The 111,893-nt window shown below is 74.4% G+C and carries 103 protein-coding genes, 1 pseudogene and 1 riboswitch (1 of these 105 running past the window's edge); of the genes and pseudogenes, 41 read left to right on the top strand and 63 right to left on the bottom strand.

Annotated features, from left to right (window positions below; translation table 11 throughout):
• A partial coding sequence (locus tag ACFYUY_RS18245; protein ID WP_387901607.1) for a hypothetical protein occupies nt 1-203 on the top strand: 203 nt, incomplete at its 5' end.
• A 188-nt stretch (nt 204-391) separates the two neighbouring features.
• Here ACFYUY_RS18245 and tyrS read toward each other — a convergent pair.
• A complete protein-coding gene (gene tyrS, locus ACFYUY_RS18250) occupies nt 392-1,663 on the bottom strand; it encodes a tyrosine--tRNA ligase (RefSeq protein ID WP_360211898.1) in 1,272 nt (423 codons plus the stop codon).
• A 294-nt stretch (nt 1,664-1,957) separates the two neighbouring features.
• Here tyrS and ACFYUY_RS18255 point away from each other — a divergent pair, with 294 nt between their 5' ends.
• A complete protein-coding gene (locus ACFYUY_RS18255; protein ID WP_360211886.1) occupies nt 1,958-2,500 on the top strand; it encodes an HNH endonuclease in 543 nt (180 codons plus the stop codon).
• A gap of 134 nt (nt 2,501-2,634) precedes the next feature.
• On the opposite strand, the gene ACFYUY_RS18260 is transcribed toward ACFYUY_RS18255, so the two are convergent.
• The 7 genes from ACFYUY_RS18260 to ACFYUY_RS18290 all read right to left on the bottom strand — a co-directional run bounded on the left by ACFYUY_RS18260 (nt 2,635) and on the right by ACFYUY_RS18290 (nt 8,860).
• Nucleotides 2,635-4,704, bottom strand: a complete 2,070-nt coding sequence (locus ACFYUY_RS18260; RefSeq protein ID WP_387901609.1) for a PQQ-binding-like beta-propeller repeat protein — start codon at nt 4,702-4,704, stop codon at nt 2,635-2,637.
• Between the two features lie 157 nt (nt 4,705-4,861).
• Nucleotides 4,862-5,167 (bottom strand): 4a-hydroxytetrahydrobiopterin dehydratase, encoded by a 306-nt coding sequence (locus ACFYUY_RS18265; RefSeq protein WP_387901612.1) that lies wholly within the window; start codon nt 5,165-5,167, stop codon nt 4,862-4,864.
• Between the two features lie 38 nt (nt 5,168-5,205).
• Nucleotides 5,206-5,385, bottom strand: coding sequence for a DUF1272 domain-containing protein (locus ACFYUY_RS18270; protein ID WP_360211880.1), 180 nt, complete (start codon nt 5,383-5,385; stop codon nt 5,206-5,208).
• Between the two features lie 66 nt (nt 5,386-5,451).
• Nucleotides 5,452-6,210, bottom strand: a complete 759-nt coding sequence (locus tag ACFYUY_RS18275) for a sulfite exporter TauE/SafE family protein (protein ID WP_387901615.1) — start codon at nt 6,208-6,210, stop codon at nt 5,452-5,454.
• 252 nt (nt 6,211-6,462) lie between these two features.
• Nucleotides 6,463-7,515, bottom strand: a complete 1,053-nt coding sequence (locus ACFYUY_RS18280) for an SPFH domain-containing protein (protein ID WP_360211876.1) — start codon at nt 7,513-7,515, stop codon at nt 6,463-6,465.
• A gap of 10 nt (nt 7,516-7,525) precedes the next feature.
• The gene (locus ACFYUY_RS18285) at nt 7,526-7,948 is read right to left on the bottom strand and encodes an NfeD family protein (protein ID WP_360211874.1); all 423 of its coding nucleotides are present in this window, start codon (nt 7,946-7,948) and stop codon (nt 7,526-7,528) included.
• 120 nt (nt 7,949-8,068) lie between these two features.
• A complete protein-coding gene (locus tag ACFYUY_RS18290; RefSeq protein ID WP_360211872.1) occupies nt 8,069-8,860 on the bottom strand; it encodes an ABC transporter ATP-binding protein in 792 nt (263 codons plus the stop codon).
• Between the two features lie 148 nt (nt 8,861-9,008).
• Here ACFYUY_RS18290 and ACFYUY_RS18295 point away from each other — a divergent pair, with 148 nt between their 5' ends.
• Nucleotides 9,009-9,812, top strand: a complete 804-nt coding sequence (locus ACFYUY_RS18295) for a hypothetical protein (RefSeq protein ID WP_387901619.1) — start codon at nt 9,009-9,011, stop codon at nt 9,810-9,812.
• A gap of 29 nt (nt 9,813-9,841) precedes the next feature.
• Here ACFYUY_RS18295 and ACFYUY_RS18300 read toward each other — a convergent pair whose 3' ends face one another.
• The 3 genes from ACFYUY_RS18300 to ACFYUY_RS18310 form a co-directional block, all read right to left on the bottom strand.
• Complete coding sequence (locus tag ACFYUY_RS18300) at nt 9,842-10,492, bottom strand: response regulator transcription factor (RefSeq protein ID WP_360211868.1); 651 nt, start codon at nt 10,490-10,492, stop codon at nt 9,842-9,844.
• A complete protein-coding gene (locus ACFYUY_RS18305) occupies nt 10,485-11,684 on the bottom strand; it encodes a GAF domain-containing sensor histidine kinase (RefSeq protein ID WP_387901622.1) in 1,200 nt (399 codons plus the stop codon). Before ACFYUY_RS18305 ends, ACFYUY_RS18300 begins: the two co-directional genes overlap by 8 nt.
• 228 nt (nt 11,685-11,912) lie before the next feature.
• Nucleotides 11,913-14,486, bottom strand: a complete 2,574-nt coding sequence (locus ACFYUY_RS18310; protein WP_387901624.1) for an FHA domain-containing protein — start codon at nt 14,484-14,486, stop codon at nt 11,913-11,915.
• Nucleotides 14,487-14,699: 213 nt separating this feature from the next.
• Here ACFYUY_RS18310 and serB point away from each other — a divergent pair, with 213 nt between their 5' ends.
• Nucleotides 14,700-15,956 carry a phosphoserine phosphatase SerB gene (gene serB, locus ACFYUY_RS18315; protein ID WP_360211864.1) on the top strand — a complete coding sequence of 419 codons (1,257 nt, stop codon included), beginning with the start codon at nt 14,700-14,702 and terminating at the stop codon, nt 15,954-15,956.
• Nucleotides 15,957-16,062: 106 nt separating this feature from the next.
• Here serB and ACFYUY_RS18320 read toward each other — a convergent pair whose 3' ends face one another.
• The 3 genes from ACFYUY_RS18320 to ACFYUY_RS18330 all read right to left on the bottom strand — a co-directional run bounded on the left by ACFYUY_RS18320 (nt 16,063) and on the right by ACFYUY_RS18330 (nt 18,308).
• Nucleotides 16,063-16,590 (bottom strand): histidine phosphatase family protein, encoded by a 528-nt coding sequence (locus ACFYUY_RS18320; RefSeq protein WP_360211862.1) that lies wholly within the window; start codon nt 16,588-16,590, stop codon nt 16,063-16,065.
• Between the two features lie 145 nt (nt 16,591-16,735).
• The gene (locus tag ACFYUY_RS18325) at nt 16,736-16,858 is read right to left on the bottom strand and encodes an SGM_5486 family transporter-associated protein (RefSeq protein ID WP_360211860.1); all 123 of its coding nucleotides are present in this window, start codon (nt 16,856-16,858) and stop codon (nt 16,736-16,738) included.
• A gap of 163 nt (nt 16,859-17,021) precedes the next feature.
• Complete coding sequence (locus ACFYUY_RS18330) at nt 17,022-18,308, bottom strand: CynX/NimT family MFS transporter (protein ID WP_387901628.1); 1,287 nt, start codon at nt 18,306-18,308, stop codon at nt 17,022-17,024.
• Between the two features lie 141 nt (nt 18,309-18,449).
• Here ACFYUY_RS18330 and ACFYUY_RS18335 point away from each other — a divergent pair, with 141 nt between their 5' ends.
• Nucleotides 18,450-19,124, top strand: a complete 675-nt coding sequence (locus ACFYUY_RS18335; protein ID WP_360211856.1) for a FadR/GntR family transcriptional regulator — start codon at nt 18,450-18,452, stop codon at nt 19,122-19,124.
• Between the two features lie 73 nt (nt 19,125-19,197).
• On the opposite strand, the gene fabI is transcribed toward ACFYUY_RS18335, so the two are convergent.
• A complete protein-coding gene (fabI, locus tag ACFYUY_RS18340; protein ID WP_360211854.1) occupies nt 19,198-19,965 on the bottom strand; it encodes an enoyl-ACP reductase FabI in 768 nt (255 codons plus the stop codon).
• Nucleotides 19,966-19,967: 2 nt separating this feature from the next.
• Entirely contained in the window at nt 19,968-20,687 is a 720-nt protein-coding gene (gene fabG / locus ACFYUY_RS18345) for a 3-oxoacyl-[acyl-carrier-protein] reductase (RefSeq protein ID WP_360211852.1), read from the bottom strand.
• 318 nt (nt 20,688-21,005) lie between these two features.
• Between fabG and ACFYUY_RS18350 the strand changes: the two genes are divergently transcribed.
• The 6 genes from ACFYUY_RS18350 to ACFYUY_RS18375 all read left to right on the top strand — a co-directional run bounded on the left by ACFYUY_RS18350 (nt 21,006) and on the right by ACFYUY_RS18375 (nt 26,923).
• On the top strand, nt 21,006-22,151 hold the full coding sequence (locus ACFYUY_RS18350; protein ID WP_360211850.1) for an MBL fold metallo-hydrolase: 1,146 nt from the start codon (nt 21,006-21,008) through the stop codon (nt 22,149-22,151).
• 136 nt (nt 22,152-22,287) lie between these two features.
• Nucleotides 22,288-23,841, top strand: a complete 1,554-nt coding sequence (locus ACFYUY_RS18355) for a TldD/PmbA family protein (protein WP_360211894.1) — start codon at nt 22,288-22,290, stop codon at nt 23,839-23,841.
• On the top strand, nt 23,841-25,238 hold the full coding sequence (locus tag ACFYUY_RS18360) for a metallopeptidase TldD-related protein (protein ID WP_360211848.1): 1,398 nt from the start codon (nt 23,841-23,843) through the stop codon (nt 25,236-25,238). The genes ACFYUY_RS18355 and ACFYUY_RS18360 overlap by 1 nt, the downstream gene beginning before the upstream one ends.
• Nucleotides 25,239-25,270: 32 nt before the next feature.
• Nucleotides 25,271-25,819, top strand: coding sequence for an RNA 2'-phosphotransferase (locus ACFYUY_RS18365; RefSeq protein WP_360211892.1), 549 nt, complete (start codon nt 25,271-25,273; stop codon nt 25,817-25,819).
• A 188-nt stretch (nt 25,820-26,007) separates the two neighbouring features.
• Nucleotides 26,008-26,400, top strand: coding sequence for a DUF3099 domain-containing protein (locus ACFYUY_RS18370; protein WP_387901631.1), 393 nt, complete (start codon nt 26,008-26,010; stop codon nt 26,398-26,400).
• 277 nt (nt 26,401-26,677) lie between these two features.
• Complete coding sequence (locus ACFYUY_RS18375; protein ID WP_360211844.1) at nt 26,678-26,923, top strand: hypothetical protein; 246 nt, start codon at nt 26,678-26,680, stop codon at nt 26,921-26,923.
• 7 nt (nt 26,924-26,930) lie between these two features.
• On the opposite strand, the gene moaA is transcribed toward ACFYUY_RS18375, so the two are convergent.
• From moaA to ACFYUY_RS18395, 4 genes are all read right to left on the bottom strand, one after another.
• Entirely contained in the window at nt 26,931-27,920 is a 990-nt protein-coding gene (gene moaA / locus ACFYUY_RS18380) for a GTP 3',8-cyclase MoaA (RefSeq protein ID WP_360211842.1), read from the bottom strand.
• Between the two features lie 78 nt (nt 27,921-27,998).
• A complete protein-coding gene (locus ACFYUY_RS18385) occupies nt 27,999-29,603 on the bottom strand; it encodes a cation acetate symporter (protein WP_360211840.1) in 1,605 nt (534 codons plus the stop codon).
• Nucleotides 29,600-29,956 (bottom strand): DUF485 domain-containing protein, encoded by a 357-nt coding sequence (locus ACFYUY_RS18390; RefSeq protein WP_360211839.1) that lies wholly within the window; start codon nt 29,954-29,956, stop codon nt 29,600-29,602. Before ACFYUY_RS18390 ends, ACFYUY_RS18385 begins: the two co-directional genes overlap by 4 nt.
• Before the next feature lie 263 nt (nt 29,957-30,219).
• On the bottom strand, nt 30,220-31,263 hold the full coding sequence (locus tag ACFYUY_RS18395) for a zinc-dependent alcohol dehydrogenase family protein (RefSeq protein WP_360211837.1): 1,044 nt from the start codon (nt 31,261-31,263) through the stop codon (nt 30,220-30,222).
• Nucleotides 31,264-31,421: 158 nt separating this feature from the next.
• Here ACFYUY_RS18395 and ACFYUY_RS18400 point away from each other — a divergent pair, with 158 nt between their 5' ends.
• Both ACFYUY_RS18400 and ACFYUY_RS18405 read left to right on the top strand, forming a co-directional pair.
• The gene (locus ACFYUY_RS18400; RefSeq protein WP_360211835.1) at nt 31,422-32,417 is read left to right on the top strand and encodes a DEDDh family exonuclease; all 996 of its coding nucleotides are present in this window, start codon (nt 31,422-31,424) and stop codon (nt 32,415-32,417) included.
• 31 nt (nt 32,418-32,448) lie between these two features.
• Entirely contained in the window at nt 32,449-33,249 is an 801-nt protein-coding gene (locus ACFYUY_RS18405; protein ID WP_387901636.1) for an SURF1 family protein, read from the top strand.
• Between the two features lie 40 nt (nt 33,250-33,289).
• Here the strand turns inward: ACFYUY_RS18405 and trxA are convergent, their stop codons facing one another.
• Nucleotides 33,290-33,622 (bottom strand): thioredoxin, encoded by a 333-nt coding sequence (gene trxA / locus ACFYUY_RS18410; RefSeq protein ID WP_360211831.1) that lies wholly within the window; start codon nt 33,620-33,622, stop codon nt 33,290-33,292.
• A gap of 3 nt (nt 33,623-33,625) precedes the next feature.
• Entirely contained in the window at nt 33,626-34,054 is a 429-nt protein-coding gene (locus tag ACFYUY_RS18415; protein ID WP_360211829.1) for a MerR family transcriptional regulator, read from the bottom strand.
• A gap of 167 nt (nt 34,055-34,221) precedes the next feature.
• On the opposite strand from ACFYUY_RS18415, the gene ACFYUY_RS18420 reads away from it, so the two are divergent.
• Complete coding sequence (locus tag ACFYUY_RS18420; RefSeq protein WP_387901640.1) at nt 34,222-34,989, top strand: SDR family oxidoreductase; 768 nt, start codon at nt 34,222-34,224, stop codon at nt 34,987-34,989.
• 56 nt (nt 34,990-35,045) lie between these two features.
• Here the strand turns inward: ACFYUY_RS18420 and ACFYUY_RS18425 are convergent, their stop codons facing one another.
• The 9 genes from ACFYUY_RS18425 to ACFYUY_RS18465 form a co-directional block, all read right to left on the bottom strand.
• A complete protein-coding gene (locus ACFYUY_RS18425) occupies nt 35,046-35,690 on the bottom strand; it encodes an alkaline shock response membrane anchor protein AmaP (RefSeq protein WP_360211824.1) in 645 nt (214 codons plus the stop codon).
• Nucleotides 35,687-36,475 carry a DUF6286 domain-containing protein gene (locus tag ACFYUY_RS18430; protein WP_387901642.1) on the bottom strand — a complete coding sequence of 263 codons (789 nt, stop codon included), beginning with the start codon at nt 36,473-36,475 and terminating at the stop codon, nt 35,687-35,689. Before ACFYUY_RS18430 ends, ACFYUY_RS18425 begins: the two co-directional genes overlap by 4 nt.
• The gene (locus ACFYUY_RS18435; RefSeq protein ID WP_387901645.1) at nt 36,472-36,822 is read right to left on the bottom strand and encodes a hypothetical protein; all 351 of its coding nucleotides are present in this window, start codon (nt 36,820-36,822) and stop codon (nt 36,472-36,474) included. The genes ACFYUY_RS18430 and ACFYUY_RS18435 overlap by 4 nt, the downstream gene beginning before the upstream one ends.
• The gene (locus tag ACFYUY_RS18440; protein WP_063349611.1) at nt 36,822-37,013 is read right to left on the bottom strand and encodes a hypothetical protein; all 192 of its coding nucleotides are present in this window, start codon (nt 37,011-37,013) and stop codon (nt 36,822-36,824) included. Before ACFYUY_RS18440 ends, ACFYUY_RS18435 begins: the two co-directional genes overlap by 1 nt.
• Nucleotides 37,014-37,067: 54 nt before the next feature.
• On the bottom strand, nt 37,068-37,574 hold the full coding sequence (locus ACFYUY_RS18445) for an Asp23/Gls24 family envelope stress response protein (protein ID WP_360211815.1): 507 nt from the start codon (nt 37,572-37,574) through the stop codon (nt 37,068-37,070).
• A 148-nt stretch (nt 37,575-37,722) separates the two neighbouring features.
• On the bottom strand, nt 37,723-38,529 hold the full coding sequence (locus tag ACFYUY_RS18450; RefSeq protein ID WP_360211812.1) for an enoyl-CoA hydratase/isomerase family protein: 807 nt from the start codon (nt 38,527-38,529) through the stop codon (nt 37,723-37,725).
• A 243-nt stretch (nt 38,530-38,772) separates the two neighbouring features.
• Nucleotides 38,773-39,006 carry a helix-turn-helix domain-containing protein gene (locus ACFYUY_RS18455; protein ID WP_030059940.1) on the bottom strand — a complete coding sequence of 78 codons (234 nt, stop codon included), beginning with the start codon at nt 39,004-39,006 and terminating at the stop codon, nt 38,773-38,775.
• Between the two features lie 327 nt (nt 39,007-39,333).
• Nucleotides 39,334-40,932: a ribosomal protection-like ABC-F family protein gene (gene abc-f / locus ACFYUY_RS18460; RefSeq protein WP_360211809.1), complete on the bottom strand. Its 1,599-nt coding sequence runs from the start codon at nt 40,930-40,932 to the stop codon at nt 39,334-39,336.
• Between the two features lie 205 nt (nt 40,933-41,137).
• The gene (locus tag ACFYUY_RS18465) at nt 41,138-42,160 is read right to left on the bottom strand and encodes a hypothetical protein (protein ID WP_360211806.1); all 1,023 of its coding nucleotides are present in this window, start codon (nt 42,158-42,160) and stop codon (nt 41,138-41,140) included.
• Between the two features lie 359 nt (nt 42,161-42,519).
• Here ACFYUY_RS18465 and ACFYUY_RS18470 point away from each other — a divergent pair, with 359 nt between their 5' ends.
• Entirely contained in the window at nt 42,520-43,767 is a 1,248-nt protein-coding gene (locus ACFYUY_RS18470; protein WP_387901650.1) for a glycosyl hydrolase, read from the top strand.
• A gap of 19 nt (nt 43,768-43,786) precedes the next feature.
• Here ACFYUY_RS18470 and ACFYUY_RS18475 read toward each other — a convergent pair whose 3' ends face one another.
• The 9 genes from ACFYUY_RS18475 to ACFYUY_RS18515 form a co-directional block, all read right to left on the bottom strand.
• A complete protein-coding gene (locus ACFYUY_RS18475) occupies nt 43,787-44,947 on the bottom strand; it encodes a GNAT family N-acetyltransferase (protein ID WP_360211800.1) in 1,161 nt (386 codons plus the stop codon).
• Nucleotides 44,944-45,759: a Wzz/FepE/Etk N-terminal domain-containing protein gene (locus ACFYUY_RS18480; RefSeq protein ID WP_387901653.1), complete on the bottom strand. Its 816-nt coding sequence runs from the start codon at nt 45,757-45,759 to the stop codon at nt 44,944-44,946. Before ACFYUY_RS18480 ends, ACFYUY_RS18475 begins: the two co-directional genes overlap by 4 nt.
• A gap of 46 nt (nt 45,760-45,805) precedes the next feature.
• Nucleotides 45,806-46,921: a glycosyltransferase gene (locus tag ACFYUY_RS18485; RefSeq protein ID WP_387901655.1), complete on the bottom strand. Its 1,116-nt coding sequence runs from the start codon at nt 46,919-46,921 to the stop codon at nt 45,806-45,808.
• Nucleotides 46,918-47,415, bottom strand: a complete 498-nt coding sequence (locus ACFYUY_RS18490; RefSeq protein ID WP_387901657.1) for a polysaccharide deacetylase family protein — start codon at nt 47,413-47,415, stop codon at nt 46,918-46,920. The genes ACFYUY_RS18485 and ACFYUY_RS18490 overlap by 4 nt, the downstream gene beginning before the upstream one ends.
• Nucleotides 47,405-49,129 carry a lipid II flippase MurJ gene (locus ACFYUY_RS18495; protein ID WP_387901660.1) on the bottom strand — a complete coding sequence of 575 codons (1,725 nt, stop codon included), beginning with the start codon at nt 49,127-49,129 and terminating at the stop codon, nt 47,405-47,407. The genes ACFYUY_RS18490 and ACFYUY_RS18495 overlap by 11 nt, the downstream gene beginning before the upstream one ends.
• Nucleotides 49,126-50,475 (bottom strand): O-antigen ligase family protein, encoded by a 1,350-nt coding sequence (locus ACFYUY_RS18500; protein ID WP_360211786.1) that lies wholly within the window; start codon nt 50,473-50,475, stop codon nt 49,126-49,128. The genes ACFYUY_RS18495 and ACFYUY_RS18500 overlap by 4 nt, the downstream gene beginning before the upstream one ends.
• Nucleotides 50,476-50,480: 5 nt before the next feature.
• Nucleotides 50,481-52,004 (bottom strand): exopolysaccharide biosynthesis polyprenyl glycosylphosphotransferase, encoded by a 1,524-nt coding sequence (locus ACFYUY_RS18505; RefSeq protein WP_360211783.1) that lies wholly within the window; start codon nt 52,002-52,004, stop codon nt 50,481-50,483.
• Between the two features lie 371 nt (nt 52,005-52,375).
• Nucleotides 52,376-53,530: a glycosyltransferase gene (locus ACFYUY_RS18510; protein WP_387901663.1), complete on the bottom strand. Its 1,155-nt coding sequence runs from the start codon at nt 53,528-53,530 to the stop codon at nt 52,376-52,378.
• Between the two features lie 161 nt (nt 53,531-53,691).
• Nucleotides 53,692-54,132 carry an SRPBCC family protein gene (locus ACFYUY_RS18515; RefSeq protein WP_360211777.1) on the bottom strand — a complete coding sequence of 147 codons (441 nt, stop codon included), beginning with the start codon at nt 54,130-54,132 and terminating at the stop codon, nt 53,692-53,694.
• A 129-nt stretch (nt 54,133-54,261) separates the two neighbouring features.
• On the opposite strand from ACFYUY_RS18515, the gene ACFYUY_RS18520 reads away from it, so the two are divergent.
• Nucleotides 54,262-55,164 (top strand): HipA family kinase, encoded by a 903-nt coding sequence (locus ACFYUY_RS18520; protein WP_360211774.1) that lies wholly within the window; start codon nt 54,262-54,264, stop codon nt 55,162-55,164.
• 55 nt (nt 55,165-55,219) lie between these two features.
• Here the strand turns inward: ACFYUY_RS18520 and ACFYUY_RS18525 are convergent, their stop codons facing one another.
• The 4 genes from ACFYUY_RS18525 to ACFYUY_RS18540 form a co-directional block, all read right to left on the bottom strand.
• Entirely contained in the window at nt 55,220-55,648 is a 429-nt protein-coding gene (locus tag ACFYUY_RS18525; protein ID WP_387901667.1) for a hypothetical protein, read from the bottom strand.
• Nucleotides 55,649-55,763: 115 nt separating this feature from the next.
• Nucleotides 55,764-57,254 carry a S8 family serine peptidase gene (locus ACFYUY_RS18530; RefSeq protein WP_387901670.1) on the bottom strand — a complete coding sequence of 497 codons (1,491 nt, stop codon included), beginning with the start codon at nt 57,252-57,254 and terminating at the stop codon, nt 55,764-55,766.
• A 250-nt stretch (nt 57,255-57,504) separates the two neighbouring features.
• Nucleotides 57,505-58,608, bottom strand: a complete 1,104-nt coding sequence (locus ACFYUY_RS18535; protein ID WP_387901672.1) for an amidohydrolase family protein — start codon at nt 58,606-58,608, stop codon at nt 57,505-57,507.
• 18 nt (nt 58,609-58,626) lie between these two features.
• On the bottom strand, nt 58,627-60,090 hold the full coding sequence (locus ACFYUY_RS18540; protein ID WP_387901674.1) for a glutamine synthetase: 1,464 nt from the start codon (nt 60,088-60,090) through the stop codon (nt 58,627-58,629).
• 548 nt (nt 60,091-60,638) lie between these two features.
• Between ACFYUY_RS18540 and ACFYUY_RS18545 the strand changes: the two genes are divergently transcribed.
• The 9 genes from ACFYUY_RS18545 to ACFYUY_RS18585 all read left to right on the top strand — a co-directional run bounded on the left by ACFYUY_RS18545 (nt 60,639) and on the right by ACFYUY_RS18585 (nt 72,202).
• A complete protein-coding gene (locus ACFYUY_RS18545) occupies nt 60,639-62,414 on the top strand; it encodes a 3-hydroxyacyl-CoA dehydrogenase family protein (RefSeq protein WP_387901676.1) in 1,776 nt (591 codons plus the stop codon).
• Nucleotides 62,415-62,608: 194 nt separating this feature from the next.
• A complete protein-coding gene (locus ACFYUY_RS18550; protein ID WP_360211757.1) occupies nt 62,609-63,529 on the top strand; it encodes a TetR family transcriptional regulator in 921 nt (306 codons plus the stop codon).
• Between the two features lie 368 nt (nt 63,530-63,897).
• Nucleotides 63,898-65,235, top strand: coding sequence for a crotonyl-CoA carboxylase/reductase (ccrA, locus tag ACFYUY_RS18555; protein ID WP_360211754.1), 1,338 nt, complete (start codon nt 63,898-63,900; stop codon nt 65,233-65,235).
• A gap of 10 nt (nt 65,236-65,245) precedes the next feature.
• Nucleotides 65,246-67,276, top strand: a complete 2,031-nt coding sequence (locus tag ACFYUY_RS18560; protein WP_360211751.1) for a protein meaA — start codon at nt 65,246-65,248, stop codon at nt 67,274-67,276.
• 27 nt (nt 67,277-67,303) lie between these two features.
• Nucleotides 67,304-68,266, top strand: coding sequence for a CoA ester lyase (locus tag ACFYUY_RS18565; protein ID WP_360211748.1), 963 nt, complete (start codon nt 67,304-67,306; stop codon nt 68,264-68,266).
• Between the two features lie 3 nt (nt 68,267-68,269).
• Nucleotides 68,270-68,773 (top strand): MaoC family dehydratase, encoded by a 504-nt coding sequence (locus ACFYUY_RS18570; RefSeq protein WP_360211745.1) that lies wholly within the window; start codon nt 68,270-68,272, stop codon nt 68,771-68,773.
• A gap of 155 nt (nt 68,774-68,928) precedes the next feature.
• Entirely contained in the window at nt 68,929-70,131 is a 1,203-nt protein-coding gene (locus ACFYUY_RS18575; RefSeq protein ID WP_360211742.1) for an acyl-CoA dehydrogenase family protein, read from the top strand.
• Nucleotides 70,132-70,644: 513 nt separating this feature from the next.
• A complete protein-coding gene (locus ACFYUY_RS18580) occupies nt 70,645-71,337 on the top strand; it encodes a phosphatidylserine decarboxylase (protein WP_360211740.1) in 693 nt (230 codons plus the stop codon).
• Nucleotides 71,324-72,202 (top strand): CDP-alcohol phosphatidyltransferase family protein, encoded by an 879-nt coding sequence (locus ACFYUY_RS18585; protein ID WP_387901683.1) that lies wholly within the window; start codon nt 71,324-71,326, stop codon nt 72,200-72,202. The genes ACFYUY_RS18580 and ACFYUY_RS18585 overlap by 14 nt, the downstream gene beginning before the upstream one ends.
• A 109-nt stretch (nt 72,203-72,311) precedes the next feature.
• On the opposite strand, the gene ACFYUY_RS18590 is transcribed toward ACFYUY_RS18585, so the two are convergent.
• The 3 genes from ACFYUY_RS18590 to ACFYUY_RS18600 form a co-directional block, all read right to left on the bottom strand.
• A complete protein-coding gene (locus ACFYUY_RS18590; protein ID WP_387901684.1) occupies nt 72,312-73,634 on the bottom strand; it encodes a hypothetical protein in 1,323 nt (440 codons plus the stop codon).
• 773 nt (nt 73,635-74,407) lie between these two features.
• Nucleotides 74,408-75,520 (bottom strand): alpha/beta hydrolase family protein, encoded by a 1,113-nt coding sequence (locus ACFYUY_RS18595; protein ID WP_387901687.1) that lies wholly within the window; start codon nt 75,518-75,520, stop codon nt 74,408-74,410.
• A 209-nt stretch (nt 75,521-75,729) separates the two neighbouring features.
• Entirely contained in the window at nt 75,730-76,440 is a 711-nt protein-coding gene (locus tag ACFYUY_RS18600; RefSeq protein ID WP_360211731.1) for a transcriptional regulator, read from the bottom strand.
• A gap of 296 nt (nt 76,441-76,736) precedes the next feature.
• A riboswitch (cobalamin riboswitch) is annotated at nt 76,737-76,869 on the top strand.
• Nucleotides 76,870-77,024: 155 nt separating this feature from the next.
• On the opposite strand from ACFYUY_RS18600, the gene ACFYUY_RS18605 reads away from it, so the two are divergent.
• The 6 genes from ACFYUY_RS18605 to cpt are packed head-to-tail and all read left to right on the top strand — an operon-like array spanning nt 77,025 to nt 84,200.
• A complete protein-coding gene (locus ACFYUY_RS18605) occupies nt 77,025-78,005 on the top strand; it encodes a cobalamin biosynthesis protein (RefSeq protein ID WP_360211728.1) in 981 nt (326 codons plus the stop codon).
• Nucleotides 78,002-79,516: a cobyric acid synthase gene (locus ACFYUY_RS18610; protein WP_360211725.1), complete on the top strand. Its 1,515-nt coding sequence runs from the start codon at nt 78,002-78,004 to the stop codon at nt 79,514-79,516. The genes ACFYUY_RS18605 and ACFYUY_RS18610 overlap by 4 nt, the downstream gene beginning before the upstream one ends.
• Entirely contained in the window at nt 79,513-81,621 is a 2,109-nt protein-coding gene (locus ACFYUY_RS18615; RefSeq protein WP_387901691.1) for a putative cobaltochelatase, read from the top strand. Before ACFYUY_RS18610 ends, ACFYUY_RS18615 begins: the two co-directional genes overlap by 4 nt.
• Nucleotides 81,622-81,627: 6 nt before the next feature.
• Nucleotides 81,628-82,233: a cob(I)yrinic acid a,c-diamide adenosyltransferase gene (cobO, locus tag ACFYUY_RS18620; RefSeq protein ID WP_360211719.1), complete on the top strand. Its 606-nt coding sequence runs from the start codon at nt 81,628-81,630 to the stop codon at nt 82,231-82,233.
• Nucleotides 82,234-82,243: 10 nt separating this feature from the next.
• Complete coding sequence (locus ACFYUY_RS18625; RefSeq protein WP_387901694.1) at nt 82,244-83,629, top strand: cobyrinate a,c-diamide synthase; 1,386 nt, start codon at nt 82,244-82,246, stop codon at nt 83,627-83,629.
• 22 nt (nt 83,630-83,651) lie between these two features.
• The gene (cpt, locus tag ACFYUY_RS18630; RefSeq protein WP_387901696.1) at nt 83,652-84,200 is read left to right on the top strand and encodes a chloramphenicol phosphotransferase CPT; all 549 of its coding nucleotides are present in this window, start codon (nt 83,652-83,654) and stop codon (nt 84,198-84,200) included.
• 9 nt (nt 84,201-84,209) lie between these two features.
• Here the strand turns inward: cpt and ACFYUY_RS18635 are convergent, their stop codons facing one another.
• The 4 genes from ACFYUY_RS18635 to ACFYUY_RS18650 all read right to left on the bottom strand — a co-directional run bounded on the left by ACFYUY_RS18635 (nt 84,210) and on the right by ACFYUY_RS18650 (nt 87,372).
• On the bottom strand, nt 84,210-85,859 hold the full coding sequence (locus ACFYUY_RS18635; protein WP_387901699.1) for a serine/threonine-protein kinase: 1,650 nt from the start codon (nt 85,857-85,859) through the stop codon (nt 84,210-84,212).
• Nucleotides 85,860-85,962: 103 nt separating this feature from the next.
• Nucleotides 85,963-86,217: a hypothetical protein gene (locus ACFYUY_RS18640; RefSeq protein WP_387901702.1), complete on the bottom strand. Its 255-nt coding sequence runs from the start codon at nt 86,215-86,217 to the stop codon at nt 85,963-85,965.
• Between the two features lie 97 nt (nt 86,218-86,314).
• Complete coding sequence (locus ACFYUY_RS18645) at nt 86,315-86,776, bottom strand: prevent-host-death family protein (RefSeq protein WP_360211707.1); 462 nt, start codon at nt 86,774-86,776, stop codon at nt 86,315-86,317.
• Nucleotides 86,777-86,865: 89 nt separating this feature from the next.
• Entirely contained in the window at nt 86,866-87,372 is a 507-nt protein-coding gene (locus ACFYUY_RS18650) for a MarR family transcriptional regulator (RefSeq protein WP_360211704.1), read from the bottom strand.
• A gap of 130 nt (nt 87,373-87,502) precedes the next feature.
• Between ACFYUY_RS18650 and ACFYUY_RS18655 the strand changes: the two genes are divergently transcribed.
• Entirely contained in the window at nt 87,503-88,489 is a 987-nt protein-coding gene (locus tag ACFYUY_RS18655; protein WP_387901705.1) for an EamA family transporter, read from the top strand.
• Nucleotides 88,490-88,550: 61 nt separating this feature from the next.
• A complete protein-coding gene (locus ACFYUY_RS18660) occupies nt 88,551-88,847 on the top strand; it encodes a DUF1330 domain-containing protein (protein WP_360211698.1) in 297 nt (98 codons plus the stop codon).
• Nucleotides 88,848-88,955: 108 nt separating this feature from the next.
• Here the strand turns inward: ACFYUY_RS18660 and ACFYUY_RS18665 are convergent, their stop codons facing one another.
• From ACFYUY_RS18665 to ACFYUY_RS18675, 3 genes are all read right to left on the bottom strand, one after another.
• Nucleotides 88,956-89,918, bottom strand: a complete 963-nt coding sequence (locus tag ACFYUY_RS18665; protein WP_387901707.1) for a hypothetical protein — start codon at nt 89,916-89,918, stop codon at nt 88,956-88,958.
• Nucleotides 89,919-89,984: 66 nt separating this feature from the next.
• Nucleotides 89,985-91,019: a TolB family protein gene (locus ACFYUY_RS18670; RefSeq protein ID WP_387901710.1), complete on the bottom strand. Its 1,035-nt coding sequence runs from the start codon at nt 91,017-91,019 to the stop codon at nt 89,985-89,987.
• Nucleotides 91,016-92,482, bottom strand: a complete 1,467-nt coding sequence (locus tag ACFYUY_RS18675) for an MFS transporter (protein ID WP_387901713.1) — start codon at nt 92,480-92,482, stop codon at nt 91,016-91,018. Before ACFYUY_RS18675 ends, ACFYUY_RS18670 begins: the two co-directional genes overlap by 4 nt.
• A 316-nt stretch (nt 92,483-92,798) precedes the next feature.
• Between ACFYUY_RS18675 and ACFYUY_RS18680 the strand changes: the two genes are divergently transcribed.
• Nucleotides 92,799-94,040: a cobalamin biosynthesis protein gene (locus ACFYUY_RS18680; protein ID WP_387901716.1), complete on the top strand. Its 1,242-nt coding sequence runs from the start codon at nt 92,799-92,801 to the stop codon at nt 94,038-94,040.
• Complete coding sequence (gene cobC, locus ACFYUY_RS18685) at nt 94,037-95,083, top strand: Rv2231c family pyridoxal phosphate-dependent protein CobC (protein WP_387901719.1); 1,047 nt, start codon at nt 94,037-94,039, stop codon at nt 95,081-95,083. Before ACFYUY_RS18680 ends, cobC begins: the two co-directional genes overlap by 4 nt.
• Nucleotides 95,084-95,188: 105 nt before the next feature.
• On the opposite strand, the gene ACFYUY_RS18690 is transcribed toward cobC, so the two are convergent.
• From ACFYUY_RS18690 to ACFYUY_RS18715, 6 genes and pseudogenes are all read right to left on the bottom strand, one after another.
• Entirely contained in the window at nt 95,189-95,992 is an 804-nt protein-coding gene (locus ACFYUY_RS18690) for an MOSC domain-containing protein (protein ID WP_387901722.1), read from the bottom strand.
• Nucleotides 95,993-96,120: 128 nt separating this feature from the next.
• Nucleotides 96,121-96,639 (bottom strand): annotated as a pseudogene (locus ACFYUY_RS18695) (HAD domain-containing protein); the annotation flags it as partial.
• A 121-nt stretch (nt 96,640-96,760) separates the two neighbouring features.
• Complete coding sequence (gene glnII / locus ACFYUY_RS18700; RefSeq protein ID WP_360211681.1) at nt 96,761-97,783, bottom strand: glutamine synthetase GlnII; 1,023 nt, start codon at nt 97,781-97,783, stop codon at nt 96,761-96,763.
• A 198-nt stretch (nt 97,784-97,981) separates the two neighbouring features.
• Nucleotides 97,982-99,013 carry an SCO1860 family LAETG-anchored protein gene (locus ACFYUY_RS18705; RefSeq protein ID WP_387901726.1) on the bottom strand — a complete coding sequence of 344 codons (1,032 nt, stop codon included), beginning with the start codon at nt 99,011-99,013 and terminating at the stop codon, nt 97,982-97,984.
• A gap of 153 nt (nt 99,014-99,166) precedes the next feature.
• Nucleotides 99,167-99,844, bottom strand: coding sequence for a uracil-DNA glycosylase (locus ACFYUY_RS18710; protein WP_360211677.1), 678 nt, complete (start codon nt 99,842-99,844; stop codon nt 99,167-99,169).
• A gap of 148 nt (nt 99,845-99,992) precedes the next feature.
• Nucleotides 99,993-101,084, bottom strand: coding sequence for an amidohydrolase family protein (locus tag ACFYUY_RS18715; protein WP_360211675.1), 1,092 nt, complete (start codon nt 101,082-101,084; stop codon nt 99,993-99,995).
• 171 nt (nt 101,085-101,255) lie between these two features.
• On the opposite strand from ACFYUY_RS18715, the gene ACFYUY_RS18720 reads away from it, so the two are divergent.
• Entirely contained in the window at nt 101,256-102,335 is a 1,080-nt protein-coding gene (locus ACFYUY_RS18720; protein ID WP_387901729.1) for a pyridoxal-phosphate-dependent aminotransferase family protein, read from the top strand.
• Nucleotides 102,336-102,391: 56 nt separating this feature from the next.
• Here the strand turns inward: ACFYUY_RS18720 and ACFYUY_RS18725 are convergent, their stop codons facing one another.
• Nucleotides 102,392-104,032, bottom strand: a complete 1,641-nt coding sequence (locus ACFYUY_RS18725) for an amino acid permease (RefSeq protein WP_360218379.1) — start codon at nt 104,030-104,032, stop codon at nt 102,392-102,394.
• 207 nt (nt 104,033-104,239) lie between these two features.
• Entirely contained in the window at nt 104,240-104,860 is a 621-nt protein-coding gene (locus ACFYUY_RS18730) for a hypothetical protein (protein ID WP_387901732.1), read from the bottom strand.
• A 184-nt stretch (nt 104,861-105,044) separates the two neighbouring features.
• Here ACFYUY_RS18730 and ACFYUY_RS18735 point away from each other — a divergent pair, with 184 nt between their 5' ends.
• The gene (locus tag ACFYUY_RS18735; RefSeq protein WP_387901735.1) at nt 105,045-106,619 is read left to right on the top strand and encodes a TauD/TfdA family dioxygenase; all 1,575 of its coding nucleotides are present in this window, start codon (nt 105,045-105,047) and stop codon (nt 106,617-106,619) included.
• A 95-nt stretch (nt 106,620-106,714) separates the two neighbouring features.
• On the opposite strand, the gene ACFYUY_RS18740 is transcribed toward ACFYUY_RS18735, so the two are convergent.
• Nucleotides 106,715-107,557, bottom strand: coding sequence for a GntR family transcriptional regulator (locus ACFYUY_RS18740; RefSeq protein WP_387901738.1), 843 nt, complete (start codon nt 107,555-107,557; stop codon nt 106,715-106,717).
• A 350-nt stretch (nt 107,558-107,907) separates the two neighbouring features.
• Between ACFYUY_RS18740 and ACFYUY_RS18745 the strand changes: the two genes are divergently transcribed.
• The 4 genes from ACFYUY_RS18745 to ACFYUY_RS18760 all read left to right on the top strand — a co-directional run.
• Nucleotides 107,908-109,071, top strand: coding sequence for an ABC transporter substrate-binding protein (locus ACFYUY_RS18745; protein WP_387901742.1), 1,164 nt, complete (start codon nt 107,908-107,910; stop codon nt 109,069-109,071).
• A 7-nt stretch (nt 109,072-109,078) separates the two neighbouring features.
• Nucleotides 109,079-110,095, top strand: a complete 1,017-nt coding sequence (locus ACFYUY_RS18750) for an ABC transporter permease subunit (protein WP_360218396.1) — start codon at nt 109,079-109,081, stop codon at nt 110,093-110,095.
• A complete protein-coding gene (locus tag ACFYUY_RS18755; protein WP_387901877.1) occupies nt 110,095-110,904 on the top strand; it encodes an ABC transporter permease in 810 nt (269 codons plus the stop codon). The genes ACFYUY_RS18750 and ACFYUY_RS18755 overlap by 1 nt, the downstream gene beginning before the upstream one ends.
• A gap of 67 nt (nt 110,905-110,971) precedes the next feature.
• Nucleotides 110,972-111,893 carry the 5' portion of an ABC transporter ATP-binding protein gene (locus tag ACFYUY_RS18760; RefSeq protein ID WP_387901744.1) on the top strand. Its footprint extends 161 nt past the window's final position, so only the first 922 of its 1,083 coding nucleotides appear in the window; its start codon is at nt 110,972-110,974; the stop codon falls past the right edge of the window.

Here is a 111,893-nt window from a genome sequence, read left to right on the forward strand (position 1 = left end):
ACGGACACTTCCTTCGGTCTGCCTTCCAGCAGGCCCTCCGGGCGCTTCGTTCTTTCGTGTTCCCAGCTTATCAGACGCTTTCCGCTCCGTTTTCCGGAGTTTCATTCATCCGATTTTCCGAACTGGTCGGTGTCGCTTTCCGCGACGGCCTCCACATTAGCGCATTCCGGGTGTTACCCGAAATTCACGCTCACCGCGGTTGACGGGAACGCCAACAGACCCAAGTTAATGGGCGTCGAGGTGAGAGTGGGTCTTGCCGAGTGGTGTGGCCGCTTCAGCGACTCGTTCAACACTAGTCCACCTGCACGTCACCGTCAAACATCGAGGGCGGGATCCGGCTGGATCCCGCCCTCGATGGTCGAAGCCGCAGGTCAGCGGCGTCGCGTTTCGGTCAGACCGTGGCCGGCGCCAGCTCCGCCGCCGCCAGGTTGCGCTTGCCGCGGCGCAGCACGAGCCAGCGGCCGTGCAGCAGATCGGCCTCCGTCGGCACCGCCTCCTCGTCCGTCACCTTGACGTTGTTGAGGTAGGCACCGCCCTCCTTGACCGTCCGGCGGGCGGCCGAGCGGCTCGGCGCCAGGCCGACGGCGACCAACAGGTCGACCACCGGCTGGAGTTCGGACACCTCGGCCTTCGGGACCTCGGCCAGGGCGGCCGCCAGGGTCGGGGCCTCCAGGTCGGCGAGGTCGCCCTGGCCGAACAGCGCCTTGGACGCGGCGACGGCGCGCTCGTACTGCTCGGCGCCGTGGACGAGGGTGGTGAGCTCCTCGGCGAGGGCGCGCTGCGCGAGGCGGGCGGCGGGGCGCTCGGTGGTCTCGCGCTCGAGCTCCTCGATCTCCTCCTTCGAGCGGAAGCTGAAGATCCGCAGGAAGTTGGAGACGTCCCGGTCGTCCGCGTTCAGCCAGAACTGGTAGAAGGCGTACGGGGTGGTCAGCTCGGGGTCGAGCCAGACCGTGCCGGACTCGGTCTTGCCGAACTTGGTGCCGTCGGCCTTGACGATCAGCGGCGTGGCGAGCGCGTGGACGGACTTGCCGTCGGCCTTGCGGATCAGGTCCGTGCCGGCGGTCAGGTTGCCCCACTGGTCGCTGCCGCCGGTCTGCAGGCTGCAGCCGTAGCGGCGGTTCAGCTCCAGGTAGTCCATGCCCTGGAGGATCTGGTAGCTGAACTCGGTGTAGCTGATGCCCGCGTCGGAGTTGAGCCGTCGGGCGACGGCCTCCTTGGCGATCATGTTGTTGACGCGGAAGTACTTGCCCACGTCGCGCAGCAGGCTGATGGCGGACATCCCGGACGTCCAGTCCAGGTTGTTGACCATGCGCGCCGCGTAGGGGCCGTCGAAGTCGAGGAAGCGCGAGATCTGGGCGCGCAGGCGCTCGACCCAGCCGGCGACCGTCTCCGGGTCGTTCAGCACACGCTCGGCGGTGGGCTTCGGGTCGCCGATCAGGCCCGTGGCGCCGCCGACCAGGCCGAGCGGGAGGTTCCCCGCCTGCTGGATCCGGCGCATCGTGAGGATCTGCACCAGGTTGCCCAGGTGCAGGCTGGGGGCCGTCGGGTCGAAGCCGCAATAGAACGTGACCGGGCCGTCCGCGAACGCCTTGCGCAGTGCGTCCTCGTCGGTGGACAGGGCGATCAGCCCCCGCCACCGCAGCTCGTCGACGATGTCCGTCACGGTCACGCTTCTCCTTCGATCGGGCGCCCGCCCGGTGGTGGCCCCGGTTCCGTCGGGCCCCGGGTCGGTACGACTCCAGCGTGGTAGAGCCTACGCGGTCCGGGCCAGCGAGTTTTCGCCGAGGCGGCGTGCCGCGTTTCCCCGCCGGATCCCCGGCTCGCCTCCCCGATACCGGAAATTCCGTTGTTCGTCGGCTGGGGGCCCGTTCAGAGTGGCTTCACCGCCGTGCGGCGGCAGTGACGTGTGTGGAGACGGTCGTGCCGCCGTGGCACGCCCGCGGAAAGGGCGTGCCGAGTGCGCAACACGCTGGTTCTGAACGCGAGCTACGAGCCCCTGACGACGGTGTCGCTCCAGCGCGCCGTCGTCCTGGTGCTCCAGGACAAGGCGGTGGTGGAGCAGGCGCATCCGCTGCGCTCGATCCGGGGGACGGGAGTGACCGTCCCGGTGCCCCGGGTGATCAGACTGCAACGCTACGTCCGGGTGCCGTTCCGACAACAGGCCCCGTGGTCGCGGCGGGGTGTGCTGGCCCGGGACCAGCACCTGTGCGCCTACTGCGGTCGGCGGGCCACCACGGTGGACCACCTGCAGCCGCGGTCGCGCGGCGGCGAGGACAGCTGGCTGAACACGGTGGCCGCGTGCGCGGAGGACAACCAGCGCAAGGCGGACCGGACGCCGGAGCAGGCCGGGATGCGGCTGCTGCGCCGGCCGTTCGTGCCGACCCCGCAAGCCACCCTGATGCTCGCGCTCGGGCTGCGCGGCTCGGAGGCCAGGGAGCTGGCGGACTGGCTGCCGGAGGTACCGGCCCAGGCGGTCCCGTCGGCACTTCCGGCCGCCTGACCTGACGCCGGGCCGACCGGGGTCCGTCCGTCGGGGTCCGTCCGTCGGGGTCCTTCCGTCGGAGCCCGGTCGACGGACCTCGACGGGCCCCGACCGCCCCCGGCCCCGACCGGTCCGCCGACCCGGGCCGGCGGCTACCCCTTGGCCTGGTAGACCGCCGCCGTGCCGAAGTTGGCGGAGTGCTCGGGCACCACGGCCACCCGCCCGCCGCCGATCAGCACCCGCCCCGAGACCAGCAGCGAGCCGGTGCCGGGCGGGAAGTTGCCTCCGGTCGCCTCCTGGCCGCCGGCGAGCGGGAAGCGGTTGAGGTGGGCGGGCTGGTCGCGGCGCTCGTCGGCGGCGAGCACCAGCGAGCCGCCGTCCAGGCCGACGGCCCGGACGGTGCCCTTGGCCGCGGTCGGCGACTTCCAGCGCTGCTTGCCGGTGTCGAGGTCGTAGCCGACCGCCACGACCGGGCCGCCGCCGTTGGGCTGGACGAGCGTGGTGACCATCGTGCGGTCCTGGAAGAACACGTCGGGCGTGGCCGAGAACGTGCCGTGGGTGAGGTCCAGGCGGCCCCCGTCACCGACCACCGGTATCTCGGCGGCCGGGTCGCCGCCCGCTCCCCAGGCGAACACCCGGTCGTCCTCGGGCTTCCCGCCCGTGGTGAGGACGACGGGGGGTTCGGCGGAGAGGACGGTCACCGTCTTCGGCCGGTTGTTCAGGCCGCGCCACCAACCGACCTTGCCGTCCGCCGTGTTCAGCGCGACGGCCTGGTCGGCGGGGGTCGAGTCGGCGCACGAGGAGGCGATCAGCACGGTCTTGCCGCTGACGCCGCCGGACAGCGTGCAGAACTTGCCCTGCCCGGTGTACTGCCAGACGTCCTTGCCGTCCGCGGACTCCCAGGCGATCGCCCGGTCGTCGCCGACCGCGATCACCTTGTCCTCGGTGACGCCGATCCGGGCGACGTACGCGCCCTTGGCGTCCGAGACGCTCTTCGTCCACGCGGTCTTGCCGGTCTTGGTGTCGACGGCGGCGACGAGCGTGCACGGGCTCTTCGGGTCGGCCTGCGGCCGGAACAGCACCGCCCCCAGGCCCTCCTTGTTCACTCCGGCCGACAGCCCGCACGGCACGGCCCCGGCCGCCGGCGGCTCGACCGACCAGACGGGCTTGCCCGCCGCGAGGTCGTAGGCGCGCACCCCGGCGGCGTCGGCGCGGACCACCGCGTCGGCCAGCAGCCAGCTGCCGACCAGTGTGTCGTCGGTCCCGGTCGGCCCAGCCGCGGCGGCGGGCTGGGCGGACCACGTCCTGGTGTGGGCGACGGCGAAGCCGGGCTCGCCACCGCTGTCGGCGGCCGCCGTGCCACCGCCCTCGGCACCGACCGTCAGAGCGGCCGCGACCAGCACGCCCAGCGCGGCCACCCCGGCGCCGGTGCGCACCAGCAGGGCCCGTCGGCTGGGCACGTGCTCGCCGGAGAGCACCGTGCCGGCGGCGGCCCTGGCCCGGGCGCCGAGCGAGGACCCGGCCGGCGCAGCCGCACCGCCGCGGCGGCCGGCGGCCCGCGGGGGTGCGACGGGTGCGGGCTCCGGGGTCGGATCCCGGTCCCGGTCCGTGGCGTCCGCCGCAGCGGGCCCGGTCTCCGGCTCGGCCTCGTCGAGGTGCACGTACCCGTCGGCCGAGTACTCGGCCCCCGCCGGGACGTACAGCCCCTCCCCCGCGGGCTGTTGCCCCGGGTCCGGGTCCGGGTACGCCTGGTGCGGCTGGAACCGGTCCTGGAGGTGGCCGCCCTGGACGTACCCGGTCGCGCCGTACCCGGCGTCGCCGTGGTGCGGGCCCGCGCCGTAGGGCGCGGGGTCGGCGTACGGCGCGGTCTGCTGGTACCACTGGGCCTGGTCGTACTGGTGGGTCCGGTCGTACTGCTCGGCCCCGCCGTACCGGGAGGCCTGGTCGTACGGGAGGGCCTGGTCGAGGTGGGCGGGCTGCTCGCCGTACTGCGGCACCTGCCCATAGCCCGCACTCGTCGGCCACTGCTCCTGCGGCCAGTACTCCTGCGACCCGGACGGCGACTGCCCGAACTGCGGCTGCCCGGACGCCGCCTCTCCGGACAGCGGCTGCCCGAACGGCGCGGCCTGCGGAGGCTGCTGGTACCCACCGCCCGTCCAGGCCTGCTGCGGTTGGGGGTGCCACGGCTGCTGGTGGGCGTCTCCGAAGGGCTCCTGCGCCATCCGTTCCCGTCCCTCCGCGCCGCCGGCCAATGCGGCAGTCAGCATCTCACGCCCGCCGGAACACGCCCCTCCGCCCTCCCCCGGTGGTCCCGCAGGCCTGCCGCAGGCCTCCCTCGGGCCTCCCGCAGGCCTGCGTCGAACCAGCCTCGGACCGGTGTCAGACCGCCGATTCGGCCCGCAGGGCCTCGTCGATCCGGGCGGCCAGGTCGACGTCCAGGGCGGTGAGCCCGCCGGCGCTGTGGGTGGAGAGGACGAAGCGCAGGGTGCGCCAGCGGATGTCGACGTCCGGGTGGTGGTCGAGCGCCTCGGCCTGTTCCGCGACGGCGACGACGACCCTGATCGCCGCCGGGAAGTCGGGGGCATCGGCCGTGCGGGCGATGGCGTCGCCCTCCCGGGCCCAGTGCGGCAGCGCCGCCAGGGCCCCGGTGATCTCGTCCTCGCTCAGCCGTGCTCTGTTGCTCATCGAAGCGCTCCCGTTCGTCGTCGGGTCCAGGTGCGGGGTCAGGCGGCCCTCCGCCGCGGACGGGCCACCAGCTCGCCGCCGCAGTTGGGGCAGCCACCGGCCATGGCCTCGGTGCAGTCCGGGCAGAAGGTGCACTCGAAGGAACATATCGAGGCGGGGCCGTCGGCGGTCAGCGACACCGCGCAGCGCTCGCAGGTCTCGCGCATCTCCAGGGCCACGGGGGTACTCCTCGGGAGTCGGGGGCCGGCGGGACGGCCCCGCGGCCGGGGCGTTCTGACGGCCGGTCAGGCCAGCAGCAGCTTGGTGACGGCGGCGAGGCCGACCACCACGATGACCGCGCGCAGCACGGACGGCAGCAGGCGGCGGCCGACCTTGGCGCCGACCAGTCCACCGACCAACGAGCCCACCGCGATCAGCCCGGCGGCGGCCCAGTTCACGGTCGAGGTGAAGAGGAAGAACAGCGCGGCGACGGCGTTGACGATCATCGCCAGCGCGTTCTTCACGCCGTTGATCCGCTGCAGGTCCTCCTGGAGCAGCATGCCCATCAGCGCCATCAGCAGGACGCCCTGCGCGGCGCCGAAGTAGCCGCCGTAGATGCCGGTGAGGAAGACGCCGAAGAGCAGGACCGGGCCGCCGTCCGGGTCGCCGCCGGGGCGGCGGCGGGCGGCGACGGCCTTGGCGACCCGGGGCTGGACGACCACCAGGAGGAGGGCGAGCAGGATCAGCACCGGGACGATGGCGTCGAAGGCGGCGCTGGGCAGCTTGGTCAGCAGCAGCGCGCCGAGCAGTCCGCCGAGCAGCGAGGCGCTGCCCAGGCGCAGCAGCCGGCGGCCCTGGCCGACCAGTTCGCGCCGGTAGCCGATCACGCCGCTGAGCGAACCGGGCACCAACCCGAAGGAGTTGGAGACGTTGGCGGTGACCGGCGGGATGCCGACGGCGAGCAGCACCGGGAAGGTGATCAGGGTGCCGGAGCCGACGATCACGTTGATCATCCCCGCGCCGACGCCCGCCACCAGGACGGCGACGGCCTCCCAGAGCGTCATGGGTCACCTCTCCTCTCGGTCCTGTCCGAACGGATCATGCCGGACGGCCCACCGGCCGGACCAGAGCCGCCCACGATTCGGGACGCACGCCACACCGCGGCCCGGGCGCCCACCGGGCCGGCTCCCCCGGACCGGCCGCGCCCGCGTGGCGGGGCACCGCCGCCCGCGCGTGGCGGGGCCCCACCGCCCGCGCAACGACGGGGGCCCGCCGCCACCTGGCGACGGGCCCCGGGAGCGGGACGGCTCAGCCGGTCACTCCGGGTCGATCTTGCGGTACTCGCGCGCCGGGTCCACCCGGGGACGGGCGGCGCCCTTCTCGGTGTCCACCGGGCGCGGGCCGGAGGCCGGGTCGATCGGCACCTGGGTGGAGGCGGGCGCCACCGGCGGGACGGTCGGGGCGGCGACCGCGCCACCGTTCACCGCGCCGCCGTTGCCGGTCATGCCGGTGAACGCGCCGCCGAGGCCCTTCAGCGCGTCGCCGACCTCGCTCGGGATGATCCAGAGCTTGTTGGAGTCGCCCTTGGCCAGCTCGGGCAGGGTCTGCAGGTACTGGTAGGCGAGCAGCTTCTGGTCGGCGTCGCCGTCGTGGATGGCCTCGAAGACCGTCCGGATCGCGGCCGCCTCACCGTCGGCGCGCAGCACCGCGGCCTGCGCCTCACCCTCGGCCTTGAGCACCTCGGCCTGCTTCTCACCCTCGGCCTTGAGGATCTGCGCCTGGCGCTGGCCCTCGGCGGTGAGGATCGCGGCGCGCTTGTCACGGTCGGCGCGCATCTGCTTCTCCATCGAGTCCTGGATGGAGGTCGGCGGCTCGATGGCCTTCAGCTCGACGCGGTTGACGCGGATGCCCCACTTGCCGGTGGCCTCGTCCAGGACGCCTCGCAGGCCGGCGTTGATGACCTCGCGCGAGGTCAGTGTGGACTCGAGGTCCATCGAGCCGATGATGTTGCGCAGCGTGGTGACGGTCAGCTGCTCGATGGCCTGGATGTAGCTGGCGACCTCGTAGGTGGCCGCGCGGGGGTCGGTGACCTGGTAGTAGATCACCGTGTCGATGTTGACGACCAGGTTGTCCTGGGTGATCACCGGCTGCGGGGGGAACGGCACGACCTGTTCGCGCAGGTCGATGCGGTTGCGGACCCTGTCGATGAACGGGACGACGATGTTCAGCCCCGCGTTGAGCGTCCGGGTGTAGCGGCCGAAGCGCTCCACGATCGCGGCGCTGGCCTGCGGGATGACCTGGATCGTCTTGATCAGCGCGATGAAGGCCACCACGACCAGGACGACCAAAACGATAAGGACGGGTTCCACGGACTCTCCCCTAGACGACCAGGGCGGTCGCGCCCTGGATTTCGACGACGTCGACCTGCTGCCCCGGTTGGTACACGCTGTCCGGGTGGAGCGCGCGGGCCGACCAGATCTCGCCGTTGAGCTTGATCCGGCCGCCCTCCCCGTCGACGGTTTCCGCGACGACCGCGGTGGCGCCCTGGAGCGCCTCGATGCCCATCTTCACGTGCGGGCCCCGGCGCAGCTGCCGGTACGCGATCGGGCGCACCACCACCAGCATCGCGACCGAGACCCCGACGAAGGCCAGGGTCTGCCAGACCACTCCCGCACCCAGCCCGGCCACGCCGGCGGCGGCCGCCGCACCGACCGCGAACATGGCGAACTCCGGCATCGCGGTCAGCACCAGCGGTATGCCGAGCCCGACGGCGGCCAGGAGCCACCAGATCCAGCTGTCCACGCGTCCATCCTAGGGAGCGAAGGGTCTTCCAGGCGGACAGTTCCCGCAGGTCGAGGGGCGGAAACCGGTCGCACGTGCGACCGGTCTCCGCGGTCTCCCGGCGGCGTCGCGGACGGCGGGTCAGCCCAGCGGCAGGCCCTGCGCCGACCAGCGGTCCCCGTGGCGCTCCAGGGTGAGCGGCAGGCCGAAGCACTTGGAGAGGTTGCGGGCGGTCAGCTCGGTGTCGATCGGGCCGGCGGTGAGCACCTTGCCCTGCCGGATCATCAGGACGTGGGTGAAGCCCGGCGCGATCTCCTCCACGTGGTGGGTGACCATCGCCATGGCGGGCGCGAACTCGTCCTGGGCGAGCGCGCCGAGCCGGCGGACCAGGTCCTCGCGGCCGCCGAGGTCCAGGCCGGCCGCGGGCTCGTCGAGCAGCAGCAGCTCGGGGTCGGTCATCAGGGCGCGGGCGATCAGGGTGCGCTTGCGCTCGCCCTCGGAGAGGGTGCCGAACTTGCGGCCGGTCAGGCCCGCCATGCCGAGGCGGTCGAGCAGCGCGAGGGCGCGGGACTCGTCGGACTGCTCGTAGGTCTCCTGCCAGCTGACGGTCATGCCGTAGGCGGCGGTGAGCACGGTCTGCAGCACGGTCTGCTCGGCCGGCAGCTTGTCGAACATGGCGGCGCCGGCCAGCCCGATCCGCGAGCGCAGCTCGAAGACGTCGACCTCGCCCAGCTTCTCGCCCAGCACGGACACCTTGCCCGCGGTCGGGAACAGGTAGGTGGCGGCGATCTGCAGCAGCGTGGTCTTGCCGGCGCCGTTGGGGCCGAGGATGACCCAGCGCTCCCCCTCGGAGATGGACCACGAGACCTGGTCGACCAGCGCGCGCCCCTCCCGGACCACGGATACGTCCACCAGCTCCAGCACGTCGCTCATGCCTACGCCTTCCCCAATACAAGAATTTCGGCCGCCGGTGCGGGCGGCGAGCCTACTCCGGCAGCCGGTGGGCACGGGGTGGGTGCGCCGCACACGCATGGGCAAACCTACGCCACGCGGATGACCGCCGATTCCGTAGGCTGGCCGGATGCTCGTGACTCCTGCCGACAATCCGTACGAAGAACCCCGTTCGGGGCGGCTGACCGCCTGGGGCAACGCCCTGCTGGCCGGTCTGGTGCCGCCCGACGACGCCGCCGCGGCCGTGCTGGGCGACGACGAGAGCCATCGGGTCACCGGTCTGCCCGGGGACGGACCGGGCGAGCTGCACGGCCTCACCTGGGCCCTGGGGCGGCTGCGGGTCCTCGGCGTGAAGGGCCTGCGGCTGGCCCTGCCGTCCGCCGGGCACCCGCTGGGGCTGACCGGCCCGGCGCCGTTCAACGAGCGCGCCATGGGCGCGGGCGAAGCGGTGCTGGCGGTGGGGGTGCCGCTCGGCCTGGTCCCGGAGGTGGAGGTGTTCGGCCCCGCCGGTGACCGTTCGGCCACCGTCCTGTGGCGCTGCACCGAGGTCGAGGACGCCCCGCCGGCCGACGTGCCCTCGCTGCACGAGGCCGAGCGGGAGCTGGTGGACGGTCTGCGCGAGGCGACGCTGCTGCTGACCCGGCTGGACGTGGCGGGCGCGGGCCCGGCGGCGCTGCGGGCCCTGGAGGCCCACCGGCGGCGCGGGCACGTCGAGCTGCTGGCGCCCGGCTACCCGCCGCGGGCCGTGCGGGTGCTGGAGTCGGCCCGGCAGGTGTCGGCGCTGCTGGCGATCGCCGCGGGCGGGCACGGCGCGGCCGTGAGCGCCTCCGAGATGGCCGCGCGCGGGGCGGTGCTGGCGCCGCTGCGCCGCACCGCCCGGCGGGCCCAGGTGGCCGCCTACAACGCGTTGGTGGACGAGCGCGAGGCGCGCTGACCGCCCGGGGCCGGCGCGGGACTCGGACGCTAGCGGGCCTCGCCGTTGCGGACGGCCCACAGCGCCGCCTGGGTGCGGTCCGCGAGGTCCAGCTTCATCAGGATGTTGGAGACGTGGGTCTTCACCGTCTTCTCCGACAGGTGCAGGCTGCGCGCGATCTCCCGGTTGGAGCGGCCGTCGGCGATGTGGCCGAGGACCTCGCGCTCGCGCTCGGTGAGGGTGCCGCCGCGGCCCTGCGGGGCCCGCGGCCCCTCGTCGGCGAGCAGTGCCTCGGCCAGTTCCGGCTGGAGCAGGACGTGGCCAGCGTGCACCGAGCGGATCGCACCGGCCAGCGCCTCGGGGTCGACGTCCTTGTAGACGTACCCGGCGGCGCCGGCCCGCAGTGCCGGGACCATGGTGCGGTGCTCGGTGAAGCTGGTGACGATCAGGATCCGGGCCCGGCTGCCCTCGCCCTTGAGCGTGCGCAGCGCCTCGATGCCGTCGACGCCGGGCATCTTGAGGTCCATCAGCACGACGTCGGGGTCGAGTTCGCGGGCGCGGTCGACGCCCTCCGCGCCGTCGGCGGCCTCGCCGACCACCTCGATGTCGTCCTGGACCTCCAGGAAGGTGCGCAGGCCGCGGCGGACCACCTGGTGGTCGTCGACCAGCAGGACACGGATCGACGCAGCGCTGTCAGGCACCGGGGACCTCCATCTCGACGAGCGTCCCCCGACCGGGGGCGGAATCCAGCATGAGCGTGCCGCCGACGGCGGCCGCGCGGTCGCGCATCGAGGCGAGGCCGAGGTGGCGGCCGGCCCGGCGGACGGACTCGGGGTCGAAGCCCCGCCCGTCGTCGCGCACCCGCAGGACGGCGCCGCGCCCCGGGGTGCCGGCCAGGGTGACGGTGACCCGGCCGGCGCCGGAGTGGCGCAGCGCGTTGTGCAGCGCCTCCTGGGCGACCCGCAGCAGTGCGGCCTCCTGGGCGGGCGGCAGGGCGCGGACCCCGTCGGCGGCGAAGGCGACGTCGGCGGTGTGGGCCCGGTCGAGGACCTGCACCTGGGAGGCGAGGGTGGCGCTCAGCCCGTCCTCCTCGAGGGCGGCCGGGCGCAGTTCGACGACGACGGCGCGCAGTTCGTCGGCGGCCTCGGCGGCCAGCCGGGCCACCTCGGCGAGTTCGGCGCGGGCCCGGGCCGGGTCGCGGTCGACGAGGGTGGCGGCGGCCTTGGCGGTGAGCCGCAGCGAGAAGAGCTTCTGCGAGACGGCGTCGTGCAGGTCGTGGGCGATCCGGGCGCGCTCGCCGGCGAGGGTGAGTTCGCGGCTGCGCTCGTAGAGGCGGGCGTTGGACAGGGCGAGGGCGGCGTGCGCGGCGAGGATCCGCAGCAGTTCCTCGTCGTGGTCGGTGAACAGGCCGCCGCCGCGCTTGTTGGCGAGGAAGACGACACCGATGACCTGGGGTTCGTCCTCGGCGGCCTCGGCGTCGAGGATCGGCATGCCGAGGAAGGCGTCCATCTCGGGGTGGGCGGCGGGCCAGCCGCCGAAGGCGGGTGCCCGGCGGACGTCGGCGAGCCGGGTGGAGCCGGTCTCGTGCAGCATCTTGGCGAGCACGCCGTGCTGGCGCGGCAGCGGGCCGATCGCCCGCCATTGCTCGTCGGTGACGCCGTCGACGACGAACTGGGCGAAGCCGCCATGGTCGTCGGGCACTCCGAGGGCGGCGTACTCGGCGCCGAGGAGGTCGCGGGCGGAGGCGGTGATGCGGCGCAGCACCTCGCGGACCTCCAGGTGCCGGCTCATCGCGAGCAGCGCCTGGCTGACCTCCTCGATGCCGGCCAGGCAGGGGTCGCAGGCGGGCACGGGGCCGGCCGGGCTCCGCTGGTCACTGGGCGTGCTGGGCATGACGCCAAACTACCGCCGTCGCGGGGGCGGCCGCGTCCGTCCACGGCCGCGCGGGACGCAGGTCCCGGGACCTAGGTCGTCGGGCCCGGGCCGGGCGGCGGGGGCGACGGGCGACCGGGGGCGACGGGGGCTGCCGGGCCCGGGCCGGGCGGGGCCCGCCCCGGGAACGCCGGAGGGCGGCCCTCCCCGGGTGGGAGGGCCGCCCTCTGCTGGCCGGGCTGGCGGGGCTCAGCCCTTCTGCATGACCTCGGGCTCGTGGCGGCGCTGGAGCCTGGTGACGACGACGCCGATGACGATCGAGATGACCACCAGGGCACCCGCGTCGATCGCCCACTGGGCGACGCTGTGCGTCCAGAGCGGGTCGTACTCGGGGTTCTGGAAGTCCTTGTTCCAGGGGCCCATGAGCTTCGACAGGTCGAGCGTGGTGGACACGATGCCGGTGCCCCAGCGGGCCGGCATCAGCCAGGCGACCTGCTCCAGGCCGGGCTTGCTGAAGATCTGGAACAGGCAGCCGGTGAAGACGACCTGGACGATGGCGAACATGACCAGCAGCGGCATGGTCTTCTCGGCGGTCTTCACCAGCGCGGAGATCATCAGACCGAACATCATCGCGGCGAAGCTGAGCAGGATCATGCCGATGGTCATCTCGATCAGCGGCACGTCCTTGACGATCAGGCCGTGCTCGGGCAGCTTGCGCGGCAGGAAGCCGACGGCGGAGATGATGGCGCCCTGGATCACGCTGAAGATGCCCAGCACGATGATCTTGGACATCATGTACGCCGACCGGGAGAGCCCGGTGGCCCGTTCCCGTTCGTAGATCGCCCGTTCCTTGATCAGCTCACGGACCGAGTTGGCCGCGCCGGAGAAGCAGGCGCCGATCGCCAGGATCAGCATGATCGTCGCGGCCCCGCTGTTGAGGTGGAGCTGCGTCTTCGGGTTGGGGGCGAGCCCCGGTTCGTTCGGGATCAGCACGCTGACCGCGCCGATGACCGCGGGCAGCAGCACCGACAGGGCCAGGAACCCCCGGTCGGAGGCGAGCACCGACATGTAGCGGCGCATCAGCGTCCACAGCTGCGAGCCCCAGCTCTGCGGCTTCGGCGGGCGGACGGCCTCCTGCGCGACCTGGGCGTGCTGCACCTCGCCGGACTCCACGTCGGGGGCGGAGTACTGCTGGTAGTGCACCGAACCGCGGTAGCGGCCGGCCCAGTCGTGGTCCGGGTAGTTCTCGAAGGCCTGGAAGACGTCGGCCCAGGTCTCGTACCCGAAGAAGTGCAGCGCCTCGTCCGGCGGCCCGAAGTAGGCCACCGAGCCGCCCGGCGCCATGACCAGCAGGCGGTCGCAGAGCGCGAGTTCGGCCACCGAGTGGGTGACGACCAGGATGGTGCGCCCGTCGTCGGCGAGGCCCCGCAGCATCTGCATGACCTCGCGGTCCATGCCCGGGTCGAGGCCCGAGGTGGGCTCGTCCAGGAAGATCAGCGACGGCTTGGTGAGCAGTTCGAGGGCGACCGAGACGCGCTTCTGCTGGCCGCCGGAGAGCGCGGTGATCTTGTTGTCGGCGCGCTTGTCCAGGCGCAGCTCGTAGAGCACCTCGTCGATCCGGGCCTCGCGCTCGCGGGCCTCGGTGTCGCCGGGGAAGCGCAGCCGGGCCGCGTACTTGAGGCCGGTGCGGACGGTGAGCTCCTTGTGCAGGATCTCGGACTGCGGCACCAGGCCGATCCGCGAGCGGAGTTCGGCGAACTGCTTGTAGAGGTTGCGCCCGTCGTACAGCACGTCGCCGCGGTCGGCCGGGCGGTAACCGGTGAGGGCGCGCAGCAGGGTCGACTTTCCGGAGCCGGAGGGGCCGATGACGGCGACCAGGGACTTCTCCGGGACGCCGAAGCTGACGTCGTTGAGCAGGATCTTCTTGGCGCCCTTGTGCTCGACCTCGACGGTCAGGTGGCGGGCGGAGAAGGAGACCGCGCCGGTGTCGACGAACTCCTGCAGCTGGTCGCCGACCAGGACGAAGCTGGAGTGACCGACGGTCAGCCGGTCCTGCGGGCCCATCAGCTGGCGCTGGACCCGCTGGCCGTTGAGGAAGATGCCGTTGTGGCTGCCGAGGTCGACGATCTCGTAGCGGCCGTCGGGCAGCTGATGCAGTTCGGCGTGGTGGCGGGAGACCTGGAGGTCGGAGACCACGATGTCGTTGTCGAGCGCACGACCGATCCGGACGGTGCGCATGGCCGACGTCAGGTTGCGGATCATCGTCGGCTGCGGACCGCCGCCGCCGTGCTGCGGCGCCGACGGGAAGGCCTGCTGCTGCGGGAAACCGCCCTGCTGGGGCGGGAGGCCGCCCTGCTGCTGCGGGAACGGCTGCTGCTGGCCCGCCCACCCCTGCTGCGGCTCGGGCTGCGGGGCGTACGGGGCCTGCGGCGACCAGCCCTGCTGCGGGGCCGGCGGCTGCGGCGTCGGGGTGGCGCTGCGGCTGGTGGCGGCCTCGTGCCAGGCGGGGGCCTGCGGGGCGGCGGCCTGGGCGGGCGCGGAGAAGCCGAGCCGGGGGCCGTTCTCCGGGTTGCCGAGGTTGACGGCGGCACCGGGGAACAGCTGGGCCTGCATCGTGCGGGCACCGGCGACGTAGGTGCCGTTGGTGCTGCCGTGGTCGTCCAGCTGCCAACCGCTGCCGTTGAAGGTGATGGTCCCGTGGTGCCAGGAGACCCTGGCGTCGTCGAACGGGAAGTCCGACTGCGGGTTGCGCCCGATGGTGTAGGACCGCCCGGGCTCCAGAGTCCGCTGCTGTCCGTTGATCTCAATGACGAGTTGCGGCACTGCTCGCCTGCCCCGCTCTCTCGGTCCCCCGAATTGTGGCCCCCGACCAGGGGTGCGATGTTCCTGAAACTGACGGGGGGAATCATTCCAGCCCGCCGACCGCCAATAAAAGTCACCCCGGGTGACTGTGACCAGGCTGCTACCCGGGCGCGCGTCCGCGACGTGGGACGGGTGCTCTGGGGCCCGCGGCCGACGGGTAGCGTGGGAGGCACCATGAACGCATCGCCCCTGGCCGCTGAGCCCCTCCCCGCCGCCCAGCCCCGGACCGCGGACGAGCGCACCCTGCTCGTCAAGGTGTTCGGCAAGGACCGCCCCGGCATCACCGCCGGCCTCTTCGCCACCCTGGCCGGCTTCGGCGTCGACGTGATCGACATCGAACAGGTCGTGACCCGTGGCCGCATCACCCTGTGCGCCCTGGTCACCCCGCCCACCGCCCCCGGCGCCGAGGGCGGTCTGCGGGCCACCGTGCACCGCTGGGCCGAGGAGCAGAAGCTCCAGGCCGAGATCCTCTCCGGCATCGGCGACAACCGGCCGCGCCGCGAGGGCCGTTCGCACGTCACCGTGCTCGGCAACCCGCTGACCTCCGCCGCGGTCTCCGCGCTCACCTCGCGGATCACCGCCGCCGGCGGCAACATCGACCGCGTCTTCCGGCTCGCCAAGTACCCGGTGACGGCGGTCGAGCTCGCCGTGTCCGGCGTGGCCACCGACGAGCTGCGGGCCGAGCTCGCCCAGGAGGCGGCCGCCCAGCGGGTGGACGTCGCGGTGGTCGCGGCCGGGCTGGAGCGCCGGGCCAAGCGCCTGGTGGTGATGGACGTCGACTCCACGCTGATCCAGGACGAGGTGATCGAGCTGTTCGCGGCCCACGCGGGCTGCGAGGAGGAGGTCGCCGGGGTGACCGCGGCCGCGATGCGCGGGGAGCTGGACTTCGCCGAGTCGCTGCGGGCCCGGGTGGCGCTGCTGGCCGGCCTGGACGCCTCGGTGACCGAGAAGGTGCGCGCGGAGGTCCGCTTCACGCCGGGCGCCCGCACCCTGATCCGCACGCTGCAGCGACTGGGCTTCCAGGTCGCGGTGGTCTCCGGCGGGTTCACCCAGGTCACCGACCACCTGGTGGAGCAGCTGGGGCTGGACTTCGCGGCCGCCAACACCCTGGAGGTGGTGGACGGGAAGTTCACCGGCCGGGTGGTCGGCGAGATCGTGGACCGCGCCGGCAAGGCCCGCTGGCTGGCCCGGTTCGCCGAGCAGGCCAAGGTGCCGCTGGAGCAGACGGTGGCGATCGGCGACGGCGCCAACGACCTGGACATGCTGAACGCGGCCGGGCTCGGCGTGGCGTTCAACGCCAAGCCGGTGGTGCGCGAGGCCGCCGACACCGCGGTGAACGTGCCGTTCCTGGACACCGTGCTGTACCTGCTGGGCATCACCCGCGAGGAGGTCGAGGCGGCCGACGCGCTCGACGGTACCCCGACCGAGTAGGGCCCGAGGACGTACGAGAGGGGCGCGCGGACTGGTCCGCGCGCCCCTCTCCCGTGCCCGGCCAGGCCGGCCCGCCGCGCTCCGGCGGGGGCCGTTCCGGCGGATCTCAGTCCTGCGGCGTGTGGTACGCGACGAGCGCGGCGGCGCCCGGCTCGACGCCCTTCCAGGACCCGTTGAAGTCGAGCACCGCGATCGCCGCCGTCGGGAAGCCCCCGAGGCGCAGCCGCTCCAGCGCGTCCCGGTCGCCCTCGTCCCCGGCCAGCACCTGGGTCAGGCCCAGCACGCCGGGGTTGTGCCCGACCAGCACCACGTCCGAGTACTCCTCCGGGGTCTCCTGGAGGACGGCGATGATCTCGCCCGGGCTGGCCTCGTAGATCCGGTCCTCGTACACCGTCTTGCGGGCCCGCTTGGGCAGCTCGTGCGCCGCCAGCTTCCAGGTCTCGCGGGTGCGCAGCGCCGTGGAGCAGAGCACGTAGTCGGGGTTGATGCCGGAGTCGGACAGCCAGCGGCCGGCGTCCGGGGCCTGGTGACGGCCCCGGTCGGCCAGCGGCCGCTCGTGGTCGTCCACGCCGTTGGGCCAGTCGGCCTTGGCGTGGCGGAGAACGATGATCCTGCGGGGCGTGTCGGCGCTCATACCCAGCAAGCTTGGCAGAAAAGCCGCTCGGCGGCGCGACGCTCCCGGCCGCCGCCACTCCCAGGGGTGGCGGGTGCCGTCACGCGCCGTTCACCGCCGGGTCACCCCGGGTACGGCGGCGGGCGGGCTCCGACGGGCGGGCGGGTCAGCCCATGGACGAGGCGACGGAGGCGATGACCGCCACCAGCACCACGACGCCGGCGATCGCGAGGGCGAGGCGGCCGAGCTGCTTGCGGCCGTCGGTGGGGTTGGGATCGAGAACGGGCATGTCCGGAATTCTCCCACCCCGAACGCGCCCGCCCGGCACCGGCCCCTCGATCCGGGGCAGCCGTTGGCCCGCGCTTGGCCGGGCCTTGACCGACGCGGCCGGACCCGCACCCGGACGGGGCGGGGTCCGACCCCGCCCCCCGCGGTCGGACCCCGCCGAGCGGTCAGGCCCTGACCCGCTCCGCGGGGTGGACCGCCTCGTCCTCGATGTGCCGGGCCCTCGCGGCCCGGAGCCCGAACAGCATCTGCGGCACCAGCAGCAGCGCCAGGAAGCCCAGCGGCAGGTACCACTCGCCGGTGAGGCCGTAGATCCGACCGATCAGGATCGGGCCGGGGACGGCGATCAGGTAGCCGACGCCCTGGGCGAAGGCGGACAGCTGCGCGACCCCGCCCGCGGTCCGGGCGCGCAGTCCGATCATGGTCAGCACCAGCGGGAAGGCGCAGTTGGACAGGCCCACCAGGACCGCCCAGACCCAGGGGGCACCGGCCGGGGCCAGCGCCAGCCCGACGTAACCGGCGATGCCGAAGGCCGCCAGCACGACGACGAAGAGCCGCTGGTCGCCGCGGCGGGCGGCCAGGTTGGGCAGCACGAAGGAGACCGGCACGCCGATCACCATGGTCACGGCGAGCAGCACCCCCGAGGTGCCCTCGTCGACCCCGGCGTCCTGGAAGATCTTCGGCAGCCAGCCCATCACCACGTAGGCGCCGGTGGCCTGGAGGCCGAAGAAGCAGGCCATCGCCCAGGCCGTCCGGCTGCGGGTGATCGGCAGCCTGGCGGGCACGGCGGGCGGGCCGTCGGCGCGTTCGCGCCGCTCGCGGTTGGCGCGCAGCACCGGCAGCCAGAGCAGCAGGGCCAGGGCGCCGAGGCCGGCCCAGACGCCCAGGCCGACGCGCCAGTCGCCGCCGAGCGCGCTGGTCATCGGCACGGTGACGGCGGCGGCCAGCGAGGTGCCGGCCGACAGCGACATCGAGTAGAGGCCGATCATCGGCCCGACCTTCTCCGGGAAGTAGCGCTTGATCACCACCGGGATCAGCACGTTGGAGACGGCCACACCGGCCAGCGCGAGCGCGGTCAGCAGCAGGAACACCGCGGTGCCGCCGGCGAAGGAGCGGGCCAGCACGCCCGCGGTGATCGCACCCATGCCCGCGGTGATCACCGCGATCGGGCCGATCCGCCGGGCCATCGAGGGCGCGGCGAAGCCGAACAGCCCGAAGCAGAGCGAGGGGACGGCGGTGAGCAGCCCGGCGAGCGTGGGGTTCATCCCGAGCTCGGAGCGGACCGGGTCCATCAGCGGCCCGAGGCTGGTGACCACGGGGCGCAGGTTGAAGGCGGCGGCGGCGATCGCGACGGCGAACAGCACACCCAGGTAGCGGGAGGGGTGGGAGGGCCGCTCGGTCTGCGGCCGGGCCTCGGTTCGTGGGGAGGCGGCGGTGTCTGCTGCGGGAGGCATGGCGCCATCATAGAATGATGGGATGAATTGATGCACCTCGGACTTGGCATGATGTGCCGACCCCGTTCGTTCCCCCACCGGACGTCGGCCCCCACCGACCGGACCCGTTCGTCCTCCCACCCGCAGCCGCAAGGAGTCCCCGTGGCGCTGTCCTCGCCGAGGCGCACCCCCCTGTCCGACCAGGTGATCGCGCAGCTGCGCGCCCAGATCACCTCCGGGGAGTGGCCCGTCGGCTCGCGCATCCCGACCGAGGCCGCGCTGGTCGAGCAGCTCGGCGTCGCCCGCAACACCGTCCGCGAGGCCGTCCGCGCCCTCGCGCACAACGGGCTGCTCGACATCCGCCAGGGGTCCGGCACCTACGTGCTCGCCACCAGCGAACTCGCGGGGGTGATGCACCGCCGGTTCGCCGACGCCGACCAGGCCCAGGTCGCCGAGCTGCGGGCCGCCCTGGAGACCTCGGCGGCCGGCCTGGCCGCCGCCCGTCGCACCGACCGCGACCTCGGCCTGCTGGACGCCGCGCTGGACCGCCGCGAGGCCGCCTGGCACTCCGGCGACGCGGAGGACTTCGTCCAGGCCGACGCCGCGTTCCACCAGGCCGTGGTGGCCGCCGCCCACAACGACGTGCTCGCCGCCGTGTACGCCGACCTCGGCGAGGTCACCCGCGCCCACCTGCGGCACGACGTCGGCCCGGAGCTGATCGCCGAGCGTTACATCGGCCACGACACCATCCTCGACGCCATCCGGGCGGGCGACGCCCAGCGCGCCTCGGTCGAGGCCGGCCGCGCCATCGGCGCCTGCGGCCCGGCCGACGCCTGAGCGGCCCCGGACGCGGGAACGCCGCTGCCCGGCACCCCCACGGGGTACCGGGCAGCGGCGTACGGCGGAGCGGTCAGGCGCCGATGGCGTGCAGACCGCCGTCGACGTGGACGATCTCGCCGGTGGTCTTCGGGAACCAGTCCGACAGCAGCGCGACGACGCCGCGGCCGGCCGGCTCCGGGTCGCTCAGGTCCCACTTCAGCGGGGAACGGTGGTTCCAGGTGTCGGCCAGGTCGCCGAAGCCCGGGATGGACTTGGCGGCCATCGAACCGATCGGGCCCGCCGAGATCAGGTTGCAGCGGATGTCCCGCGAGCCCAGGTAGCGGGCCAGGTAGCGGTTGGTCGACTCCAGGGCGGCCTTGGCCGGGCCCATCCAGTCGTACTGCGGCCACGCGTACTGCGCGTCGAAGGTGAGGCCGACGACCGAGCCGCCGTCCTGCATCAGCGGCAGCAGCGCCATGGTCAGCGACTTCAGCGAGAAGGCCGAGACCTGCATCGCGGTGGCCACGGACTCCCACGGGGTGTCCAGGAAGTTGCCGCCCAGCGCGTCCTGCGGGGCGAAGCCGATCGAGTGGACGATGCCGTCCAGGGTCGGCAGGGTCTCGCGGACCTGGTCGGCGATGCCCGCCAGGTCCTCCTCGCTGGAGACGTCCAGCGACAGCACCTTGACCGGCTTCGGCAGCTTCTTGGCGATCCGCTCGGTCAGGCTCGGGCGCGGGAAGGCGGTGAGGATGATCTCCGCGCCCTGTTCCTGCGCCAGCCTGGCGGTGTGGAAGGCGATGGAGGACTCCATCAGCACACCGGTGATCAGGATCCGCTTGCCCTCGAGGATTCCACTCATGATCAGTGACCCATGCCCAATCCGCCGTCGACGGGAATGACGGCTCCGGTGATGTACGCGGCCTCGTCCGAACCGAGGAACCGCACGGTGGAGGCGACCTCGGCGGGCGACGCGTAGCGGCCCAGCGGCACGCCCGAGACGATCTCCGCGCGGCGCTCGTCGCTGAGCACGGCGGTCATGTCGGTGTCGACGAAGCCGGGGGCGACCACGTTGACGGTGATGTTGCGCGGGCCGAGCTCGCGCGCCAGCGAACGGGCGAAGCCGACCAGGCCCGCCTTGGACGCGGCGTAGTTCGCCTGGCCCGGCGAGCCGGAGAGGCCCACGACCGAGGAGATCAGCACCACGCGGCCCTTGCGGGCGCGCATCATCAGCTTGGAGGCGCGCTTCACGACCCGGAAGGCACCGGTCAGGTTGGTGTCCAGGACGGAGGTGAAGTCCTCCTCGGACATGCGCAGCAGCAGGGTGTCGTTGGTGATGCCCGCGTTGGCGACCAGCACCTGGACGGCGCCGTGCTTCTCCTCGATCTCGGTGAACGCGGCGTCGACCTGGGCGGCGTCCGTGATGTCGCAGCGCACCGCGAGGACGTCGTACTTCTCCAGGGCCTCGGGCACCTCGCCCGAGCGACTGGTGATGGCCACCTTGTCGCCGGCTTCGGCGAAGGCCTGGGCGATCGCGAGGCCGATGCCCCGGTTTCCTCCGGTGACGAGAACCGAGCGGCTCAACGATCCACCTCTCTCCGTGTGTGAGCGCGTACGTCGGAAACGCGTACGCAGTGTGACGCTATCGGGCGGTCGGCGGTGTCGACGCATCGAGCTCCGACAGCGCCGCACGATCGGAACTGTCGCAATCCGACAATCCGTACCCGGAGCGCCCGGTGCCCGCTCACCTGCCCCGATCGGGTCGAGGCCGGAGCCGGGCCGGGGGTACCGTACGGGAACAACACCCCCGGGCGCACCCGTTGCCCCCGTGGTGCGGACCGACCCGGGACCGGCCGTACCGCCTCCCCCCGTGAGTCCCGGCGAGGAACGAAGGCAGGGCGCATGACCAAGGCACGGCCCGGGAGCACCCCCCGGCGCGGACGACTGCTGGCCCTGACCGCCCTGGCGGCCGGCCTGGGAGCGGCCGCCTGGTCGCTGCGCGACCTGCCGGCGGCGTTCGGGCGCCGGCCCGACGGCGAGCGCGAGGAGCGGGTGCGCGACTCCCCGCAGTACCGCGACGGCGTCTTCCACAACGCCCCCTCGACCCTCGCCCGCGCCGCCGCCGGGCCGGGCTTCGACCGCGGGACGGCCCGGCGGATGCTGTTCGAGCGCGAGGGCCGCGTCCCCGCCAACCCGGTGCCCACCGTCCGCCCGGCCGGGGCCGCGGACGCCTGCGCCGAGGGGGTCGCGATCACCTGGTACGGGCACGCCTCGGCGCTGGTCGAGATCGAGGGCGCCCGGGTGCTGCTCGACCCGATCTGGAGCGATCGCTGCTCCCCGTCCGCGCACGTCGGGCCCAAGCGGCTGCACCCGGTGCCGGTCGAGCTGGAGGAGCTCCCGCAGGTCGACGCGGTGCTGATCTCGCACGACCACTACGACCACCTGGACATGGCGACGGTCAAGCGCCTGGTGCGCAGCCAGTCCGCGCCGTTCGCGGTGCCGCTGGGCATCGGCGGCCACCTGCGCCGCTGGGGCGTCCCGGAGCACCGGATCATCGAGCTGGACTGGGACGAGACCTGCACGCTCGGCGAGCTGGTGCTCACCCTCACCTCCGCGCACCACTTCTCCGGCCGCGGCCTGACCCGCAACACCACCCTGTGGGGCTCCTGGGTGATCGCCGGCCCGACCCGCAAGGTCTTCTACACCGGCGACTCCGGCTACTTCGAGGGCTACGCCAGGATCGGCGCCCAGCACGGCCCCTTCGACGCCGCACTGGTGCAGATCGGCGCCTACGACGCGGCCTGGGCCGACATCCACATGACCCCCGAGGACGCCGTGCTCGCCCACCGCGACCTCGGCGCCGGCCTGCTGGTGCCGGTGCACTGGTGCACCTTCAACCTCGGCCTGCACCCGTGGGCCGAGCCGGTGGAGCGGCTGCTGGCCGAGGCGAAGACGCAGGCCGTCCCGCTGGCCGTGCCGCGCCCCGGCGAGCGGGTCGACGTGGACAACCCGCCGGAGCTGGACGGCTGGTGGGAGGCGGTCGGCTGACCCGGCCGGCATGACGGCGGCGCACCGGTCGAAATGCGCTGGCCGAAACCCCCTGGACGGGCCATGATGCGGTGCGGGCGCCCCTGTGCGGCGCCGCACCGTCACCCTCCGCGACCAGGGAGCCCGATTGCCTCCGATCCCTCCGGCCGACAGCGTCGGCGCCCCGCACGGGCGCGCCGTCGACCCGCTGTTCCTCGAGCTGCCGCTGCGCACCCTCGCCGACGCCGCCCTCACCCGGGCCCGCGAACTCGGCGCCGGCCACGCCGACTTCCGCCTGGAGCGGGTCCGCAGCGCCTCCCGGCGACTGCGTGACGCCCGCCCGGCCGGCACCTCCGACAGCGTGCAGCTGGGCTTCGCCGTCCGGGTCCTGCTGGACGGCGCCTGGGGCTTCGCCGCCGGGGTCGACCTCACCCCCGCCGCGGCGGCGAGGGTGGCCGAGCAGGCCGTCGCGGTGGCCCGGCTCTCCGGGGGGATCAGCCGGACCGCGGGCTCCACCGAGCGGGTCGAGCTGGCCGACGAACCCGTCCACCGGGACGCCACCTGGGTCTCCTCCTACCGGGAGAACCCCTTCGAGGTGCCGGACGCGGAGAAGACGGCGCTGCTCGCCGACTGGAGCGCGCGGCTGCTGGCCGCCGAGGGCGTCTCGCACGTCCAGGCGAGCCTGCTGACCGTCCAGGAGAACAAGTTCTACGCGGACACCGCCGGCACCGTCACCACCCAGCAGCGGATCCGGCTGCACCCGACGCTGGAGGCCACCTCGGTGGACGAGCGCACCGGGGCCTTCGACTCGATGCGCACGCTGGCCCCGCCGGTCGGGCGCGGCTTCGAGTACCTGCGCGGCACCGGCTGGGACTGGGACGCCGAGCTCGCCGAACTGCCGTCCCTGCTCGCCGAGAAGATGCGGGCGCCCAGCGTCGAGGCCGGCCGCTACGACCTGGTGATCGACCCGTCCAACCTCTGGCTGACCATCCACGAGTCGATCGGCCACGCCACCGAGCTGGACCGCGCGCTCGGCTACGAGGCCGCCTACGCCGGCACCTCCTTCGCCACCTTCGACCGGCTGGGCTCGCTGAAGTACGGCTCCGAGCTGATGCACGTCACCGGCGACCGCACCGCCGAGCACGGCCTGTCCACCATCGGCTACGACGACGAGGGCGTCGCCACCCAGTCCTGGGACCTGGTCCGCGACGGCATCCTGGTCGGCTACCAACTCGACCGCGGCATGGCGCGGTTGAAGGGCTTCGAGCGCTCCAACGGGTGCGCCTTCGCGGACTCCCCGGCGCACGTGCCGGTGCAGCGGATGGCGAACGTCTCGCTCCAGCCCGCCGCGGGCGGCCCGGACACCGAGGGCCTGTTCGCCGGGGTGGAGAACGGCCTGTACATCGTCGGCGACCGCTCCTGGTCGATCGACATGCAGCGCTACAACTTCCAGTTCACCGGCCAGCGCGCCTACGCCATCCGCAACGGCGAACTCGCGGGCCAGGTCAAGGACTTCGCCTACCAGGCGACCACCACCGACTTCTGGGGCTCGATGACGGCGGTCGGCGGCCCGCAGACCTACGTCCTCGGCGGCGCCTTCAACTGCGGCAAGGCACAGCCCGGCCAGGTCGCGGCGGTCAGCCACGGCTGCCCGTCGGCGCTGTTCCGCAACGTCAACGTGCTCAACACCCAGCAGGAGGCGGGTCACTGATGACCGCGATGCAGCCCCACGAACTCGTCGAGCTGGCACTCGGCCTCTCCCGCGCCGACGGCTGCGTGGTGATCGCCGACGAGGAGTCCACCGCCAACCTGCGCTGGGCCGGCAACGCGCTGACCACCAACGGCGTCACCCGCGGCCGCAGCCTCACCGTGATCGCCACGGTGGCCGGCGCCGAGGGCACCGCGTCCGGCGTGGTCTCCCGCGAGGCCGTCGCCCCGGAGGAGGTGGAGGGCCTGGTCCGGGCCGCCGAGGAGGCCGCCCGCGCGGCCGGCCCGGCGGAGGACGCCCAGCCGCTGCCCACCGGGCGGCCGTCCTCGCCGCACTTCACCGAGCCGCCCCGCGAGACCTCGATCGAGGTGTTCGACGCCTTCGGTCCGGCCCTCGGCGAGGCCTTCGCCCGGGCGGCCGCGCAGGGCGAGCTGCTGTACGGCTTCGCCCGGCACGAGATCGTCACCAGCTACCTGGGCACCTCGACCGGCCTGCGGCTGCGGCACGACCAGCCGACCGGCATGGTCGAGATCAACGCCAAGACCGCCGACCTGTCCGGCTCGGCCTGGGCCGGCGCCGCCACCCGGGACTTCACCGACGTGGACGTCGCCGCCCTGCACACCGAGCTGACCAAGCGCCTCGGCTGGGGCGCCCGCCGGGTGGACCTGCCGGCCGGCCGGTACGAGACGCTGCTGCCGCCCTCGGCGGTGGCCGACCTGATGATCTACATGCACTGGTCCTCCGGCGGCCGGGATGCCCACGAGGGCCGGACGGTCTTCTCCCGGCCCGGCGGCGGCACCCGGATCGGCGACAAGCTCGCCGCCCTGCCCCTGACGCTGCGCTCCGACCCGGCCGAACCCGGCCTGGAGACGGCCCCGTTCGTCCTCACCCACTCCACCGGCGGCGACTCCTCGGTCTTCGACAACGGTCTGCCGATCACCGCCACCGAGTGGATCCGCGAGGGCGCCCTGGCCGACCTGGTCACCAGCCGGCACTCCGCCGGCCTCAGCGGGCTGCCGCTGCGCCCGGCCGGCGACAACCTGGTGCTGGAGGCGGCCGACCAGGACGCCGCGCCGACCCTGGACGAGATGATCGCCCGCACCCGGCGCGGCCTGCTGCTCACCTGCCTCTGGTACATCCGCGAGGTGGACCCGGCGACGCTGCTGCTCACCGGCCTGACCAGGGACGGCGTCTACCTGGTCGAGGACGGCGAGGTCGTCGGCGCGGTCAACAACTTCCGGTTCAACGAGTCCCCGGTGGACCTGCTGGGCCGGATCACCGAGGCGGGCCGCACCGAACGCTGCCTGCCCCGCGAGTGGAACGACTACTTCACCCGCACCGCGATGCCACCCGTGCGTGTCGCGGACTTCAACATGAGTTCGGTCAGCCAGGCCTCATAGCCGGCGGCCGACGGGGGGATACGAGAGACATGATGGACGAGAAGCGGCTGGTCAAGACGAGCAAGATGCTGTCGCGCATCCTGCGGCACGACCCCGACCGGGTGGGCATCACCCTGGACGGGGCCGGCTGGGTCGGCATCGACGTGCTGCTCGGCGCGCTCGCGGCCAAGGGCAACCGGCTGACCAGGGCCGAGCTCGACCACGTGGTGGCCACCAACAACAAGCGCCGCTTCGGCTACTCCGCGGACGGTCTCTCGATCCGCGCCAACCAGGGGCACACGGTGGCGGTCGACCTCGGTCTGTCCGCCACCGTGCCGCCCCCGGTCCTGTACCACGGCACCGCCGACCGCCACCTGGCGTCGATCTTCCACGAGGGCCTGCGCCCGATGGCGCGCCAGGACGTCCACCTGTCCGCGGACACCGAGACGGCGGTGCGGGTGGGCGCCCGGCACGGCCGCCCGGTCGTGCTCACCGTGAACGCGGCCGCGATGTCGGCGGCCGGCCACGAGTTCCGGATCAGCGACAACGGGGTCTGGCTCACCGACGCCGTCCCCCCGCAGTACCTCTCCCGACGGCCGTGACGGCCCCGGCCGCCGGCCCCGCCGGGCCCGGACGCGCCGCCCGCCCTCCCCGACTGCGCCGGACAGGCCAGTAGCAGACCCGACCGGGTGGGCCCCGCCCACCCGGTCTCGTCGCCGCCCGCGCCCGGGCGTACCGTGAGGAGGCCGCGCGGCGAGGCGCGCGGGTGCGTGGACGAGGGCGGTAGGACATGGGCAAGGGCGCCGGCGGTGGGCAGGTCCACCGGATCACGGAGGCTCGCAGCAGCCTCACCGAGGACGTCCGCGGGCGGCAGCGCCGCTACGTGGTCTCCATGCTGCTCCGGACGGTCTGCGTGCTGCTCGCGGTGGTGCTGTGGGACGTCCAGCGCTGGCTGGCGTTCGGGGCGCTGGCCGGCGCCGTGCTGCTGCCCTACTTCGCCGTGCTGATAGCCAATGCCGGCCGGGAGCGGGCCCCCGGTCTGCCGAGCACCTTCGACATCCCGGCCGACACCCCGCTGATGCTCGGCCCGGGCGGGACGGGTGGGGCGGGTGCGGCGGGTGCGGCCACCGGTGCGGCAGGGGCCACGGGGGCTGCCACCGATCCTTCACAGAACGCGGGCTGAGCGCCCGGTTCACGGGGGTTGCTGGCGGTTCGGCTCAGGGAAAGCTCAAAAGAAGCTCAGATTAATCATGCAGGACCTCCCCAAGCGGGCCCCCCGGCGTGACATACTGCGTACGCGCTCCGCATCCCCCGTCGGAGCGACGGACCGACGCCGGGCGGCTCCCCCCGTGGCTGCCCGGCGTCGCCATGCCCCGATCCGGACGGCCCCGACCCGGGCGGCCGGAGGCACGTGAAAGACTGGCGGTGCAGACCACCCGCCAACGTTCGAGGACGGCCCGATGGACACCCCGCAGACCCCGATCTGCTCCGCCAAGGGCTGCCGGGCGGACGCCCTCTGGGTGCTGGCGTGGAACAACCCGAAGCTGCACACCCCGGACCGCCGCAAGACCTGGCTCGCCTGCGAGGAGCACCGCGAGTCGCTGTCCCAGTTCCTGGGGGTGCGCGGCTTCCTCAAGGAGGTCGTCGCCTTCGCCGACTGGACTCCCGAGACCTCCGAGACGTCCGGGACCTCCGAGGCCTCCTGACGCCGGCTCAGCCGCCGATCGCCGACATCGGCCGCTCGGGCTGGTGGAACTCCGGGTCGTCGATGCCGGCCCCGGCCTTCTTGCCCCACATCGCCGCCCGCCACAGCGCACCGAGCTCGGCGTCGTCCGCGCCCGAGCGCAGGGCGGTGCGCAGGTCCGTCTCCCCGGTCGCGAACAGGCAGTTGCGCACCTGACCGTCGGCGGTCAGCCGGGTCCGGTCGCAGGCCCGGCAGAACGGGCGGGTGACGGAGGCGATCACGCCCACCCGGCCCGGGCCGCCGTCCACCACCCAGCGCTCGGCGGGCGCCGCACCGCGGCGCGCGGAGGGCTCGGGCGTGAGCGTGAAGCGCGCGCGGAGCAGGTCCAGGATCTCCTCGGCGGTGACCATCGAGGAGCGGTCCCAGCCGTGCTGGGCGTCCAGCGGCATCTGCTCGATGAAGCGGAGCTCGTAGCCGCGCTCCAGGCACCAGGACAGCAGGTCGGCCGCCTCGTGGTCGTTGACCCCGCGCATCAGCACCGCGTTCAGCTTGACCGGCGCCAGCCCGGCCGCCTCCGCGGCGGCCAGTCCGTCCAGCACGTCCTGGTGGCGGTGGCGGCGGGTGAGGGTGTGGAACACCTCCGGGTCGAGGGTGTCCAGGGAGACGTTGACCCGGTCGAGCCCGGCCGTGCGCAGTGCGGTGGCCGTCCTGGCCAGGCCTATGCCGTTGGTGGTGAGGGAGAGCTCGGGGCGCGGCTCCAGCTCGGAGCAGGCCGCGACGACGGCGACCAGCCCGGGGCGCAGCAGCGGCTCGCCACCGGTGAAGCGGACCTCCCGGACGCCCAGGTCGCGCACGGCGACGGTGACCAGCCGGACGATCTCCTCGTCGGTGAGCAGGTCGGGCTTGGCCAGCCACTGCAGGCCCTCCTCGGGCATGCAGTAGGTGCACCGCAGGTTGCACCGGTCGGTGAGGGATACCCGCAGGTCGACGGCCTGTCGTCCGAAGGTGTCGAGCAGCACGTGCGTCCCTTCCCGAGAATGCGGCCGGCCCGGCCACCGTCACGGCGGGGCCGGGCCAGCATAGTCATCCCCGGATGATCAGTGGGCGCCCAGCCCGGTCAGCGAGCGGACCTCCAGTTCAGCGTACTTCGCCGGGTCGGCTCGTTCCTTCGACAGCAGGGTGCCGATCCACCCCGCCAGGAAGCCGACCGGGATGGAGACCAGGCCGGGGTTCTCCAGCGGGAACCAGTGGAAGTCGGAGTGCGGGAAGAGCGACTTCTCCCCGCCGGAGACGACCGTGGAGAAGACCACCAGCAGCACCGAGCTGATCAGGCCGGCGTACACCGAGCTGACCGCGCCGACGGTGGTGAAGCGCTTCCAGAACAGCGAGTAGAGCAGGGTGGGCAGGTTCGCCGAGGCGGCCACCGCGAAGGCCAGGGCGACCAGGGCGGCGGTGTTGAGCTTGTCCGCGAAGAGGCTGAGCACGATCGAGACGGCGCCGATCGCCACCGCGGCCCACTTCGCCGAGCGCACCTCCTCCTTCTCGCTGGCCTTGCCGCGGCGGATCACGTTGGCATACAGGTCGTGTGCGAAGGAGGCCGAGGAGGCCAGGGTCAGACCGGCGACCACGGCGAGGATGGTGGCGAACGCCACGGCCGAGATCACCGCGAGCAGGACGGCGCCGCCGGTGGTGCCGACCCCGCCGAGCGCCTCGGCCAGCTGCGGGGCCGCGGTGTTGCCGGCCGGGTTGGCCGCCTTGATCGCCTTGGAGCCGACCAGGGCCGCGGCACCGAAGCCGAGCGCCAGGGTCATCAGGTAGAAGACGCCGATGATGCCGATCGCCCAGAGCACCGACTTCCGGGCGACCTTGGCGGTGGGCACGGTGTAGAAGCGGACCAGGATGTGCGGCAGGCCCGCGGTGCCGAGCACCAGCGCGATGCCGAGGCTGATGAAGTCGAGTTTGGCGGTGCCGCTGCCGTACTTCTGCCCCGGCTGGAGGAAGGCCTCGCCCTTGCCGCTGGCGCTCGCCGCCGCGCCCAGCAGCTCGGAGGGGTTGAAGTGGTACTTGGCGAGCACCATGACGGTCATCAGCGCGGCGCCGGCGATCAGCAGCACCGCCTTGACGATCTGCACCCAGGTGGTGCCCTTCATGCCCCCTATCACCACGTAGACCACCATCAGCGCGCCGACCGCGACGATGGTCCAGCGCTTGGCCGCGTCACCGTTGACCCCGAGCAGCAGGGCGACCAGCGTCCCGGCGCCGACCATCTGGGCGAGCAGGTAGAAGATCGACACCACGATGGTGGAGACGCCGGCCGCGGTGCGCACCGGGCGCTGGCGCATCCGGAAGGCGAGCACGTCCGCCATGGTGAACCGGCCGGAGTTGCGCAGGGGTTCGGCGATCAGCAGCAGCGCGACCAGCCAGGCGACCAGGAAGCCGATCGAGTAGAGGAAGCCGTCGTAGCCGGCCAGCGCGATGGTGCCGGCGATGCCGAGGAAGGAGGCGGCGGACATGTAGTCGCCGGAGATGGCCAGGCCGTTCTGGAAGCCGGTGAAGCCTCGACCCCCGGCGTAGAAATCGGCGGCGCTGCGGGTCTGCCGTCCGGCCCAGACGGTGATGCCCAGGGTGGCCAGGACGAAGAGCCCGAACAGGGTCATCGTCAGGCCGCGGTGCTCGGTGGCGGAACTGGCGAGCAAGGTCATTCGGCGGACTCCCGGGGGGCGTGGACGACGGCGCCGTGGGCCTCGCGGATCGCGGCGGCGGGCGGGTCGATCCGCCGGTCCGCGTAGCGGGCGTACCAACCGGCGATGACGAAGGTGGTGACGAACTGCAGGAGCCCCAGCACCAGGGCCACGTTGACGTGCCCGAGGACCTTGGTGCCCATCAGGCCCGGGGCGTAGCAGGAGAGCAGGACGTAGAGCAGGTACCAGAGCACGAAGCCGATGGTGACCGGGAAGGCGAAGCTCCGGAACGAGCGCCGTAGGGCGCGGAACTCCGCACTGTCATCGATGAGTTGGACATCCGTAGGGGCAGTGGTGATCGGCGGCGAATCCACTCTCTGGTCTCCTCACTCCTTCGGCGTAGCGGTCGCACATGAGGAACGATCCGACGTGAGGGGCGTCACATTCCGTGTGCGCGCCGCGCAATGCTAGGAGCGTCGTGCCCGCCCCGAAAGGGGTTGACCGCGATCAGCCAGCCGTTCACCCCCTCGCACTATCCAATTGGCCGAAAACCACCACTCGCGTCACGTCCGGCACACCACCCGCACACGCGGAAGGGGTGGCACCGCCCAGCGGTGCCACCCCTTCTGACGCATCGTCAGAACGCGATGCGGACCTTCAGCGCCGACCGGTCGTCCATCGCCCGGTAGCCGTCCGGGACGCCGTCGAGGTCCACGGTGCGGTCGAAGACCAGGCCCGGCTCGATGGCACCGGACAGGACGTCGGGCAGCAGCTCCGGGATGTAGGCGCGGGCCGGGGCGACCCCACCGTTCAGCGAAACGTTTCGGCCGAACATCTGACCGATGTCGACGCCCGCGCTGCCGCCGTGCGGAACGCCGACGTAGCCCACCGCACCGCCGTCCCGGGTGATCGACACGGCCGTGCGCATCGACTCCTCGGTCCCGACCGCCTCCAGCACCGCGTGCGCGCCCTGCCCGCCGGTCAGCTCCTTCACGGCCTCGATCGCCGCCTCGCCGCGCTCGGCCACCACGTCCGTCGCGCCGAAGCGCCGGGCCAGATCGGTCCGGGCGGCGTGCCGGCCCAGCGCGATGATCCGGCCCGCGCCCAGCCGGTGCGCCGCCAGCACGCCGCACAGGCCCACCGCGCCGTCACCGACCACCGCGACCGTCGCGCCCGGGCGGACCCGCGCCGACACCGCCGCGTGGTGCCCGGTGGCCATCACGTCCGACAGCGCCAGCAGGCCCGGCAGCAGCTTCTCGTCGCCCGCGGCCTCCTTCGGGAGCTTCACCAGCGTGCCGTCGGCGAACGGCACCCGCACCGCCTCGCCCTGACCGCCGTCCGACCCGACCTGGCCCCAGAACCCGCCGTGCGGGCAGGAGGTCTGCAGGCCCTCCCGGCAGAAGTCGCAGCTGCCGTCCGACCAGACGAAGGGCGCCACCACCAGGTCCCCGGGCGCGAAGCCGCGCACCTCCGCACCGGCCTCCTCGACCACGCCGAGGAACTCGTGCCCGATCCGCTGCCCCGCCACCCGCTGGGCCACCCCGCGGTACGCCCACAGGTCGCTGCCGCAGATGCAGGCGTTCACCACCCGGACCACCACGTCCGTCGGGTGCTGGATCACCGGGTCCGGGACCTCTTCGATCCGGATGTCGTTGGGGCCGTGGATCACGGTGGCGCGCATGGGTGTTCGTCCTTACGGAGACGGCCGTCAGGGGTGTCGGCGGCCTGGGGATCGGGGTCGACCGGATGTACGACACCGATGCGGACCACTCTATTCCGGCCGGTCGGCGGCAACATTTCGACCGGGGCGGTGCCCGGCGGCGCTTATCCTGTTGGACCATGCAACCGATCCAGCCCGAGACCCACGGCGCGCCGCGGACCGCCCCGGTCCCCGCCCAGCGCTCCGCCGACCCCTCCCCGGGGTTCGCGGTGGTCGACGTCGAGACCACCGGCCTCGGCCGCTCGGACCGCGTCATCTCGGCGGGTGTCTACCAGCTGGACCACGACGGCGAGGTCACCGACCACTGGTACACCCTGGTCAACCCCGAGCGGGACCCGGGCCCGGTCTGGATCCACGGGCTCACCGCCGAGCTGCTCGACGGCGCCCCGACCTTCCCGCAGATCGCCGACGACTTCGCCGACCGGCTCCGCGGCCGCGTGCTGGTCGCCCACAACGCGCTCTTCGACTGGAACATGATCTCCCGCGAGTTCTCCCGGGCCGGCCTGCGCGCCCCGGTCGAGCAGCGGATCTGCACCATGGTGCTCTCCCGCGACCTGCGCCTGCCGCTGCCCAACGGCAAGCTGTCCTCGCTGGCCGCCCACTTCGGCGTCCGGCAGCAGCAGGCGCACAACGCCCTCGACGACGCCCGGGTGCTCGCCGAGGCGTTCCGCCCCAGCCTGCGGCTGGCCCGCCTCGGCGGAGTCCCGCTGCCGCTGCAGACCTGCGTCGCCGTGACCGACCTCGGCGAGGAGGAGCCCGCCGCCCCCGGCCGCGCCTCCTGGACCGGCGCCGCCTACCGCCAGGCCAAGAAGCGCCCGCCCTGCCCGTACCCCAACCCGGGGCGCTGGGAGGACGGCAAGCCGCTCGTGCAGGGCATGCGGGTGGCCTTCACCGGCGACACCGCCACCGACCGCGAGCTGCTGGAGGACCGCGCCGTCGAGGCCGGCCTGCACATCGCCACCTCGGTGAGCCGGCTCACCAGCCTGCTGGTCACCAACGAACCCGGCAGCTGGAGCGGCAAGGCCCGCCGGGCCCGGGAGGTCGGCACCCCGGTGGTCGGCGAGGACGCCTTCCTGCAGCTGCTGCGCGAGGTAGCCCCGCACCCCGGTGCGTGAGCCCGTTGTGAGGTCGGCGTACCGTGCCCATGTGTACCGTTTTCTGCTGACCCGGCAGTGGCTGATCACCATGCTGATCGCGTTGCTGCTGATCCCCGCCACGATCGAGCTGGGCTTCTGGCAGCTCCACCGCCACGAGGCGCGGGTGGCCCGCAACGAGCTGATCGGCAGGGCCCTCACCGCCGCCCCGGTGCCGTTCGACACCCTGTCGACCGCGCCCGGCACCGCGGTGCCCAAGGACCTCACCTGGCGCGCGGTGACGGCCACCGGTCGGTACGACACGGCGCACGAGTTCGTGGTCCGCAAGCGGACCGACAGCAACGGCACCATCGGCTACTTCGTGGTCACCCCGTTGAAGCTCTCCGACGGCCGGGGCGACGTCCTGGTCAACCGCGGCTGGGTCGCCTCCGGCGACGACGCCACCGCCTACCCGCCGGTCCCGGCCGCCCCGGGCGGCGAGGTCACCCTGACCGGCCGGCTGCGCGCCGACGAGACCAGCGCCGGCAGCGGCATCAGGGACCGGGCCGGACTGCCCGACCGCCAGTTCAACCTGATCAGCACCGCCCAGCAGGCCGAGGACACCGGCACCACGCTGCTCGGCGGTTACCTGGAGCTCACCGCCACCGCACCGGCCCCGGCCGACCAGCCCCAGCTGATCCCCGAGCCCAACCACTCCGACATCGGCCCGCACATGGCGTACGCGATCCAGTGGTGGCTCTTCACCGCGATGATCCCGGTCGGGGTCTGGGTCCTGGCCCGCCGCGAGGCCAGGGACCGCGCCAAGCAGGCCGCCGAGGCCGCGGCCCCGGTCGAGCCCGTCCCGGCGGCCTAGCCGGGCGCCGCCGCTCCTGATCGCCGCCGGCCGGGCCGGTTCACAGGACGTCGGCCAGCTCGCGCAGCAGCCGCGCCTTCGCCCGGGCACCGACCACCGAGCGCACCGGCTCACCGGCGCGGAACACCATCAGCGTCGGCATCGACAGCACCCCGTACGCCGCCTGGGTGCGCGGATTGTGGTCCACGTCCAGACTGACCACCCGCAGCCGGTGCGCCTCCTCGCGGGCGATGTCCGCCAGCACCGGCGCCATCATCCGGCAGGGCGGGCACCAGTCCGCCGTGAAGTCCACCAGCACCGGCCCCTCGGCCTGCAGCACCTGCTCGGCGAACGTGTCGTCCGTCACCGCCGGCACTCCGGGAATCCGCACCATCGTCTACTCCTCCACCCACTCGGTCGACAGTCCACACTGCGGCGGCCGCTGCCCGGAGGCCTCGGCCGCGAGCCCGTCCCGGGCCCTGACGGCCCGCTCGAACTGCCCGGCGACCCGCTCCCGGGCCTCCTGCAGCCGGGCGATGCACTCGTCCAGCTCGGCCAGCTTGCGCCGGTACACCTCCAGCGAGGCCGGACAGGAGTCCCCCTCGGGGTGGCCCGCCTGCAGGCACTCCACGAAGGGCCGGGTCTCCTCGAGGCCGAACCCGGCGTCCTGCAGGGTCCGGATCTGCCGCAGCAGCCGCAGGTCCCGCTCGTCGTACGCCCGGTACCCGTTGCCCGCCCGCCGGGCCGGCAGCAGACCGAGCTGCTCGTAGTACCGCAACGCCCGCGTGGTCGTCCCCGCGCGCTCCGCCAGCTCCCCGATCCGCATGCCCGCCCCCGCTCTCCCGACCGCCTCCGCGCGCCGCCACGTCCGACGGTAGACCTTGACGCCGACGTCAACGCCAGCGCCTCGGGCGCCCTCCCCGCCTCCGCGGCGGCACCACCGACCCACCCCGCCTGCTGTCCCGGTCACCCGCCACCCGGCAGGATGGGCCCATGGATCTTGGACTGAAGGACAGGGCGTACGTGGTCACCGGCGCGACCCGGGGCCTCGGCCTCGCCAGTGCCCGGGAGCTGGCCGCCGACGGCGCGCGGGTGCTGGTGAGCGGCCGGAGCAAGGAGTCGGTGGACGCGGCCGTCGCCGAGCTGGACTCCCTCGGCGGCGGGCGCGCCCACGGCCTGGTCGCCGACAACGCCGACCCGGCCACCGCCGGGCGCCTGGTCGCGGAGGCGACCGCCCACTTCGGCCGGCTCGACGGCGTGCTGATCAGCGTCGGCGGCCCGCAGGCCGGCCAGGTGGTCGGCGCGCCCGAGGAGGCCTGGCGGGACGCGTTCGAGTCGGTCTTCCTCGGTGCCCTGCGGATCGCCCGCGCGGCCGCCGAGGCGCTCGGCGAGGGCGGCGTGATCGGCTTCGTGCTCTCCGGCTCGGTGCGCCAGCCGATCCCCGGCCTGGGCATCTCCAACGGCCTGCGCCCCGGGCTGGCGATGGCCGCCAAGTCCCTCGCGGACGAGCTGGGCCCGCGCGGCATCCGGGTGGTGGGGCTGCTCCCGGCCCGGATCGACACGGACCGCGTCCGCGAGCTGGACTCCCTGGGCGGCGATCCGGACGGCGCCCGCGCCCAGGCATCCGCCGCGATCCCGCTCGGCCGCTACGGCACCCCGGAGGAGTTCGGCAAGGTCGCGGCCTTCCTGCTCTCCCCCGCCGCCTCCTACCTGACGGGCGTGATGGTGCCCGTGGACGGCGGCGCCCTGCGCACCCTCTGAGGAGCGCTCGGGGCGCGGGGCGGCCGCCCGGTCGGACGGGCCCCCGCGCCTCCGGCTCACTCCACCCGAGGGTGCCCGCGGCGCCGACCGCGGCGCCGCGCGGGCTCGGTCGGGGCGGCCTGGAGGACCCTGATCCGCAGGTCGGCCGGCAGCTCCGGCAGACCGAGACTGCTGCAGGCGTCCGCCCTGGGGCCGGTCTCGAAGTGTTCGACCAGCGCCGCCGGGTCGCCGCCCGGGGTGAGCCGGACGGCGCCGCGCAGCCGGTGGCGGCCGGACGCCCGCACCAGGTGCACCCCGGCCCGCTCCACCTCGGGGAGAGTGGCCGTCCCGGTCTCGAGCGCCTCCTCCAGCGCCCGGGTGCGGATCCGCAACCGCAGACCGGTGGCACCGGGCGTCGGCACGGAGATGTCGCCCGGGCCGCTGCGCCGCAGCTGGGCCACCAGCCACCAGGCGGTGCCGACGACGATCACGGTCAGCCCGCCGATGACGACGGGCCACCACCAGACGGCGCCCGACCAGCGGCCGCGCGCGGCGGCACTGAGCACCGGCCGGCCGGGCGCGGCGAGGGGCCACCTGCCCGGCGGGTGGACACCGAGCCGCCCGTACAGGTCGAGCCCTCCGGCGAGGACCAGGAGCCCGACGGCCAGCAGCACCGCGCCGACCACCCCGAGCAGCACCCGGTTGACGGTCGTCCGTCTCATCCCGCGGCCCCCGTTCCCGTTCCCGTCCCCGGAGTCTCCGTCTCGGGCATCTCCGTCCCCGTCTCGGACGTCCCCGTCCCCGGAGTCTCCGTCTCGGACGTCCCCGTCTCCGGCTCGGGCGCGACGTCCCGTGCCGCTCCGCCTGCCGACCGGACGTCGAGCTGCGGCGGCCGGGCCAGGGTCACCCGGGCCAGCTCGTCGCGCAGTTGTCGCTCCACCAGCGCCGGATCGGCGCTCCCGGTGAGGGTGACCCGGATCCGCCGGCGGCTGAGACGGATCTTCAGGTGGTCGACGCCGGGGAGCCCGGCGGCCCGGTCGGCGAGCAGGTGTCCGATGCCGGCCCGGTCGATGGTGGCACCGGTCCCGCCGTGCGGGCGCAACGGGAGCCAGCGTCCGAGCCCGGGGGCGAGGGCGAGCCAGAGCAGGGTGCCGCCGATCAGCGCGGCGACGCCGGCGCCCACCAGGACCCACGGGTCGTCCAGGTGCCGGGTGGCCAGTTCGTCGGCGATCCGGGCACGCCACCGCCGGGCGGGGAGCCCGGCGCGGACGGCGATCACGTCGTAGAGCAGTGCCCCGGCGACCACCAGCACGACGGTGGCGACGATCACCGCCGCGGTGGTCCGGGGTGCCCGCGGCCGCCGCACCCTGGGCGCCGCCTCGTCCTCCGGGCCCCCCGGGCCGTCCGGCGGCGCCTCCGGAGGCCCCTCGGCCACCGGGCCCTGCACCTGCACCGGCCCGTCCGCGGTCCCGCCGGCCGGCCGGCCCCCGGGCTCGTCCGCGGTCACGACGCTCCCCCGGCGACCAGCCGTTCGACGACGACGACCACCTCGGAGACCCTGGTCCCGGTGAACCCGGCGACCTGGGCGACGACGCGCTCGCGCACGGCCCGGGCGAGCGCGGCGAGGTCGGCGGGGAAGGGCAGCTCGACGGCGACCCGCACGGTCACGGTGCTGCCGGGCGTGGCGACCGTGACGCTCGGCGGCGCGCCCTCGGCGCTGCGGCCGGTCCAGACGTCGGCGAGCGCCTCCCGGGCGGCGCGGGCGGCGATCCGGGCGTACACCCGGTCGGCGATCCGCAGGCGCCCCCGGACGGCGGGTTCACGGCGGCGGGCGGCGGGGGCCGGGGCCGCCATCAGCGGCGCCGGTCGCGGCCGCGGAGCAGGTCGCCGAGGTCACCGAGTTCGATGTCGCCCTCCAGGAGGCGCCCGGCCACGAAGCCGACCAGCCCGAGGGCGGCCACCAGCAGGAACGCCGCGAACCCGCCGAAGTACCCGGCGAAGCCGAGGGCCATGCCCACCACCAGGCCGACGATGGCCAGGTTCATCCGCTCACTCCTCGTCTCCCGCTGCCGCCCGCCGTCGGGCGCCGCCTGAACCCGCTATCTGAGCTTGGGCCGCTGCCCCGCCGGAACGGTCTCCTCTTCCTCCTCCTCGACGTCCGGCTCGTCGGGGAGGTGGACGTCGTTGACCGCGATGTTGACCTCGACGACCTCGAGGCCGGTCATCCGCTCGACCGCGTCGATGATGTTCTCCCGCACCTGACGGGCGAGTTCGGGGATGACCACGCCGTACTCGACGACCAGCGCGATGTCGATGGCGGTCTGCTTCTCGCCGACCTCGGCCTTGATGCCCCGCCCGATGCTGGACTTGCCGCCGGGCACCCGGTCGCGCATCGCGCCGAAGGTGCGGGCGAGGCCGGAGCCGAGGGCGTGGATCCCGGAGACCTCGCGGGCGGCCATGCCGGCGATCTTCTCGACCACGCCGACGGCCAGGGCCGTGCGGCCCCGTTCGCCGACCGCCCTCCGGCTCTCGGCCGCTGCGGGGGCGGCGGGGGCGGCGGCTCCGGCGTTCTTGTGCATGGTGGCGGGTGTCGGAGTGTCAGGCATGGGGCGGGTCTCCCGTCGTCACGGCTCCAGCTATATCGCAGATCCCCCCAACTCTGGCATTTCGCCACGTTTCGCGCCCGCCGGGAACGGCGGAGGCCCGGCTCCCGGGTGGCGCCCCGGGGCCGGGCCTCGTTCGAACGGCCGAAGGTCAGTCGCCGATCCCGGCGAGGTCGCGCAGTCGGCGGGCCTGCGCCGCCCGCTCGGCGGCGCGCTGCTCCTCGAAACTCCGCCCGGAGGCGCCCTGGAGCAGGGCCTTGGTCTCGGTGACGGCGTTGCGCGGTGCGGCCAGCAGCGCGGCGGCGAGGTCGCGGGCGGCGGCGTCCAGCTCGGCGCCGGGCACGGCCAGGTTGGCCAGCCCGATCGCGGCGGCCTCCTCGGCGCCGACCCAGCGGCCGGTGGCACAGATCTCCAGCGCCCGGGCGTAGCCGACGAGCTCGGTGAGCGGCTTGGTGCCGGCCAGGTCGGGGACGAGCCCGAGCGAGGTCTCCTTCATCGCGAACTGGGCGTCGTCGGCGACGACCCGCAGGTCACAGCCGAGGGCGAGCTGGAACCCGGCGCCGACGGCGTGGCCCTGGACGGCCGCGATGGAGATCAGGTCTGGGCGGCGCCACCAGGTGAAGGCCTCCTGGTAGAAGGCGATGGTGTCGTCGAGCTCCTGGTCCGGCGCGGCGGCGAGCCGGAGGAAGTTGGGCTCGCCGGGGATGCCCTCGGGGGTGAACATGGCGCGGTCGAGGCCGGCCGAGAAGGAGACGCCCTCCGCTCGCAGCAGGACGACCCGGACGGTGCCGGGCAGGTCACGGCCGGCGGCGGCGAGGGCGCGCCACATGGCGGGCGACTGGGCGTTGCGCCGCTTGGGCTGACACAGGGTGACGACGGCGAGCTCGCCGTCGATCTCCAGGCGGACGCCGTCCTGCTCCCAGCTCGGGGCCTGCGGGTCGGTGACGGGGGCGGTCATGCGGGGACCTCCGGTGGCGAGGGGCTTGACTACCGGAGAGTAACAAACCCGGGGGCGCGGCGGCAGGCCACCGGCAGGGAAAGATCGGGGCACGAAAAATGCCCGGGGGCGGTCGACACCCCGGGCATGACGATCGGCGGCCGGTCCACTCGACCCGAGGGCGGACGCCCAGCTGACGGTCAGCTGTCGTCTCCTCGGCCGGCGCCCTGCCGCCGCGTCATCCAGCCATGTGCTGACGGACCGTCAGGAACCGGCCCCTGCAGTCGCCTTGTTCTTGCCCCGCGTGGCACCGCCGCGGCCCCGGAGGATCACTCCGGACTCGCTCAGCATCCGGTGCACGAAGCCGTACGAACGACCGGTCTCCTCCGCGAGAGCGCGAATGCTCGCCCCGGAGTCGTACTTCTTCTTGAGATCGGCCGCGAGCTTCTCACGCGCGGCACCGGTCACCCGGCTGCCCTTTTTCAGAGTCTCGGCCACCCGTGCCTCCTCGTAGCGTTGCTCGGTCAGATTCCCATGATCACCCATCCACCGCGTCCTGGCCACCCATTCGACAAGGTCGATGTCGGGAATGTGCCGTCCTACGGTGGTGATCCGAGCGCACCAGGGCGCTCACGCAGAGTGCACGCCCCCGGGCGGGTTGCGCCGACCGCCGTGAAAGGGCTGATCAGCAGTGTCGGCCCGACCACGATCGAGTGGCGGGCCGACAGGAAGTCCTTAAACGGAATCCAGGCCTACTTCATTCCCGGACACGCCGTAAGGACTAGTTTTTCTGGTCCGAAAAGAGGATCCCGTGTCTACTGCCGGTCAGGCGAGCGAGACCAGATCGGCGTAGGCCGGGCTCCAGAGGTCCTCGACCCCGTCCGGCAGCAGGATGATCCGCTCCGGCTGGAGCGCGTCCACCGCGCCCTCGTCGTGGGTGACCAGCACGACCGCGCCGGAGAACTCGCGCAGCGCGCCCAGGATCTCCTCCCGGCTGGCCGGGTCGAGGTTGTTGGTGGGCTCGTCGAGCAGCAGCACGTTGGCGCTGGAGACCACCAGCGAGGCCAGCGCCAGACGGGTCTTCTCACCGCCGGAGAGCACCCCGGCCGGCTTGTCCACGTCGTCGCCGGAGAACAGGAAGGAGCCGAGGATCTTGCGGATCTGGACCAGGTCGGTGTCCGGGGCCGAGGAGCGCATGTTCTCCAGCACCGTGCGGTCCGGGTCCAGCGTCTCGTGCTCCTGGGCGTAGTAGCCGATCTTCAGGCCGTGGCCCGGGATCACCTCGCCGGTGTCCGGCTGCTCCACCCCGGCCAGCATCCGCAGCAGGGTGGTCTTGCCGGCGCCGTTGAGGCCCAGGACGACGACCCGCGAGCCGCGGTCGATCGCCAGGTCCACGCCGGCGAAGATCTCCAGCGAGCCGTAGGACTTGGACAGGTCCGCGGCGGTCAGCGGGGTCTTGCCGCAGGGCGCCGGGTCCGGGAAGCGCAGCTTGGCGACCTTGTCGCTCTGGCGCACCTGCTCCAGGCCGGAGAGCAGCTTCTCGGCGCGGCGGGCCATGTTCTGCGCGGCCACCGTCTTGGTCGCCTTGGCGCGCATCTTGTCGGCCTGCGCGTTGAGGGTCGCGGCCTTCTTCTCGGCGTTGGCCCGCTCGCGCTTGCGGCGCTTCTCGTCGTCCTCGCGCTGCTGCTGGTACTGCTTCCAGCCCATGTTGTAGACGTCGATCGCGGAGCGGTTGGCGTCCAGGTAGAAGACCTTGTTGACGACCGTCTCGACGAGGTCGACGTCGTGCGAGATGACGATGAAGCCGCCCTTGTAGGTCTTCAGGAAGTCCCGCAGCCAGGCGATCGAGTCGGCGTCCAGGTGGTTGGTGGGCTCGTCGAGCAGCAGCACGTCCGAGTCCGAGAAGAGGATCCGGGCCAGCTCGACGCGGCGGCGCTGACCACCGGAGAGGGTGTGCAGCTGCTGGTTCAGGATGCGGTCCGGCAGGCCGAGCGCGGCGGCGATGGTGGCGGCCTCGGCCTCGGCGGCGTACCCGCCCTTGGTGAGGAACTCGGTCTCCAGCCGGGCGTACTTCTTCATCGCGGTGTCGCGGGTGGCGCCCTTGCCGTTGGCCATCCGGTCCTCGTTCTCGCGCATCTTCTTCAGCACGGTGTCGAGGCCGCGGGCGGAGAGGATGCGGTCCTTGGCGAGGACGTCCAGGTCACCGGTGCGCGGGTCCTGCGGGAGGTAGCCGACCTGGCCGGAGCGGATCACCGTGCCGGCGGCGGGCAGGCCCTCGCCGGCCAGCACCTTGGTGAGGGTGGTCTTGCCGGCGCCGTTGCGCCCGACCAGACCGATCCGGTCGCCGGCGGCGACCTTGAAGCTCGCGGACTCGATCAGGATCCGGGCACCGGCGCGCAGCTCGAGGGCGTTGGCGGAAATCATGGCGGTGGACTACTCCTGGGACGTGGGCGGGCGGCGGGCGGGGCCCGGGGCCGAGCAGCGGGAAAGGGGCTTCGTCGGTGTTCGGCACGGCGCGGAGCGCGGCGCCGCAACGCCTGCTAGTGCCCGGAGAAGTCAGCCATGGCGGCAAGTCTACCGGGCCGCGCGGGAACGCCCCGGGGCACCGCCTCCACCGCCGGCGCCGGTGCTACTGCTGCGGCTGCTGGGACGGCTGCGGCGCCTGCGACGACTGGTCCTGCACCGGCGGCTGGGCGGCCGGCTGGTCCGGCACCGGGACGTCCGTCGACGGGCTCGCCGCCGGGTCCGCGCAGCCGCCCTGCGGGCGCACCGCCGCGAACGGGACGGACGGGCTGCCGCAGGCCGCCTCGGGGGCGGCCGCCTTGGTGTCGAAGACCCGGGGCGGCACGATCGGCCCGTCGGTGATCAGCACCCGGCTGCCGTCCAGCGCCTTGATGGCGGCGGCCGGGCCGGTGTTCAGCTGCCAGCCGGTGCTGTCCAGCCGGTAGCCGCTGATTCCGCCGGAGACGGCCTGCCCGGAGCTGTTGGTGCAGCTGCGCGGCACCAACACCGCGTACTCGGTGCCGACGGTGCGCAGCGGGTCGTAGACGCAGTTGCCGGGCGGCTTGGAGTTGTAGCGCAGGTCGCCGTCGGCCTCGCGCAGGCCCATGGTCAGGTTCGGGGTGACCACCGCCACCCAGGCGGAGCCGCCCTGCTGGACGGTGTGCATCGCCGCGGCGGCGCGGTCCTGGGCGAGCTGTCTGCGCTGCTCGTCGGTCCGCTTGTCCGCGCCCGGCTCGCCGTCGCCGCGCAGCCAGTCCGCCAGGCCGGGCACCGCCCGGTGCCAGCGGACCTCGTGGTCGCCCGGGCGCACCGAGGTGATCAGCCCGTCGTCCCACACCACGACGGCGTTGTCGCCCGCCATCGACAGGTACAACGCGGTGGCGCCCTCGCGGCGGTAGGACCAGGCCTGCTCGCCGGTCGCGCGGTGGAAGGCCTCCAGCCCGGGGCCCACCTTCAGCTCGAGGTCGGCCGAGCTCAGCGACTGCGAGTTCACCGGCGTGGCCTCCGCGTCCCCGGGGCCCGCCACCCGGTCGCCGAACGGCACCGGCTTGTTCGCGTGGGCCGCCGCTCCGGCCGCAAGGACCAGCATCACCGCCAGGGCAGGCAGGATCGAGCGGGGGGTCAGTACACGCAGCGGCTTCCAGGACACGGCCGGAGCGTACCCGGCACCGGGCACGCGAGTCAGCCTGGAATCGCCCGCCGTCCGCACTGCGGACCGCGCGCAGGGGCGTGCGCGCCCTCCCCGCGCACCCGCCCGCCGACCTGCGCCGTCGGGGGCGCGGCCGGGTCGCCGACCGCTCCGGAGTCAGGCCCGGAGGGTCGGATCGACCGTTACAGAGCTGATACACGCGGTGCACCCGGGTGGCCGCTGCGGCAGACGGCGTTCGAATGGCGCCCACTTTAGGGTGACATTCGGCTTTTCCGACGCCCGCCGGGCCTACTGTCGGCGAGCGGGGCGCCACGGTCCGTCCACCGCGCCCCCGCCCCGCGACGCCCGGAGGAGAGACCATGCGAATCGGCCGCCTGACGCTGGCCGCCGCCGCGCTGCTGCTGCTGGCCACCGCCAGTGTCCCGACCGGGACCCCGCTCAGCCAGACCGAGCGGCACTCCCTCTCCTCGGACGCCTTCGAGCCGCGCGGCGCCGCGCCCCGCCCGGCCGTGCAACGGCCCCGGCACGAGCCCCCGTTCGGTGCCTTCGTCGGCTCCTGGGACAGCTACATCCCGCAGATCGGGCGGTACGCGCAGTGGCTGGGCGACGCCAACCTCCAGGTCGGCCACACCTATCTGGCGGGCAACAGCTGGGCCGACGTCGAGGGCGAGCCGGTGGTGCTCGGCATGTGGTCGCAGTGGCGGCTGGCCGACCCGTCCAGGACGCTCGTCCTCGGCGTCCCGATGCTGGTGCCCAACGAGGCGAACGTGCCGGACGGCGAGGTCGCGAAGCTGCTCGCCCAAGGGGCGCGGGGGGACTTCGACCGGCACTTCCTGCGGCTCGCCCGCAGGCTGGTCGCCCTCGGCGGCGCGGACACCGTGCTCACCCTCGGCTGGGAGATGAACGGTGTCACCTACACCCACCGCTGCAAGCCCGACCCGAGCGCCTGGAAGGCCTACTGGCGGCGGATCGTCGGCGTGATGCGCTCGGTGCCCGGGCAGCGGTTCCGCTTCGACTTCACCCCGAACCGGGGCCTGGACGCCATCCCGTGGACCAAGTGCTACCCCGGCGACGACGTGGTCGACATCATCGGCATGGACAGCTACGACCAGCCCGCCGGGGGCACCTTCGACGAGTACGTGCGCGAGCCGTACGGGCTGCAGGACCAGGTGGAGTTCGCCGCCAGGCGCGGGAAGCCGGTCTCGTACCCGGAGTGGGGGCTGTTCCGCAACGGCGACAACCCGGAGTTCGTGCAGCGGATGGTCGAGTGGATGCGCACCCACGACACGGCCTACCAGACCATCACCGACTACTGCCCGCACGGCTTCTTCCAGTGCGACCGCAACCCGCGCTCGGCCGACCGGTTCAAGCGGCTGATGTCCGGCTCGAAGGGGGCGCCGGCGGTGGTGCCGACGGCGTCCGCGGCCCCCACCCCGCCGAACCGGCCCGCCCAGCCGGGGACGCCGACCGCGGCCACGAGCCCTGCGGCGAGCCCGGCCGCGGCCACCGGCCCGGGCCCCTCGCCGAGCCCGTCCACCGCGGCCACCGGCCCGGCGGCCGACCCGTCGCCCCGTCCGTCGGCCGCCGGGACGCCCGCGCGGCGGTGAGCCCCGGGGGCGGGCCCGGTCAGCCTCGGCGCCGGGCCAGCAGGGTCTCCTTGAGCCGGGGGAAGCGGGTGCTCAGCACCTCCGCCGCCGTCTGCCGGGCGCGCACCGCGCCGGCCCGGGCGGCGGCGGCCGGGGCCGGCCCGGGCGGGCCGAACAGCAGCCGCTGGTTGGGCAGTCGGTCCGGCCGCCAGCGCTGCTTGTAGGGCTCCTGGCCGCGCAGCAGGCCGAGCACCGGAATGCCCGCGCCGACCGTCTCGTCCAGCGCCGCGCCGAACAGCAGCCCGGCGATGTCCAGCCGCTCGCGCAGCAGCGGGTGCGCGCCGTACAGGTAGAGGCCGCCGAAGGACGGGCAGAGCAGCAGCAGGTTCACCGCGACCAGCTCGCCGTCCAGCCGGAACTGGTGGACGGCCGCCCGGCCGGTGGCGACCAGCCCAGTGGTGGACTCGGTCAGGTGCCGGGCGAACCGTTCGGTGCGGTGCTCCGGCGTGACGCCCCGTTCCTGCCACTGCTGGAAGTGCAGCCGCAGCAGGTGGCGCAGTGCCTCCGGCACCTCGGCGGGCGGCGTCGAGGAGACCTCCACCCCGGCCTCGGCGATCTTGCGCAGCTTGACCCGGCTGCGCTGCGCGGTCTTCCCGGGCACCCGCTTGAGCAGCCGCTCCATCGGGACGGCCGGCAGGTACTGGCAGAGCGAGTCCTGGTAGCGGCGGCGCCCGCCGCGCCAGTGCTCGTACACCCGCTGCACCGCGGCCTCGGGGTGCACCTCGCGCAGCTCCAGGCAGTGCCACGGGCGGGTGAGCGGGAGGGCGGCGGCGAACTCGGCGGCGGCCCGGTCGGCGCAGTCGTCGTCGAGCAGCACGTCGGTGTAGTCGGCCAGCCCGGCGCCCAGGCCGGTCAGGCCGCCGAGCGGGCCGCCGCGGCGCATGAAGGCGCCGGCGCCGACCAGCCGGCCGTCCCGGCGGACCAGCACCACCCGCAGGCCGCCGGGGCTGCCGTAGTGGCGCCACCAGGAGCGCTGCCAGTCGACGGCCTGGAAGAAGGTGGCCGTCCGGCAGCGGGCGGCCAGGTCGTCCCACTCCTCGGCGAGGGAGTCCAGGGCGTCGTCCTCGCGGCGCAGCTCGGTGGTCCACACCGGCGCCGGTGCCCGGTGCGGCAGGCCGGCCCGCCGGGTCTCGGTGCTCATCGCGGGCTCCCGGCGGCGCTCTTCGCCTTGGCCGGGGGCTCCGCGACCGTCGCGGCGGCCTTCGCGGGGGCCTCCGCGGGGGTTTTCTCCGCAGACTTCCCTCCGGACTTCTGCGCGGCCTTCTGCCCCGTCTCCTCCGACGCTGCGGCGCCGGCGGCCGCCGGCTCCTCGGTCCGCGGCCGGGGGGTGGTCGAGCGGTCGGCCGGGGCGGCCGGCGTCGCCGGGGCCTCCGGGGCCGGCGGCTCGGCGTCCGCCCCGCCGCGGCGGCGGGTCATCATCACCAGCGCGCCGATCAGCAGGCCGGCCGCTCCGCCGACCGCGACGTCCAGGCGCCCGGACGGGGTGGTCGGCTTGTCCGGCTCGGCGGCCGGCGCCAGCGTGACCAGCCGGACGTTGGTGTCCCGGCTGCTCGTGTTGGCGAAGGAGACCAGCGAGCGGGCCACCGCGTCGGCGGTCCGGGAGGCCTCCTGCGGCCGGGTCCCGGTCCCGGTGATCTCGATCATCGGGGCGTCCGGGGAGGTCGTCCCGTGCACCAGGGACTCCAGCTCGGAGCGGGTGTGGCCGGTCTCGGCGGCCGCCACGGCGAGCACCTGCGGCTGGCCCGCCAGCCGTCCGTACGCCTGGGCGAAGTTGGTCGCGGTGGCGGCCTCCCCCGGGCTCTCCGGCACCACGAGGACGTAGGCGCTGGCCGCGTAGGAGGGGTGCGAGACGACGGCGTACCCGGCTCCGGCCGCGGCGCCCAGCGGCACCGCGAGCGCCACCGGCCACCAGCGGCGGACCAGGTGGCGGGCGCTTCGGCGCGGTGTGGTCATGGGTGTGACTCCTTGGGAATGTGACGGCGGTTCCGGCGGCGGGCGGTCAGGCGCGGGCCAGCCGGTCGTACAGGGCGCTCAGGTCGGCGGCGACCCGGGCGATGTCGTAGTGGCCGACCGCCGGGGGGTGCGGCAGCGGGTCCGCGGTGTGGTCGTTCAGGTGCCGCAGGTCGCGCAGCGCCGCGGCGTAGGCGGCGGCCTCGGACGGGATCCGGCGGGCCTGCGGGGCGGCGCTCGGCGGCAGTTCGTCGAGGGCCGGGCAGGCGCTGTGCCGCACCGGCAGTCCGGCCGCGAGGCCCTCCAGCACGCCGAGCCCGAAGGTCTCCGCGGTGGAGGGGGCGGCCAGGACGTCCAGGGCGGCGAGCAGGTCGGGGACGTCCTCGCGCTCACCGGTGAGCACCATCCGTTCCCGGACGCCGAGGTCGACGGCCCGGCGCTCCAGCGCGGCGCGTTCCGGGCCTGCCCCGACCAGTACCAGTCGGCTGGCCGGGTCCAGTTCGGCGAGCGCGTCCACCAGCACCTCGAAGCGCTTGCCCGGGACCAGCCGGCCCACCCCGCCGATCACCCAGCTCTGCTCCGGCAGGCCGAGTTCGGCCCGCAGCCGGCGGCGGACGGCGGCCCGGTCGGCGGCCGGGCGGCGGAACCTCGCGGTGTCGATGCCGTTGGGGATCAGCTCGACCCGGCCCGGCGGCACGCCCCAGGAGTGCAGCGTCTGGGCGACCTGGCGGGAGACCGCGACGGTGGTGCTGCCGAGCCGCTCCGCTGCCAGGTAGAGGCCCTTCACGCCCCGGGTGACGGTGCGGCCCTCGATCACCCCGGCGTGCAGCGAGTGCTCGGTGGAGACCACCGCGCGGACCCCGGCGAGCCGGGCCGCCAGGCGGCCGTACAGCTGCGCCCGGTACAGGTGGGTGTGCACCAGGTCGTAGCGGCCGGAGCGGACCAGCCGGACGAGCCGGGGCAGCGCGCTCAGGTCCCGGTTGCCACGCATGCCGAGGTGGTGGACGGTCACGCCGTCGGCGCGCAGCGCGGTGGCCACCGTCCCGGGGTTGGTCAGGGCGACCACCTCGCACTGCTGGTGCGCCGGCAGGTGCCGGATCAGCAGCTGGATCTGGCGCTCGGCGCCACCGGAGGCGAGCCCGGTGACGATGTGCAGGACCCTCACCCGGCCGCCCTCCGGGCGGTGGTCCGGCGCAGCTCGGTGACGGTGCCGCGCGGCCGGTGCCGGACCTCCTTGGCCCGCAGCCGCCAGGCGCCGTCGCGCTCCCCGACGTAGCTGCGGGGCAGTGCGAGACGGCCGGTGAGCGGCGAGTGCGCGATCGCGCAGGCGTGGTCGTAGCCGGCCTCGTGGACGGCCCGGGCGGCGGGCGGGTCGACGGCGCCGTACGGGTAGCAGAAGCCGGTGACCGGGCCGCCGACGACCTCCTCCAGGAGGCGCCGGCTCTCCCGGGCCTGCACCGAGTGGTACATCGGGATCCACGGCCAGGCGGGGCGCGGCCCGGGCGGTTCGCCGGCCGGGCGGCGGCTGCGCGGCGGCCCCGGCTCCGACCGCGCCGGGTCGGCGGAGCGGAGGTCGCCGCAGGGTCCGGCCACGGCCGGTGCGGCCCGGCGGTGCACGCCCGCCCGGGCCGAACGGACGGTTCCCCGTTCATTGTCCATGGGGGGGCTTCCCTTCATCGGCGACGGTTGCCGGGTTCAGGACCCGGGCGGCGGCGAGGACCGGGCCGCGCACCTCGTGCGCACCGAGGCCGGTGCCGAGAGCGGCGAAGGCCAGCGCCACGGTCAGGCCCCCGAGGAGTGTCGAGAGCAGCGGATCGGCGACCAGCCCGGAGGCGGCCGCGCCGAGGGCGGCGGCCCCCGCGGCGGCGGCCACCAGCCGGCCGTGGCCGCCGAGCACCCGGCGCAGCCGCAGCGGGATGCCGCGCAGCACCAGGCCGCGCAGCAGCAGCGCGGCGGCGACGGTGATGCCCGCCGCGTTGCCGGCCGCGAGCCCGGGGGCGCCGAAGCGGGGGGTGGCGAGCAGGCCGACCGCGACGGTGACGCCGAGTCCGAGCAGCATCGCGGCGACCGGGTACCAGTCCAGCAGCCGGCGGCCGCCGTCCTCGGTCCCCGGGTCGTCGGCCCGCCGGACCACCGGGCGCAGCGAGAAGTACGGGCGGACCATCACGCCGATGAGCGCCTGGGCGGGCAGGCCGAAGCTGTAGACGCGGATCACCGCGGCGGTGGCGGCGGTGTCCTGCGGGCCGAAGGCGCCGCGCTGGAAGAGCAGCGCGACCACCGCGGGTGCGCAGGACATCAGGAAGGCGGTGCCCAGCAGGACGACCGCCGCGGCCTGGCCGAGGTCCTTCTCGACCCGGTCGCGGGCGGCGGTGAGGTCCCCCGCGGCCAGCGCCCGGGCGACCAGCGGGAAGGTGACGGTGCAGATCAGGATGCCGGCGGTCATGGCCAGTTGGGAGACCTTGGCGGCGTAGTTGAGGTGCGAGATGGTGCCGGGCGGCAGGGTCGAGCCGAGGTAGCGCTCGACGAAGACCTGCGCCTGGCGGGTCAGGGTGAACGCGGCCACCGGCAGCAGGGCGAGCGGCATCAGCACCAGGGCCTGGCGCGAGCCGCGGGCCCCGGCCGCCGGTGTGCCCCGGCGCAGCCGGCGCAGGAAGGGCCCGATCAGCAGACCGGCCATCAGCAGGCTGCCGAGCGCCACGCCGAGGGCGGCCGAGCGCACTCCGAGGAAGGCGTGGCAGCCGAGCAGCACGGCGAGGATGCCGAGGTTGTAGGCGACGTAGATGCCGGCCGGTGCGGTGAAGCGGTGGTGGGCGCGCAGCGCGGCGCCGAGGTAGCCGGCCACCCCGAAGGGCAGCACGGTGATCGCGGTGATCCGGGTGCAGGCGACGGCCAGGCCGGGGTCGGCCAGGCCCGGGGCGAGCAGGTCGACCAGCTGCGGGGCGCCGAGCGCGACGGCCACGGCGAGCCCGCTGAGGGCGAGCAGCAGCCGGGGCAGGGTGGCGCGGACGAGCTGGCGGACCGGGTCGGGGGCGTCCGGGTGCTCCTCGCGCAGCACCAGGGCGAGGGCGAAGGCGGGCACCATGAGGAAGGACATGGCGTCCTCGATCAGCAGCGGCGCGGCGGTCTCCGGGACGGTCCAGGCGACGAGGAAGGCGTCGGTGCCCTGGTCGGCTCCGAAGTAGCGGGCGAGCAGGAGGTCGCGGAGCAGGCCGAGGCCGGAGCCGGCGGCGCTGAGGACGGCGGTGACGCCGAAGGCCTTGGCCAGGAAGCCGCGCCGGGGGCCGGCGGCGGGCCCGGGCATCCGGTCGTCGGCGGGGGCGCTGCGGGGGGCGGGGAGTGCGGCGAGGGTCGGCACGGGCTGGTCCGTGGTCACGCCGTCTCCTGCACGCAGGCGCGGGCCGCGAGGCCGAGGACGACGGAGGTCAGCACCGTGGTGGTGCCGCCGATGTCGGCGTACAGGAAGTCGACCAGGACCCAGGTGAGCAGGGCCAGCGCGGCCAGGGCCGGGCCGCGCGAGTGGCGCAGGCAGCCGAGGAGCAGGCCGAGGAAGAGCGCGGTGTAGGCGACGATCCCGATCAGGCCCTGCTCGCTGAGCACCAGGAAGTACATGTTGTGCGGGGAGAGCAGCGGTTCGCGCTGGAACCCGATGGTGGCGTCGGCGGCGTCGCTGCCGGAGGAGAGCCGCAGCGGGGCGTGGCTGTCGCGCAGCTGCTGGAAGGCCTTCGGGCCGGCGCCGTGGACGGGGTGGTCCTGCCAGATCCGCCCGGCGGTGGCCCACAGGTCGTAGCGGTCGGAGACGGACTGGTCGGGGGCGGCGGAGACCGAGCCGATCGAGCTGAGCCGCTCGGTCACGCCGGAGGCGCCCAGACCGAGGCCGCCGACCAGGACGATCCCGGCGGCCGTGCCGAGGACGGCTCCGCGCACGGCGAGCCGGGCGTCTGCGCGCAGCAGCAGCACGGTGGCGGCGGCGCCGGTGGCGATCCAGCTGCCGCGGCTGAACGAGACGGCCAGCGGGAAGGTCAGGAAGGCGGCGGCGGCGAACATCGCGCGGCGCAGCCGGGCGTTGCCGCGCTCCCCCCGTTCGGCCAGGCCGAGCGCCAGGGCCGCGAGCAGCCCGTAGCTGACGACCGTGGACATCGCCATGATGTCGAGCGCGCCGAAGGTGCCGACGGCCCGGATCGGCTGGCCGGTGTAGGAGGCGCCGGTGCGGGTGAGGTACTGGTGGGCGCCGACCACGCCCTGGATCAGCGCGGCGAGCACGAAGGAGCCGAGGACCAACCGCTGGTCGGCGCGGTCGCGCAGCGAGCAGAGCACCCCGGCGGGCACCAGGACGAAGATCTGGGTGAGCCGGACGAAGCCGGTGAGGCTCGTCGCCGGGTCGATCGAGCCGACGGTGGCGACGGCGGCCGCGACGACGATCCCGCCGAACAGCACGCAGCTCGCGCGGCTGAGCGCGGGCAGCCGGCCGCGCAGCAGGTTGACCGCGGTGAGGGCGACCAGCGCCAGCGAGGCGATGTCGGCGGCGGTGACGTGGACGGCGGCGGTGACGTCCTTCTCGCCGGTAGGCACGCAGACCAGCAGCACGGTGGCCGCGGCGAGCAGGCTAGGGCGGTCGGCGGCGGCGGCGAGGGACCTGCGTAAGGCCGCCGCCGCGCGCCCGTCCGCCCGCGGGGTGCCCGGGGAGTTCGGAGCGGGGTCGGCGGGGAGGGTCAGGGCCACGCGGGTCAGCTCCCGTCCGGGTGGAGCATCAGGACCGCGGTGCGGCACAGAATCTTGACGTCCTGCCAGAAGCTCCAGCTCTCGATGTAGCGGTTGTCGAACCGGGCGCGGTCCTCGATGGAGGTGTCCCCGCGCAGGCCGTTGACCTGGGCGAGGCCGGTGAGGCCGACCGGGACGCGGTGGCGGTCGGCGTACTCGGGGTAGGCCTGGCTGAACCTCATGACGAAGTAGGGGCGCTCGGGCCGCGGGCCGACCAGGCTCATGTCGCCGCGCAGGACGTTCCACAGCTGCGGCAGCTCGTCCAGCGAGCTGCGGCGCAGCAGGCGGCCGACGGCGCCCATCCGGTGGTCCTGGGAGATGTTCCAGCGGGTCGCCGACTCGTGCTCGTTGCTGGGGCGCAGGGTGCGGAACTTGAGGACGGTGAAGATCCGGCCGTCCAGCCCGGTGCGCTGCTGGCGGAAGAGCACGCCGGGGCCGGTGTCGAAGCGGACGGCGAGGGCGCAGAGCGCCAGGACGGGGGCGAGCAGCAGCAGGCCGAGCCCGGCGGCGGTGACGTCCAGGGCGCGCTTGGCGGCCCACCCGGGCCGGCGCATCGCCGGGCGGTCGACCCGCAGGCAGGGGAAGCCCCAGAGGTGGTCGGCGCCGGGGAGCCGGGAGGTGGGCAGCGCGCCGAACTCGCGCAGCGCCGGCACCAGCCAGACCTGGCAGCCGAGCCGGGCGGCGTCGCGCAGGGCGGCGGCGGTCTCGCCCTCGTCGGCGGCGCCCGCGGTGGCGACGACGTGGTGGACCCGGTGCCGGCGGACCTCGCGCTCCAGCACCTCGCGGCCGCCGAGGACGGGCAGGTCGGTGTCGGTGGCGAGCAGCGGCGGGTCGGCGTCGAGGAAGCCGACCGGGCGCATCCCGTACTCGCCCCGCTCGCTGAGGGCGGCGGCGACCCGGCGGCCGAGCCGGCCGGCGCCGAGCACCAGGACGGGGCTGGGGCGACTGCGGCGGATCCGCCGGACCAGGTGGTAGAGCACGCCGCGGCCGAGGGCGGCGATCAGCAGCTGGGCGCCGAGCAGGACGGTGAGACGGGCCGGGGTGGCGGGGCCGCAGTCGGGCCAGCGGCCGTCCAGGCAGCCGGCCAGGGTGACGGCGAAGGCGGTGGCGACGACGGCGCGCACGGCCAGTGCGGGCAGTTCGTCCAGGACGGAGAGGGTGAGCCGGGTCCGGTAGAGGCCGCCGGCGAGGTTGAGGGCGAGCAGCAGCGGGAGGACGGCGGCGACGCCGAGCAGCGGTGCGAGCGGGACGGCGGGGTCGATGGCCCGGTTGGCGAGGCCGGTGGCGGTGCAGAGCGCGATCGCGTCGACCTGGACCAGTGCGAGCGGCAGGGCGAGCCGGGAGCGGACGGCCCTGCGGTGCCGGCGGGGCGTCGGCACCGTACCGGTCCGGGCCGATCCGGCCGGGCGGTCGAGCAGCCCGGTGCCGGGCCGCCACGGGCCGGAGAGGGACTGGTCGGACCGCGGCACGCTGTCGTGGTCAATGGTCATCAGCGCACGAACTCCCCTGCTGTGTGCCCGGGGCGGCGGTGCCCCGGCACCGGATGGCGCGGAGCGGTCGTCCCGGGCCGGTGGGCGCGGTCCTGACAGCACCTGCTGCCGCCGGCGGCCTTCGGCTCTCGCGCGCGGGGCCCGGCGGGCCCGGTCGCGACGTGCTCACTCGCGAATTCCCGGCGTGAAGTCGAAATGAAGCAGGCGAAATCCGACAATACCGAACCGGGACTTGCAGGCCGGAAGGTGACTTGCCATTTCATTCCAGCCGCCCATTAATAGGTATTTCGGATTGACGCCTCACCCTTATCCGGTTGAGGGTGCGAATACGCCGGCCCCGGAACGGCGGGCATTCACGGCATGTGAAACGATCAGATCGGCTCTGGGACACGGGTGCGGCGGCGCCCCGCGGCCGGGCCGGCACCCAGTAGATGGCGGTAGAGGACGTCCACCTGTTCGACCACCGTGCGGACGTCGTGACGGGCCACCACGTGGTCACGCAGTCGGGCACCGCGCCGCTCGCACTCGATCGGATCGGACAACCCTTCGGCCATTCGGGTGGCAAGCGCGGTCACGTCCTCCGGCGGCACCACCGCCTGCGCCCGCTCGGCCTGCGGCAGGCACTCCCGGGCCCCCGGCACGTCCGTGAGCAGCACCGGACGGGCGGCGGCCATCGCCTCCAACGGGGCCAGCGCCATGCCCTCCCAGCGCGAGGGCAGCACCACCAGGTCCGCCGCCGCCAGCCACGGCCGCGGGTCCGGCACGTCCCCGACCAGCCGGACCCGGGACGGCTCCGCCGACTCCCGGACCAGCTCCGCCACCCGCTGCTCCTCCGGGCCCCCGCCGACCAGCGCCAACCGGGCCTGCGGCACCGCGTGCAGCACCTGCGGCCACGCCGCCAGCAGCACGTCCTGGCCCTTCTGCCGGCACAGCCGGCCCACGCAGACCGCGAGCGGGGCGTCCAGGTCCAGGCCGAGCGCGATCCGCGCGGCCCGGCGGTCGGCGGGCGCGTAGTGGCGGACGTCGACGCCGTTGGGCACCACCGCCCAGTCCGCGCTCACGCCCGCGGCGACGCCGTCGGCGCGCTCCTGGACACTGACACAGAGCAGCCGGTGCGCCCAACGGCTGGCGAATCGCTCCCAGTTGAGGGTCGCGGTGGCCATCGGACCGTCGACGGCGGCGAAGGACCAGGCGTGCGGCTGGAAGACCGTGGGCACCGTGCCGCGCACCGCCAGCCGACCGGCCAGACCGGCTTTGGCGCTGTGCAGGTGGACCACGTCGGGCGCCGCGGACCGGACGATCCGGCGCAGCCGCCAGACCTCCGCGGCGGAGCCCGGCCCCGGTGAGCGCTCCGCCGGCCAGTCCCGGACGAGCGCGCCCACCGCGGCGGCCTCCTCGGCCAGCCGGCCGCCCCGCGGGCAGGCCACCAGGACCCGGTGGCCCGCCTCCCGTTGTCCCCGGACCAGATCGACGACGACGCGGGCGACGCCGCCGTCGACCGGCTGCGAAATGTGAAGGATCGTCATATGCACGGCGGCGAGCCTAGGGTGGCTCCAGCGCGCCGGGCGGCCCTCGTCACCCGGAGGTGGCGGGCCGTCCACCCGTACGGCTTTCCGCTCGTACGGGCGGACGAACCACTCGAAACCCCGGGCGAATTGCCCGGGGGGTGGCTCCGGGGGGGGATCCGTCAGCGGACCTCGGCGGCCAGGTTGGCCAGCACCTGGTCGTGGATCCGGTTCAGGCCCTTCGGGGCGAAGGTCCGCTCGAAGAAGCCGCCGATGCCGGTCGCACCCTGCCAGGTGGCGGAGACGGTGACCTTCGACCGGCCCTCGCCGACCGCCGAGACGGTCCAGGTGATCACCATGGTGGAGTTGGCGTCCTTCTCCACCAGCTGGTCGGGCGCCGGCGCCGAGACGGTGAACAGGCAGTCCCGCACACGCTTCTCGGTGGCCTGGAGCTTCCAGTGCACCTGGGTGCCCGCACCGGTGCCGCCGACCCGCACCTCGTACTCGCTGTACTGCGCGGGCAGCAGCTTCGGGCGGGTCACCTGGTAGTCGGCCAGCGCCTCGTACACCCGCTCGGGGGCGGCGTCGTAGTCCCGCGCCGTGGTGGCCTGCACCTGTCCCATGGACGTGCTCTCCTCTGTCTGGTGGGTCTCCGGTCTCAGCGGCAAGCCAATCACAGCGCCGCGGGCGCGGCCCTCCGGGGCTCGCACCGGCCCGGCCGCCCGCCGGCCGGGCGGGATAGGGTGGCCGGTGTGCTCGATCTGGTGACAGCAGTGCGCTACGTGGACCCGCTGAGGGCCGGCGGCTCCGTCCCCGGCGTCGTGGAGACCGACGACCTGGGTACCTACGTGGTCAAGTTCACCGGCGCCGCCCAGGGCCGCAAGGCGCTGGTCGCCGAGGTGATCGTCGGCGAACTGGCCCGGCGCCTCGGCCTGCGCGTCCCCGAGCTGCGGCTGGTGGACTTCGACCCGGCCGTCGCCGCGGACGAACCGGACACCGAGATCCAGGACATGCTGCGGGCCAGCGGCGGCCTCAACCTCGGGATGGACCTGCTGCCCGGCGCCCGGGACTACCGGCCCGGGATGATCCCGGTGGGCTCCGCCGAGGCCGGACGGGTGGTTTGGCTGGACGCGCTCACCGGCAACGTGGACCGCACCGTGCACAACCCCAACCTGGTCGTCTGGCACGGGCGGCTCTGGCTGATCGACAACGGCGCCGCGCTGATCTTCCACCACCGCTGGGCCACCGCCGGGGCGGCCGTCGGCAAGCGCTACGACCTCAGTGCGCACGCCCTCGGCGGCTGCTCCCCGGACGTCCGGCTGGCCGACGAGGAGCTCGGCCCGCTGGTCACCGCAGCGCTGCTGGAGGAGGTGCTGGCCCTCGTCCCGGACGAGTGGCTGGCCGACGAGCCGGGCTTCGACTCGGTGGCCGCCGTCCGGGACGCCTACGTCACCCACCTGGCCGCCCGGGCGGCGCTCTCCGGGCAGTGGCTGCCGGAGGGTTTCGCCACCCCCGAGCAGCTGCGCGAGGCCGAGCGGCGGCGGGAGGCCCGGACCCGCGCCGGCCGGCCCGCCTGGCTGCAGGAGGTCCCCGACCTGCACGGCAAGCCGTCGGTGGCGACGGTCTGGGACCCGCACGTCGACCAGGAGCCGTAGCCCGTCCCCGCGGCCGTCTCCGTCCCCGGGCGGGCCTCCTCGAGCCCGCGGGTGCTCAGCCGAGGGCTGGGGCGACCCAGCCGACGTACTCGACCGCGGTGCCGGCCAGCAGTCCGCCCATCAGGACGGCGAACACCACCGAGCGGCTGAACCTGCTCACCGCCGGGGCGAACAGCGCGATCGCGACCGCCGCCGCGGCCAGCCCGGCCACCGGGCCCGCGGCCAGCATCAGCACCAGTCCGACGGCCGCGTTCGCGGTGCCGCCGGCCGCCAGGCCCATCACCCCGGCCACCAGCCCGGTCATCGCGAACGCCACCAGCATCGGCCCGGCGGCGGCCAGTTCGACGAAACCCAGGACGAGCCACGGCCAGCGCCGGCCGCGGCCCCCGGGGGCGGACGGGCGGACCGGCGGGGCCTGCCAGCCGGGGAAGGTCTGCGCCATGCTGCTCAACTCCTGGGAGGACTCCGTGGGGTACGGGTCCATCCTGGCGAGCCGGTCGCCCGGCGGCCTGAGTACGACTACTCAGAAACGACCGGGGAGCGGGACCAAGTGGTCCCGCTCCCCGGCTCAGTGTTCAGGTGGTGCCGCGGTCAGCGCGTCAGCGCCACCACTGGACCGCCTTCTCGGCGTTGATGATGCCCGCGCCGTAGAAGCCGTTGTCGTCCGCGCCGCCCTCACAGGTGGCCTTCCACTGGCCGGTGCCGCCCGGGTTGAACTCGCCGCTCGGGCACGGGTGCGACTCGGCCTGGCTGGTCAGCATCTCGGTCAGCTCCTCGGGGCTGGCCCACGGGAAGGTGCTGGCGAGCAGGGCGAGCACACCGGTGGTGTGCGGGGAGGCCATCGAGGTGCCCTGCATGTAGCCGTACTTGCCGCCCGGGATGGTCGACAGGATGCGGCCGTCCTTGTCCGGGGTGTCCGGCAGCTGGAAGCGGCGGTCGCCACCCGGCGCGGCGACGGTGACGACGCCCTTGCCGTAGCTGGAGTAGTACGACTTGTCGCCGTTGACACCCACCGAGGAGACGGCGATGACGCCCGGGAGCTCGGTCGGCAGCGACAGGCAGTCGTTGGTGACCGGGCGGGTGCCGGGGGTGGTGTCGTCCGGGCTGGAGACGTCAGTGGTCTTGTGCGCCAGGTCGATGTTCTCGTTGCCCGCCGCGGCGACGTTGAGGACGCCCTTGCGCTGCGAGAACGCGACGGCCTTGCGGACGGCGGCGGTGATGGCCGCCTGGTCCTTGTCGTTCGGGCAGTTGAACATCCACGGGTCGACGTAGTAGCTGTTGTTGGTCACCTTGAACTGGTGCTCACCGGCCCACACGAAGCCGCAGATCGCGTACTCGGGGTAGATGAACCCGCCGTCGTCGACGACCTTGACCGCGGCCAGCTTGACGTTCGGCGCGATGCCGACGATGCCCTTGCCGTTCTTGGCGGCGGCGATGGTGCCGGCGACGTGGGTGCCGTGGTCACCGTCGGGGCCCGGCTGCCAGGCCTTCCAGTCGGTGTTCGGCTTGCCGCCGTCGATGCAGGAGACCGACTGCGAGGCGTCCACATTGGCGGCGAGGTCCTCGTGGGTGGCGTCGATGCCGGAGTCGAGCACGCCGACGGTGACGTTGCGGCTGCCGAGCGAGATCTTGTGCGCCTTGTCGACACCGATCTGGCGCATGTCCCACTGGTTGGCCTCGAGCGGCTCCTGGCCGGGGGCCGGGGCGGCGGCGGGCGCGGGGGCGACCTCGGCCTTCTGGGTGTCGGCGGCGGTGATGCCCTTGGTGCGGCTGGCGCCGACCGAGTCGACGCCCTTGGCCAGGCGCAGCTTCTCGGCGAACTTGGTGTCCGTCGAGCGCGCGATGACGACGCCGATCTGGTCGTACGAGTAGACCACCGTGCCGCCGAGGCTCTTGACGGCCTGCTCGACCTTCTGCACCTGACCGTGGTTGGCCTTGGTGTTGACGACGTAGCTGAGCAGCGGACCGGTCGTCGAGTCGGCCACAGGGGCCGCGACGGCGGTGCCGGCCGGCAGCGCGAGGGCGCCGGCGGTGGCGAGCACCAGGCCCACCGCCGCGTACCGGGTCCGGCTGATCCGAGAAACTCTCATTGGGGTTGGCCCTCCCGAGTCGTCATGCAGCAGCTGCGGTGTGGCAGGTGCGATGTAATGATCGGGACGCTAATGAATATCCGATTAGATGCGCAAGAGGCAGACATCCAATCGTCACATCTCAACCAACAGCGGAACGCCAGGTTCCAGGCATCAACAGGACAAACAGTCAGTCATATTGTTAAAAAGTGTTGGTGTGCCGACGAGCTGACGCCCTTGACCGCCGACCGTCATCGACGGGGACGCCGCCCTACAGCGCGTAGAGCCGGCGCGCCGTGTCGGCCGAGATCTGCCGCTCCAGCCGTTCCGCGTCCGCCGCCGAACAGGCGCCGTCCTCCCGCCAGCCGGCCAGCACCGACCCCAGCCCGTGCCGGAACTGGGCGGCACCCACCAGGAACAGCTCGGGCAGCCCGTACGCGTCGGTGGAGAACAGCAGTTTTCCGAACGGCGCCAGTTCCAGCATCTCCCCCAGCACCGCGGCCACCCGCGGCCCCGCGTAGGAGGCCGTCAGCCCGAGATCGGTGTAGACCGTCGGGAACGCCTGGGCCAGCCAGGCGGCCTGCCGGTGGTAGGGGTAGCAGTGCAGCAGCACCAGGGGGACGCCGCTCGGCTCGGCCGCGCGCACGAAGTCCGTCAGCAGCGACGGATCGGCCCGGTGCAGGGTGAGGTCCGGGTCGCCGAAACCGGTGTGCAGCTGGAGCGGCAGGCCGAGCTCGGCGCAGACGTCCACGGCCGTCCAGAGCAGGTGGTGCAGCAGCACCGGATCGGTCAGCCGGCCGGGCCCGCCCCGCAGCCGGGCACCGGCCGCGGCCACCACGGCTGCCCGCGCGGGGCGCTCGGCCGGGGCGGCCAGCCCGGCGCGGTAGGCCAGCACCGACTTGACCGCGACCGCGCCGGCGGCGGCCGCCGCGAGGGCCTCGCCGACGGCCTGCGGCCAGGCTCCGGCCGGCCCGGTGACCGCCGCGGCGACCGACTCCAGCCTGACCACCTCGCGCACCACCGCCCCGGTGGCCGCGGCGAGTTCACCGAGCGGCAGCAGGGGCAGCCCGGCCGCGGTGGTCAGCCCGGTGTCCACCAGGCAGGCGCCCAGCCCGGCCGCCGCCAGCAGCCGGGCGGTGGCCTCCGCGGCGCCCACCTCGCGCCGGCGCGCCAGGTACTCGGCCGCCGGGGCGTGCGCGGGCAGCCCGAGGACGGGCGGGCACCAGCGCCGCACGGCCAGGCCGAGCGCGCTGTCGAACGGGGAGCAGCCGGGTGCGGGCGGGCGGTCGGACTCGGTGAGCAGCCCGGCCAGGGCGTCGTCGGAGAGCTCGGCCGCCACCACGCTGTGGCAGTGGTGGTCGACCAGCGCTGGCACCGGCGACGGGGGCACCGCTCAGTACCGCCAGCGGGTGGCCGCCACCAGCCGTTCGGGCGCGGCCCCGGCGTACTGCTCGGCCTCGGCCCGGCGCACCGCCAGCACCGTCTCGTACAGCGGCTCGCCGAGTGCCTCGCGCAGCACCGCCGAGCGCTCGTACGCGGCCAGCGCCTCGGCCGGGGACGCGGGCAGCCGCGGCACCGTGCCGGGCTCGGCGGCGGCCGGGTCCCCGGTGAACTCCGGGGGCAGCGCCCGGCGCTGGTCGAGCCCGGCCAGGCCGGCCGCTAGCACCGCGCCGACCGCCAGGTAGGGGTTGGCGCTCGCGTCGAAGCACTTGACCTCGGCGTTCGCGGCGGCCGCCCGCTCCCCGGTGGAGCCCGTCACCAGGCGCAGCGCCGCCTCGCGGTTCTCCAGGCCCCAGCACTGGTAGGCGCCGGCCCAGTGCGAGGGCACCAGCCGCAGGTAGCCGGCCGGGCTGGAGCAGCCCAGCACCAGCAGCTCGGGCAGCGCGCCGAGCACTCCGGCGAGGAAGCCCTCGGCCTCCGCGGTGAGGCCGTGCGGGCCGGGGCCGCCGTGGCCGAGGTTGCGGCCGTCCCGCCAGAGGCTCAGGTGCAGGTGCCCGCCGTTGCCGACCGCGCCGGCCTCCACCACGGGGGCGAAGGAGACCCGCAGGCCGTGCCGGGCGGAGACGGCCCGGACGGTGTGCCGCACCAGGACGGAGGTGTCGGCGGCACCGACCGGGCCCTCGGGGGCCACCGAGACCTCGAACTGGCCCGGGGAGTACTCGGGGTGGATCTGCAGGACGGTGAGCCCCTGCTCGCCGAGCGCACGCAGGACGTCGCGCAGGTAGTCGGAGAGGTCGGTGAGCCGGTGCATCCCGTAGGCGGGGCCGTGGGTCGGGTAGCGCGGCTCCTCCTGCGGATCCCCGGCGAGCGCGACCACCCACTCGACCTCGATGCCGGCCAGCAGGCCCAGCCCGCGCGCGGCCGCCGCGGCCTCCATCCGGCGGGCGAACAGCCGCTGGCAGCCGGGGTGCGGGGCGCCGTCCTGGGTGTGCCGGTCCCCCGGGGCCCAGGCCCAGCCCGGCTGGGCGGCCAGCGGGACGACGCGCTCGACGTCGGGGTAGAGCCGGAGGTCCCCCGTGGGGCCGCCGATGACCGGGCTGGTGGTGACGGCGTCGTCGGCGAGGAAGACGTCGAAGCAGGGGGCGGCGCCGACGCCCCACTGCGCGGCGTGCACCAGGCCGCCGAGGGGGACGGCCTTGACCCGGGCGATGCCCGCGTTGTCGACCCAGGTGACGGCCACCGCCTCGACCCCGGCGGCGCCCAGCCGGTCGGCGGCCGCCGAGGCCCGCTCGGCGCGCTCGGCCCGCGGCGGCAGCGCGACGGCGGCGGCGAGCGGGCCGGCCGGGCCGACGGGCTGGTCGCCCGGGCCGCCCGGGCCGGACGCGGTGGGGCCGGCGGTGACGGTTCCGATGGTCATGCCTCCATGCTGCCCCGACCGCCGGGGGCGCGTAACTCCCCTATCGGGTGGTCGAAACGGACGTCCGTCCATCCGTTCACCCGTTCGGGGCGGGTGGGTCGGGCGGGGCCCCGGCCGACCCGGGCGCCCGCGGATCCGGGCGGATTTCCCGCCGACGCCCCCTTTCCTACCCGTCGGTAGCTTCGCTACAGTGGCCGGACGCACCACCGTCGGGCTTCGGGAGCCGCACCGACGGGGGCCTGCGGTCGCCGTGTCTGCGGCGCCCGCGCGGTGCGACTTCACCGGCCGGTGCCGCGAACCGCGGCCAGCCGGGCCCCCTTCCTCGTATCAGAGCCGCTTCCTTCCACCCTGAGCGCCTGAGTACCACGGCACACCCGCAGTTCGGCCGGAGCGGACCGGCCGCTGCGCCGGTGCGCCGGACCCGTCATCTCCCCAGCCCCCGCGCGCGGACCCTCCTCCGGCGGCGGCCGCCCCCGGCCCACGGCCGGGCGCGGCGGCGCGCCCGCCGGAGCGCGCGCGGGCCACCCATGACTAGGAGTGCAGGACACATGGAGCGTCCCTTTCCCACGGTCGCCGTCGTCGGCCTCGGCACGATGGGTGCCGGTGTCGCGGTCGCCGTCGCCAGGAGCGGCCGCCGGGTGATCGGCATCGAGGCCACCGAGGACTCGGCGGCCCGGGCGCTGGCCCGGATCGAGGAGACCACCGCGCACGCCGTGGACCGGGAGCGGATCACCGCCGAGGAGCGCACCGCGCTGCTCGCGCTGATCTCGGTCGGCCACGAGCTGGCGGCCGCCGCCGCCGCGGACCTGGTGATCGAGGAGGTGCCCGAGCAGCTGGAGCTGAAGCGGGAGCTCTTCGCCGAGCTGGACCGGATCTGCCCGGAGACCACCGTGCTGGCCACCGGCACCACCGCGCTGTCGGTGACCAGGATCGCCGCCGCGACCGCCCGTCCGGAGCGGGTGCTGGGCCTGCACTTCTTCAACCCGGTGCACAGCATGAAGCTGGTCGAGGTGGTCCGCACGGTGCTGACCTCCCCGCAGACCGCCGAGGACGCCGCCGCGTTCGCCCGCGACCTCGGCAAGGAGCCGGTGGCGGCCGGCGACCGGGCCGGCTTCGTGGTGAACGGCCTGCTGTTCGCCTACCTGAACCAGGCCGCCGCGATGTACGAGTCCAAGTACGCGTCCCGGGAGGACATCGACGCCGCGATGCGGCTCGGCTGCGGCCTGCCGATGGGCCCGCTGGCGCTGCTGGACCTGATCGGCGTGGACACCGCGCGGACCGTCCTGGAGGCGATGTACGAGCAGTCCCGCGACCGGCTGCACGCGCCCGCCCCGATCCTCGGCCAGCTGGTCTCGGCCGGGCTGCTGGGCCGCAAGTCGGGCCGCGGCTTCTACACCTACGAGGCGCCCGGATCGTCCCGGGCCGTGGACGCGGCCACCGGCCCGGCCACGCCGAAGGTCGCCGGCCGGGAGGTCCGGACGGTCGGCGTCTGCGGCTCGGGCACCATGGCGACCGGCATCGTCGAGGTGTTCGCCAAGGCCGGGTACCCGGTGCTGCTGGCAGCCCGCAGCCAGGAGAAGGCCGACGCGGCGAAGGCACAGCTGGCGAAGTCGCTGAACCGCTCGGTCGAGCGCGGCCGGATGGGCGCCGAGCAGCGCGACGCCGCGCTGGAGCTGGTCACCCCGGTCGGCCAGTACGCCGAACTGGCCGACGTGGACCTGGTGGTCGAGGCGGTCGCCGAGGACCTGGCGGTCAAGCGGGAGCTGTTCGCCGTCCTGGACAAGATCGTCAAGCCGGGCGCGGTGCTCGCCACCACCACCTCCTCGCTGCCGGTGATCAGCTGCGCGACCGCCACCTCGCGGCCGCAGGACGTGATCGGCATGCACTTCTTCAACCCCGCCCCGGCCATGAAGCTGGTCGAGGTGGTCTCCACCGTGCTGACCGCGCCGGACGTCACGGCCACCGTGCTGGAGCTGACCGCCAAGGTCCGCAAGCACCCGGTGGAGTGCGGGGACCGCGCCGGCTTCATCGTCAACGCGCTGCTCTTCCCCTACCTGAACGACGCGGTGCGGATGCTCCAGGAGCACTACGCGACGGTGGACGACATCGACACCGCGATGAAGCTGGGCTGCGGCTACCCGATGGGCCCGTTCGAGCTGCTGGACGTGGTCGGCCTGGACGTCTCGCTGACCATCGAGCAGGTGCTGCACCAGGAGTTCCGCGAGCCGGGCCTGGCCGCCGCGCCGCTGCTGGAGCACCTCGTCGCGGCCGGGTGCCTGGGCCGCAAGACCGGCCGCGGCTTCCGCGACCACGCCCGCCGGTGACCACGCCGCCGACCGGGGGCGCCGCCGCGCGGGAGTCGGCGCCCTACGGCAGCTCCGGAGCGTCCCGGCCGCCGGGCTGGAACCCGGGCACGGTGTCCGCGCGCTGGCCCCGGCCCGCCGCCACCGGGCCGGTCACCCCGGTCCGCCGGGGAAGGGCCGCGGCCGCGCCCGCCGGGCCGTGTAGCGTTCCGGACATGGATCGGGTTCAGGCAGCCACCCCGCAGCACTCCGCCGGACCGCGCGGCGCAGACCGGACGACCTCCTCGACCGGGGGCACCGGCCCGGACGCCGGGCCGGGCAGCCGCCGGGCGGCGGCGCAGCGCCAGCAGATGCGCCAGGACCTGGCCACCGCCGCGATGGAGCTGTTCGCCTCGCAGGGCTACGAGGAGACCACGGTCGACCAGATCGCGGCCGCCGCCGGGGTGGCCCGGCGGACCTTCTTCCGGTACTTCCGGTCCAAGGAGGAGGCGATCTTCCCGGACCACGACGACACCCTCGTCCGGGTCGCCGACCTGCTGGCCAGCGCCGAGCCGGAGGAGCACCCGCTGGACGTGGTCTGCCGCGGCATCAAGGAGGTGCTGCGGATGTACGCCTCCACGCCGGGGGTGTCGGTCGCGCGGTACCAGCTGATCCGGCAGGTCCCGGCGCTGCGCGAGCGGGAGATCGCCGTGGTGGCCCGGTACGAGCGGCTGTTCACCCGCTACCTGCTGGGCCGTTTCGACACCGGCGAGTCGATCCCGTCGGGCTGGCAGCGCGGCGGCGAGGACGACTCGATGCTGGCCGAGGTGTCGGCGGCGGCGGTCGTCGCGGCGCACAACCACGTGCTGCGGCGCTGGCTGCGGGCCGGCGGCCGGGGGGACGTGGAGGCGCAGCTGGACCACTCCTTCGAGGTCATCCGGCGGACCTTCTGGGCCTCCAGCGAGCCGGGTGCCAGACGCCGGGGCTCCCTGGTGGCACCCGGTGCCAGTGGGGCGGGCGTGGAAGGGGTGGCGGAAAGCGCACTGAGTGCCAGCCCCGGAGGTGAGGTACTCATCACAGTCGCCCGGACGGACGCTCCACTGGACGTCGTGGTGGACAGCATCCGGGCCGCGCTGAGCGGCGCCAGGGAGTCCTGAGCCCGGAGTATTCGCAGGTCAGGGCAGTTTCGAGGGCCCGCGCCGAACAGTCGGCGCGGGCCCTTCGCATGCCCGCTCAACGCGCGTCACACCCCGCCGCGACGCCCCGGAATTCCTGACACCCGGTGTCTTTACGAGTGGCACAGGGTGCCACTACCTTGTTACTCACCAGTCGCGGCGCCGCGGCTCCCCACCTCGGCGCGCCGTCGTCCGGCGTTCCCACACCCCGGGAGCAGTGCCAGATCGGCCCGGCCCAGTCCGGGCGCCCAGCAGCACCCACCCACCCACCTCAGCGAAGCCGGTGTCCGCTCCCGGCTCCCCCAGACGCCCTGTGCGCCCTCAACACAGGTACGCCTTCGGAGGCAGCCATGCAGGAAATCCTCGACGCGATCCTCAGCAACGACGCCACGTCGGAGGACTTCGCCGCCGTCAAGCTCCCCGAGTCCTACCGGGCGGTCACGCTCCACAAGGACGAGGAGCAGATGTTCGCGGGCCTCGACAGCCGCGACAAGGACCCCCGGAAGTCCCTCCACCTCGACGAGGTGGCCCTGCCCGAGCTCGGCCCCGGCGAGGCCCTGGTCGCCGTCATGGCCAGCTCGGTGAACTACAACACCGTGTGGAGCTCGATCTTCGAGCCGGTCTCCACCTTCGGCTTCCTGGAGCGCTACGGCCGGCTGTCGCCGCTCACCAAGCGCCACGACCTGCCGTACCACGTCCTCGGCTCCGACCTGGCGGGCGTGGTGCTGCGCACCGGAGCCGGGGTCAACGCCTGGAAGCCGGGCGACGAGGTCGTCGCGCACTGCCTCTCCGTCGAGCTGGAGTCCCCGGACGGCCACAACGACACGATGATGGACCCGGAGCAGCGCATCTGGGGCTTCGAGACCAACTTCGGCGGCCTGGCCCAGATCGCCCTGGTGAAGACCAACCAGCTGCTGCCCAAGCCGAAGCACCTCACCTGGGAGGAGGCCGCCTCCCCCGGCCTGGTCAACTCCACCGCCTACCGCCAGCTGGTCTCCCAGAACGGCGCCGGCATGAAGCAGGGCGACAACGTGCTGATCTGGGGCGCCAGCGGCGGCCTCGGCTCGTACGCCACCCAGTACGCCCTGGCCGGCGGCGCCACCCCGATCTGCGTGGTCTCCAGCGAGGCCAAGGCGGACATCTGCCGCGCCATGGGCGCCGAGGCGATCATCGACCGCTCCGCCGAGGGCTACCGGTTCTGGAAGGACGAGAACAACCAGGACCCGCGCGAGTGGAAGCGGCTCGGCTCCAAGATCCGCGAGTTCACCGGCGGCGAGGACGTCGACATCGTCTTCGAGCACCCGGGCCGGGAGACCTTCGGCGCCTCGGTGTACGTCACCCGCAAGGGCGGCACCATCGTCACCTGCGCCTCCACCTCCGGCTACATGCACCAGTACGACAACCGCTACCTGTGGATGTCGCTCAAGCGCATCGTCGGCTCGCACTTCGCCAACTACCGCGAGGCCTTCGAGGCCAACCGGCTGGTCGCCAAGGGCAAGATCCACCCGACCCTGTCCAAGGTCTACTCGCTGGAGGAGACCGGCCAGGCCGCCCTCGACGTGCACCACAACAAGCACCAGGGCAAGGTCGGCGTGCTCTGCCTGGCCCCCGAGGAGGGCCTGGGCGTGCGCAACGAGGAGCTCCGCGCCAAGCACGTCGACGCCATCAACCGCTTCCGGAACGTCTGAGGCCCCTCCGATGACCGAGCAGCAGCAGAAGCGCGACCGGCCCTGGCTGATGCGCACCTACGCCGGACACTCCACCGCGAGCGACTCCAACGCGCTCTACCGGCGGAACCTGGCGAAGGGTCAGACCGGTCTGTCCGTGGCCTTCGACCTGCCGACCCAGACCGGCTACGACTCGGACCACATCCTCGCCCGCGGCGAGGTGGGCCGGGTCGGCGTCCCGGTCGGCCACGTGGGCGACATGCGCACCCTGTTCGACGGCATCCCGCTCGAGCAGACCAACACCTCGATGACGATCAACGCCACCGCCATGTGGCTGCTCGCGCTCTACCAGGTGGTCGCCGAGGAGCAGGGCGCCGACATCGCCCTGCTCACCGGCACCACCCAGAACGACATCGTCAAGGAGTACCTGTCGCGCGGGACGCACGTCTTCCCGCCCGGCCCGTCGGTGCGCCTGATCACCGACATGATCGCCTACACGGTCGGCAACATCCCCAAGTGGAACCCGATCAACATCTGCAGCTACCACCTGCAGGAGGCCGGCGCGACGCCCGTCCAGGAGATCGCCTACGCGATGTGCACCGCCATCTCGGTGCTCGACGCCGTGCGCGACTCCGGCCAGGTGCCGGCCGAGCGGATGGGCGACGTCGTCGCCCGGATCTCCTTCTTCGTGAACGCCGGCGTGCGCTTCGTCGAGGAGATGTGCAAGATGCGCGCCTTCGCCCAGCTGTGGGAGAAGGTCACGCTGGAGCGCTACGGCGTCCAGGACCCGAAGCAGCGCCGGTTCCGCTACGGCGTCCAGGTCAACTCGCTGGGCCTGACCGAGGCCCAGCCGGAGAACAACGTCCAGCGGATCGTGCTCGAGATGCTGGCCGTCACCCTCTCCAAGGACGCCCGCGCCCGGGCCGTCCAGCTGCCCGCCTGGAACGAGGCGCTCGGCCTGCCCCGGCCCTGGGACCAGCAGTGGTCCCTGCGGATCCAGCAGGTGCTGGCCTACGAGTCGGACCTGCTGGAGTACGGCGACCTCTTCAACGGCTCCGAGGTGGTCGAGTCCAAGACCGCCGCGCTGCTGGCCGGCGCCGAGGCGGAGATCGCCAAGGTGCTGGAGATGGGCGGGGTGATCCCGGCCGTCGAGTCCGGCTACCTGAAGTCCAACCTGGTCGCCTCGCACGCCGCCCGCCGGGCCCGGATCGAGTCCGGCGAGGACAAGATCATCGGCGTCAACTGCTTCGACACCACCGAGGAGAGCCCGCTCACGGCCGACCTCGACACCGCGATCATGGTCGTCGACCCGGCCTCCGAGCAGTCCGTGCTGGCCGCGCTGGAGGCCTGGCGCGGCGGGCGCGACGAGGCCGCCGCGCAGACGGCGCTGGCCGAGCTCAAGGCCGTCGCCGCCACCGACGTCAACCTGATGCAGGCCACGCTCGCCTGCGCCCGGGCCGGCGTCACCACCGGCGAGTGGTCCTTCGCCCTGCGCGAGGTCTTCGGCGAGTACCGCGCACCCACCGGCGTCGGCGGCGCCCCGGTCGCCGTCGCGGCCGAGCCCGGCGGCGAACTGGCCGCGGTGCGCGCCGCGGTCGCCGCCACCGCCGAGGAGCTGGGCGCCGGCAAGCTGCGCCTGCTGGTCGGCAAGCCCGGCCTCGACGGCCACTCCAACGGCGCCGAGCAGATCGCCGTCCGGGCCCGCGACGCCGGGTTCGAGGTGGTCTACCAGGGCATCCGGCTGACCCCCGAGCAGATCGTCTCCGCGGCCGTCGCCGAGGACGTGCACTGCGTCGGCCTGTCGATCCTCTCCGGCGCGCACTCCGAGCTGGTCCCGGACGTCCTGCAGCGGCTGCGCCGGGCCGGGGTGCAGGATGTCCCGGTGATCGTGGGTGGCATCATCCCGGCAGCGGACGGCGAGGCCCTCAAGGCCGCCGGCGTCGCCGCCGTGTTCACCCCGAAGGACTTCGGCATCACGACCATCATCGGCCGGATCGTGGACGAGATCCGGCTCGCCAACAAGCTCCAGCCCTGGACGCCCGCACCCGCGACCACCAGCTGACCACTGGGAAGGAACCGAACGACCCTCATGACCACCACGAACCGACTGCGCCCGCGCCGCTCCTGCCTCGCCGTGCCGGGCAGCAACCCGCGCTTCCTGGAGAAGGCCCAGGGCCTCCCCGCCGACCAGGTCTTCCTCGACCTGGAGGACGCCTGCGCCCCCCTCGTCAAGGAGAGCGCCCGCCACACCATCGTCGACGCCCTCAACAACGGCGACTGGGGCGGCAAGACCAGGGTCGTCCGGGTCAACGACTGGACCACCCACTGGACCTACCGCGACGTGATCACCGTCGTCGAGGGCGCCGGCCCCAACCTCGACTGCATCATGCTGCCCAAGGTCCAGGACGCCGGGCAGATCAAGGCGCTCGACCTGCTGCTCACCCAGATCGAGAAGACCATGGGCTTCGAGGTCGGCAGGATCGGCATCGAGGCGCAGATCGAGAACGCCAAGGGCCTGATCAACGTCGACGCCATCGCCGAGGCCTCGCCCCGGCTGGAGACCATCATCTTCGGCCCGGCCGACTTCATGGCCTCCATCAACATGAAGTCCCTGGTGGTCGGCGAGCAGCCGCCCGGCTACCCGGCCGACGCCTACCACTACATCCTGATGCGCATCCTGATGGCCGCCCGCGCCAACGACCTGCAGGCCATCGACGGCCCGTACCTGCAGATCCGCAACCAGGAGGGCTACCGCGAGGTCGCCGGCCGCTCCGCCGCCCTGGGCTTCGACGGCAAGTGGGTGCTGCACCCGGACCAGGTCGCCGCCGCGAACGAGATCTACTCGCCCTCGCAGGAGGACTACGACCACGCCGAGCTGATCCTCGACGCCTACGACTACTGCACCTCCGAGGCGGGCGGCGCCAAGGGCTCCGCGATGCTCGGCGACGAGATGATCGACGAGGCCAGCCGCAAGATGGCCCTGGTCATCTCCGGCAAGGGCCGGGCCGCCGGGATGCAGCGCACCACCAAGTTCGAGATCCCGGGAGCCTGAGCCATGCAGTTCGGACGCACCTACGAGGAGTTCGAGGTCGGCGCGGTCTACAAGCACTGGCCCGGCAAGACGGTCACCGAGTACGACGACCACCTCTTCTGCCTGCTCACCATGAACCACCACCCGCTCCACATGGACACCAACTATGCGGAGAAGACGACGGACTTCGGCAGGAACGTCGTGGTGGGCAACTACGTCTACTCGCTGCTGCTGGGCATGTCCGTCCCGGACGTCTCCGGCAAGGCCATCGCCAACCTGGAGATCGAGTCGCTGCGCCACGTCGCACCGACCTTCCACGGCGACACCATCTACGGCGAGACCACCGTCATCGACAAGTGGCCGTCCAAGTCGAAGAACGACCGCGGCATCGTCCACGTCGAGACCAAGGGGTACAAGCAGGACGGCACGGTCGTCTGCATCTTCCGCCGCAAGGTGATGGTGCCGACCGGGACGTACATCGAGGAGCGCGGCGGCGAGCAGCCCGGCCGCCCCACCCCGCTCTCCTGACCCCTCCTGACCCCGGACGGGTAGGCCGCCGTCATCGGCCGATCCCCACCCCGGTACCGGGGGCCCCGTCGCCACGCCGGCGGGGCCCCCGGAAATCCCCCCCCCCGGGGGATCCACGACTTCCCCCCGACCCCCAGACCTTTCGGAGCCGCACGATGGGACGCCTCGCACAGACCGACGGCCTCACCGAGATCCAGCGGGACATCCTCGCCACCGTGCGGGATTTCGTCGACAAGGAGATCATTCCGGTCGCGACCGAGCTGGAGCACAAGGACGAGTACCCGACCGCCATCGTCGAGGGCATGAAGCAGCTCGGGCTGTTCGGCCTGACCATCCCCGAGGAGTACGGCGGCCTCGGCGAGTCGCTGCTCACCTACGCCCTGGTGGTCGAGGAGATCGCCCGCGGCTGGATGAGCGTGTCCGGCATCGTCAACACGCACTTCATCGTGGCGCACATGATCAACGCCCACGGCACCCAGGAGCAGAAGGACCACTTCCTGCCGAGGATGGCCGCCGGCGAGATCCGCGGCGCCTTCTCGATGTCCGAGCCCGGCCTCGGCTCCGACGTTTCGGCCATCTCCACCAAGGGCGTCCGGGACGGCGACTGCTACGTCCTCAACGGCCAGAAGATGTGGCTCACCAACGGCGGCACCTCCACCCTCGTCGCGGTCCTGTGCAAGACCGACGAGGGCGGCAACACGCCGTACAAGAACATGACCACCTTCCTGATCGAGAAGGAGGCCGGTTTCGGCCCGAACCCGAAGGTTCCCGGCCTGACCGTGCCCGGCAAGATCGAGAAGATGGGCTACAAGGGCGTCGACACCACCGAGCTCGTCCTGCAGGACGTCCGGATCCCGGCCGACCGCGTCCTCGGCGGCGTGCCCGGCCGCGGCTTCTACCAGATGATGGACGGCGTCGAGGTCGGCCGCGTCAACGTCGCCGCCCGCGGCTGCGGCGTCGCCCGCCGCGCCTTCGAGCTCGGCATCTCCTACGCCCAGCAGCGCTCCACCTTCGGCAAGAAGATCGCCGAGCACCAGGCCATCCAGTTCAAGCTCGCCGAGATGGCCACCAAGGTCGAGGCCGCCCACCAGATGATGGTCATGGCCGCCCGCAAGAAGGACAGCGGCGAGCGCAACGACCTCGAGGCCGGCATGGCCAAGTACCTCGCCTCCGAGTACTGCAAGGAGGTCGTCGAGGACGCCTTCCGCATCCACGGCGGCTACGGCTTCTCCAAGGAGTACGAGATCGAGCGGCTCTACCGCGAGGCCCCGATGCTGCTCATCGGTGAAGGAACTGCGGAGATCCAGAAGATGATCGTCGGACGCCGGCTCCTGGAGGAGTACCGGATCGCCGACTGAGCACCCGGTCGACCCGCCCGGACGACGTGGCCCCCGGGCCGCCGCGGACGGCCGGGTCGGCCCCTCCGAACCGCCGGTCGACGGGCGTGCGGGCCCGTCCCGGCACCACGCCGTGCCCACCACGGCCCCGGCCTGGTCCGCCTGGGGTCCGGCACGGCCCGCCGGAAGCGGCCGCAGGGCGTACAGCTGCAACGACGCGCCCTGCGGCCGCTTCCGCACACCCTCGCCAGGGCGCGTACGGGCCGCTCCGCCCCCCGGGTTCCGCCGGCACCCCCGCTGAGACAAGAGTCACCAGCCGCGTCCGGTCCCTTGGGAACCGGACCGGGTCGAGCTACGGTCGTAGGGGTGGGACGCGCAGACGCGCCTCCCCCGGACACATGAACGAGCAGGCGGGTTGCCCACCCACCGTGTGCTCCCGATAGCATCCACCGGGACAGCAAGCCGTCCCTCTATTACCCGATCCCGCGGTGGCCCCCGTCCAGCGGCCATGATCCCCCGCGACAAAGGTCTTCGATGCCCATCAGCCCGTCCCCTCACTCCTCCGTCACGGACCGCGATGCCCTCGCAGCCACGACGGCCGGTCGGCGACCCCGCGTGACCATCGCGCGCGGAGCCACCCCCTGGTTCGTCCCCACCCTCGCCACGGCCGCCGTGACCACCGCCCTCACCCGGCGCAGCGGCAAGTGGGCCCTGGCGGCGGTTCCCGCCTGCGCGCTCGGCGCCGGCATGCTGTGGTTCTTCCGCGACCCCGAGCGTGAGATCGGCACGGGCAGAGTGATCTCGCCCGCCGACGGCGTGGTGCAGAGCATCGACGCCTGGCCGGACGGCCGCACCCGGGTCGCGATCTTCATGAGCCCGCTCAACGTCCACGTCAACCGCGCGCCGCTGCCCGCCACGGTGACCTCCGTCGAGCACGTCGCCGGCGGCTTCGTCCCGGCGTTCAACAAGGACAGCGACCAGAACGAGCGGGTCGTCTGGCACTTCGACACCGAGCTCGGCGACATCGAGATGGTGCAGATCGCGGGGGCCGTGGCCCGCCGCATCGTGCCGTACGTGGCCGCCGGTACCAAGGTCGAGCAGGGCGACCGGATCGGCCTGATCCGGTTCGGCTCCCGGGTCGACACCTACCTGCCGGCCGGCGTCGAGGTCGGCGTCGAGGTCGGCCAGAAGACCACAGCCGGGGTGACGCGCCTTGACCGTGACTGATCCTGAGACAATCGTCGGCCTGGACGACGAGGAGACGGCCCTGCGCCGCCGCCGCTGGGCGCGCGACCGCGAGCTGCGCGCCCCGCGCTCTCCCCAGCACCTGTCCACCGCCGACTTCCTGACCCTGGGGAACGCCGTCTGCGGCTTCCTGGCGATCTACTCGATCACCACCGGGGTCCTCGTCCCGCACATCACCAACCCGGACGCCGCACCCGACCGGCACAGCGCCGCCACCGCGGTGACCCTGCTGCTCATCGGCTCGATGTGCGACCTCTTCGACGGCCTGGTGGCGCGCAAGCTGCGCTCCTCCGCCCTCGGAGCGGAACTCGACAACCTGGCCGACCTGATCAGCTTCGGCATCGCGCCGGCCTACTTCGTCGCGGTCTGGGGCATGGTCTCCCAGGGCTCCAACAGCAAGCTCTCGGCGCTGATCGCGCTGACCGTGCTGCTCGCGGTCGTCCTGCGGCTGGCCCGCTTCTCGGCCGTGAAGATGCGGCCCGGGGTGTTCCAGGGCATGCCCTGCCCGATGGGCGCGATGACGGTCATCGCCATCGTGCTGCTCGACCCGCCGTTCCTGCCCGGTCTGCTCGCCATCTTCGGCGCGGCGTACCTGATGGTCAGCCGGATCGAGTACCCGAAGCCGCAGGGGCTGCTGGCCACCGCGACGCTCTGCTGGATCGTCGTCTCGATCGGCTGCCTGGCGGCCTGGGCCACCGGCCTGCCCGGTGGCGACGCGCTGATGCACGTCGGCGCGTTCGCCCAGATCACGCTCGCCGCGATGGCCCCGCTGCTGGTCATCCGGCGCAAGGTCGGGCAGAAGGTCGGCGACGTCCGCGCCCGGCGGGCGGAGTCCCGGCTCGGCTGAGCCCGCCCCGAGAACGACGGAAGGGCCCCGGATCCACCAGGATCCGGGGCCCTTCCCGTTGTGCTCCGTCCGGGCGCCGCGCCACGCGTGGCCCGGTGCGGACGCCGGGCTACGCGCCGCCGGTGTGGACGCTGAAGGCCGAACGACGGGCCGCCCGCGCCACGCCCGGATCCGGGTGCACGCCCGAGACCGCCGTCAGCACCGAGGCCGCCCGCGGGTGCCCCGACTGCCGGGCCCGGGCGAACAGCCGCACCGGATCACCCGCCGAGGCGCCCTCGACGTGGCCCACCAGCAGCTCCGTCTCGCCGTGGTCCAGCACCGCCGCCGCGGTGTCCACCCACAGCCAGGCCGCGTCCTCGGCCCCCAGCACGTCCGCCGGGGACACCCCCTCGTCGGCCCGCTCGGCCAGCCACAGCAGCGCGTAGGGGCGCAGCACCGGCTCGTCGACCGCCGCCCGCACCGCCTGCTCGGCCGGGCCGCCGGCCACCCGCAGCGCCTCGAAGGCCAGCCCGCGCACCAGCGCGTCGTCCCCCTGCGCGGCGTCCAGCAGCTCCGCCACCGCGCGGTCCGCCGGACGGGCCGCCACCCAGGCGCGGAACTCCGCCCGGGCCGGGCCCGGCGAGTAGTCCGCGCAGGCGTTCAGCAGCTCGAACGCGCTCTGCTCGATGTGCCCGGCCGCGGTCTGCGCGACGGTGCAGATCTCCTCCAGCTTCGCCCGCACCGCCCAGTGGCCCAGCGGCGACAGCTCGGCCGCGTCGTCCCGGCGCTCCACCGCGCCGACGGCCGTCAGGCCGTCCAGCATCCAGTCCAGGACGGCGGCGACGTCGGCGGGCGACGGCGGGGTGTCGATCTGCGGCTCCCGGCAGGTGCCGCGGACGGCCGACACGGCGGAGGCCGCGTGCGGCACCGGCGACAGGCCGGAACCGTCCGTCCCGCCCACCCGGCGCTCGTCCAGACCGCGGCGCAGCAGCTCCAGCAGCTCGCTGTCCGCCACCGGGGCGGCCACCAGGTGCAGGAAGGAGAGCAGTTGCGGGGCCTGGTCCACGGCCTGGCCGGCCAGCACCGCGAACACGCCGCGCAGGGCGGCCGGCGGCACCGGGGCGAGCAGCGTCCAGGCGTCGAACAGCGCGGACCAGCCGCGCACCACCGCCTCGTCGTCGTGCTCCCAGGCGTGCAGGCGCCAGCCCGGCCCGGCACCGCCGTCGCGGGCCTCGACCAGGCCGACCAGCAGGGCCTGGCCCCACGCCTTGGTGGCGGCGCCGACCGTCATGGCCAGCGCCCGGCCGGCCGCGCGGGCGTCGTCCGGCAGCAGCTCGCCGCGCTTGTCGACCTCCTCCAGCTCGCCCGCCCAGCGGGCGATCCGGACGGCGTCCACCAGCATCCGGCGGGCCAGCGGCGCCAGCTCGGCCGGCGCCGGGAAGCCCTCGGGCACCGGGACCCGGCCGCGACCGGGCGCAGGAGCCGGACCTCGTCGGCGGGGTACCCCGGCCCCGCCCGGCCTGCCACCGGCGGGCCGGTGGGCCGTACCGGGGAGACGGGTCACCGTCGCACCGGTACCGATCGTCGGCGGGAGCGGGGCATCACGGTCGCGCGGATTCCGAGACGTCACGTCGAGCAGTCTTCCCCTTGTACCGGCCTTCTGTCACATCCGGTTGGCCGTACGGACGGGCTGTCGTCCACAGCACCTCCACAAGATCGGGCAACAGAGGCAAACCGCCTGGCCGGAAACGTGTGGCGGGGCCATGCCAGCCCGGTGGGAGGGCCTCGGCGCCGGTCGCGCTCCCCGTCCGTCCGGTCACTTTCCGTGCCCGTCGGCCACCCCGGCACCGGCCGCGGCGAGGATCTTCGGGGACGATTGACGGCGTTTGCCGATCATGCGGGTGACGGTGCGGAAATCCGGCTGAAACGGCATTCCGCACCCGTCCGGAACCGGCCGCCGCGAGGAATTCCGGAGCCGCCGGAACGGCCCGGCGCGACCACCGGGAATGGCGTGGAATGTCGGCCCGGCCGACTTTCCGCACACGGCCGACGAGGGCCGGCGGGGAGCGGGTGCCGTCGGAAGTCGGCCGTTCGAACGACACCGGCCCCGGGGTGCCGCCGGCCGCGTCCACCCCGCCTTTCCGCAGCCGCCTCTGCGCGCCGGCGTTTCCGCACCGGCCGCGCCTCCCGCGGGCGGCCGCGGGGGGCGGTCGCCGCCCGGACGGATCAGAGCAGGGGGGTGAGCCAGCGGCGCAGCAGTTCGGTGTAGTGGGTGGGGGCCGAGTTCCAGAGCGCGGCGTGGTCGGCCCCCGGGAAGGTTTGCAGGCTGACCACGTCCTGGCGGAGCCCGGCGAGGCGCTCCGCGCTGCGGAAGGGGGCGAGCTGGTCGTCCGGGCTGTGCATCAGGAGGGTGGGCACCCGCAGGTCGGCACCCTCGGCGATCCGGGTGAAGTCGGCGAGGTCGACCCCCGTGCGGCCCTCCGCGGCCAGCGCGCCCAGCTCGGCGGCGGGGCCGGTGTACCCGGCCCGCGCGGCGCGGCGGCGGGCGGTGGCGGGCAGGTCCAGGACGGGCGAGTCGAGCACGATCCCGCTGATCGCGTGCGCCCAGGAGGAGCGGGCCGCCGCCTGCAGGACCATGGTGGCGCCCACCGACCAGCCGTACAGGATGACCCGGCCGGCCCCGTTGTCCAGCGCCAGGCGCATCGCCGACTCGACGTCGCGCCACTCCGTCTCGCCGAAGTGGCTGAGCCCGTCCGGCGAGGCCGGGGCGCCCTCGTCACCCCGGTAGGTGACCGCCAGGGCGGGCAGCGAGAGCCGGTCCAGGACGGGGAGCACCGGGAGGGTCTGCTGCCGGTCGCCGCCGGGGCCGTGCACCAGGATCACCCAGGTGCCGCGCTTGCCGTCGAGGAACCAGACCGGCAGCGCGCCGAGCTCGCCGTCCGCGGCGGTCTCGCGGTACGGGAGGCCGAGCGCCGCGGTCGGGTCGCCGAGGTGGACGCGCGGGGTGAAGCGGACCTCGGTGCCGGGTGTGAGGGTGCCGCGGTCGGCGCGCAGGAGCTTGCGGGTCACGCCCTGCTCGTCGCTGTGCAGGACGTCCTCGACGACGGCGTGGCCGTGGTCGTCCCACTCGACCGCCCAGCGGCCCGGGCGCAGGCTCGCGGGGCGCCGGGTGAAGGTGATCCGGCCGGCCGCCAGGCTCTGCACCAGGACGGGGCCGGAGCCCTCGACGGCGGCGGCCGGGCGGACCGTCCGTTCGGAGGCCCGGCGGCCGATGACCAGGACGGCGGCCCCGGCACCGACGGCGGCGGCGGCCACGACGGCCGCGGTTCCCCAACGCATATCGCTCCCCGCTCTGACGGTCGGACGGTCTTGGACCGGACGGTGTTCGAGCACCAGTTCACCGGGAGGGCGGGCGGGCGGCCACCGGGCTGGGCCGTCCGGGGCACGACGGGGCGGCCGGCGGGGGTGCGGGCGGCGGGCGGGCGGCGGGCGGGCCGGAGGGGTACGGGCGGCGGTTCGGCGCGGGCAGGCGGGGGCGGGCCGCGGCGTCAGACAGGGATGTCGGTCCGGCGCCGCCCGAGCAGCTCCCAGAAGCGCTCCGCCAACGGCTGCTCGCGGACCGGGTCCGGCACCGCGGCGGCCGGGGAGCCCCAGCTGCCGCTGCCCCAGTGGGAGGAGACCTGGTTCTCCTGCTGGAGGGCCGTCAGCACGGCCGCCAGGTCGTCCTCGTGGACCGGCACGATCCGGGCGACGGCCCGGACGTGGGCCTGCCAGCGGCCGTCCACGCACTGGCGCAGGCACCGGTCGAGCTCCTCGCGGCGGCCGGTGACGTCGACGAGCTCGCGCAGCCGCAGGCCGAGCACCTGGGCGAGCGCGTGGGTCTGGGCCTCGTCGCCGTCCCACCGGCCGGTCAGCTCGGCGTCCTGGTAGCGGCGCAGGGCGACCCCGATCCGGCGGGCGGCGGCGTCCTGGTGGAGTTCGCGGGCGACCCGGAAGTCCCGCAGCCGGGTGGGGCGGGTGCCCATCAACTGGACGGCGGGGCACCAGAGCGCGCGGGCCAGCGCGATGAACTCCTCCTCGGTCGGCCGCAGCTCGCCGCTCTCCCAGGCGAGGACGTGGGTGGGCAGCAGGCGGACGCCGTGCGCGGCCATCCCGCCGACGACCTGGTCGGGGGTCAGGCCGAGGCCGGCCCGGTGGGCTCGGGCGGCGCCCGGCGAGAACGGCACCGGGGGCAGGGCGGGGGGCTGTCTGCGTCGCATGGGAACGAACGGTAGGTGCGGGTGGCGGCCGGCCCCAGCCGCCGAACACACGAAGCGGTCCTGGAGGTCCCTACGGACCGCTGGACGATCGCACAGGGTGTCATGCCCCTGCGGGCGGGCGGATCGGAGGTACCGACGGAGGTGCCGGCGCGGGCCCCGCCGCCCGTCGCCGCCGCCCGGCCGGGAGCCCGCGGCCGCCCCGCGGCCCCCGGTCCCGTGTGACCAACCCCTCCGTGACCTCGGTTGACTCCCGGTTCGGCCGCGTGATGGGATCCGGGGGCCAAACGGAGGCATGCAGAGGAAGCCGGTGCGAGTCCGGCGCGGTCCCGCCACTGTCACCGGGGAGCACGCTCGGCAGGTTGCCACGGCGCGCCGTCAGAAGCCGCTGGAAGGCCCGGGGGTGCGTCCGACCCGGAAGCCAGGAGACTCTCGCCCCCGCTACGTCGAGCCAGGGCGCGGACCCTGAGTGAGGACACGCACGCGATGCAGGCTGCCCCGCCCCGCCGGACCCGACGCTGCCTTCCGCCGCACCCCCCGGTCCCGCCGCACCCGGCCGCCGCCCCCGCGAACCCGCCGCACCCGACGTGCGCCCGCTGACCCGCGCGGCGGCGTTCGCGCTGGGCGCCCTCGCGGGCTACGCCGCCGACGCCCGCTACGCCGACCCCCGCCGCGGCCACCCGGTGGCCGTCTTCGGCTCCGCCGCGGCCAGGCTCGAGCGCCGGCTCTGGCGGGACGACCGGGCGACCGGCGCCGGCTACACGGCCCTGTGCGCGGGCACCGTGGCCGCCGCCGCGGTGGCCCTGGACCGCACCGCGGGCCGGCGCCCGCTCGGCCGCGCGGCCCTGGCCGCCGCCGCGACCTGGACGGTGCTCGGCGGCACCTCGCTGACCCGGGAGGCCCGCACCATCGGCCGCTCGCTGGCCGCGGGCGACCTGACGGCGGCCCGGGCCCGGCTGCCGCACCTGTGCGGCCGCGACCCGAGCGCGCTGGACGAGCAGCAGATCGCCCGCGCGGTGGTCGAGTCGGTGGCCGAGAACACCGCCGACGCCGTCGTCAACGCGCTCGTCTGGGGCGCGCTGGCGGGCACGCCGGGGCTGCTGGCGTTCCGCGCGGTGAACACCCTGGACGCCATGGTCGGCCACCGCTCGCCGCGCCACGCCCGGTTCGGCTGGGCCTCGGCCCGGCTGGACGACGTGGCGGGCTGGCCGGGTGCCCGGCTGACCGCCCTGCTGACCGTCGCCGCCGCGCCGCAGCCGCGCACCGCCTGGCGGGTCTGGCGCCGGGACGGCTCGGCGCACCCGAGCCCGAACGCCGGCCAGGCCGAGTCCGCCTTCGCGGGCGCGGTCGGCGTCCGGCTGGGCGGCACCCTGCAGTACGGCGAGCGGGTCGAGCACCGACCCGTCCTGGGCGCCGAACTGCGGCCGGTCACGGTGGACGACATCGAGCGGGCCTGCGTGCTCTCCCGGAGGGTGGGCGCGCTGGCCCTGGGTACGACCGTGGCGGGGCACGTCGCACTGCGACTGCTGGCCGGCCGCGGAAGCAGAAGCGGAAAGGGACGGGCATGAGCAACGCGCTGCTGGTCGCAGGGACGACCTCGGACGCGGGCAAGAGCGTGGTGACGGCGGGCATCTGCCGCTGGCTGGCCCGCCGCGGGGTCGCGGTGGCGCCGTTCAAGGCGCAGAACATGTCGCTGAACTCCTTCGTCACCGCCGACGGCGCCGAGATCGGCCGGGCCCAGGCGATGCAGGCGCAGGCCGCCCGGGTGGAGCCGGAGGCGGCCATGAACCCGGTGCTGCTCAAGCCCGGCGCCGACGGCCGCAGCCAGGTCGTGCTGCTCGGCCGGCCGGTCGCCGAGGTCGGCGCGCTGGACTACCGCGAGCGCAAGCCCGTCCTGCTGGAGCGGGCCCTGGAGTGCCTGGCGGACCTGCGCCGCCGCTACGACGTGGTGGTCTGCGAGGGCGCCGGCTCGCCCGCCGAGATCAACCTGCGCGACCGGGACATCGCCAACATGGGCCTGGCCACCGCGGCCGGACTGCCCGTGGTGGTGGTCGGCGACATCGACCGCGGCGGCGTCTTCGCGGCCATGTACGGGACGCTGGCGTTGCTGTCCGCGGAGGACCAGCGGCACGTGGCCGGCTGGTTCGTCAACAAGTTCCGCGGCGACGCCCGGCTGCTCGCCCCCGGGCTGGAGATGCTCCACGGGCTGACCGGCCGCCCGGTGCTGGGCACCCTGCCGATGCTGCCGGGCCTGTGGCTGGACGCCGAGGACTCGCTGGACCTGTCGACCGTGGTGGACCGGGTGGACGGCCGCGGCCCGCTCGGCGCGGACGTGCTGCGGGTGGCCGTGGTGCGCTTCCCCCGGCTCTCCAACTTCACCGACGTGGACGCGCTCGCGCAGGAGCCGGGCGTGCTGGTGCGCTGGGCGACCCGGCCGGAGGAGCTGGCCGACGCCGACCTGGTGGTGCTGCCCGGCACCCGGGCCACCGTCGCCGACCTGGCCTGGCTGCGCGAGCGCGGCCTGGAACCGGCGCTGAAGGCCCGCGCGGCGGCCGGGCTGCCGGTGCTCGGGGTCTGCGGCGGCTACCAGATGCTGGCGGGCTCGATCGTCGACGAGGTGGAGTCCGGGGCCGGCGAGGTCGCCGGTCTCGGACTGCTGCCGACGCGCGTGCGGTTCGGCGCCGAGAAGGTGCTCGGCCGGCCGGTCGGCGAGGCGTACGGGCACCGGGTCGAGGGCTACGAGATCCACCACGGGGTGGTCGAGGTGGAGGGCGGCGAGCCCTTCCTGGACGGCTGCCGGGTCGGCCAGGTCTGGGGCACCACCTGGCACGGCGCGCTGGAGAACGACGGGTTCCGCCGCGAACTCCTGCGCGAGGTCGCCGGATCGGCGGGCCGCGCGTTCGTGCCCGCGCCGGACACGTCCTTCGCCGAGGCGCGCGAGGCCCGGCTGGACCGGCTGGGCGACCTGATCGAGGAGCACGCGGACACCGACGCGCTCTGGAAGCTGATCGAGGGCGGGGTGCCGGCGGCCGGATCGCTGCCGTTCCTGGCGCCCGGGGCACCTGGGGAGTATGCATGAGTGACGTCCGCTATCCGTTCACCGCGATCGTCGGCATGGCCGACCTGCGCCTCGGGCTGCTGCTCAACGCGGTCTCCCCGGCCGTGGGCGGCGTGCTCGTGCGCGGCGAGAAGGGCACCGCGAAGTCGACGATGGTGCGCGCCCTGGCCGGCCTGCTGCCGTCCATCGCCGCCGTCGACGGCTGCCGCTTCGCCTGCGACCCGGCCGGGCCGGACCCGCAGTGCCCGGACGGCCCGCACCCGGCCGCCGGCAGCCACGAACGCCCGTCCCAGCTGGTCGAGTTGCCGGTCGGCGTGGCCGAGGACCGGATCGTCGGCTCGCTCGACCTCGAGCGGGCGCTGGCCGAGGGCGTCAAGGCGTACGAGCCGGGGCTGCTCGCCAAGGCGCACCGCGGCGTGCTCTACATCGACGAGGTCAACCTGCTGCAGGACCACGTGGTGGACCTGCTGCTGGACGCCGCCGCGATGGGCCGCTCCTACGTCGAGCGCGAGGGCGTGTCGGTGCGGCACGCGGCCCGCTTCCTGCTGGTCGGCACGATGAACCCGGAGGAGGGCGAGCTGCGGCCGCAGCTGCTCGACCGCTTCGGCCTCACCGTCGAGATCGCCGCCACCCGGGAGCCCGCCGAGCGGGCCGAGGTGGTCCGCCGCCGGCTCGCCTACGACGCGGACCCGGCCGGCTTCGCCGCGCGGTTCGCCGAGGACGAGCGGGCGCTCGCCGGGCGCATCACCGCCGCCCGGGAGCTGCTCCCGGAGGTCGAGCTGACCGACACCGCACTGCGGCAGATCACCGCGGTGTGCGCCGCGTTCGAGGTGGACGGGCTGCGCGCCGACATCGTCATGGCCCGCACCGCCGTCGCGCTCGCCGCCTGGGACGGACGCACGGAGGTGCTGGAGGAGGACGTCCGCAAGGCCGCCCGGCTGGCCCTGCCGCACCGGCGCCGCCGCAACCCCTTCGACGCCCCGGGGCTGGACGAGGAGCAGCTGGAACGGACGCTGGAGGAGCACGCCCAGCCGGAGACCGAGCCCGAACCCGAACCGGAGGACGACGGCCCCGACGGCGGCGACCCGGACGGGGACGGCCCGGACGGCGGCGACCCGGACGGGGACGGCGGCCCCGACGGCGGCGGCGCACCCGAGCCGACCGGCGACGCGGCCCCGGAGACCTCCGCCCCGGAGCCCGCCCCCGCGGACGCCCCGGCGGAGGCCGGAGCACCCGAGCCGCAGCCCGTCCCGGCCCAGCACCCCGCCCCCGCCCGGGAGTCGGCGCCGGTCGCGGCCGGCGACCCGTACCGGACCCGGCTGTTCACCGTCCAGGGCACCGGCCGCGGCGCCCAGGGCCGCCGCTCCCCCGCCGAGACCAGCGCCGGCCACACCGTGCGCGCCCGCCGGCCGCAGGGCACCCTCAGCCGGCTGCACCTCACCGCCACCCTGCAGGCCGCCGCGCCGCACCAGGTCGCCCGCGGGCGCGACGGCCGCGCCCTGGTGCTGCACAAGGACGACTTCCGGGAGCAGGTGCGCCGCGGCCGCGAGTCCAACCTGGTGCTGTTCGTCGTGGACGCCTCCGGCTCGATGGCGGCCCGGCAGCGGATGACCGCCGTCAAGGGCGCCGTGCTGTCCCTGCTGATGGACGCCTACCAGCGCCGCGACAAGATCGGCATGATCACCTTCCGCGGCACCGGCGCCGAGCTGGCCCTGCCGCCCACCTCGTCCGTGGAGGTCGGCGCGGCCCGGCTGGAGTCGCTGCCCACCGGCGGCCGGACCCCGCTGGCCGCCGGGCTGCTGCGCGCGCACGAGGTGCTGCGGGTGGAACGGCTCCGCGACCCCGACCGCCGGCCGCTGCTGGTCCTGGTGACCGACGGCCGCGCCACCGGCGGACGCGACGCGCTCGCCGACTCCCGGCGTGCCGCCGGGCTCCTCGCCGCCCAGCGCACCGCCAGCGTCGTGCTGGACTGCGAGTCCGGCCCCGTCCGCCTCGGCCTCGCCCGCACCCTGGCCGGGCTGCTCGGCGGCAGCGCCGTCAGCCTGGACGAGCTGCGCGCCGAGGGCGTCGCCTCGCTCGTCCGCGCCAACCGACCCGTCACCACCTCGATGCGAAAGGCGGCCTGAGCCGACATGCCCAAGGGTGTCCCCGAAAGCGTCCCCGACGACGGCCTGACGACCCGTCAGCGCCGTACCCAGCCGATCACCGCCGTGCACACCGGCCCCGGGAAGGGCAAGTCCACGGCCGCCTTCGGCATGGCGCTGCGGGCCTGGAACCAGGGCTGGTCGGTCGGGGTGTTCCAGTTCGTGAAGTCCGCCAAGTGGAAGGTCGGCGAGGAGAACGCACTGCGCGTCCTCGGCGCCTCCGGCGAGGGCGGCACCGTCGACTGGCACAAGATGGGCTCCGGCTGGTCCTGGATCCAGCGCTCCGCCGAGCAGGAGATGACCAGCGAGGAGGCGGCCAAGGAGGGCTGGGAGCAGGTCAAGCGCGACCTCGCCGCCGAGACCTACCGCTTCTACGTGCTGGACGAGTTCACCTACCCGATGCACTGGGGGTGGATCGACCCGGCCGAGGTGGTGGCCGTGCTCGAGGACCGCCCCGGCAGCCAGCACGTCGTCATCACCGGCCGGTACGCACCCGAGGCGCTGACCGGCGCCGCCGACCTGGTCACCGAGATGACCAAGGTGAAGCACCCCATGGACGCCGGCCGCAAGGGCCAGCGCGGTATCGAGTGGTAGCCCCGAGAACGTGAACATCCCCCGCCTCGTCATCGCCGCGCCCTCCTCGGGCGCCGGCAAGACCACCGTCGCCACCGGCCTGATCGCGGCACTCGCCGCGCGCGGGCTGGCGGTGTCCCCGCACAAGGTCGGCCCCGACTACATCGACCCGGGCTACCACGCGCTCGCCGCCGGGCGCCCGGGCCGCAACCTGGACGCCTTCCTCTGCGGGCCGGAACGGGTCGCACCGCTGTTCCTGCACGGCGCGGCCGGGGCGGACGTGGCGGTGGTCGAGGGGGTCATGGGCCTGTTCGACGGGGCGTCCGGGCGCGGCGAGCTGGCCTCCACCGCCCACGTCGCCAAGCTCCTGCGGGCCCCGGTGGTGCTGGTGGTCGACGGCTCCTCGCAGTCCCGCTCGGTGGCCGCGCTGGTGCACGGCTTCGCCTCCTGGGACCCGGAGGTCCGGCTGGCCGGGGTGATCCTCAACCGGGTCGCCTCCGACCGGCACGAGCACCTCCTGCGGGAGGCCCTGGAGGAGGGCTCCGGCGTCCCCGTCCTCGGCGCGCTGCGCCGCTCCGCCGCCGTCGCCACGCCCTCCCGCCACCTCGGGCTGATCCCCGCGGTGGAACGCTCGGCGGAGGCCCTCAAGGCCGTCGCCGACATGGGCGAGCTCGTCGCCTCCTCCGTCGACCTGGACGCGCTGCTCGAACTCGCCCGCACCGCACCCGACCTGGCCGCCGACCCGTGGGACCCGAGCGCCGAGGTCGCACCCGTCCCCGGGGCGCCGCGGATCGCCGTGGCCGGCGGGGCCGCGTTCTCCTTCTCGTACGCCGAGAACGCCGAACTGCTCACCGCCGCGGGCGCGCAGGTCGTCCCGTTCGACCCGCTGCACGCCTCCGCGCTGCCGGAGGGCACCGCCGGCCTGGTCATCGGCGGCGGGTTCCCCGAACTCTACGTGCGGGAGCTCAGCGGGAACGCCGAACTGCGCGGCGCCATCGCCGCGTTCGCCGCGGACGGCGGCCCGATCGCCGCCGAGTGCGCCGGACTGCTCTACCTGGGGCGGGAACTGGACGGCCTGCCGATGTGCGGCGTCCTGGACACCGGCGCCCGGATGACCGAACGCCTCACCCTCGGCTACCGGGAGGCCGTCGCCCTGCACGACTCCCCGCTCGCCCCGGCCGGCACCCGCCTGCGCGGCCACGAGTTCCACCGGACGGTCTGCGAACCGGGCGCCGGCGACCACCCCGCCTGGGGCTGGCACCTGCCCACCGGCCCGCGCACCGAGGGCTTCGCCGGCGGCACCGTGCACGCCTCCTACCTCCACCTGCACTGGGCCGGATCGCCCGCCCTGGCGGCCTCGTTCGCGGCGGCCGCGGCGGCGTTCGACGCCGGGACGGAACGTGACGCCCGCCCCTAGGGAGCGTCCTTAGGATGTGGACATGCACGTGATCGTCCTCAACGGCGGCTCCAGCTCCGGCAAGTCCAGCATCGCCCGGCTCCTCCAGGAACGGCTCCCGGACCCGTGGCTGCACCTCGGCGCGGACACCCTGGTCGACGCGCTGCCGGCCCGGCTGCGGGACGGCGGCGAGGGCATCGGCGGCCTGGCGGACGGCGACGGCACGGTCGGCGTCGGAGCGGCCTTCGCGGCCCTGGACGCCGCCTGGACGCTCGGCGTCGCGGCAATGGCCCGGGCCGGGGCGCGGATCGTGGTGGACGAGGTCTTCCTCGGCGGCGCCGCCTCGCAGCAGCGGTGGCGCGCCGCGCTGGACGGCCTGGACGTGCTCTGGGTCGGCGTGCACTGCGAGCCGGCCGTGGCCGCCGCCCGGGAGGCCTCGCGCGGCGACCGGGTCCCCGGCATGGCGGCCGCCCAGGCCGAGTCCGTCCACCGGGGCGTCTCGTACGACCTGCTCGTGGACACCTCCCGGACCGCACCCGGCGACTGCGCCGGGCTGATCGCCGCACGACTGGCCGCAGCCGCCCAAGCCTGAGGTCGGCCCCTACAGCGCGAGGGTCCGCCAGCCCCGGGTGATCTGCTCGTGGAGGGCCGCCGGATCCGGCGCCGTCGACCGGGCCGCCTCCAGCGCGGCCAGCAGGCCGGTGCCGTCCGCCGGGCGCTCCACCGGGTCGACGGCCAGGGCACGGGTGACGACGGCCGCGAGCGCCGGGTCGAGGGCCTGGACCGCCGCCAGCGCGGCCGGTTCGGGCCCGGTGTCCACGATCCGGCGGATCACCGCCCCCGTGCTGGTCGCCGCGAACGGGCTGGCGCCGTGCGCCGCGCACACCACGCAGCACGCCCAGGCCCACACGTCGGCGGCCGTGCCGACCGGCTCGTCCCCGAACTGCTCCGGCGCCATGTACGTCAGCGTGCCCGGCCCGCCGCCGGTCATCGTCAGCCGGGTGCCGTCCACGATCGCCGCGATGCCGAAGTCGAGCAGCCGCGGGCCGGCCGTGGTCAGCATGATGTTGGCGGGCTTGAGGTCCCGGTGGACGAGCCCGAGCCGGTGCACTCCGGACAGGGCCACCGCCAGCGCCAGCGCGAGGGCGCGCAACGCCTCCGCGGAACGGATCGGCCCCTGCTCGCGCAGGTGGACGTCCAGCGGGCGGCCGTCCAGGAGCTCCATGGCCAGGAAGGGCCGGCCGGCGTCCACCCCGGAGTCGAGCACCCGGGCGGTGTAGGCGCCGGGCACCATCGCCAGCACCTCGGACTCCCGTTGGAAGCGGCGCAACAACTCGGTGTCGGTGAGCAGTTCGAGGTTGATGGTCTTCAGCGCGACCTGCGTGGCGGAGCCCTGGCGCTGCGCCAGGTACACCGTGCCCATGCCGCCGGAGCCGATCCGCCCGAGCAGCTGGTAGCCGCCGATCGTCCGCGGCTCGTGCTGCCCGAGGGGCTGCCCGGCGAAGGGCCGGGCCGGCTGCGCGGGCGCCGCGAACGGCTGGACGGGCGGCTGGGCGGGCTGGGCCACCGGAACGTGCTGCGTCGGGACGTACGGCGGCGGCGGGGTGGCCGCGACCGCGTGGCTCACGGGTGCCGTCGGCGCGGTCGGTGCGGCCGGCGCGGCGGTGTCCGGCCCGGCGACGACCGGCTCGTGCTTCCTGCTGGTGACCGTCGCGCCGATCTGGAACAGCACGACGGCCAGGATCAGCCAGTACGGCAGGACGAACGCGCCGATCACCGCACGGGCGGCGAGCAGGGCCAGGACCCGGAGCCGGGTGGCGCGTGCCGCCCAGACCCGTGCCGGCATGCGGCGGGTCAGCAGGTTGCGCTGGGTCAGGTACCAGAACAGCAACCAGAGCACCAGGGCCGAGACCGCCGGGGCGAGGTACCAGGGCTCCGCCGTGTGCAGCGCCAGGTGCGCCGCCACGCCCAGGTAGCGCGCGTTGTCGGGGTCGATCGGCTCCCGCAGCATCCGCAGGAGGGGCGTTTCGCCGGCGAACAGCAGGACTTCCAGCCCCACCACGCAGACGAGCCCCACGACGGGCGCGGCGATGAACGGCGCCAGACTGGCCGGCGCACCCGCGCCCACGGCGGCCGCCGCCCGCTGCCGCTCCCCCCGCTGGATCCAGACCAGCAGCGGCAGCGACACCACCCGCACCACCAGCAGCACGAGCAGCAGGACCACCGGTACGACGAGGACGACCACGCTCATGCTCTCCCCCTTGGCCGATCGCGCACCCGGAGTATAGGGCTCCCGGGCGACCCCAGACCCACCCCTGTCGACTTCCCGTCAGGCGGCCTGCCCCGGCGGCCGATTACGTGTCGGTGTCCTTCGGGTGCCGGGGCGAGGCGTAGACGAGGTGCACGGTGCGGGCCGCCTCGTCCACCAGGTACCGCATCCGGCCGCCGGCGGTCACCTCGTACTCCCACTGCGGCAGCTCGACACCCCCGAAGACCCGGGTCGCCAGGCGCCCACGGAGGCGGTGCTGCCGATCGGGGTCGGACCTGGCGAGGGGGTTCGCCCGCAGCGCCTCGAAGCAGCGGCGGGTGTTGCCCGGGCCTCGGCGCACAGCTCGCCCCAGCCCTTGGCCGCCTCGCTGGTGCCGAAGCGCAGCCGCCACTCGGCGCCGACCGCCGGCGGTGCGACGTCTTCTCCTCGCTTGGGGCTCACGGCTCGATCACCTCTCCGTGATCGAGGCCGGGCAGGGGGCTGCCGAGCTCGGCGGCCAGGTCGGGATCCGCCAGCACTCTGGCGGTGGCGCGCCATTCCGCTATCACGCGGTGCAGATTGGCGTGCACGTCGAGCTCGACGACGTCGCGCGTGGCGTCGACCAGGTCGACGACGAACTCGCGCACCTCCTGCGCGGACAGGTGCCTGACCCAGGGGAAGACGGCGGGCAGGGCCAGGAGCACGGCCCGCGCGCCCTCGTCGCTGCCGATCAGCGCGGTGAACAGCCGGGCGGTGACGTCCGCCGTCTCCTCGCGCTGACGGTCATGACGCTCCGTGGTGAGGTACAGGTCCTCGCCGTCACGCCGCGTGACGTGCACGCGCTGGGCCCGCGCCACGGTGTCCGCGACGCGCTTGGAGTTCTTCGACAGGTCGGAGAAGGACACGGTGAGGGTCGCCATGCATCGACGCTAGTTCGGAACACGATCCGAAGTCAATCGCGATTGCGGCGCACGGGTGGACGACCCGTGCGCCGCCGCGGAGGGTGCGGCTAGAGGGGCTCGGTGTCGCCGTGGGCGATGAGGAGCTTGCGCAGCAGGGCGTCGAGCCGGGCGCGCTCGGCGGGGTCGAGGGCGGCGAGGATGCGCTCCTCGTTGCGGACGTGGCCGTCCAGGGCGGAGTCGATGAGCTCCTTGCCCGCCGGAGTGAGGCGCACCAGGACGGCGCGGCGGTCGTCCGGGCAGGGGCCGCGCTCGACCAGGCCCTTGGCGGACAGCCGGTCGACCCGGTTGGTGATGGCGCCGGAGGTGACCATCGCAGCCTTGAGCAGGGCGCGGGCGTTGAGTTCGTAGGGCTCGCCGGAGCGGCGGAGGGTGGCCAGGACGTCGAACTCGGAGGAGTCCAGACCGCAGGAGGCGAAGTACTCCCGCAGGGCGCCGTCGACCCGGATGTTGAGGCGTCGCATCCGGCCGATCAGACCGATGGCCTCGGCGTTGAGGTCCGGGCGGGTCCTGGTCCACTGGTCCACGATGTCGTCGACGGTGTCGCGCTGCTGCATGGTCGGCCACCTCCCTGCGGCCCGGGCGGACCGCCGACAACTATCTTAACATTCACATACTTGACGTTCACTCACTTCGGGGCGTAGAACTTATCTCAACGTTCAGATAATCAACGTTGAGGGGGATTCCATGTTCGGGACCCGAGCAGGAGTAGCGGTCACCGCGGCGCTCGCACCGGCGGCCTGGGGCACGACCTACCTGGTGACGACCCAGCTGCTGCCCGACGGCCGGCCGCTGCTGCTCGCCGCCCTGCGCGCCCTGCCGGCCGGGCTGCTCCTGCTGCTGATCGGCCGCAGACTGCCCAAGGGGCGCTGGTGGGGGCGGGCGGCGGTGCTCGGCATGCTGAACATCGGACTCTTCTTCCCGCTCACCTTCGTCGGCGCCTACCGGCTCCCCGGCGGCGTCGCGGCCACCATCGGGGCGATCCAGCCCCTGCTCGTCGCCGGGCTCTCGGCCGGTGTGCTCGGGGTGCGGCCGGGGCGGCGGGCACTGCTCGCCGGGCTGGCCGGCCTCGGCGGCGTCGCCCTGCTGGTGCTGAAGGCCGGCGCCCGGCTGGACGGCGTCGGGATCGCCGCGATGGTCACCGCGATCGCGCTGATGGCCACGGGGACCGTCCTCACCCGGCGCTGGGGCCGCCCCGAGGGTGCCACGCTGCTCGACCTGACGGCCTGGCAGCTGCTGGCCGGCTCGCTCTTCCTGGTACCGCTCGCCGGCCTGGTCGAGGGTGCGCCGCCCGCACTGAGCGCCGCCAACCTGGCCGGCTTCGCCTACCTCGGACTGTTCAGCACCGCCCTCGGGTACGTGCTCTGGTTCCGCGGCATCGAACGGCTGGGTGCCGGGCCGACCTCCTTCCTCGGACTGGTCAACCCGGTGGTCGCGACCGTCGGCGGCCTCGTCGTCCTCGGCCAGACCCTCACCGGATGGCAGCTCCTCGGGCTGCTGCTCGCCCTCGGCGCGATGTTCGCGGGCCAGGCACCGGCCCGGCGGCCGGCCCCCGCGGCACCGGGCGAGGCCGCCGCAGCGACCGGCACCGCCGAACGGGTCACCCCCCGCACGGCCGCCGCGCCCCGCACACCCGCCGTACCCGTCACCCCCGCCGTACCCGCCGCCCGCTGACCCGCCGCCCCACTGACCGACTGACCGACTGACCCGGATCAAGGAACACGAGGAACACACCGTGCACTACGTCGTCATCACCCGCACCGACCTGACCCCCGACGCCGCCCTCGGCCACTACCTCGCCAACGTCGGCGCCACGATGGAGCCCTACCGGGGCCGGCTGCTCGCCTTCGGCGCCCCGGCCCGGCTGGAGGGGGACACCGCGTACACCAGGACCGCGATCCTGGAGTTCCCCACCGAGGCCGACGCCCACGGCTGGTACGGCTCCCCCGCCTACCAGGCCCTCGCGGCCTGGCGCATCGAGACCATGGGACACCCCGTCACCGTCGCGGCCGTCGCCGGCCTGACCGGCTGAGCCGCCCGGCCGGACACCGGACGACCCACCCCCGCGCCACCCCCCTCAGAACAGCCCGAGGCCCCGCCGTTCACCGGCGGGGCCTCGGGCGTGCGGGTGGCGCCGCGCTCAGCCGCTGGCCCGGACGTAGATGTCGGCCGCGCCCGGGGGGCCGCCCGGGATGGTGGCGACGTAGATGCGGCGGGCGGTGGCCGGGGTGCGGGCGGGCGTCGGCCTCGGCCCGGCGGTCGTCGTGGGCGCCGGCGAGGGTGTCACCGTCACTTCGGGGGCGGGGGTGGGTGACGGGTCGGGGGTGGGCGGCACCGGGTCGGCCGTCCCGGCGTCGGGGCCCGTCCGGGGCTCGGTGTCCGTCCGGGGCTCGGAGTCCGGGGCGGCGTCCGGATCCGCGCCCGGATCCGGGTCTCCGGTCGGATCCCCGTCCGGGGCACCCGGATCGGTGTCGGCCGCCAGGAGGCCGGGGGACGCCGCGTCGGCCACCGTGGCCGGGGACGAGCCGGGCGTGACCGTCGCCGCGACCAGCGGGGCCGGCGTGGGCGTGGCCGTGGGCGTCAGGGTCGGCGAGGGCATGGCCGTGGGCGTGGGCGCCGGGGTCGGCGAGGGCGGCGGGACGTCCGCGGCGGTCTCCGGGAGCTCCGGCGCCTCGACCGGCTCGTCGCCGCCGAGGGCCTCGGCGAGGTCGGGCGGCAGCGGGGCCGCGGCGCCGGGGGCGGGGAGGTCGTAGGTGCGCAGGAAGTCGCCGAGGCCGACGCCCCGGCCGGTGACCCGGTAGTGCAGGTAGGCGACGGGGGCGCCGTCCGCGGTGCGCGTGTACACGGCACCGACCGGGACGTAGTACCGGTCGGCGCCCGGGTGCTGGGAGGGGTGGAGGCCGGCGAGCAGTTCGGCGCGGTCGCGGTCCGTCTCGCGGCCGTCCAGCCCGATCGTCAGCGAGTTGACGCCGCGCACGACCAGGGCCGCCGCGACGGAGACGCAGAGCACCAGCCCGACGGCGACGGTGCGCCGCAGGACCGGTCGGCCGTGCAGGACCGGCCAGGAGTCGGTGACCGTCCGCTCCGGTGGGATGCCGTCCACGGTTCTCGTTCCCCCGTTCGATCAGGACGTCATTGTGCTCGACGAGGGACCGTATCCGAGAGTTCCTCAGCCCTGGTAGGCGGGGGCTAGAGCCGCCTCGGTGACCCGCCGCGCGGCGCCGCTCCCGTCGGCGGGGACGGTCCACAGGTCGGCGCCGTAGTCACCGGGCAGGGCGTAGAGCAGGTCGCCCCGGCCGGACCAGACCGCCTGGTCGTCGATGTTGCGCTGCTCGGCGGTGGCGGTCTCGGTCATGGTGGCGAGGTCGAGGACGTAGAGGCGCCAGGGCGCGTCGGCGGAGAGGCCGGGCACGCGCTTCTTGTAGGCGATGCGGGTGCCGTCCGGGGAGAGCGAGGGGCACTCGACGTTCTCGTGCAGGGTGGTGAGGGTGCGGGCGGCGAGGTCGCCGCGGACCAGGTAGGTCCGGCCACCGGTGGCGAGGGTGGCGTAGAAGGCGTCGTCGTCGGCGAAGGTGACGCCCCAGATGTTGACGTCGTGGGCCTGGTACGGCTTGCCGTCCTTGACGACGGCGAACTCCTCGAGGTTCTCCCGCAGGTTCCAGTCGCGGACGTCGACGATGGAGGTGCGGGTGGAGAAGTCGGTCCCCGCGTACGAGTCGCCGCTGACGAAGACCGTCCAGGCGGCGAGGTGGCCGGACGGCGAGACCCGGGAGCGGGTGGGGATGCCGGCGGCCGGGAAGGCGCGGCGCTCGCGCAGGTGGTCGTCGAGGACGACCGCGCGGTAGGTGTCCTCCAGGGCGCCGTGCTGGGCCTGGAGGCAGATGCCGGTGCCGGCGGCGGCGTAGAAGCGCAGGCACCGGACGCCGGAGGCGGTGCGCGGGCCATCGGGCCGGTCCGCGGGGACGGCGGTCAGCTCGTCGCGGTGCGGCCCCCAGGCCATGTTGCGGAAGACGAGTCGTCGCCCGCCCGCGGGATCCCCGAGCGTGACGGTGCCCTCGGTGACGGCGGGGCCGCCGGGCTGGTCCTGGTCGCGGCGGGCGGTGCGGTCGGCCGCGCGGAGGACGGCCCCGGTGCCGACGGCCCCGAGCAGCAGCACGGCGACCAGCAGGACGAGCACTCTGGTCCGGTTCTGGAGTCGGTTCACCTGGGGTCCTCGGGGGCGACGGTCTCGGATGCGGCGGTCTCGGACGGAATCGGAGCGGACGCGGGCGGCGCGGACGTGGTCGGCGTGGACGCGGCCGTCCCGGGCTCGTCGGGCCCCCCGGCCTCGCGCAGCACCGCCGTCGCACCGAGCACGCACAGCGCGAGCGCGCCGGCCGACCAGCCCAGCGCGGCGGTCCCGCCAACCGCGCTCCACAGCGCGCCGAACAGCAGCGAGCAGGCGAACCGGGCCAGCGCCTGCCCGGTGCCGACCAGCGCGAGCCCGGCGCCGCGCTGCTCGGCCGGGACGGCGTCCGCCGCCGCGGCGGCCAGCACCCCGTCGGTGGCGGCGTAGAAGGCGCCGTGCAGCAGCAGCACGCAGACCACCGCGGGCACCCCGCTGACCGGCGAGAACAGCAGCAGCCCGTACGCGAGCAGCAGAAGCGCGTGCCCGGCGAGGAAGAGCCGGCGGCGGCCGATCCGGTCGGCCAGCGCGCCGAGCGGGACGGCGAGCAGCAGGAAGGCCGCGGCGGTGCCGAGCGGCAGCAGCGGGAAGAGGTGGGTGGGGAGGTCGAGCCGCCGCTGGACGAGCAGGTAGAGGAAGGAGTCGCTGACGGTGGTGAGGCCGAGCAGTACGGCGCAGAGGGTGAGCCGGCGGAGCCCGGGCAGGCGCAGCAGGGTGAGGCTGTCGCGCAACGAGGGGGCGGCGGCCGACGGTTCGTCGGCCGGCTGCCGGCCGGGCACGAACAGCAGCAGGATCAGCACGCCCAGGACGGCGATGCAGGCGCTGACCGTGAACACCGCGTCGTAGCCGTGTCGTTCGCCGCCGTCGGCGAGCAGCGGGCCACCGGCCAGCCGCAGCACCAGGAAGGCGGTGAGCGGGCCGAGCAGGGCGCCGGCGGTGTCCATCGCCCGGTGGACGCCGAACGCCCGGCCGCGGTGGGCGGGTTCGGTGGCGAGCGAGATCATCGCGTCCCGGGGGGCGGTGCGCAGGCCCTTGCCGGTGCGGTCGACGGCGATCACGGCGCCGATCAGCGGCACGGTGTGGGCGAGCAGCAGCAGCGGTTTGCAGAGCGCCGACAGCCCGTAGCCGACGGCGGCGACGGCCTTGTGCCGGGCGGCCCCGTCGCGGCCGCGACGGTCGGCGAGGTGGCCGCCCGCGAGCCGGACGAGGGCGCTGAAGCCGTTCTGGATGCCGTCCAGCAGGCCGAAGCCGAGCGGGGAGAGACCGAGGCCGGTGAGCAGGTAGAGCGGCAGCACGGCGCTGACCATCTCGGAGGAGACGTCGGTGACCAGGCTGACGGCGCCGAGGGCGAGGACGGTGCCCGGCACGGCGCGCCAGGCGGCGCCGCGCCGCCCCGGGAGGCCGGGGGCGGCGGCCGGGCCGGGGGCGGGGGCGGGGCCGGGGGCGGGGGCGGGGCCGGGGGCGGCGGGAGCCTTGGAGCTGCGGGAGTCCGCGACGTACACGGGCGTCAGTTCCGGAGGTCGGTGACGACGACGGCGGCGGTGGCCGTGGCGTTGGCGGTACCGGGGGTGCGGAGTCGTGCGAAGGCCATCGGGTCCTCCGTGCGTCGGGGCTGCCTGGCTGGAGCGCCGAGAACAGTAGGATCGCGGCGGTGTCGTGTACGGCACAAGGCAGGTGAAGAACAGACGAACACCTGCCGCCCGCGGGCGGTCGACGTCACAGTCGTCCGGATTGACCCGTTCCGCCCGGGCGTGGTGGGATCACGGGGGCTCGGGCCCGCCCGGCGGATCCTGCCCCCGGGACGAAGGAGTGCGGTACGTGATCGGACTGGTCGCCCTCGGCGCGTCCGGACGCCTGCTGGCCGAGGAGATCCACGCCGCCTGGCCCGACACCACCCGCATCCACCAGGCCCGCGTCTCCGCCTGCTTCGGCCCGACCGAGGCCCTGGCGTACGCCCTGGACCGGCACGACCTGGTGGTCTGCATCGCCCCCGTCGCCGTTACCGTGCGGCTGTACGCGGACGGCCTCCCGCCCGGCCGGCGCCGCCCCGGCCTGGTCAGCCTGGACCTCGACCTGCGGTACGCCGTCCCGCTGACCAGGCGCGACACCGGTGCCGAGGAGCTGGCGGTGGAACTGGCCGCGCTGCTGGGCGTGCGGGCGGTCCTGACCGGCACGCCGGCTCCGGCCGGCGGCGACGCACCCGCCGACGCACCCCCCGCCTCCGGCCTGCGCCAGACCGACCGGCGGCACGGCGACCAGCAGCACGGCGCCCGGCAGCACCGCGACCAGCACCACGGCGACCAGCAGCACGGCGACCGGACCCGCCCGGCCGAGGGCGGGCTCCCGACGCAGCCGCGCAGCCTCGTCGTCGGGGTCGGCGCGGGCGCCCGCGCCGAGCAGACCGAGGTGATCCGGCTTCTGCTGGACGCGCTCCGGGACGCGGGCCTGTCCCGCGGGTCGGTCGCCCGGCTGGCGACGGTGACGGGCAAGGCGGACCACCCGGCGGTGCGCTGGGCGGCGTTCTGCCTCGGCTCCGTCCCCGTGGACGAACACCCGGCGGACGTCCTGGCCACGGTGGCGGTGCCGAACCCCTCCGACCTGGTCGGGGCGGCCGTCGGCACCCCCAGCGTCGCCGAGGCGGCGGCACTGGCCAGCGCGCCCGGCGGTGAACTCGTCGTCGCCAAGCGGAAGTCGGCCCTGGCGACGGTCGCGGTCGCGCGGTCCGCGGTGCGCGGGCGGCTCGCCCTGGTCGGCCTCGGCCCCGGGGAACCGGACCTCCTGGTGCCGCGCGCGGCGGCCGAACTGCGGCGCGCCCACAGCGTCGTGGGCCCCGTCGAGGCCGTCGGAGCAGTCGAGTCGATCGCCGGACTGCTGCGGCCCGGCACCCGGCGGATCACCGCCGGGGACCACGCCCGGACGGCCGTCGACCTCGCCTCGCTCGGACAGGCCGTCGCCCTGGTCGCACTCGGCGACGGCACCGGGCTCGCCGTCCCGCCCGGCCCGTACGACGTCCACCGCGTCCCCGGCCTGCCCGGCCACCCGCAAGGAGACCCCGCGTGACCGCGACCGAACCCGACCTGCGCCACCACGGTGACGCCGAGGTGCGCGCCGACGGGCTCGGCCTGGTCGACCTGGCCGTCAACGTCCGCACCGGCACGCCGCCGGCCTGGCTGCGCGAGCGCCTCGCGGCCACCCTCGGCGACCTCGCCGCCTACCCCGACCAGGGCGCCGCCCGCGCCGCGGTGGCCGCCCGGCACCGGCGGCCGGCGAACGAGGTGCTGCTCACCTCCGGGGCCGCCGAGGCCTTCGTCCTGCTGGCGCGCGTCCTGACGGCACGTCACATCGTCGTGGTGCACCCGCAGTTCACCGAGCCGGAGGCGGCGCTGCGGGACGCCGGGCACCGGGTGCACCGGGTGCTGCTCTCCCCCGGGGACGGGTTCCGGCTGGGCGCCGTGCCCGAGGAGGCCGACCTCGTCGTGCTCGGCAACCCGACCAACCCGACCTCCGTCCTGCACCCCGCCGAGGCCGTCGCCGCCCTCGCCCGGCCCGGGCGCACCCTCGTGGTGGACGAGGCGTTCATGGACACCGTGCCGGGCGAGCGGGAGTCCCTCGCCGCCGCCCGCGGGCTGCCCGGACGGGTCGTCGTCCTGCGCAGCCTCACCAAGACCTGGGGCCTGGCCGGACTGCGGATCGGCTACGTGCTCGGGCCGGCCCCGCTGATCGCCGCGCTCGGCGCCGCCCAGCCGCTCTGGCCGGTCTCCACCCCGGCCCTCGCGGCCGCCGAGGCCTGCAGCACCCCGGCGGCACTGGCCGAGGCGGAGCGGGCCGCCGCCGAACTGGCGCTGTGGCGCGCCCACCTGTGCAAGGGCCTGGCCGCGTTCCCGTCCGTGCGGATGTACGGCGAGCCGGCCGCGTCCTTCGTGCTGGTGCGGCTGCCGGGCGCGGCGGCCGTCCGGGAGCGGCTGCGCGCGCACGGCTTCGCGGTCCGGCGCGGGGACACCTTCCCCGGGCTGGGCGAGGAGTGGCTGCGCATCGCCGTCCGGGACGAGGCCACCACCGACCGCTTCCTGGACGCGCTCGCCGCGGTACTCACCGAGGCCTGAGCCGCCGACCCGGGCCGCTCCCCCGGTCCCGTACCCCGACACCCCGGCACCCCGACACCCCGACGCCCCGACGCCCCGACGCAGCCAGGCTCTCCGCCACCAGCCCTAACCCACCAGCCCTACCGCGTCGCCCGGCCCGATCCGCCCGGGCACCAGCACCTGCGCGTACACCCCGGCGCAGGGCAGCGCGGGCATGCCCTCCAGCGGGACCAGCCGGTTCTGCTCGGCGGGCACCCGCAGGGCCGCCGTGCGGCGGGGCAGCGGGCCGTGCCGCAGGGTGGGGACGGCGCAGCGCGGGGTCGGCACCAGGACGCGCAGCCGCAGCGTCGGGCCGATCGCCAACTCCCGCCCCACCCAGGCGTTCTCGACGTAGCCCTCGCCCTCGACGCGGATCACCAGGTTCGGGCGGTAGCGCTGCGCCTCCCCGCCGGTGCCGGTCGCGGCGAGCGTGGCCGTGGTGATCAGGTGCACGGGGGCGAAGTCGAAGAAGGTGCCCTCCGGCGCGGCACGGCCCAACTCGTTGACGGTGACCTCGACCTCGGCCGCGACGCCGCGCGCCAGCACCTCCTCGGGCACCGCCCGCTCGATCGCCGCGCCGGGCGGCCGGTCGGCGATCAGCACGACCTTGCGGCCGAGCGCCTCGGACAGCTCCGCCTCGTCCACCGGCCGCCCGTCCGGACCGGTGACGGCCACGCCGCCGCCCGCGGTGGCCGTCGCGGTGTAGTCGAGCAGTCCGACCCACCGGCGCGGGTTCTTGGCGCTGGCGACCCGGCCGGTCGCGACGTCCAGCAGGGCGCGGCCGCGGTCCCCGGCCAGGCCGCGCGCGGTCACCTCGACGGACCCGCCGAGCTCCTCCCCCAGCAGCGACTTCACCGGGTAGCGCCGCAGCCGTTCGACCGTCCCGATCACGGGCCGGCCGCCCCTCCGCCGACCGCCCCGTCGCCGTCCACCTCGCCGCGGACCGCCCCGTCACCGCCCACCCCGCCGCCGACCGCCCCGTCACCGCCCACCCCGCCGCCGACCGCCCCGTCACCGGCCGCCCAGTCCCGCAGGGTCGCGAAGTCGCCCGCGCGCAGGCCGATCCGGGGGTTGACGTGGAGGGCGAGCGCCGGACCGGGGTGGTGGGCGGCGATCCACTCGGCGTCCTGCGGGCCGAGTTCGTCGTCCACCCAGACGAAGGGCCGCCCGGCCGCCCAGGCCACCACGTCCCGGGTCTTCCAGTGCAGGCCGTCCGGATCCTCGCCGAAGACCTCCGTCCACCGGATGTAGGGGAGTTCGGGCAGGCCGATCAGGGGGGCTATGTAGGTGTTCGCCTCGTCCATCCAGGTGGTCGCCCAGACCAGTTCGTACGGCAGGGCCAGCAACTCCGGCCCGTGTGCCGGGTTCAGCCAGACCCGCAGCGACCGCACCCGCCGCTCGGACCACGGCGGGCGGCGCGCCAGCCACGACGGGGGCAGCATCCGGTGGGTGTCGTAGCCGTCCGGCCGGCGGGTGGCCGGCGCGGCGTACGGATTGAGCAGTCCGTCCACGTCGAGGAGCAGCAGGGGCCGTGTCATGGGTGAATTGTGTTGCGGCCCCCGGAGGTTCGCCACCAATTTGTCACGGCCGGGGCGGAACGAGGCCGGGCCTCCCCTCGCGTGGAGGGGAGGCCCGGCGGGTTGCTCGGGGAGCGGCGGATCAGACCTGGCCGGCCTTCTCCAGCGCCTCGCAGCAGGTGTTGATCAGGAGGCGGGTGACGACGTAGGGGTCGACGTTCGCGTTCGGGCGGCGGTCCTCGATGTAGCCCTTCTGCTCCACCTCGACCTGCCACGGGATGCGGACCGAGGCGCCGCGGTTGGACACGCCGTAGCTGTAGACGTTCCACGGGGCGGTCTCGTGCTTGCCGGTCAGGCGGGACTGGATGTCGTCGCCGTACTGGCTGACGTGCTCCAGGACCTTCTCCTGCGAGGCGCCGAGCGACTCGCAGGCGGTGATGATGGCCTCGTAGCCCTCGCGCATCGCCTTGGTGGAGAAGTTGGTGTGCGCGCCCGCACCGTTCCAGTCGCCCCTGGCCGGCTTGGCGTCGAGGGTGGCGTCGATGCCGAACTCCTCGGCGGTGCGGTAGAGCAGGTAGCGCGCGATCCACAGGTCGTCGGAGACGGTCAGGGCGTCGACCGGGCCGATCTGGAACTCCCACTGGCCGGGCATGACCTCGGCGTTGATGCCGCAGATCGCCAGGCCGGCGTCGATGCAGCGGTCGAGGTGCAGCTCGACGATCTCGCGGCCGAAGACCTCCTCGGCGCCGACGCCGCAGTAGTAGCCGCCCTGCGGGGCCGGGAAGCCGCCCTCGGGGAAGCCGAGCGGGCGGGAGCCCTTGAAGAAGGTGTACTCCTGCTCGATGCCGAAGATCGACTCCTGCGCGGTGTACTTCTCCTCGACCTCGCGCAGCAGGGCGCGGGTGTTGGACTCGTGCGGGGTGCCGTCCGTCTCCAGGACCTCGCACAGGACGAGGATGTTGTCACCGCCGCGGATCGGGTCCTTGACGACCTTCACCGGCTCCAGCACGCGGTCCGACGCGTGACCCTCCGCCTGGTTGGTGGAGGAGCCGTCGAAGCCCCAGGTGGGGATCTTGTCGGCGTTGGGCAGGACGCGAGTCTTGGAACGGAGCTTCGCGGTCGGCTTGGTGCCGTCGATCCAGATGTACTCGGCCTTGATTGCCACGGCGGTGTACCTCGCATTGCTGGGTGGTGGGTGCCCGCGTAGCGTCGCAAGCCGCCGTTTCCCGGTTGTTCCTCTCGTGTAACGCGCATGTGAACCAACCGTCCGCGTCGGCACGGTTACGGTGCGGGAGTGCCGGGCCCGGCACTCCCGCGGCCCGTGGTGCCACCGGGCGGCGGCCCCGCCGCCCGGCCCGGTCGGTCAGTGCCGGCGGGCGTGCGCGGCGCGCCGGCGCCGGGTGGCCCACAGGGCGCCCGCCCCGCCGGCGACCAGCGCGGCGGCCCCGGCGGCCAGCGGGCCGGTGGCGCTGCCGCCGCCGGTGGTGGCCAGGCCCTCGGCGGGCCTGCCGGTGCTCGCCGGGGCGCTCCGGGGAGCGGCCGCGCCCGTGGTGGTGTCAGCGACCGGCTGGACGGCGGGAGCGGTGGTCGGCCCGGCGGTGACGGGGGCGTCCGTGGTGGGCGCGGCCGTGGCGGTGGGGGTCGGGGTGGCGGGCGGTGCGGTGGGCTTCTCACAGCTCACCGAGGCGACGGTGACCGTGCCGGTGACCTTGGCGACGTTCAGGTTCAACGGGTTCACCTCCACCCGCACCTCCAGCGCGGAGGCGGCGGCGGTGGTCGAGGTGGTGGTCCGCTTGGAGAACTCCACCGAAACGCTGCCGACCAGCGGCACGTCCACCCTGGTCGGGCCGTAGAGGCCGACGGTGACGGGCTTGCCGAGCACCGTCAGCCGGACGGGGGCGACGACGTCGGCGGTCGGCTGCCCGTCGACCGGGCAGGTCGCCTCGGCGCTCATCGCCTCCAGGCCGAGCAGGGCGGTGGCGGGCAGACCGGGGGCGTGCACGTCGGCGTTGACCAGCTTGACGGAGGCGGCGGTGCCCCGGGCGTCGGCCCGCACCACGGAGGTGCCGACGTCGGCCTTGACCAGGGTGACCGGGCCCTGCTGGTCGACGCCGTCCACCGTGGCGGTGAGCATCGAACCGCCGCCGGTGACGGGCCGCGGGGAGGCCGTCCGCTGTGCGGGTGTCTCGACCTTGTTGAGCGCGATGTTCACCGGGACGTCCACGGCCTTGTTCAGCAGGCTGACGTCCAGGTCGAGCTCCGCGGTGACGGCCCGCGCCCTGCCGGGTGACGGGGTGGGCGCGGGCGCCGTCGGGGCGGCCTGGGCGGGCGGGACGGTGAGCAGGGTACAGACTCCGGCGACGGCGACTGCGGAAACGATTCGGCGAGCAGACATGGCGGTACCCCCACAGGGCTGAAAGGATGAGCCGCCAGTCTTCTCAAACGATCCGTCATATGAGTAACACAGAACGCGATTTCACCCGTTGGAGTGAGATCGACGTTCGCGGATGACCGGACTCTGTCAGGACCTGCCCGCCCGGGACACGCCCTACGGCAGCCGCCAGTCCACCGGCTGCGCCCCCTGCCGCGCCAGCAGCTCGTTCGCCCGGCTGAACGGCCGCGACCCGAAGAAGCCGCCACTGGCCGAGTACGGGCTCGGGTGCGCCGACTCGATCGCCGGCACCTCCCCGAGCAGCGGCCGCAGGTTGCGGGCGTCGCGCCCCCACAGGATCGCCACCAGCGGGCCGCCGCGCGCCGTCAGCGCCCGGATCGCCTGCTCGGTGACCTCCTCCCAGCCCTTGCCGCGGTGCGCGGCGGGTTTGCGCGGCGCGGTGGTCAGCGCACGGTTGAGCAGCAGCACGCCCTGCCGCGTCCACGGGGTGAGGTCACCGTTGGACGGCTGCGGGAGGCCGAGGTCGGTGCCGTACTCCTGGAAGATGTTGATCAGGCTCGCCGGGACGGGCCGGACCTCCGGCGCCACCGAGAAGCTCAGCCCCACGGCGTGGCCCGGGGTCGGGTACGGGTCCTGCCCGACGATCAGCACCCGCACGTCGGCGAAGGGCTGCTGGAAGGCCCGCAGCACGTTCGGCCCGGACGGCAGGTAGGTGCGGCCGGCGGCCAGCTCGGCGCGCAGGAAGTCGCCCATGGCGGCGACCCGCCCGGCGACGGGCTCCAGGGCGGTGGCCCAACCGGGCTCGACGATCTCGTTCAGTGGACGCGGTGCCATGACGGCACCCTATCGGCCTACCCCGACAGCGCGTTCAGCGGATGATCATGCCGCGGCCATGACCCGCCGCGGGCGCGGGCGGCGCCGCGGACCCCGGGAGGGCCCGGCCGGTCGCGTCGCACACCCGGCGGCGGTCGTCGGACCCGCCCTACCCGACGGGCCGCCCGCGCAGCACCACCAGCCGCGGGTCGGCGAGCACCCGGACGTCCGCCCTCGGGTCCTCCCCGTACACCACGAGGTCCGCCGGCGCGCCCTCCTCCAGCCCCGGCCTCCCCAGCCACTCCCGGGCGCCCCAACTCGCCGCCGACAGCGCCTCGGCCGGGCTCAGCCCGGCCTTCACCAGCTCCGCCACCTCGTCGGCGACCAGCCCGTGCGCGAGCGAGCCGCCCGCGTCCGTGCCGACGAAGATCGGGACGCCCGCGTCGCGCGCCGCGCCCACGGTGTCGTACCGGCGCTCGTGCAGCCGCCGCATGTGGGCCGCCCAGGCCGGGAACCTGGCCTCGCCGCCCGCCGCCAGGCCCGGGAAGGTCGCGATGTTGACCAGCGTCGGGACGATGGCGACCCCGCGCTCGGCGAAGACCGGGATCAGCTCCTCGGTCAGCCCGGTGGCGTGCTCGACGCAGTCGATGCCGGCCGCCAGCAGGTCCGGCAGCGACTCGGCGGCGAAGCAGTGCGCCGTGACCCGCGCACCCTCCTCGTGCGCCGCCGCAATCGCCTCGACCAGCGCGTCGCCCGGCCAGCAGGCGGCCAGGTCCCCGCGCTCGCGGTCGATCCAGTCGCCGACCAGCTTGACCCAGCCGTCGCCGCGCCGGGCCTCCGCCCGCACGTACGCGGCGAGGTCCCCGGGCTCGATCTCGTGCGCGTAGTTGCGGATGTAGCGGCGGGTGCGGGCGATGTGCCGGCCGGCCCGGATGATCCGCGGCAGGTCCTCGCGCTCGTCGATCCAGCGGGTGTCGGCGGCCGAGCCGGCGTCGCGGATCAGCAGGGTGCCGGCGTCCCGGTCGGTGAGCGCCTGCTTCTCGCTGGTCTCCGCGTCGACGGCGCCGTGCGCGTCCAGGCCGACGTGGCAGTGGGCGTCCACCAGGCCGGGCAGCACCCATCCGGTCACCGTCCGGACGTCCTCGGCGCCGGGCGGGCGGGTGAAGCTCACCCGGCCGTCCACCACCCAGAGTTCGTCCCGGACGTCCTCCGGACCGACCAGCACCCGACCCCGCACGTGCAGCACCGCGCCATCGCTCATGGCCGCACTCTACCGACGGGGGCGTTCCCCGTGACCGGTGCGCATGCGGCAGACTCGTTCCCGTCCCAACCACCCGTGTGAGAGGCCCCGCGACGTGAGCGAGCGCAGCGAGCGATTCATGGAAAGGCGCGCACGGGCGAACGCCCCTGCCGAGCGAAGCGGGGCGGGAGCATGAGCGCCTTCCTCGACCTCCCCCCGCTCGGCGCCGCCGACTTCGCCGCGATCGAGGACAAGGTGGCCGCGCTGCTGCACACCGGCGCCGACGTCATCGTCACCCAGGGCGAGGCCCTGCTGCCGCTGGAGGCGGCGATCCGCGGCGCCGCGCACCCGGGCTCCACCGCGCTCAACATCGTCACCGGCCCGTACGGGCAGACCTTCGGCGGCTGGCTGCGCTCCTGCGGGGCCGAGGTCGTCGACCTCGCCGTCCCCTTCCACGGCGCGGTGAGCGCGCAGCAGGTGGCCGGGGCGCTGGAGGCCCACCCGGAGATCGACTTCGTCTCCCTGGTCCACGCGGAGGCCGCCACCGGCAACACCAACCCGGTCGCGGAGATCGCGGCCGTCGTCCGCGAGCACGGCGCCCTGCTGATGCTGGACGCGGTGGCCTCCGTCGCCGCCGAGCCGCTGCTCACCGACGAGTGGGGCGTCGACCTCTGCGTGATCGGCGGGCAGAAGGCCATGGGCGGCCCCGCCGGGGTCTCCGCGGTCTCGGTGTCCGGGCGCGCCTGGGAGCGGATCGCCGCCAACCCGGCCGCACCGCGCCGCTCCTACCTCTCCCTGCTGGACTGGAAGGAGCGCTGGACGGACGCCGGACGCACCGTGCTCCCGCACGCCCCGGCCCAGTTGGAGATGCTCGCGCTCGGCGCCTGCCTCGACCGCATCGCCGCAGACGGCCTGCCCGCCGTGATCGCCCGCCACCGCGCTGCCTCCGCCGCCACCCGGGCCGGCGTCCGCGCCCTCGGCACCCTCAGCCCGTTCGTCCCGGACGACGCCCACGCCGCCCCCGTCGCCACCACCCTTCGCACCCCGGACGGCGTCGACGCCACCGCCCTCGCCGCCCGGCTCGACCCGGCCCTGCCCCTCCAGCCGGGCGGCGGCGCGCTCGCGGCGTCGATGCTGCGCGTCAACCACTACGGGGCGGCCGCCTCGCTGGACACCGTCCTGGCCTGCCTGACCGCCCTCGCCGCCGCCACCGGCGCCGCGGCGGCCCCCGCCCTCGCCGCCGCCGGGGAGGCCTGGACGGCCGCCGTGTGACGCACGCGCGGCGGCCCCCGGGGAGAGGTCCCCGGGGGCCGCCGCGCCGCGTCGGCTCAGTGCCCGCCCGCGTCCACCACCTCGACGCCGCGGATGTTCCGCTCGATCTCCTCCGCCGGCAGCGCGATCGCCAGCGCCCAGTAGTAGATCACCAGCGAGAACACCACCACGACGAGGATGTCCCACCAGAGCGGCAGGTTGCCCCGGGCGCCCTCGCCGAAGGTGCCCTGCCAGGAGATCAGACCCATGCCGACCAGGTAGACCGGCAGCCACTGCCCCGCCCGGAAGTCCATCCGCGGCGCGTTCGGGACCCCGGTCCGCGCGGCGTACACCGAGTACCCGCCGAGCAGCGCGTAGCCGATGACGATCGCCAGGCCGAGCCGCCACAGGGTGTCCCAGCCCGACCAGTAGATGACCAGGCTGGCCACCACGAAGGCCAGCGGCGAGATGATCGTGCCGCCGGGCAGGTGGTACGAGCGCTCCATCGACGGCAGCCGCTTGCGCAGCACGCCGAAGGCCAGCGGCGCGCCCGCGTACATCAGCACGACGGCCGAGGTGATGAACCCGACCAGCCGCTGCCAGCTCGGGAAGGGCAGGAAGCAGATCACGCCGGCGACCCAGGCGATGATCAGGCCGAGCCAGGGCACCGAGCGCTTGTCGGTGTACTGCAGCGCCTGCGGCGCGTAGCCGTTGCGGCTCAGGCCGTACGTCACCCGGGAGCTGGAGGTGATGTAGACCAGGCCGGTGCCGGCCGGCGAGATGATCGCGTCGATGAAGAGCAGGGTGGCCAGCCAGCCCAGCCCGATCAGCGTCGACAGGCCCGCGAAGGGCCCGCTGATGCCGGGGTAGGTGAGCGTCCCCCAGCCGCCGGCGAAGGTCTCCGGGGGCAGCGCGCCGATGAAGACCACCTGCAGCATGACGTAGACGATCGTGCCGATGACGACCGAGCCGAGGACGGCCCGCGGGATGTCCCGGCGGGGGTTGCGGCTCTCGCCGGCCCACTGGATGGCCTGTTCGAAGCCGAGCAGGGCGAAGATCACCCCGCTGGTGCTGATCGCGGCGAGCACGCCCTTGGCACCCTCCGGCGCGAAGCCGTGCACGCTGAAGTTGGAGCCGTGGAACTCGGTGAACCCGAGCGCGAAGATGGTCAGGACGGGGATGGCGACCTTCCACACCGTGGCCACGCTGTTGGTGTGCGCGAGGAGCCGGACACCGAGGAAGTTGATCGCGACGAAGAGCCCCATCAGCGCGGCCGCGACGACGAAGCCGGTGCCGGTGAGGGTCAGGTTCTCGTTCAGCAGGCCGTCCGCCCAGGACCAGTGCTGGGCGTAGTTGATCATCGCCTGCACCTCGATCGGTGCGATGGTCGCCGCCTGCAGCCAGGTGAACCAGCCGAAGGACATCCCGGCGAAGCCGCCGAAGGCGTAGTGCGGGTAGCGTGCGGTGCCGCCCGCCACGGGGAACAGCCCGCCCAGCTCGGCGTGCACCAGCGCCAGCAGGATGATCGCCAGCGCGCCGACCCCCCACGACACCAGCGCCGCGGGGCCCGCCGCCACCGCGGCCTTCTGCGCCCCGAACAGCCAGCCGGAGCCGATGATCGCCCCGACCGAGGCCCAGAGCAGCCCGATCACGCCGACTTCGCGTTTGAGTCCGGTGTGCCCCGAACCCGTCGGGGCCTCAGTAGTGGGATGAGCCATGGGCCGATCGCCTCTCACGTCAGGGGAATCCACCCCGACAGTGCCGCAGTGGCACGGCTCCCCCGCCGCGAGACGCGCCCCGGGCCCGCCGCCTCACCCGAACGGCCGCGCCGGGCTCGCCGGACGGGCCGGGGAGGGGCCCCGGGAGAGGCCGGGGAAGGCCCGGGGCCGGCCGGCGAGCGGACCCCGGCCCGGCCCGGCCGGATGTTAGGAGGGCACCTCGGCGAGCCGGCGGAACGCGCGGACGCGGCCGGCGAGGGTCTCCGGGTCCACGGTGTCCCCGTGGACGCCGACGGCGAGGGAGGCCGCCATGCTGCCGTCCGCCCAGGCGCAGGCGGTGACCTCGCCCCCCTCGAAGCCGGCCCGGCCGCACTTCATGACGCCGCCGCGGTCGCCCGGGTCGACGTCGTGCAGGTCGGTGAAGGCGAAGCCCTCCTTGCCGAGCCGGGCGACCACTGCGTCGATCTCCGACGAGGGCAGGAAGATGTGCCGCTCGTCGACGGTCACGGAGGCGAACCGGTCCTGGTCGGCGCTCACGTAGCCGGTGTCGGAGGTGCCGGAGCCGGAGCCGAGCCTGGTCCGCTTCTGCCGGGAGTACTCGGGCGAGAGCGGCATCCCGTCGAACTCCTTCGGCGCGCTGTACGCGTACGCGCCCAGGTTCGCGAAGTTGTCGGCGAAGGCGACGCCGAAGCCGCCGGCGCCGAGGACGAGGACGGCCGCGACGGTCAGCCAGAGCCGACGGCGGGAGCGGGGGGCGGCGGGGAGGGGCGGAGCGGCCGGGGTGACGTCCACCAGGGCCTCGGCCGGATTCTGATCTTGATCGAGCACCGGCACATCCGACCAGGTCGGGGCGATGGGCGCAAGGGATTTGGGGACGGTCTCGACGGACAGTTCCCCGGCCGTTCACCCGGCGGGCACGCAGAACTCACCGAAGGGCGGCAGGCTCCAGGCCGACGGGCAAAGTTGGCTATACAACTTTGCCCGCTGGGCCACCGTCGAGGAGGAGACCACCATGTCCGAGCTGCCGCCCTACTGGCTGCGCGACAACTGCCCGTGCACCGAGTGCCGGGACCACCGCAACGGACAGAAGCTGTTCCGGGTCGGCGACCTGCCGGAGGACCTGACCATCGCCGCGAGCAAGGAGATCGGTCCGGACCTCGAGGTGCTCTGGTCGGACGGGCACCGGTCGCGCTACCCGCTGGCCTGGCTCGGGGAGACCGACCACGGCGACGGGCGGACGGAGGAGGGCAAGCGGCTCTGGGCGGCGGCGGACTTCGCCCGCGGCATCCCGGAGGCCGGCTGGGAGGAGTACCTGACCGACCCCGCCGAACGGGCCGCCGTCCTCGCCGCCGTCCGGCACAGCGGGTTCGCCGTGCTGCGCGGGGTGCCCGCGGTGGAGGGACAGGTCCTGCGGGTCGCCGAGAGCTTCGGGTACGTCCGGGTCACCAACTACGGCGAACTGTTCGACGTCCGGGTCGAGCCGGACCCGAACAACCTCGCCTTCACCAGCGCCGCCATCGCCCCGCACACCGACAACCCCTACCGCGACCCGGTGCCGACGCTCCAGCTGCTGCACTGCCTCGAGAACTCGGCGACCGGCGGCGACTCCGGCCTGGTCGACGGGTTCAAGGCGGCCGCCGTGCTGCGCGCGGAGTCACCGGCCGACTTCGCCCTGCTGACCGGCACACCCGTCCCCTTCGTCTTCCGCGACCGCCGCACCGAGCTGCGCGCCGACCGCCCGCTGATCGACGTGGACGCGCTCGGCCGGATCCGCGAGGTGCGCTTCAACAACCGCTCGATCGGCACCCTGCGCGTCGGCGACCGGGAGGCCTTCTACGCCGCGTACCGCCGGTTCGCCGCGATCACCCTGCGCCCCGAGCTGCAGCTCGCCTTCCGGCTCGGCCCCGGCGACTGCCTGGTCTTCGACAACACCCGCCTGCTGCACGCCCGGACGGCCTTCCGGCAGGACGGCCACCGGCACCTCCAGGGCTGCTACGCCGACCTGGACTCGCTCGCCAGCACCCTCGCCGTGCTGCACCGCCGCTCCGCCGCGCTGGACGCGATCGCCGCCCTGTTCGCCGGCGAGGGTGCCGGGGAGTACCTGGGCGAGGAGGTCACCATGGCCGAGCACATGCTGCAGGCCGCCGCCGCGGCGGAGGCGGCCGGCGCGCCGGAGCACCTGGTCGCCGCCGCACTGCTGCACGACCTCGGCCACTTCCGGGGCACCCTGCACGGGCGGGACCTGATGGAGGGGCGGGACAACCGGCACAGCGACACCGGTGCCGACTGGCTGGCCCAGTGGTTCGGCCCGGAGGTGACGGAGCCGGTCCGGCTGCACGTCGCCGCCAAGCGCTACCTGTGCGCGGTCGAGCCGGGCTACCGGGAGCGGCTGTCCGAGGCGTCCGAGTACACCCTCACCGTCCAGGGCGGCCCGATGGACGGCCCGCAGGCCGCCGCCTTCGCCGAACTGCCCGGCGCGGCCGACGCGGTGGCCGTCCGCCGCTGGGACGAGCAGGCGAAGGTGGCCGGCGCCGGGACGCCCGGCTTCGACCACTACCGCCCGCTGCTCGCCGCCCTGATGCGCTGACGCCGGTGCCCGCGACGCACCCGGGTGGCGGTGCGCCCGCACGCTGATGCGCCGGGTGCACGGCCCGACCGCCCGGCCGGAGCCCGGGAGGGGGCTCAGTCCCCTTCCCGGGCGTGCCGCGAGAGCGCCGACGTGGCCAGCGAGTTGTGCACGCTGAAGGCCACCGTCCCGGGCAGGTAGCGGTCCTGGGACCACTCCACCGGCGTGCCGGTCGGGTCCGTGGTGCGCCGCCGCTCGCGCAGCAGCGGGCTGCCGCGCCGGCAGCCCAGCAGCCGGGCGTCCTCGGCGTTGGCGGCCACGATGTCGATGGTGTGGTCGGCGTCGGTGAACAGGATGCCGTGCTCGCGCAGGACCTCGGTGTGCGAGACGACGTCCGGCGGCAGCTCGGCGACGATCTCGCCGACCCGCGGCGGGTAGACCGTCCGCTCGACCATCACCGGCGCGCCGGAGAGGGTCCGCAGGCGGACCGTCACGTACACGTCGGCGCCGGGCTCCAGGCGCAGCTGCTCGCGCTCGGCGGCGTCCGCCGGGCGGCGGACCAGCGAGTCCAGGATGCCGCCGGGCTCCTCGCCCATCGAGTAGGCCCAGTGCGTGAAGCTGAGCAGCTCGGAGAAGCTCTGCACCCGGGCGCCGCCCAGCACCACCCGCCGGGTGCCGCGGCGGGAGGTGACCAGCCCGTCGGAGCGCAGGACGGCGAGCGCCTGGCGGACGGTGCCGCGGGAGACGCCGTACTGCTCGGCGAGGGCGCCCTCGGCGGGCAGGCGCCCGGCCTCGCCGAACGCGCCGGTGGTGATGGCCTCGCGCAGGTCGGCGGCCACCTTCCGGTACAGGGCGCCGGACGCACGGTCCCCGGTCGCGGCGGGCCGCCGCTCGGGGGCGGGGCGCTGCTCGGCCGCGGGGCGCTGCTCGGCCGCGGGGCGCTCGGGCTCAAGTGCCACGTCAGTCAATGTCCCTCCTGGGGCGGTGTCCTGCGCAACCGTGCCGGCGCGGACAGGCCGACCCTATCCGGCTGCGCCTTCGAAGCATCGCACCGAACGGATCACGCTCCGGCGGCCGGATTCCACCGTTCCCGCAGCCGACCCCGGTTCTGGGCCGTCCGTTCACCTTCCCGTCACCGGACTCCGGCGTACTTACCTCCGTCAGCGAAGTTGGCTAGTCAACTCGGACGGCCTCGAACGGCAGTCCGGGACGGCTCCGGGCGGCTCACCCCCCCTCACCCGGACGGCCACTCGCCAGATCCCCCGATCAAGACACCCCCTGCAGTTCCCCCTTCTCAGGAGACTGACCCGTGTCCGTGCACCGCGCCCGTTCCGCCGCCTTCGCGGCCGTCCTGACCGCCGCTGCGCTGTCCCTCACCGCCTGCGGTTCCGCCGGCTCCTCCGCGAAGTCCGGCGACGCCGCGGGCGGCAAGAGCGCCAAGACCGCCACCTCGATCGCCGACTTCGGCGGGATGGACGCCCTGGTCGCCGCCGCCAAGAAGGAGGGCAAGCTGCACGTCATCACGCTGCCCCGCGACTGGGCGAACTACGGCAAGCTGATGGACGACTTCAAGGCGAAGTACGGCATCGAGATCGAGGACGAGAACCCGGACGGCTCCAGCCAGGACGAGATCAACGCGATCACCTCCCGCAAGGGCCAGGACCGCGCCCCCGACGTCGTCGACCTCGGCTCCGCCTTCGCGATCAGCGCCGGCAAGCAGGGCCTGCTGGCCCCCTACAAGGTCGTCGACTTCGACAAGATCCCGGCCACCATGAAGGACGCCAACGGTCTGAGCTACAACGACTACGGCGGCTACATGTCGATCGGCTGCGACGCCAAGAAGGTCGCCGCCTGCCCGAAGACCTTCGCCGACCTGCTCAAGCCCGAGTACAAGGGCATGGTCGCCCTGAACGGCAACCCGACCAAGGCCGGTGCCGCGTTCGGCGCCGTCTACGCCGCGGCCCTCGCCAACGGCGGCTCGCTGGACAACATCCAGCCCGGCATCGACTTCTTCGGCAAGGTGAAGCAGGCCGGGAACTTCAACCCGGTCGAGGTCACCCCGGCGACCATCGAGAAGGGCGAGACCCCGATCAGCATCGACTGGTCGTACCTGAACGCCGGCTACGCCGTGAAGTTCAAGGACAAGGGCCTCGACTGGCAGGTGGCCATCCCGTCGGACGGCTCCTACGCCCAGTACTACAACCAGGCCATCAACAAGGACGCGCCGCACCCGGCCGCCGCCCGCCTGTGGGAGGAGTACCTCTACAGCGCCGCCGGCCAGAACGGCTTCATGGGCGGCTTCGCCACCCCGGCCCTGTTCGACGCCATGAAGACCGCCGGCACCCTCGACGCCGACGCCGCCTCGAAGCTGCCGCCGGTCGAGAAGCCCTTCACCACCTTCCCGACCCCGGACCAGACCGACGCGGCCAAGAAGGTCGTGACCGAGAACTGGGCCAAGGCGATCGCGGGCTGACCTGACGATGACCACGGCTCCCACCCCGGTGCCGGCCAGCGCCTCCGCCGCCCAGCGCGGCGGGGGCGCCCCCGGCCCCGTCTCCCCCAGCTCCCCGGCCGCCACGGCGGCCCCCGCCCCCACGACCACCACCGGGACCGCCGCCGGGCGCCGGTCCCCCCGCCCCGCCAGGGGCCGGGCCGGCCGCAGCCGGGCCTGGCTGGCCGCCCTGCCCCTGCTGCTGTTCTTCGTGATCGGCTTCGGACTGCCCGCCGTCGCGATCGCCATCGGCGCGTTCACCACCTCCACCGACGCCCCCGACGGCGGCGGCACCTTCACCACCGACAACCTCACCGGTTCGCTCCAGGGCGCCTACTTCACCGCCCTGTGGGGCAGCGTCAAGCTCTCCCTGCTGACCGCGCTGATCGCCACCGTGGTCGGCCTGCCGCTGGCCCAGGCCGTCGCCACCTCCCGGTTCCGGGTCTTCCGCGAGGCCGTGCTCTCCGCCTCCGGGGTGCTCGCCAACTTCGGCGGCGTGCCGCTCGCCTTCATGTTCGTCGCCACCCTCGGCAACTCCGGCGAGGTCACCAAGCGGCTCGGCCTGACCAAGCACGGCTGGAACCTCTACACCTTCTCCGGCCTCTCGGTGGTCTACCTGTACTTCCTCGTCCCGCTGATGGTCATCACCATCACCCCCGCCTTGGAAGGCCTGCGGGTGCAGTGGCGCGAGGCGGCGTACAACAACGGCGCCACCGTCGTGCAGTACTGGCGGCACGTGGCCCTGCCGGTGCTGGTGCCCTCGCTGCTCGGCGGCTTCGTGCTGCTGTTCGGCGCCTCCTTCGCCGCGTACGCCACCGCCGAGGCCATGGTCGGCAGCTCGGTGCCGCTGATCTCGATGCAGATCGGCGACGCGCTGTCCGGCAACGTCCTGGTCGGCCAGGGCAACCTCGCCCTCGCCCTCGGCCTCGACATGATCGTGGTCGCCTGCCTGGTGATGGCCGTGTACCTGCCCCTTCAGCGCCGGAGTGCCAAGTGGCTCGCCTGATCAACCGCATCCGTCCCGGCCGCGGCCTCGTCCTGCTGCTCTGCGGCGTCTACTTCGCCGTCCCGATGGCCGCGTCGGTGTACTTCAGCGTCGACGACACCAAGGGCGGGGTCACCTTCCGCGCCTACACCGAACTGCTGAACGCCCCCGGCTTCACGGACAGCCTGGTGCTGAGCCTCGAACTGGCCGGCGTCACCGTGGCGGTGCTGCTGCTCCTGCTCGTCCCCGCGATGCTCGCGGCCCGGCTCGGCGCGCCGAAGCTGCGCCCGGTGATCGAGGTGATGTGCTCGATGCCGCTGGTCGTCCCGGTGGTCGCGCTCACCACCGGCATCATCGGCGTGCTGCGCTGGGGCCCGGACTACCTGCAGGACACCCCGTTCTTCCAGACCATCGTGGCCATCCAGGACCCGGCCTTCCCGATCGTGCTGGTCATCGCCTACGTGCTGATGGCCCTGCCGTTCGCCTACCGGGCGCTGGACGCGGGCCTGCGCGGCGTGGACGTCACCACCCTGGTCGAGGCCGCCCGCAACTGCGGCGCCGGCTGGCTGCGCGCCGTGTTCACCGTCGTACTGCCCAACCTGCGCAGCGCGCTGCTGAACGCGGCCGTGCTCACCGTCGCCCTGGTGCTCGGCGAGTTCACCACCGCCTCCATCCTCGGCTTCGCCCCCTTCTCGGTGTGGATCAACTCCAACGGCAAGAGCGACGGCCAGATGTCCGTCGCCGTCTCGATGCTCAGCCTGCTGATCGTCTGGGTCGTCCTGCTGCTGATGTCCGCCGCGGGCCGCGGCCGCAAGGCCGCCCGCTCCTAGGCACCACCCCCCTAGGGCTTGTCCGAGGAACCCCGAACCACCCCACGCCTTCCAGGAGTTACCAGCCATGACCACGGCCCCCGCCCCCGTCGCCGGAGTCGCGCTCGCCCCCGGCGGCGCCACCGTCGAGTTCCGCTCGCTGCGCCGCGCGTTCGGCACCACCACGGCCCTGGACGGCCTGGACCTCACCGTCCACCCCGGCGAACTGCTCGCCCTCCTCGGCCCCTCCGGCTGCGGCAAGACCACCGCGCTGCGCATCCTGGCCGGCTTCGAGCAGCACGACTCGGGCGAGGTCCTGGTCGACGGCCAGGACATCACCGCGATCCCCGCGCACAAGCGCGACGCCGGCATGGTCTTCCAGTCGTACAGCCTCTTCCCGCACCTGAGCGCCCTGGACAACGTCGCCTTCGGCCTGCGGATGCGCGGCGCCGGCAAGGCCGACCGCCGCAAGCGCGCCCAGGAACTGCTGGAACTGGTCGGCCTGCCGCACCGCGCCGAGCACTACCCGCACCAGATGTCCGGCGGCCAGCAGCAGCGCATCGCGCTCGCCCGGGCGCTCGCCCTGCAGCCGCGCGTCCTGCTGCTCGACGAGCCGTTGTCCGCCCTGGACGCCAAGGTCCGGCTCCAGCTGCGCGAGGAGATCCGCCGTCTCCAGCAGGAGCTGGGGATCACCACCCTGTTCGTCACCCACGACCAGGAGGAGGCGCTGTCGATGGCCGACCGCGTCGCGGTGCTGCGCGCCGGCCGGCTGGAGCAGTGCGCCACGCCGTCCGAGCTGTACGGCCGCCCGGCCACCGCCTTCGTCGCCGAGTTCGTCGGCACCATGAGCCGCATCCCGTGCACCCGCACCTCCGACGGCGTCGAGGTGCTCGGCCGCCGGCACGCCGTGGACGGCGAGCTGCCGGCCGGCGGCGAGCTGCAGGTGCTGGTCCGCCCGGAGAACGTCACCCTGACGCCGGCCGAGCACGGCCCGGCGCTGGTCGTCGCCG

The organism is Kitasatospora sp. NPDC004745, assembly GCF_042873275.1.
Taxonomy (GTDB): Bacteria; Actinomycetota; Actinomycetes; order Streptomycetales; family Streptomycetaceae; genus Kitasatospora.

Coding starts and splice junctions, on each gene's coding strand:
- serB (WP_360211864.1), top strand. CDS start 14,700: ATGAACGCATCGCCCCTGGCCGCTGAGCCCCTCCCCGCCGCCCAGCCC.
- ACFYUY_RS18360 (WP_360211848.1), top strand. CDS start 23,841: ATGACCGCGATGCAGCCCCACGAACTCGTCGAGCTGGCACTCGGCCTC.
- ACFYUY_RS18450 (WP_360211812.1), bottom strand. CDS start 38,529: ATGACCGCCCCCGTCACCGACCCGCAGGCCCCGAGCTGGGAGCAGGAC.
- ACFYUY_RS18575 (WP_360211742.1), top strand. CDS start 68,929: ATGGGACGCCTCGCACAGACCGACGGCCTCACCGAGATCCAGCGGGAC.
- ACFYUY_RS18735 (WP_387901735.1), top strand. CDS start 105,045: ATGTCCGAGCTGCCGCCCTACTGGCTGCGCGACAACTGCCCGTGCACC.
- fabI (WP_360211854.1), bottom strand. CDS start 19,965: ATGAGTGGAATCCTCGAGGGCAAGCGGATCCTGATCACCGGTGTGCTG.
- ACFYUY_RS18395 (WP_360211837.1), bottom strand. CDS start 31,263: ATGCGCGCCACCGTGATCCACGGCCCCAACGACATCCGGATCGAAGAG.
- ACFYUY_RS18645 (WP_360211707.1), bottom strand. CDS start 86,776: ATGGCGACCCTCACCGTGTCCTTCTCCGACCTGTCGAAGAACTCCAAG.
- ACFYUY_RS18550 (WP_360211757.1), top strand. CDS start 62,609: ATGGATCGGGTTCAGGCAGCCACCCCGCAGCACTCCGCCGGACCGCGC.
- ACFYUY_RS18420 (WP_387901640.1), top strand. CDS start 34,222: ATGGATCTTGGACTGAAGGACAGGGCGTACGTGGTCACCGGCGCGACC.
- ACFYUY_RS18480 (WP_387901653.1), bottom strand. CDS start 45,759: ATGACCACACCGCGCCGAAGCGCCCGCCACCTGGTCCGCCGCTGGTGG.
- ACFYUY_RS18635 (WP_387901699.1), bottom strand. CDS start 85,859: ATGAGCGTGGTCGTCCTCGTCGTACCGGTGGTCCTGCTGCTCGTGCTG.
- ACFYUY_RS18560 (WP_360211751.1), top strand. CDS start 65,246: ATGACCGAGCAGCAGCAGAAGCGCGACCGGCCCTGGCTGATGCGCACC.
- ACFYUY_RS18290 (WP_360211872.1), bottom strand. CDS start 8,860: ATGAGCGACGTGCTGGAGCTGGTGGACGTATCCGTGGTCCGGGAGGGG.
- ACFYUY_RS18445 (WP_360211815.1), bottom strand. CDS start 37,574: ATGCCTGACACTCCGACACCCGCCACCATGCACAAGAACGCCGGAGCC.
- ACFYUY_RS18615 (WP_387901691.1), top strand. CDS start 79,513: ATGAGTGACGTCCGCTATCCGTTCACCGCGATCGTCGGCATGGCCGAC.
- ACFYUY_RS18330 (WP_387901628.1), bottom strand. CDS start 18,308: ATGCCTCCCGCAGCAGACACCGCCGCCTCCCCACGAACCGAGGCCCGG.
- ACFYUY_RS18515 (WP_360211777.1), bottom strand. CDS start 54,132: ATGGGACAGGTGCAGGCCACCACGGCGCGGGACTACGACGCCGCCCCC.
- ACFYUY_RS18565 (WP_360211748.1), top strand. CDS start 67,304: ATGACCACCACGAACCGACTGCGCCCGCGCCGCTCCTGCCTCGCCGTG.
- ACFYUY_RS18525 (WP_387901667.1), bottom strand. CDS start 55,648: ATGGACCCGTACCCCACGGAGTCCTCCCAGGAGTTGAGCAGCATGGCG.
- ACFYUY_RS18570 (WP_360211745.1), top strand. CDS start 68,270: ATGCAGTTCGGACGCACCTACGAGGAGTTCGAGGTCGGCGCGGTCTAC.
- ACFYUY_RS18530 (WP_387901670.1), bottom strand. CDS start 57,254: ATGAGAGTTTCTCGGATCAGCCGGACCCGGTACGCGGCGGTGGGCCTG.
- ACFYUY_RS18415 (WP_360211829.1), bottom strand. CDS start 34,054: ATGCGGATCGGGGAGCTGGCGGAGCGCGCGGGGACGACCACGCGGGCG.
- ACFYUY_RS18595 (WP_387901687.1), bottom strand. CDS start 75,520: ATGCGTTGGGGAACCGCGGCCGTCGTGGCCGCCGCCGCCGTCGGTGCC.
- ACFYUY_RS18470 (WP_387901650.1), top strand. CDS start 42,520: ATGCGAATCGGCCGCCTGACGCTGGCCGCCGCCGCGCTGCTGCTGCTG.
- ACFYUY_RS18275 (WP_387901615.1), bottom strand. CDS start 6,210: ATGACGCTCTGGGAGGCCGTCGCCGTCCTGGTGGCGGGCGTCGGCGCG.
- cobO (WP_360211719.1), top strand. CDS start 81,628: ATGCCCAAGGGTGTCCCCGAAAGCGTCCCCGACGACGGCCTGACGACC.
- ACFYUY_RS18490 (WP_387901657.1), bottom strand. CDS start 47,415: ATGGACAATGAACGGGGAACCGTCCGTTCGGCCCGGGCGGGCGTGCAC.
- ACFYUY_RS18655 (WP_387901705.1), top strand. CDS start 87,503: ATGTTCGGGACCCGAGCAGGAGTAGCGGTCACCGCGGCGCTCGCACCG.
- ACFYUY_RS18545 (WP_387901676.1), top strand. CDS start 60,639: ATGGAGCGTCCCTTTCCCACGGTCGCCGTCGTCGGCCTCGGCACGATG.
- ACFYUY_RS18435 (WP_387901645.1), bottom strand. CDS start 36,822: ATGGCGGCCCCGGCCCCCGCCGCCCGCCGCCGTGAACCCGCCGTCCGG.
- ACFYUY_RS18600 (WP_360211731.1), bottom strand. CDS start 76,440: ATGCGACGCAGACAGCCCCCCGCCCTGCCCCCGGTGCCGTTCTCGCCG.
- ACFYUY_RS18610 (WP_360211725.1), top strand. CDS start 78,002: ATGAGCAACGCGCTGCTGGTCGCAGGGACGACCTCGGACGCGGGCAAG.
- ACFYUY_RS18710 (WP_360211677.1), bottom strand. CDS start 99,844: ATGGCACCGCGTCCACTGAACGAGATCGTCGAGCCCGGTTGGGCCACC.
- ACFYUY_RS18720 (WP_387901729.1), top strand. CDS start 101,256: ATGAGCGCCTTCCTCGACCTCCCCCCGCTCGGCGCCGCCGACTTCGCC.
- ACFYUY_RS18580 (WP_360211740.1), top strand. CDS start 70,645: ATGCCCATCAGCCCGTCCCCTCACTCCTCCGTCACGGACCGCGATGCC.
- ACFYUY_RS18325 (WP_360211860.1), bottom strand. CDS start 16,858: ATGCCCGTTCTCGATCCCAACCCCACCGACGGCCGCAAGCAGCTCGGC.
- ACFYUY_RS18295 (WP_387901619.1), top strand. CDS start 9,009: ATGCTCGTGACTCCTGCCGACAATCCGTACGAAGAACCCCGTTCGGGG.
- ACFYUY_RS18750 (WP_360218396.1), top strand. CDS start 109,079: ATGACCACGGCTCCCACCCCGGTGCCGGCCAGCGCCTCCGCCGCCCAG.
- ACFYUY_RS18375 (WP_360211844.1), top strand. CDS start 26,678: ATGGACACCCCGCAGACCCCGATCTGCTCCGCCAAGGGCTGCCGGGCG.
- abc-f (WP_360211809.1), bottom strand. CDS start 40,932: ATGATTTCCGCCAACGCCCTCGAGCTGCGCGCCGGTGCCCGGATCCTG.
- ACFYUY_RS18540 (WP_387901674.1), bottom strand. CDS start 60,090: ATGACCATCGGAACCGTCACCGCCGGCCCCACCGCGTCCGGCCCGGGC.
- ACFYUY_RS18650 (WP_360211704.1), bottom strand. CDS start 87,372: ATGCAGCAGCGCGACACCGTCGACGACATCGTGGACCAGTGGACCAGG.
- trxA (WP_360211831.1), bottom strand. CDS start 33,622: ATGGTGCGGATTCCCGGAGTGCCGGCGGTGACGGACGACACGTTCGCC.
- ACFYUY_RS18505 (WP_360211783.1), bottom strand. CDS start 52,004: ATGACCATTGACCACGACAGCGTGCCGCGGTCCGACCAGTCCCTCTCC.
- ACFYUY_RS18705 (WP_387901726.1), bottom strand. CDS start 99,013: ATGTCTGCTCGCCGAATCGTTTCCGCAGTCGCCGTCGCCGGAGTCTGT.
- cpt (WP_387901696.1), top strand. CDS start 83,652: ATGCACGTGATCGTCCTCAACGGCGGCTCCAGCTCCGGCAAGTCCAGC.
- ACFYUY_RS18350 (WP_360211850.1), top strand. CDS start 21,006: ATGACCAAGGCACGGCCCGGGAGCACCCCCCGGCGCGGACGACTGCTG.
- ACFYUY_RS18260 (WP_387901609.1), bottom strand. CDS start 4,704: ATGGCGCAGGAGCCCTTCGGAGACGCCCACCAGCAGCCGTGGCACCCC.
- ACFYUY_RS18510 (WP_387901663.1), bottom strand. CDS start 53,530: ATGACGATCCTTCACATTTCGCAGCCGGTCGACGGCGGCGTCGCCCGC.
- ACFYUY_RS18370 (WP_387901631.1), top strand. CDS start 26,008: ATGGGCAAGGGCGCCGGCGGTGGGCAGGTCCACCGGATCACGGAGGCT.
- ACFYUY_RS18475 (WP_360211800.1), bottom strand. CDS start 44,947: ATGAGCACCGAGACCCGGCGGGCCGGCCTGCCGCACCGGGCACCGGCG.
- ACFYUY_RS18715 (WP_360211675.1), bottom strand. CDS start 101,084: ATGAGCGATGGCGCGGTGCTGCACGTGCGGGGTCGGGTGCTGGTCGGT.
- ACFYUY_RS18440 (WP_063349611.1), bottom strand. CDS start 37,013: ATGAACCTGGCCATCGTCGGCCTGGTGGTGGGCATGGCCCTCGGCTTC.
- ACFYUY_RS18425 (WP_360211824.1), bottom strand. CDS start 35,690: ATGAGACGGACGACCGTCAACCGGGTGCTGCTCGGGGTGGTCGGCGCG.
- ACFYUY_RS18365 (WP_360211892.1), top strand. CDS start 25,271: ATGGACGAGAAGCGGCTGGTCAAGACGAGCAAGATGCTGTCGCGCATC.
- ACFYUY_RS18385 (WP_360211840.1), bottom strand. CDS start 29,603: ATGACCTTGCTCGCCAGTTCCGCCACCGAGCACCGCGGCCTGACGATG.
- ACFYUY_RS18400 (WP_360211835.1), top strand. CDS start 31,422: ATGCAACCGATCCAGCCCGAGACCCACGGCGCGCCGCGGACCGCCCCG.
- ACFYUY_RS18265 (WP_387901612.1), bottom strand. CDS start 5,167: ATGAGCAACAGAGCACGGCTGAGCGAGGACGAGATCACCGGGGCCCTG.
- ACFYUY_RS18320 (WP_360211862.1), bottom strand. CDS start 16,590: ATGAGCGCCGACACGCCCCGCAGGATCATCGTTCTCCGCCACGCCAAG.
- ccrA (WP_360211754.1), top strand. CDS start 63,898: ATGCAGGAAATCCTCGACGCGATCCTCAGCAACGACGCCACGTCGGAG.
- ACFYUY_RS18725 (WP_360218379.1), bottom strand. CDS start 104,032: ATGGCTCATCCCACTACTGAGGCCCCGACGGGTTCGGGGCACACCGGA.
- ACFYUY_RS18305 (WP_387901622.1), bottom strand. CDS start 11,684: ATGCCCAGCACGCCCAGTGACCAGCGGAGCCCGGCCGGCCCCGTGCCC.